This window comes from Pseudomonas danubii, from assembly GCF_042980055.1.
GTDB classification, from domain to species: Bacteria; Pseudomonadota; Gammaproteobacteria; order Pseudomonadales; family Pseudomonadaceae; genus Aquipseudomonas; species Aquipseudomonas danubii.
Genome location: NZ_CP116502.1, coordinates 4,107,425 through 4,221,064, shown reverse-complemented (window position 1 = coordinate 4,221,064; position 113,640 = coordinate 4,107,425). Strand labels below are relative to the sequence as shown.

At 63.9% G+C, this 113,640-nt stretch carries 103 protein-coding genes and 5 pseudogenes (2 of these 108 only partly in view); 55 read left to right on the top strand and 53 right to left on the bottom strand.

Going from position 1 to position 113,640, the window contains the following annotated elements; genetic code table 11:
* The 5 genes from PFZ56_RS19575 to PFZ56_RS19555 all read left to right on the top strand — a co-directional run.
* A protein-coding gene (locus PFZ56_RS19575; protein WP_016964272.1) for a microcin C ABC transporter permease YejB crosses the window boundary here: on the top strand, nt 1-784 show its 3' portion. The gene continues 290 nt to the left of window position 1, outside the view; the window shows 784 of its 1,074 coding nt (coding positions 291-1,074); its start codon lies beyond the left edge, outside the window; it ends in the stop codon at nt 782-784.
* 1 nt (nt 785) lies between these two features.
* Complete coding sequence (locus tag PFZ56_RS19570) at nt 786-1,805, top strand: ABC transporter permease (RefSeq protein ID WP_110651554.1); 1,020 nt, start codon at nt 786-788, stop codon at nt 1,803-1,805.
* A 1-nt stretch (nt 1,806) separates the two neighbouring features.
* The gene (locus PFZ56_RS19565) at nt 1,807-3,417 is read left to right on the top strand and encodes an ABC transporter ATP-binding protein (protein ID WP_170002461.1); all 1,611 of its coding nucleotides are present in this window, start codon (nt 1,807-1,809) and stop codon (nt 3,415-3,417) included.
* Between the two features lie 22 nt (nt 3,418-3,439).
* Nucleotides 3,440-4,234 carry an enoyl-ACP reductase FabI gene (gene fabI / locus PFZ56_RS19560; protein WP_170002463.1) on the top strand — a complete coding sequence of 265 codons (795 nt, stop codon included), beginning with the start codon at nt 3,440-3,442 and terminating at the stop codon, nt 4,232-4,234.
* Nucleotides 4,235-4,304: 70 nt separating this feature from the next.
* Nucleotides 4,305-5,180, top strand: a complete 876-nt coding sequence (locus tag PFZ56_RS19555) for a hypothetical protein (protein ID WP_170002465.1) — start codon at nt 4,305-4,307, stop codon at nt 5,178-5,180.
* Nucleotides 5,181-5,243: 63 nt separating this feature from the next.
* Here the strand turns inward: PFZ56_RS19555 and PFZ56_RS19550 are convergent, their stop codons facing one another.
* The 3 genes from PFZ56_RS19550 to PFZ56_RS19540 form a co-directional block, all read right to left on the bottom strand.
* A complete protein-coding gene (locus PFZ56_RS19550; RefSeq protein WP_110595561.1) occupies nt 5,244-6,212 on the bottom strand; it encodes a diguanylate cyclase in 969 nt (322 codons plus the stop codon).
* A gap of 96 nt (nt 6,213-6,308) precedes the next feature.
* On the bottom strand, nt 6,309-7,481 hold the full coding sequence (locus PFZ56_RS19545) for an NnrS family protein (protein ID WP_110595560.1): 1,173 nt from the start codon (nt 7,479-7,481) through the stop codon (nt 6,309-6,311).
* A 355-nt stretch (nt 7,482-7,836) separates the two neighbouring features.
* On the bottom strand, nt 7,837-9,924 hold the full coding sequence (locus tag PFZ56_RS19540) for an EAL domain-containing protein (RefSeq protein ID WP_110595559.1): 2,088 nt from the start codon (nt 9,922-9,924) through the stop codon (nt 7,837-7,839).
* 321 nt (nt 9,925-10,245) lie between these two features.
* Between PFZ56_RS19540 and PFZ56_RS19535 the strand changes: the two genes are divergently transcribed.
* From PFZ56_RS19535 to PFZ56_RS19515, 5 genes are all read left to right on the top strand, one after another.
* Nucleotides 10,246-10,779, top strand: coding sequence for a sigma-70 family RNA polymerase sigma factor (locus PFZ56_RS19535; protein ID WP_102879636.1), 534 nt, complete (start codon nt 10,246-10,248; stop codon nt 10,777-10,779).
* Nucleotides 10,780-10,785: 6 nt separating this feature from the next.
* A complete protein-coding gene (locus PFZ56_RS19530) occupies nt 10,786-11,763 on the top strand; it encodes a FecR domain-containing protein (protein WP_170002469.1) in 978 nt (325 codons plus the stop codon).
* Between the two features lie 99 nt (nt 11,764-11,862).
* Entirely contained in the window at nt 11,863-14,343 is a 2,481-nt protein-coding gene (locus PFZ56_RS19525) for a TonB-dependent receptor (RefSeq protein ID WP_170002471.1), read from the top strand.
* Nucleotides 14,344-14,431: 88 nt separating this feature from the next.
* Nucleotides 14,432-14,596: a hypothetical protein gene (locus tag PFZ56_RS19520; RefSeq protein WP_372342517.1), complete on the top strand. Its 165-nt coding sequence runs from the start codon at nt 14,432-14,434 to the stop codon at nt 14,594-14,596.
* A 37-nt stretch (nt 14,597-14,633) separates the two neighbouring features.
* Nucleotides 14,634-15,467, top strand: a complete 834-nt coding sequence (locus tag PFZ56_RS19515; protein ID WP_170002473.1) for an AraC family transcriptional regulator — start codon at nt 14,634-14,636, stop codon at nt 15,465-15,467.
* Here PFZ56_RS19515 and PFZ56_RS19510 read toward each other — a convergent pair.
* The 4 genes and pseudogenes from PFZ56_RS19510 to PFZ56_RS19495 all read right to left on the bottom strand — a co-directional run bounded on the left by PFZ56_RS19510 (nt 15,464) and on the right by PFZ56_RS19495 (nt 18,308).
* Nucleotides 15,464-16,048, bottom strand: a complete 585-nt coding sequence (locus PFZ56_RS19510) for a LysE family translocator (RefSeq protein ID WP_102879640.1) — start codon at nt 16,046-16,048, stop codon at nt 15,464-15,466. The two genes, PFZ56_RS19515 and PFZ56_RS19510, sit on opposite strands and share 4 nt — an antisense overlap.
* 92 nt (nt 16,049-16,140) lie before the next feature.
* On the bottom strand, nt 16,141-16,464 hold the full coding sequence (locus tag PFZ56_RS19505) for a DUF6388 family protein (RefSeq protein WP_146232629.1): 324 nt from the start codon (nt 16,462-16,464) through the stop codon (nt 16,141-16,143).
* Nucleotides 16,465-16,590: 126 nt separating this feature from the next.
* Nucleotides 16,591-16,674 (bottom strand): annotated as a pseudogene (locus tag PFZ56_RS19500) (hypothetical protein); the annotation flags it as partial.
* A 68-nt stretch (nt 16,675-16,742) separates the two neighbouring features.
* Nucleotides 16,743-18,308: a PAS domain-containing methyl-accepting chemotaxis protein gene (locus tag PFZ56_RS19495; RefSeq protein WP_110595553.1), complete on the bottom strand. Its 1,566-nt coding sequence runs from the start codon at nt 18,306-18,308 to the stop codon at nt 16,743-16,745.
* Between the two features lie 468 nt (nt 18,309-18,776).
* Here PFZ56_RS19495 and PFZ56_RS19490 point away from each other — a divergent pair, with 468 nt between their 5' ends.
* From PFZ56_RS19490 to dapA, 6 genes are all read left to right on the top strand, one after another.
* Nucleotides 18,777-19,250, top strand: coding sequence for a GNAT family N-acetyltransferase (locus tag PFZ56_RS19490; RefSeq protein WP_102864568.1), 474 nt, complete (start codon nt 18,777-18,779; stop codon nt 19,248-19,250).
* Nucleotides 19,251-19,434: 184 nt separating this feature from the next.
* Nucleotides 19,435-19,980, top strand: coding sequence for a GNAT family N-acetyltransferase (locus PFZ56_RS19485; RefSeq protein WP_110595552.1), 546 nt, complete (start codon nt 19,435-19,437; stop codon nt 19,978-19,980).
* A 113-nt stretch (nt 19,981-20,093) separates the two neighbouring features.
* The gene (locus tag PFZ56_RS19480) at nt 20,094-20,633 is read left to right on the top strand and encodes a DUF3455 domain-containing protein (protein ID WP_102864566.1); all 540 of its coding nucleotides are present in this window, start codon (nt 20,094-20,096) and stop codon (nt 20,631-20,633) included.
* Between the two features lie 107 nt (nt 20,634-20,740).
* Nucleotides 20,741-21,298 carry a sigma-70 family RNA polymerase sigma factor gene (locus PFZ56_RS19475; protein ID WP_394304414.1) on the top strand — a complete coding sequence of 186 codons (558 nt, stop codon included), beginning with the start codon at nt 20,741-20,743 and terminating at the stop codon, nt 21,296-21,298.
* Nucleotides 21,295-22,014 carry an anti-sigma factor domain-containing protein gene (locus tag PFZ56_RS19470; RefSeq protein ID WP_102879647.1) on the top strand — a complete coding sequence of 240 codons (720 nt, stop codon included), beginning with the start codon at nt 21,295-21,297 and terminating at the stop codon, nt 22,012-22,014. Before PFZ56_RS19475 ends, PFZ56_RS19470 begins: the two co-directional genes overlap by 4 nt.
* 352 nt (nt 22,015-22,366) lie before the next feature.
* On the top strand, nt 22,367-23,230 hold the full coding sequence (gene dapA / locus PFZ56_RS19465) for a 4-hydroxy-tetrahydrodipicolinate synthase (protein ID WP_110595549.1): 864 nt from the start codon (nt 22,367-22,369) through the stop codon (nt 23,228-23,230).
* 190 nt (nt 23,231-23,420) lie between these two features.
* Here the strand turns inward: dapA and PFZ56_RS19460 are convergent, their stop codons facing one another.
* Complete coding sequence (locus PFZ56_RS19460) at nt 23,421-24,077, bottom strand: ribonuclease T2 (protein WP_102879649.1); 657 nt, start codon at nt 24,075-24,077, stop codon at nt 23,421-23,423.
* Between the two features lie 247 nt (nt 24,078-24,324).
* The gene (locus tag PFZ56_RS19455; RefSeq protein WP_102879650.1) at nt 24,325-25,683 is read right to left on the bottom strand and encodes an HD domain-containing phosphohydrolase; all 1,359 of its coding nucleotides are present in this window, start codon (nt 25,681-25,683) and stop codon (nt 24,325-24,327) included.
* 198 nt (nt 25,684-25,881) lie between these two features.
* Between PFZ56_RS19455 and PFZ56_RS19450 the strand changes: the two genes are divergently transcribed.
* The 6 genes and pseudogenes from PFZ56_RS19450 to PFZ56_RS19425 all read left to right on the top strand — a co-directional run bounded on the left by PFZ56_RS19450 (nt 25,882) and on the right by PFZ56_RS19425 (nt 32,006).
* Nucleotides 25,882-27,804 carry a bifunctional diguanylate cyclase/phosphodiesterase gene (locus PFZ56_RS19450; RefSeq protein ID WP_102879651.1) on the top strand — a complete coding sequence of 641 codons (1,923 nt, stop codon included), beginning with the start codon at nt 25,882-25,884 and terminating at the stop codon, nt 27,802-27,804.
* Nucleotides 27,794-28,789, top strand: a complete 996-nt coding sequence (locus PFZ56_RS19445) for a cytochrome c peroxidase (protein ID WP_170002477.1) — start codon at nt 27,794-27,796, stop codon at nt 28,787-28,789. The genes PFZ56_RS19450 and PFZ56_RS19445 overlap by 11 nt, the downstream gene beginning before the upstream one ends.
* Nucleotides 28,786-30,591: a DAHL domain-containing protein gene (locus tag PFZ56_RS19440; protein WP_170002479.1), complete on the top strand. Its 1,806-nt coding sequence runs from the start codon at nt 28,786-28,788 to the stop codon at nt 30,589-30,591. The genes PFZ56_RS19445 and PFZ56_RS19440 overlap by 4 nt, the downstream gene beginning before the upstream one ends.
* Nucleotides 30,588-30,980, top strand: a pseudogene (locus PFZ56_RS19435) (response regulator transcription factor); the annotation flags it as partial. The gene PFZ56_RS19440 and the pseudogene PFZ56_RS19435, both read left to right, overlap by 4 nt.
* A gap of 204 nt (nt 30,981-31,184) precedes the next feature.
* Nucleotides 31,185-31,271: pseudogene (locus tag PFZ56_RS19430) on the top strand (hypothetical protein); the annotation flags it as partial.
* A gap of 270 nt (nt 31,272-31,541) precedes the next feature.
* Complete coding sequence (locus PFZ56_RS19425; protein ID WP_372819938.1) at nt 31,542-32,006, top strand: sensor histidine kinase; 465 nt, start codon at nt 31,542-31,544, stop codon at nt 32,004-32,006.
* Nucleotides 32,007-32,082: 76 nt separating this feature from the next.
* Here PFZ56_RS19425 and PFZ56_RS19420 read toward each other — a convergent pair whose 3' ends face one another.
* From PFZ56_RS19420 to PFZ56_RS19390, 7 genes are all read right to left on the bottom strand, one after another.
* The gene (locus tag PFZ56_RS19420; RefSeq protein WP_110651537.1) at nt 32,083-34,653 is read right to left on the bottom strand and encodes an EAL domain-containing protein; all 2,571 of its coding nucleotides are present in this window, start codon (nt 34,651-34,653) and stop codon (nt 32,083-32,085) included.
* Between the two features lie 237 nt (nt 34,654-34,890).
* On the bottom strand, nt 34,891-35,862 hold the full coding sequence (gene nudK / locus PFZ56_RS19415) for a GDP-mannose pyrophosphatase NudK (RefSeq protein ID WP_170002481.1): 972 nt from the start codon (nt 35,860-35,862) through the stop codon (nt 34,891-34,893).
* A complete protein-coding gene (locus PFZ56_RS19410) occupies nt 35,859-36,848 on the bottom strand; it encodes an SMI1/KNR4 family protein (RefSeq protein ID WP_170002483.1) in 990 nt (329 codons plus the stop codon). Before PFZ56_RS19410 ends, nudK begins: the two co-directional genes overlap by 4 nt.
* 68 nt (nt 36,849-36,916) lie before the next feature.
* Nucleotides 36,917-37,228: an AzlD domain-containing protein gene (locus PFZ56_RS19405; RefSeq protein ID WP_162884178.1), complete on the bottom strand. Its 312-nt coding sequence runs from the start codon at nt 37,226-37,228 to the stop codon at nt 36,917-36,919.
* A complete protein-coding gene (locus PFZ56_RS19400) occupies nt 37,228-37,926 on the bottom strand; it encodes an AzlC family ABC transporter permease (protein ID WP_102879658.1) in 699 nt (232 codons plus the stop codon). The genes PFZ56_RS19405 and PFZ56_RS19400 overlap by 1 nt, the downstream gene beginning before the upstream one ends.
* 276 nt (nt 37,927-38,202) lie before the next feature.
* Nucleotides 38,203-39,399: an enoyl-ACP reductase FabV gene (gene fabV, locus PFZ56_RS19395; protein ID WP_102879659.1), complete on the bottom strand. Its 1,197-nt coding sequence runs from the start codon at nt 39,397-39,399 to the stop codon at nt 38,203-38,205.
* Nucleotides 39,400-39,676: 277 nt separating this feature from the next.
* Entirely contained in the window at nt 39,677-40,708 is a 1,032-nt protein-coding gene (locus PFZ56_RS19390; protein WP_170002485.1) for a lysozyme inhibitor LprI family protein, read from the bottom strand.
* Between the two features lie 211 nt (nt 40,709-40,919).
* Here PFZ56_RS19390 and PFZ56_RS19385 point away from each other — a divergent pair, with 211 nt between their 5' ends.
* The 4 genes from PFZ56_RS19385 (at nt 40,920) to PFZ56_RS19370 (ending at nt 46,742) form a co-directional block, all read left to right on the top strand.
* Nucleotides 40,920-43,412 carry a phospholipase D family protein gene (locus PFZ56_RS19385; protein ID WP_110595540.1) on the top strand — a complete coding sequence of 831 codons (2,493 nt, stop codon included), beginning with the start codon at nt 40,920-40,922 and terminating at the stop codon, nt 43,410-43,412.
* Nucleotides 43,409-44,992 (top strand): hypothetical protein, encoded by a 1,584-nt coding sequence (locus tag PFZ56_RS19380; RefSeq protein ID WP_170004998.1) that lies wholly within the window; start codon nt 43,409-43,411, stop codon nt 44,990-44,992. The genes PFZ56_RS19385 and PFZ56_RS19380 overlap by 4 nt, the downstream gene beginning before the upstream one ends.
* Before the next feature lie 74 nt (nt 44,993-45,066).
* On the top strand, nt 45,067-45,807 hold the full coding sequence (locus PFZ56_RS19375; RefSeq protein ID WP_110651531.1) for an ABC transporter substrate-binding protein: 741 nt from the start codon (nt 45,067-45,069) through the stop codon (nt 45,805-45,807).
* A gap of 122 nt (nt 45,808-45,929) precedes the next feature.
* On the top strand, nt 45,930-46,742 hold the full coding sequence (locus PFZ56_RS19370) for a DeoR/GlpR family DNA-binding transcription regulator (protein WP_170004996.1): 813 nt from the start codon (nt 45,930-45,932) through the stop codon (nt 46,740-46,742).
* Between the two features lie 353 nt (nt 46,743-47,095).
* Here the strand turns inward: PFZ56_RS19370 and PFZ56_RS19365 are convergent, their stop codons facing one another.
* From PFZ56_RS19365 to ltnD, 6 genes are all read right to left on the bottom strand, one after another.
* Nucleotides 47,096-48,163: an alpha/beta fold hydrolase gene (locus tag PFZ56_RS19365; RefSeq protein WP_102879662.1), complete on the bottom strand. Its 1,068-nt coding sequence runs from the start codon at nt 48,161-48,163 to the stop codon at nt 47,096-47,098.
* Between the two features lie 234 nt (nt 48,164-48,397).
* Nucleotides 48,398-49,195: a 2-oxo-tetronate isomerase gene (otnI, locus tag PFZ56_RS19360; RefSeq protein ID WP_170004994.1), complete on the bottom strand. Its 798-nt coding sequence runs from the start codon at nt 49,193-49,195 to the stop codon at nt 48,398-48,400.
* 21 nt (nt 49,196-49,216) lie between these two features.
* Nucleotides 49,217-50,680, bottom strand: a complete 1,464-nt coding sequence (locus tag PFZ56_RS19355; protein ID WP_213666261.1) for an SLC13 family permease — start codon at nt 50,678-50,680, stop codon at nt 49,217-49,219.
* A 177-nt stretch (nt 50,681-50,857) separates the two neighbouring features.
* A complete protein-coding gene (locus tag PFZ56_RS19350) occupies nt 50,858-51,496 on the bottom strand; it encodes an aldolase (protein WP_170004885.1) in 639 nt (212 codons plus the stop codon).
* On the bottom strand, nt 51,493-52,785 hold the full coding sequence (gene otnK / locus PFZ56_RS19345) for a 3-oxo-tetronate kinase (protein WP_102879666.1): 1,293 nt from the start codon (nt 52,783-52,785) through the stop codon (nt 51,493-51,495). The genes PFZ56_RS19350 and otnK overlap by 4 nt, the downstream gene beginning before the upstream one ends.
* A gap of 10 nt (nt 52,786-52,795) precedes the next feature.
* Nucleotides 52,796-53,701 (bottom strand): L-threonate dehydrogenase, encoded by a 906-nt coding sequence (gene ltnD / locus PFZ56_RS19340; protein WP_170004887.1) that lies wholly within the window; start codon nt 53,699-53,701, stop codon nt 52,796-52,798.
* Between the two features lie 558 nt (nt 53,702-54,259).
* Between ltnD and PFZ56_RS19335 the strand changes: the two genes are divergently transcribed.
* From PFZ56_RS19335 to PFZ56_RS19305, 7 genes are all read left to right on the top strand, one after another.
* Nucleotides 54,260-54,610, top strand: coding sequence for a hypothetical protein (locus tag PFZ56_RS19335; protein WP_102864542.1), 351 nt, complete (start codon nt 54,260-54,262; stop codon nt 54,608-54,610).
* Between the two features lie 403 nt (nt 54,611-55,013).
* Nucleotides 55,014-55,304 carry a hypothetical protein gene (locus tag PFZ56_RS19330; protein WP_102864541.1) on the top strand — a complete coding sequence of 97 codons (291 nt, stop codon included), beginning with the start codon at nt 55,014-55,016 and terminating at the stop codon, nt 55,302-55,304.
* A gap of 285 nt (nt 55,305-55,589) precedes the next feature.
* Nucleotides 55,590-58,301, top strand: a complete 2,712-nt coding sequence (gene mgtA, locus PFZ56_RS19325; RefSeq protein WP_102879668.1) for a magnesium-translocating P-type ATPase — start codon at nt 55,590-55,592, stop codon at nt 58,299-58,301.
* Between the two features lie 138 nt (nt 58,302-58,439).
* Nucleotides 58,440-58,640, top strand: coding sequence for a hypothetical protein (locus tag PFZ56_RS19320; protein WP_102879669.1), 201 nt, complete (start codon nt 58,440-58,442; stop codon nt 58,638-58,640).
* Between the two features lie 27 nt (nt 58,641-58,667).
* Nucleotides 58,668-60,383: a Na/Pi cotransporter family protein gene (locus PFZ56_RS19315; RefSeq protein WP_170004889.1), complete on the top strand. Its 1,716-nt coding sequence runs from the start codon at nt 58,668-58,670 to the stop codon at nt 60,381-60,383.
* Nucleotides 60,371-60,721 (top strand): DUF2493 domain-containing protein, encoded by a 351-nt coding sequence (locus tag PFZ56_RS19310; RefSeq protein ID WP_170004891.1) that lies wholly within the window; start codon nt 60,371-60,373, stop codon nt 60,719-60,721. The genes PFZ56_RS19315 and PFZ56_RS19310 overlap by 13 nt, the downstream gene beginning before the upstream one ends.
* Before the next feature lie 74 nt (nt 60,722-60,795).
* Nucleotides 60,796-61,581, top strand: coding sequence for a hypothetical protein (locus PFZ56_RS19305; RefSeq protein WP_170004893.1), 786 nt, complete (start codon nt 60,796-60,798; stop codon nt 61,579-61,581).
* Nucleotides 61,582-62,054: 473 nt separating this feature from the next.
* On the opposite strand, the gene PFZ56_RS19300 is transcribed toward PFZ56_RS19305, so the two are convergent.
* From PFZ56_RS19300 to PFZ56_RS19240, 13 genes are all read right to left on the bottom strand, one after another.
* Complete coding sequence (locus PFZ56_RS19300; protein WP_394304413.1) at nt 62,055-62,759, bottom strand: NAD(P)H-dependent oxidoreductase; 705 nt, start codon at nt 62,757-62,759, stop codon at nt 62,055-62,057.
* A 9-nt stretch (nt 62,760-62,768) separates the two neighbouring features.
* On the bottom strand, nt 62,769-63,977 hold the full coding sequence (locus tag PFZ56_RS19295; RefSeq protein ID WP_170005049.1) for a pyridoxal phosphate-dependent aminotransferase: 1,209 nt from the start codon (nt 63,975-63,977) through the stop codon (nt 62,769-62,771).
* 27 nt (nt 63,978-64,004) lie between these two features.
* On the bottom strand, nt 64,005-65,612 hold the full coding sequence (locus PFZ56_RS19290; RefSeq protein ID WP_170005047.1) for a 5-guanidino-2-oxopentanoate decarboxylase: 1,608 nt from the start codon (nt 65,610-65,612) through the stop codon (nt 64,005-64,007).
* A gap of 10 nt (nt 65,613-65,622) precedes the next feature.
* Nucleotides 65,623-67,722 (bottom strand): acetate--CoA ligase family protein, encoded by a 2,100-nt coding sequence (locus tag PFZ56_RS19285; protein WP_170005045.1) that lies wholly within the window; start codon nt 67,720-67,722, stop codon nt 65,623-65,625.
* Nucleotides 67,723-67,743: 21 nt separating this feature from the next.
* Entirely contained in the window at nt 67,744-68,904 is a 1,161-nt protein-coding gene (locus PFZ56_RS19280; protein ID WP_125063254.1) for an acyl-CoA dehydrogenase family protein, read from the bottom strand.
* Between the two features lie 216 nt (nt 68,905-69,120).
* Nucleotides 69,121-69,912 (bottom strand): enoyl-CoA hydratase/isomerase family protein, encoded by a 792-nt coding sequence (locus PFZ56_RS19275; protein ID WP_170005044.1) that lies wholly within the window; start codon nt 69,910-69,912, stop codon nt 69,121-69,123.
* A 1,270-nt stretch (nt 69,913-71,182) separates the two neighbouring features.
* Nucleotides 71,183-72,586, bottom strand: a complete 1,404-nt coding sequence (locus PFZ56_RS19270) for an amino acid permease (protein ID WP_102879679.1) — start codon at nt 72,584-72,586, stop codon at nt 71,183-71,185.
* A 208-nt stretch (nt 72,587-72,794) separates the two neighbouring features.
* Entirely contained in the window at nt 72,795-75,050 is a 2,256-nt protein-coding gene (locus PFZ56_RS19265) for an ATP-binding protein (protein WP_170004286.1), read from the bottom strand.
* A complete protein-coding gene (locus PFZ56_RS19260; protein WP_170004284.1) occupies nt 75,047-75,838 on the bottom strand; it encodes an ABC transporter substrate-binding protein in 792 nt (263 codons plus the stop codon). Before PFZ56_RS19260 ends, PFZ56_RS19265 begins: the two co-directional genes overlap by 4 nt.
* A 1-nt stretch (nt 75,839) precedes the next feature.
* Nucleotides 75,840-76,556, bottom strand: coding sequence for a response regulator (locus tag PFZ56_RS19255; protein WP_047304616.1), 717 nt, complete (start codon nt 76,554-76,556; stop codon nt 75,840-75,842).
* An 82-nt stretch (nt 76,557-76,638) separates the two neighbouring features.
* The gene (gene betI / locus PFZ56_RS19250; RefSeq protein ID WP_170004280.1) at nt 76,639-77,277 is read right to left on the bottom strand and encodes a transcriptional regulator BetI; all 639 of its coding nucleotides are present in this window, start codon (nt 77,275-77,277) and stop codon (nt 76,639-76,641) included.
* Nucleotides 77,278-77,759: 482 nt separating this feature from the next.
* Entirely contained in the window at nt 77,760-78,554 is a 795-nt protein-coding gene (locus PFZ56_RS19245) for a class II aldolase/adducin family protein (protein ID WP_170004278.1), read from the bottom strand.
* Nucleotides 78,555-78,653: 99 nt separating this feature from the next.
* Nucleotides 78,654-79,727 carry an ABC transporter substrate-binding protein gene (locus PFZ56_RS19240; RefSeq protein ID WP_170004276.1) on the bottom strand — a complete coding sequence of 358 codons (1,074 nt, stop codon included), beginning with the start codon at nt 79,725-79,727 and terminating at the stop codon, nt 78,654-78,656.
* Between the two features lie 215 nt (nt 79,728-79,942).
* Here PFZ56_RS19240 and PFZ56_RS19235 point away from each other — a divergent pair, with 215 nt between their 5' ends.
* The 3 genes and pseudogenes from PFZ56_RS19235 to PFZ56_RS19225 all read left to right on the top strand — a co-directional run.
* Nucleotides 79,943-81,895, top strand: coding sequence for an FAD-dependent oxidoreductase (locus tag PFZ56_RS19235; RefSeq protein ID WP_170004274.1), 1,953 nt, complete (start codon nt 79,943-79,945; stop codon nt 81,893-81,895).
* A gap of 73 nt (nt 81,896-81,968) precedes the next feature.
* Nucleotides 81,969-82,601: a cupin domain-containing protein gene (locus PFZ56_RS19230; protein WP_047304621.1), complete on the top strand. Its 633-nt coding sequence runs from the start codon at nt 81,969-81,971 to the stop codon at nt 82,599-82,601.
* A 499-nt stretch (nt 82,602-83,100) separates the two neighbouring features.
* Nucleotides 83,101-83,352, top strand: a pseudogene (locus PFZ56_RS19225) (cupin domain-containing protein); the annotation flags it as partial.
* A 51-nt stretch (nt 83,353-83,403) separates the two neighbouring features.
* On the opposite strand, the gene PFZ56_RS19220 reads toward PFZ56_RS19225, so the two are convergent.
* Nucleotides 83,404-83,685 carry a hypothetical protein gene (locus PFZ56_RS19220; RefSeq protein WP_170004221.1) on the bottom strand — a complete coding sequence of 94 codons (282 nt, stop codon included), beginning with the start codon at nt 83,683-83,685 and terminating at the stop codon, nt 83,404-83,406.
* 212 nt (nt 83,686-83,897) lie between these two features.
* Between PFZ56_RS19220 and PFZ56_RS19215 the strand changes: the two genes are divergently transcribed.
* Entirely contained in the window at nt 83,898-85,163 is a 1,266-nt protein-coding gene (locus tag PFZ56_RS19215; protein ID WP_170004272.1) for an abortive infection family protein, read from the top strand.
* Between the two features lie 97 nt (nt 85,164-85,260).
* On the opposite strand, the gene PFZ56_RS19210 is transcribed toward PFZ56_RS19215, so the two are convergent.
* From PFZ56_RS19210 to PFZ56_RS19200, 3 genes are all read right to left on the bottom strand, one after another.
* The gene (locus PFZ56_RS19210) at nt 85,261-87,525 is read right to left on the bottom strand and encodes a restriction endonuclease (protein WP_170004270.1); all 2,265 of its coding nucleotides are present in this window, start codon (nt 87,523-87,525) and stop codon (nt 85,261-85,263) included.
* A 242-nt stretch (nt 87,526-87,767) separates the two neighbouring features.
* The gene (locus PFZ56_RS19205) at nt 87,768-88,037 is read right to left on the bottom strand and encodes a hypothetical protein (RefSeq protein ID WP_170004268.1); all 270 of its coding nucleotides are present in this window, start codon (nt 88,035-88,037) and stop codon (nt 87,768-87,770) included.
* A gap of 218 nt (nt 88,038-88,255) precedes the next feature.
* A complete protein-coding gene (locus PFZ56_RS19200) occupies nt 88,256-88,543 on the bottom strand; it encodes a DUF3077 domain-containing protein (protein ID WP_170004266.1) in 288 nt (95 codons plus the stop codon).
* Nucleotides 88,544-88,833: 290 nt separating this feature from the next.
* Between PFZ56_RS19200 and PFZ56_RS19195 the strand changes: the two genes are divergently transcribed.
* The gene (locus PFZ56_RS19195) at nt 88,834-89,502 is read left to right on the top strand and encodes a phytanoyl-CoA dioxygenase family protein (RefSeq protein ID WP_170004292.1); all 669 of its coding nucleotides are present in this window, start codon (nt 88,834-88,836) and stop codon (nt 89,500-89,502) included.
* Between the two features lie 42 nt (nt 89,503-89,544).
* Here PFZ56_RS19195 and PFZ56_RS19190 read toward each other — a convergent pair whose 3' ends face one another.
* A complete protein-coding gene (locus tag PFZ56_RS19190; protein ID WP_262379848.1) occupies nt 89,545-89,736 on the bottom strand; it encodes a DUF6360 family protein in 192 nt (63 codons plus the stop codon).
* A 2-nt stretch (nt 89,737-89,738) separates the two neighbouring features.
* Nucleotides 89,739-90,002, bottom strand: a complete 264-nt coding sequence (locus PFZ56_RS19185; RefSeq protein ID WP_170004262.1) for a hypothetical protein — start codon at nt 90,000-90,002, stop codon at nt 89,739-89,741.
* 227 nt (nt 90,003-90,229) lie between these two features.
* On the opposite strand from PFZ56_RS19185, the gene PFZ56_RS19180 reads away from it, so the two are divergent.
* Complete coding sequence (locus PFZ56_RS19180) at nt 90,230-90,658, top strand: hypothetical protein (protein WP_170004260.1); 429 nt, start codon at nt 90,230-90,232, stop codon at nt 90,656-90,658.
* 127 nt (nt 90,659-90,785) lie between these two features.
* Here PFZ56_RS19180 and katG read toward each other — a convergent pair whose 3' ends face one another.
* The 3 genes from katG to PFZ56_RS19165 form a co-directional block, all read right to left on the bottom strand.
* Nucleotides 90,786-92,966, bottom strand: coding sequence for a catalase/peroxidase HPI (gene katG, locus PFZ56_RS19175; protein ID WP_170004258.1), 2,181 nt, complete (start codon nt 92,964-92,966; stop codon nt 90,786-90,788).
* A gap of 254 nt (nt 92,967-93,220) precedes the next feature.
* Nucleotides 93,221-93,793 carry an HD domain-containing protein gene (locus tag PFZ56_RS19170; protein ID WP_170004256.1) on the bottom strand — a complete coding sequence of 191 codons (573 nt, stop codon included), beginning with the start codon at nt 93,791-93,793 and terminating at the stop codon, nt 93,221-93,223.
* Between the two features lie 126 nt (nt 93,794-93,919).
* Nucleotides 93,920-94,477 (bottom strand): helix-turn-helix transcriptional regulator, encoded by a 558-nt coding sequence (locus PFZ56_RS19165; RefSeq protein ID WP_170004290.1) that lies wholly within the window; start codon nt 94,475-94,477, stop codon nt 93,920-93,922.
* A gap of 189 nt (nt 94,478-94,666) precedes the next feature.
* Between PFZ56_RS19165 and PFZ56_RS19160 the strand changes: the two genes are divergently transcribed.
* Nucleotides 94,667-95,008: a low molecular weight protein tyrosine phosphatase family protein gene (locus PFZ56_RS19160; RefSeq protein WP_170004254.1), complete on the top strand. Its 342-nt coding sequence runs from the start codon at nt 94,667-94,669 to the stop codon at nt 95,006-95,008.
* Nucleotides 95,009-95,147: 139 nt separating this feature from the next.
* Here the strand turns inward: PFZ56_RS19160 and PFZ56_RS19155 are convergent, their stop codons facing one another.
* Nucleotides 95,148-96,344, bottom strand: coding sequence for a PrpF domain-containing protein (locus PFZ56_RS19155; protein ID WP_170004252.1), 1,197 nt, complete (start codon nt 96,342-96,344; stop codon nt 95,148-95,150).
* A 233-nt stretch (nt 96,345-96,577) separates the two neighbouring features.
* Here PFZ56_RS19155 and PFZ56_RS19150 point away from each other — a divergent pair, with 233 nt between their 5' ends.
* From PFZ56_RS19150 to PFZ56_RS19130, 5 genes are all read left to right on the top strand, one after another.
* Nucleotides 96,578-97,192 (top strand): alpha/beta fold hydrolase, encoded by a 615-nt coding sequence (locus tag PFZ56_RS19150; protein WP_170004250.1) that lies wholly within the window; start codon nt 96,578-96,580, stop codon nt 97,190-97,192.
* Nucleotides 97,193-97,443: 251 nt separating this feature from the next.
* A complete protein-coding gene (locus PFZ56_RS19145) occupies nt 97,444-98,031 on the top strand; it encodes an AidA/PixA family protein (RefSeq protein ID WP_170004248.1) in 588 nt (195 codons plus the stop codon).
* A 240-nt stretch (nt 98,032-98,271) separates the two neighbouring features.
* Nucleotides 98,272-98,892 carry a LysE family translocator gene (locus PFZ56_RS19140; protein WP_110653541.1) on the top strand — a complete coding sequence of 207 codons (621 nt, stop codon included), beginning with the start codon at nt 98,272-98,274 and terminating at the stop codon, nt 98,890-98,892.
* Between the two features lie 108 nt (nt 98,893-99,000).
* Nucleotides 99,001-99,282 carry a type II toxin-antitoxin system ParD family antitoxin gene (locus tag PFZ56_RS19135; protein WP_102879703.1) on the top strand — a complete coding sequence of 94 codons (282 nt, stop codon included), beginning with the start codon at nt 99,001-99,003 and terminating at the stop codon, nt 99,280-99,282.
* Nucleotides 99,279-99,593 (top strand): type II toxin-antitoxin system RelE/ParE family toxin, encoded by a 315-nt coding sequence (locus PFZ56_RS19130; RefSeq protein WP_102879704.1) that lies wholly within the window; start codon nt 99,279-99,281, stop codon nt 99,591-99,593. Before PFZ56_RS19135 ends, PFZ56_RS19130 begins: the two co-directional genes overlap by 4 nt.
* Here the strand turns inward: PFZ56_RS19130 and PFZ56_RS19125 are convergent.
* Nucleotides 99,590-99,802 carry a hypothetical protein gene (locus PFZ56_RS19125; RefSeq protein WP_123393888.1) on the bottom strand — a complete coding sequence of 71 codons (213 nt, stop codon included), beginning with the start codon at nt 99,800-99,802 and terminating at the stop codon, nt 99,590-99,592. The two genes, PFZ56_RS19130 and PFZ56_RS19125, sit on opposite strands and share 4 nt — an antisense overlap.
* A 115-nt stretch (nt 99,803-99,917) precedes the next feature.
* On the opposite strand from PFZ56_RS19125, the gene PFZ56_RS19120 reads away from it, so the two are divergent.
* Entirely contained in the window at nt 99,918-100,319 is a 402-nt protein-coding gene (locus PFZ56_RS19120; protein ID WP_102879706.1) for a hypothetical protein, read from the top strand.
* 85 nt (nt 100,320-100,404) lie between these two features.
* On the top strand, nt 100,405-100,959 hold the full coding sequence (locus PFZ56_RS19115; RefSeq protein WP_170004246.1) for a UPF0149 family protein: 555 nt from the start codon (nt 100,405-100,407) through the stop codon (nt 100,957-100,959).
* Between the two features lie 85 nt (nt 100,960-101,044).
* Here the strand turns inward: PFZ56_RS19115 and PFZ56_RS19110 are convergent, their stop codons facing one another.
* From PFZ56_RS19110 to PFZ56_RS19095, 4 genes are all read right to left on the bottom strand, one after another.
* Nucleotides 101,045-101,632: a hypothetical protein gene (locus PFZ56_RS19110; RefSeq protein ID WP_170004244.1), complete on the bottom strand. Its 588-nt coding sequence runs from the start codon at nt 101,630-101,632 to the stop codon at nt 101,045-101,047.
* A gap of 16 nt (nt 101,633-101,648) precedes the next feature.
* Nucleotides 101,649-102,260, bottom strand: coding sequence for a hypothetical protein (locus PFZ56_RS19105; RefSeq protein ID WP_170004242.1), 612 nt, complete (start codon nt 102,258-102,260; stop codon nt 101,649-101,651).
* A gap of 107 nt (nt 102,261-102,367) precedes the next feature.
* Nucleotides 102,368-102,718 (bottom strand): hypothetical protein, encoded by a 351-nt coding sequence (locus tag PFZ56_RS19100; RefSeq protein ID WP_102879710.1) that lies wholly within the window; start codon nt 102,716-102,718, stop codon nt 102,368-102,370.
* A gap of 39 nt (nt 102,719-102,757) precedes the next feature.
* The gene (locus tag PFZ56_RS19095) at nt 102,758-103,051 is read right to left on the bottom strand and encodes a hypothetical protein (protein ID WP_110597000.1); all 294 of its coding nucleotides are present in this window, start codon (nt 103,049-103,051) and stop codon (nt 102,758-102,760) included.
* A gap of 89 nt (nt 103,052-103,140) precedes the next feature.
* Here PFZ56_RS19095 and PFZ56_RS19090 point away from each other — a divergent pair, with 89 nt between their 5' ends.
* Nucleotides 103,141-103,569: an N-acetyltransferase gene (locus PFZ56_RS19090; protein ID WP_170004240.1), complete on the top strand. Its 429-nt coding sequence runs from the start codon at nt 103,141-103,143 to the stop codon at nt 103,567-103,569.
* Nucleotides 103,570-103,652: 83 nt separating this feature from the next.
* On the opposite strand, the gene PFZ56_RS19085 is transcribed toward PFZ56_RS19090, so the two are convergent.
* A complete protein-coding gene (locus PFZ56_RS19085; RefSeq protein WP_170004288.1) occupies nt 103,653-104,438 on the bottom strand; it encodes a PhzF family phenazine biosynthesis protein in 786 nt (261 codons plus the stop codon).
* Between the two features lie 5 nt (nt 104,439-104,443).
* Complete coding sequence (locus tag PFZ56_RS19080) at nt 104,444-105,139, bottom strand: transcriptional regulator (RefSeq protein ID WP_170004238.1); 696 nt, start codon at nt 105,137-105,139, stop codon at nt 104,444-104,446.
* Between the two features lie 183 nt (nt 105,140-105,322).
* Here PFZ56_RS19080 and PFZ56_RS19075 point away from each other — a divergent pair, with 183 nt between their 5' ends.
* The 5 genes from PFZ56_RS19075 to PFZ56_RS19055 all read left to right on the top strand — a co-directional run bounded on the left by PFZ56_RS19075 (nt 105,323) and on the right by PFZ56_RS19055 (nt 111,366).
* On the top strand, nt 105,323-106,015 hold the full coding sequence (locus PFZ56_RS19075) for a response regulator transcription factor (protein ID WP_110596999.1): 693 nt from the start codon (nt 105,323-105,325) through the stop codon (nt 106,013-106,015).
* Nucleotides 106,015-107,352: a sensor histidine kinase gene (locus PFZ56_RS19070; RefSeq protein WP_170004236.1), complete on the top strand. Its 1,338-nt coding sequence runs from the start codon at nt 106,015-106,017 to the stop codon at nt 107,350-107,352. The genes PFZ56_RS19075 and PFZ56_RS19070 overlap by 1 nt, the downstream gene beginning before the upstream one ends.
* A gap of 103 nt (nt 107,353-107,455) precedes the next feature.
* The gene (locus PFZ56_RS19065) at nt 107,456-109,696 is read left to right on the top strand and encodes a TonB-dependent siderophore receptor (RefSeq protein WP_170004234.1); all 2,241 of its coding nucleotides are present in this window, start codon (nt 107,456-107,458) and stop codon (nt 109,694-109,696) included.
* Between the two features lie 32 nt (nt 109,697-109,728).
* Nucleotides 109,729-110,631, top strand: coding sequence for an alpha/beta hydrolase (locus PFZ56_RS19060; RefSeq protein WP_170004231.1), 903 nt, complete (start codon nt 109,729-109,731; stop codon nt 110,629-110,631).
* A 117-nt stretch (nt 110,632-110,748) separates the two neighbouring features.
* A complete protein-coding gene (locus PFZ56_RS19055; protein ID WP_170004229.1) occupies nt 110,749-111,366 on the top strand; it encodes a DNA-3-methyladenine glycosylase in 618 nt (205 codons plus the stop codon).
* A 238-nt stretch (nt 111,367-111,604) separates the two neighbouring features.
* On the opposite strand, the pseudogene PFZ56_RS19050 reads toward PFZ56_RS19055, so the two are convergent.
* Nucleotides 111,605-111,727: pseudogene (locus PFZ56_RS19050) on the bottom strand (TRAP transporter large permease subunit); the annotation flags it as partial.
* Nucleotides 111,728-111,838: 111 nt separating this feature from the next.
* On the opposite strand from PFZ56_RS19050, the gene PFZ56_RS19045 reads away from it, so the two are divergent.
* Both PFZ56_RS19045 and PFZ56_RS19040 read left to right on the top strand, forming a co-directional pair.
* A complete protein-coding gene (locus tag PFZ56_RS19045) occupies nt 111,839-112,870 on the top strand; it encodes an AraC family transcriptional regulator (RefSeq protein WP_170004227.1) in 1,032 nt (343 codons plus the stop codon).
* Between the two features lie 106 nt (nt 112,871-112,976).
* Nucleotides 112,977-113,640: the 5' portion of a polyamine ABC transporter substrate-binding protein gene (locus PFZ56_RS19040; protein ID WP_102879720.1), read on the top strand. The gene runs 458 nt beyond the window's last position; only the first 664 of its 1,122 coding nucleotides appear in the window; it begins with the start codon at nt 112,977-112,979; its stop codon lies beyond the right edge, outside the window.

Sequence of the window (113,640 nt, the reverse complement as noted above, 5' to 3'; positions counted from 1 at the left end):
GATCAAGAACTACGCCACCCTGGACTTCGGCAACAGCTTCTTCCGTGACGCCAAGGTGGTGGACCTGATCAAGGAAAAGATGCCGGTGTCCATCTCCCTCGGGTTGTGGAGCACCCTGATCATGTACCTGGTGTCGATCCCCCTGGGGATCGCCAAGGCCACCCGCCACGGTAGCCACTTCGATGTCTGGACCAGCTCGGCGATCATCGTCGGCTACGCGATCCCGGCCTTCCTGTTCGCCATCCTGCTGATCGTGGTGTTCGCCGGCGGCAGCTATTTCAACTGGTTCCCGTTACGCGGCCTGACCTCCAACGACTTCGACCAGCTGAGCTGGGGCCGCAAGATCCTCGATTACTTCTGGCACCTGGCGCTGCCGGTCACCGCCCTGGTGATTGGCCACTTCGCCACCATGACCCTGCTGACCAAGAACAGCTTCCTCGACGAGATCAACAAACAGTACGTGGTCACCGCCAAAGCCAAGGGCCTGACCCAGCGCCGGGTGCTCTACGGCCACGTGTTCCGCAACGCCATGCTGCTGGTGATCGCCGGCTTCCCCTCGGCCTTCATCGGCATCTTCTTCACCGGCTCCCTGTTGGTGGAGGTGATTTTCTCCCTCGACGGCCTGGGCCTGATGAGCTTCGAGGCGGCGATCAACCGCGACTACCCGGTGGTGTTCGGCACCCTGTTCATCTTCACCCTGCTGGGGCTGGTGGTGAAGCTGATCGGCGACCTGACCTACACCCTGGTGGACCCACGCATCGACTTCGACAGCCGGGAGCATTGAGATGAACCTGTCCCCCCTCAATCGCCGGCGCTTCGAGCGCTTCAAGGCCAACAAACGCGGCTGGTGGTCGCTGTGGCTGTTTTTGGTGCTGTTCATCCTCAGCCTGGGCGCCGAGCTGATCGCCAACGACAAACCGCTGGTGGTGCACTACGAAGGCGGCTGGTACTTCCCGGCCCTCAAGCGCTACCCGGAAACCACCTTCGGCGGCGAATTCCCCCTGGAAGCCAACTACAAGAGCCCGTACATCCGCGAGCTGCTGGCACAGAAGGACGCCTGGGTGCTGTGGGCGCCGATCCCCTACAGCTACCAGAGCATCAACTACGACCTGCGGGTGCCGGCCCCGGCGCCACCGTCGACGGACAACCTGCTGGGCACCGACGACCAGGGCCGCGATGTGCTGGCCCGAGTGATCTACGGGTTTCGCATCTCGGTGCTGTTCGCCCTGACCCTGACCATCCTCAGCTCGATCATCGGGGTCATCGCCGGCGCCCTGCAGGGCTTCTACGGCGGCTGGGTGGACCTGGCCGGGCAACGCTTCCTGGAAATCTGGTCCGGGCTGCCGGTGCTCTACCTGCTGATCATCCTGGCCAGCTTCGTGCAGCCCAACTTCTGGTGGCTGCTGGGGATCATGCTGCTGTTTTCCTGGATGAGCCTGGTGGACGTGGTGCGCGCCGAGTTCCTGCGCGGGCGCAACCTGGAATACGTGCGCGCGGCCCGGGCCCTGGGCATGCAGAACGGCGCCATCATGTTCCGCCACATCCTGCCCAACGCCATGGTCTCCACCATGACCTTCATGCCCTTTATCCTCACGGGCGCCATCGGCACCCTCACCGCCCTGGACTTCCTCGGCTTCGGCCTGCCGCCGGGGGCGCCGTCCCTGGGCGAGCTGGTGGCCCAGGGCAAGTCCAACCTGCAGGCGCCCTGGCTGGGCATCAGTGCCTTTGCCGTGCTGGCGCTCATGCTCAGCCTGCTGGTGTTTATCGGCGAATCCGCCCGCGATGCCTTCGACCCGAGGAAATGACATGACCCAGGACACTCTGATCGAAGTCCGCGACCTGGCGGTGGAATTCGTCGCCGGCGCCCAGTGCCAGCGCGTGGTGGAAGGCATCAGCTTCGACATCAAGCGCGGCGAAACCCTGGCCCTGGTGGGGGAAAGCGGCTCCGGCAAATCGGTGACCGCCCACTCGATCCTGCGCCTTTTGCCCTACCCCCTGGCCCAGCACCCATCCGGCAGCATCCAGTACGCCGGGCACGACCTGCTGACCCTGAACGAGAAGACCCTGCGCCACATTCGCGGCAACCGCATCGCCATGATCTTTCAGGAGCCCATGACCTCGCTGAACCCGCTGCACAGCATCGAGAAGCAGATCAACGAAGTGCTGGGCATCCACAAGGGCCTGACCGGCAAGATCGCCAGCAAGCGCACCCTGGAACTGCTGGAACTGGTGGGCATTCCCGAGCCGCACAAGCGCCTCAAGGCCCTGCCCCACGAACTGTCCGGCGGCCAGCGACAACGGGTGATGATCGCCATGGCCCTGGCCAACGAACCGGAGCTGCTGATCGCCGACGAACCGACCACGGCCCTGGACGTCACCGTGCAGTTGAAGATCCTCGAGCTGCTCAAGGAACTGCAGGCGCGCCTGGGCATGGCCTTGCTGCTGATCAGCCACGACCTGAACCTGGTACGGCGCATTGCCCACCGGGTCTGCGTCATGCAAAAGGGCTGCATCGTCGAGCAGGCGTCCTGTGAGGAGCTGTTCCGCGCGCCGCAGCATCCCTACACCCGGGAATTGCTGGCCGCGGAGCCCAGCGGCACCCCGGCGAACAACCCGATCGGCCCGCTGTTGCTGGAAGTGGACAATCTCAAGGTCTGGTTCCCGATCAAGAAAGGCCTGCTGCGCAGCACCGTGGATCACGTCAAGGCGGTGGACGGCATCCACTTCAGCCTGCCCCAGGGCCAGACCCTGGGCATCGTCGGCGAAAGCGGCTCGGGCAAGTCGACCCTGGGCCTGGCGATCCTGCGCCTGATCGCCAGCCAGGGCGGCATTCGTTTCGAGGGGCAGCAGCTGGACGCCCTGTCCCAGCAACAGGTACGGCCGCTGCGGCGGGAAATGCAGGTGGTGTTCCAGGACCCCTTTGGCAGCCTCAGCCCGCGCATGAGCGTGAGCCAGATCGTTGGCGAAGGCTTGCGCATTCACAAGATCGGCAGCGAACAGGAGCAGGAACAAGCGATCATCGAAGCGCTCAAGGAAGTCGGCCTGGACCCGGACACCCGGCACCGCTACCCCCATGAGTTTTCCGGTGGCCAGCGTCAGCGCATCGCCATCGCCCGGGCCCTGGTGCTCAAGCCGCGGCTGATCCTGCTGGACGAGCCGACCTCGGCCCTGGACCGCACCGTGCAGCGCCAGGTGGTGGAACTGCTGCGCATCCTGCAACGCAAGTACAACCTGACCTACTTGTTCATCAGCCACGACCTGGCGGTGGTCAAGGCCCTGAGCCACCAGTTGATGGTGATCAAGCACGGCCAGGTGGTGGAACAGGGTGACGCGCGCAGTATCTTTGCCGTCCCACAACATCCGTACACACGGCAATTGCTGGAAGCCGCCTTCCTGGCTCCAGCAAGCGCCGAATAACCTGCAACAGGAGTAGCTACTTATGGGTTTTCTCGCTGGGAAGCGTGTCCTGATCGTCGGTGTCGCCAGCAAACTGTCGATCGCCTCCGGCATTGCCGCCGCCATGCACCGTGAAGGCGCCGAGCTGGCCTTCACGTATCAGAACGAAAAACTCAAGGGCCGGGTCGAGGAGTTCGCCGCCGGCTGGGGCTCCAGCGCCGAGCTGTGCTTTCCCTGCGATGTGGCCAGCGACGAACAGATCGCCCAGGTCTTCACCGAACTGGGCAAGAAATGGGACGGCCTGGACTGCATCGTCCATTCCGTGGGCTTCGCCCCGGGCGATCAACTCGAAGGCGACTTCACCGACGTCACCACCCGCGAAGGCTTTCGCATTGCCCACGACATCAGCGCCTACAGCTTCGTGGCCCTGGCCAAGGCCGGTCGCGAGCTGATGAAGGGCCGCAACGGCAGTCTGCTGACCCTGTCCTACCTGGGTGCCGAGCGCACCATGCCCAACTACAACGTGATGGGTATGGCCAAGGCCTCGCTGGAAGCCGGCGTGCGCTACCTGGCCGGTTCCCTGGGCCCGGAAGGCACTCGGGTCAACGCCGTCTCCGCCGGCCCGATCCGCACCCTGGCCGCCTCGGGGATCAAGAACTTCCGCAAGATGCTGGCGGCCAACGAAGCCCAGACACCCCTGCGGCGCAACGTCACCATCGAGGAAGTCGGCAACGCTGGCGCTTTCCTCTGCTCGGACCTGGCCTCGGGCATCAGCGGCGAGATCATGTACGTGGACGGCGGTTTCAACACCACCGCCATGGGCAACCTCGACGAGTGATTGCTGGCTGCGGCGAGGGGGCTTGCGCACTCGCCACCCTGCCCCCTCCCGCTCATTGGAAAGGCCGAACATGAAGCTGTGCTATCTGTTGCTCGTACTTTTTCTAGCCGGCTGCGACCACACTCAAGATAAAGCCCCGAATAAAACCCAGAGCAGCGTCGCACGCCTGCACATCCCCTTGGGCACACCGGTTGCCGAGTTCCTGGAAAAGAGCCCGGTGAGCTTTACCGCCGACTGCCTGGATGCGGTCAACCTATGTTGGTACGAGGCGGATCGTCAGGGAGCACTCCTTGACCTGAGCCTGGCCCAGCCCGAGGGCACGCTTGAACTGGATCAGGTGGCCGGGCTGCTGATTGCCGTTGATGGCAATACCTCAAACACCATCCAGGCATTGAACATCGACCTTCGCGGGCTGCCGGACAACAGCACTCACAAGGCCAACAAGGCGCTTGTCTATAACCTTCTCAGGACGTTGAAGAACGCTGGATGGCAAAAATACTACTTCCCTTCCGACCCCCGAATAGCCGCTGGCGAGTTGCACAAGCTGGACTGGAAGGAAAGCCTCCTGGGTACCCAGCCACTCAGCCACCCGCTGTTCGATGCCAACCATGAGATGAGCCTTGAGCAGTGGCTGGACAACAACATGTTCTATGACTGGTATCTCTATCACGGCAACTACATTGCGCATGTCCGAGCCCTGCGCTACGACTCGAAAAGCGCCCCCCTGCAAAGCGCTGTCTACTTGATAAGCCTGAACCTGATGTCCCTGGACACGTTCTGGACCCGCGACTTTGCAGAGGCACAAAGAGCCCAATGGAGAACCCTGTTCCCTGCGCATTTGAAAGAACGGCTGCAACGTCGCTCAGAAGTTGAAAGCCGAGCCAGGGCGGCCGGGGTCGACATCGAGGAAAGCTATAGCCCACCGCTGATGGAGCGCGGCCAATAGCGCCCTGCCACTGACGCCCTTCCCTGCCCCGCGTCACCGAACAGGGCTTGGCGGCAGCAACCCTCAGCGAGCCCGCTTGCCAGCCTGCTTGTGCAGGTACATGGCCTTGTCGGCGTCCGCCAGCAACGCCTCGATGTCAGGATGGCGTCCGGCGTCGTATTCGATCTGGCCGACGCTGAAGCGGATGTCGTAGCCACGTTTCAGGGTGGCGTTGCGTTCATTGAGGAGCTCACCGAGGCGCGCCATGATCGCCGAAGTCTCGACGTGATCGGCAGCGCTCAGCAGCGCCACGAACTCATCGCCGCCCAGGCGGCCAATCACATCGCTCTCGCGAAAGGCGATGCGCAGCACATCGGCAAAGGTCTTCAATGCCCCGTCGCCTTCGGCATGGCCGAAGCTGTCGTTGATGTGCTTGAACTCGTTGAGGTCGAAAAACAGCAGGGTCGCCGGCTTCTTCAAGCGCTTGCAGACCCCGAGGGCGTGCCGGGCCAGGGCTTCGAAGCCGCGGCGATTGGACAGCAGGGTCATCTCATCCATGCTGGCCATCTGTACCGCTGCCAGCTCCTGCTCGGCCATGCGCGCCAGGTCCCGCAGCAAGGCGCGCTCCTCGTCGTCCAGGTCCCGGGGCTTGACGTCGATCAGGCACAGAGTGCCCAGCTTGCTGCCATTGGGCACGGTCAATGGGCAACCGGCATAGAAACGAATTCCCGGCTCGCCGACGACCAGCGGGTTGTCATGGAAACGCTCGTCCAGCTCGGCGTCGCAGACGGTGAGAATCTGGTCACCGAGAATGGCGTGGCCGCAGAAGGAAATATCCCGCGAAGTCTCGGTGGCGCTCAGCCCCACACAGGACTTGAACCATTGCCGGTCGCTATCCACCAGGCTGACCAGGGCGATCGGCACATTGAACAGGCGCTTGGCCAGCCGGGTCAGGCGGTCGAAGCGCTCTTGCGGCGAAGTATCGAGGACATTCAGCTCGCGCAGGGTCTGAATTCGCAGGGCCTCATTGTTGGGTTTGCTTGGGTACAACATCGCTGACTCCATTTGCGGCTAAGACCGCAAGCGTAGTCCAGTTTGACCACCGCCTTACTGGTAACGATGTGGCTCGATGTCGCTACTTGATGCGTGTCAACGCCGTGGCGTCAGCAGAATCCGCGCATATCCGCCAACGAACAGGGCAAACGCCAGCGCCCCCAGCACCGCCGAGCCCCCTAACCCCAAACTGCTGAACGGCACCAGCAGCACCCGACACACCGCCGCCAGGAACAGCAAGGCGAAAGCACCAGCCATGGCCCCGGTCACCTGCAGCGGCCGCCCGCTGTGGCCAAGACTGACCCGGGCGATCATTCCCAGCACCAGCCCGCCCAGGCCGCCCACCGCCAGGGCATGGGTCACCAGGCTCTGCGGCACGGCCCAGCCCAGGTGCCAGAGCGCCATGCCCAGGGTCGCCAGGGCCAGCCACAGGTAGGCCAGGTACAGCGACCAGAGCAGCGGCACGCGCCACAGCCGCGGCTGGTGCCAGCGCCACAGGCGCCAGCCATGCAGGCCCGCCAGCACGGCAAACACCAGCGCCAGCCAGCCGTGCGGGGCCTCGCCGCCGCCCAGGGCCATGGACAGTGCAACCAGCAGGCTGCCCACCAGCAGCACCCGGGTCGGCCAGGGCGATGCCGGCGCCGCCGGCGGCAGTTGCAAGCCGCGCTGGATGAAGAAGCCGATCACCCGCCCGCCGATCACCGTCATCAAGGTCGCCACCAGCCACAAGGCGCCCAGTTCGCCACGCCGCTGCCAGCTGTCCTGGTGCTCCAGCAGGCCCCACAGGGTCAGGCCCTGAAACAGCGCCAGCAGCCCCAGCACCACGACCATGGGGTAATTCTCGCGCTTGCCGGCGCACCACAGCTCGCGCCCGATGACGGCCACCAGCAGCGGTATGAAGGCCAACTGCACGCCGAGGAACAGCGGGACCGGCAGCGGCAGCCACCAGGCCAGGCGCCCCGCCAGCCAAACCAGCCACAGCAACAGCAGCGGGGTGCGGCTCAGGCCCGGGCGGCCGGTCCAGTTGGCCACCGCCGTGAGCAGGAATCCGGCAATGATCGCCACCGCGAAGCCAAAGAGCATTTCGTGACGGTGCCATGCCAGCATCCCGGCCACCGGTTGCAGGCCACTCAGGGCGCCGTGCAGCCACAGCCCCCAGCCCAGCAGGGCCAGGCAGGCAAAGGCGGCACCCGCCAGGAAAAACGGCCGGAAGCCCAGGCTCCACAATGGCTGTGCGGCCCATTGCCGCCAACGTTCAGGCAAAGACACAGGCCGCCCTCCCCGAAATCAGGACAGACAGTGGCCAATTGCAGTAGCGGATCATCGTGGGGCTCCTCGGCCAATCAGTGGCGATATGCCCCATCCCCATCACGATTCATGCCAGCGCCAGATCTGCCGCAAACCGCGGCCCTGCGCCTTGAACAGTCTTTTTGACAACGAGCAAAAAAGGTCATTAAGACGACAATAAAGTCAATATGACCGCAAACCCCAAGCTGCGTTTTGCCAGCTGCAGTTGTTGCTGGGCGTCGAGAAACAGTGCCTGCGGATCGCTCCCCAGTGGCAGGGTCAAGCGTTGCCACGCCCGGATCGCCCGGCCTTCAGGTCGCCCCCTTGACGCCGCCGCTCAGTCTTCGCTGGCCGCCAGGGCACTGCGCGCTCGCTGGCTGACAAAACCGGGAATCTGCTCCCCGGGCAAGGACTTGCTGAAGTACCAGCCCTGGATGATCAACTCCGAACTGGACTGCAAGAAATCCAGCTGCTCACCGGTCTCCACCCCTTCGACCACCACCTGGAGCTTGAGGGTTTCGCAAAAACGCAGCAGACCGTTGAGCACCTGGGCACCCTTGGGCTCGCGCTGGGCCAGGACGAAGCTGCGGTCGATCTTGATCCCGTCCACCGGAAACTGATGCAGGTAGCTCAAGGCCGAGAAGCCGGTGCCGAAGTCGTCGATATAGACCCGCGCGCCCAGGGCATGCAATTTACCGATCCATTGCTGGGTCAGCAGCGCATCCCCCACCAGGGCGTCCTCGGTGATCTCCACCGACACCTGGCCATGGGCCCGGGCCAGAATCTCCAGCAGGCGCCGGCCATGCTCCGCCGAGGCCAGGGTGGCGCTGGAGATATTGATGGTGATGGGCAACTCGAACCCGATCTTGCTCCAGGCCAGGTGCTGGCGCACCGCCTGGGACGCCACCCAGAAATCCACCTCGGGCATCAGCCCGGCCTGCCCCAGCCATTGCAGCAGCTCCCAGGGCGACTTCACCTGCCCCTGGGCATCCCGGGCACGGATCAGCGCCTCGCACCCCGTACACAGACCACTGCCCTTGGCCACCTGGGGCTGATACTCCAGGTGGAAGTCGTAGCCGCTCAACTGCTGGATCCGCGCCAGTTGCAAGGACTGCTGGGCCGCCTGTTTGTAGGCCGCCACCATCGGGTCCAGCTCCAACAGCCGGCCCCGCTCCTCAAGGCCATGGAAAGTGGCGTCGAAGGCCTTCAGGTACACCTGCTCGCTGCCTTCGCCCTGGCGCTGGATGCTGCGCACATAAGGCGTGTAGATCAACGTACCGACGCCCAGCAGCACCAGTTGCAGGAGCACCGCGCCCCAATCGCCCTGGGTACTCAGGTAGGCATTGAGCAGCACCGGTGAGGTAAAGGGCACACTGACCAGCGCCGGGCTCACCCAGCCCTGCTGCACCACCAGCAGTGCCAGGCAGGCATTGACCATGGGCACCAGCATGAACGGCACCAGCAAGCGCGGGTTGAGAATGATCGGCAGGCCGAACAGCAGCAGTTCGTTGACGTTGAACAGCGACAGCGCCAGGCTCGCCAGCGCCAGCAGGCGCATGGAACGGCTCTTGGAAAAACCGAGGATCGCCAGCACCAGGGCCAGGGAGCCGCCGGAGCCGCCAATAAAGGCGAAACAGCCCAGCAAGCCACTGTTGAGGGCATAGCGCAGGGGCTGTCCGGCAGCGTGATCGGCGGCATTGAGGGCCACCGCCTGATCCATCACCTCCATCAACGGCTGCATGGCGTAGGTGCCGTGAATGCCGAAGAACCACAGCAGGGAGTTGGTCGTGGTCAAAAGGATCGCGTTGAAGTAGGGATAGTCCAGGCTGTCGATGTCGATCGGGCCTTGCACGTAGGCAAAGTCGTGGACCTGCAACAGCGACTGCAGCACCGCCACCAGCGCCAGGGACGTCAGCACCCCAGGCAGCACCATATTGATGGTGCCCTTGAGGTTGTGCCCCACCAGCCCCTCGTCCACCAGCCGTGTCCAGCGTCGGCGATGCAGCCAGGCCATGACCGGGACATTGACCAGAGGCGAGGCAATGGCAATGAACAGCACGAACGTCGCCGACGCCAGCGGATAGTCCCGCAGCAGGTAGATGGCGATCACCACATGGGACAGACAGAGAAAGGCCACCGGCAGTTGGGGCAAGCGGTACTGGATCGCCAGCATGTAGCCGATGGACGCCGCCACCAGTAAGGGGATGATCGAACTGATGCGCTTGTGCAGCCCGGCCAGCAAGTCCACCAGGGTACTGGGAGCCCCCAGGGCCTGGGCGCATTGGGCCAGTATCAGGAATACCGCCGAAACCAGCAGACAGGGCAACAGCCAGAGCAGCCCCTCACGTATCGAACGCAAGGACTCGGCGCCCGCCAGGAGCGCCAGGCGGTGGGTGAAAAACAGCTTGAACCTCGGTTGCCGCATCAACCTCTCCCCTCTGCCACTGCATGCCCGCCCCCGCAGACGGCCCCGTCACAGCCTGGCAAGCGGGTTGCACAGCCCAGCCGTGAAAATCGGATGCAAGCGACGATACCACTGAAGAAACCCCTGCCAGCAAGCATTGAATACAGGGGGCCTGAGTGTTTTATCGCCTCCCGGGCGCCAGACTTGATGTCTTTTTCCAAGGTTCGGGCCTGATCGGCAGCCGCACAACGGCGAATCGATATCATTTGCAGGGCATTCGGGCTTTTGCTTTAATCGCGATCAATTCCCATTTACAGCCCAGCCTGTCACCGGACCACGCCCTTGCCCTCGACGCCACCCGCCAGCCCCGCTGTGGTCCACCACCTCTACGACGCCCATCACCGCTGGCTCTACGAGTTGCTGCGGCGGCGCCTGAACCATGCCTGGGATGCCGCCGACCTGGCCCACGAGATCTTCGTCCGTGTGCTCAAGCGTCCACCCCAGCTCGATGGCGAGGTCCAGCAACGTTCCTATCTGGCCACCATTGCCCGAGGCCTGTGCATCGATCACTGGCGCCGCCGGCAACTGGAACAGGCGTGGCTCCAGGCCCTGGCGGCGCGGCCCCAGGCGGTGCAACCGTCCCCGGAGCAACGGGCGATCATCGTCGAGACCCTGCACGAAGTGGACGCCATGCTCGGCCGCCTGCCCCAGCGGGTACGCGAGGCCTTTATCCTGGCGCAACTGCACGGGCGCCCCTACAGAGAGATTGCCATCGAGCTGGGCGTCTGCGAGCGCATGGTGAAGAAATACCTGGCCCAGGCCCTGGTGCATTGCGCACTGCTGGAGGCCGAACTCGATGGCCTGCTGGTGGAGTAGAACGCCATGAGCGAACACACCAGCAACCGGTTGAGCCACGCCAGCCTGCAACAGGCCGCCCATTGGTACGTGCAACTCCAGGACGAAGCCGTCAGCGACGAGCAGCGTCGTCACTGGCAGGCCTGGTTCGAGCAGACCCCGGAACACCGCCAGGCCTGGGGTTATGTGCAGCGGGTCAGCCAGCGCCTGCTGCCGTTGCAGGACGCCGCAGCCCAGCAAGCCGCCGGCCAGGCCTTGCGCGGTGACCGGCGCCCGGCGCTGGCACGGCGCCAGGTGCTCGGCGGCCTGTTGTTGATCGGCCTGGGCTGGGGCACCTGGCGCGGTACAGCGCTGCCCCAGGCACTGGGCCGTTGGCGGGCGGACTTCGCCACCGGCACCGGGGAAGTGCGCGATGCCCGCCTCAGCGATGGCACTCACCTCTGGCTCAATGCCCTGAGTGCGCTGGATGTGCGCTACAGCGCCCTGGAGCGGCTGTTGCTGCTGCACCAGGGAGAAATCCTCATCGACACCGCCAAGGACCCGCAGCGCCCCTTCCTGGTGGACACCGAACATGGACGGCTGCAGGCCCTGGGCACTCGCTTCAGCGTGCGCCGGGACGGGCAACGTACCCTGCTCAATGTCTACGCCGGAGCCGTGCAAGTACGCAACGCCGAAGGGGGCCAGGTGCAGGTGGTCAACGCCGGCCAGCAACTGGCCTTCGACGCCCGCGCACTGGGCCCGCTGCTGGGCGCCAGTGCGGCCCGCGAGGCCTGGAGCCGCGGCCTGTTGCTGGCCGACAACCTGCCGCTGGAGCACTTGCTCGATGAGTTGGGACGCTATCGTCCGGGACACCTGGGCTGTGACCCGGCCATTGGCCGCCTGCCGGTGATGGGGGCCTTTCCCCTGCACGACTCCGACCAGGCCCTGGCGCTGCTGGAGGCTGCCCTGCCGGTGCGCGTCAAGCGTCTGGCCTCCTGGTGGGTGACCCTTGAACCCAGGGCCTGAACACGCGGTGAATTTTTTTCAGGTTGCGGTTCCCTTTTGTCTTTCTGGTTCGGTTAACCCGGTAACAGCTCTCACATTACCGATCCACAAGGGAACCTCATGCCAACCCCCAGCCGTCCCCGCCTGCGCCTGCCCCTGCGTCCCCTGACCCTGTGCAGCGCCCTTCTGTGCCTGCCCGCGCCCTGGGCCCAGGCCGCCGAAAACCCCACCAGCCAACAAGCGGACAGCCAGCGCCAGACCTACAACATCGGCCCCGGCCCGCTGGTCACCGTGCTCAATCGCTTCGCCGAACAGAGCACAGTCTTTGTCGCCGGCCACAATGACCTCGCCGCCGGCAAGCAGAGTCCCGGTCTGCGGGGCCGCTACAGCGTCGAGCAAGCCCTGCAACAGCTGCTGCAAGGCAGCGGCCTGCAAGCCCAGGCCGTCAGGGGCGGCTATGTGCTGCAAGCTCTCCCGGCCCACAGCGGCCCGCTGCAACTGGGCACCACCCAGGTCTCGGCGCAGGGCCTGGGCGCCGTCACCGAGGACAGCCACCTCTACACCACCGGCGCCAGCGCCTCGGCCACCGGCCTCAACCTGTCGCTGCGGGAAACCCCGCAATCGGTGACCGTGATCACCCGCCAGCAGATGGACGACCAGGGCACCAGCAGCATTGCCGACACCCTGCGCCGAGCCCCCGGGGTCAGCGTGCAGAACTACGACAGCGAGCGCTGGGAGTTCTCCAGCCGCGGCATGCCCATCACCAACTTCCAGTACGACGGCGTCAACACCACCTACGACGGGGTCTACGACTACGGCACCACCAGCACCGACATGGCGACCTTCGACCGGGTGGAGATCATCAAGGGCGCCACCGGCCTGATGACCGGCTCCGGCGACCCGTCGGCCACCGTCAACCTGATCCGCAAACGCCCGACCCGTGAGTTCAAGGCCTCGGTCACCGGCACCGTCGGCTCCTGGGACAACTACCGCAGTGAAGGCGATATCTCAGGCCCGCTGACCGAAAGCGGCAACCTGCGCGGGCGTTTTGTCGGGGTCTATCAGGACCGCAGCTCGTACCTGGATCACTACCAGAACACCAAGGACATCGCCTACGGCATTCTCGAAGCCGACCTGACCCCGGACACCTTGCTGACGGTGGGCCTGGACCAGCAGAACACCCGCTCCCGGGGCGCCACCTGGACCGGCTTCCCGATGTACTTCAGCGACGGTTCGCGCACCCGCTTCTCGCGCTCGTTCAACCCGGCCACCGACTGGAGCCGCCGCGACTTCAACAACCAGACCCTGTTCACTTCCCTGGAACAGCAACTGGCCCATGACTGGACCCTGAAGGTCAGCTACGACCGCCTGCGCCGCCAGCACGACACCCTGTTGGGCTCCGCCAGCGGCGGCAATCCGAACCCGACCACCGGCGACGGCATGTTCATGTACATGGGCAAGTTCAAGGGCGAGCAGATTCAGGACAACCTGGACATCAACCTGCATGGGCCCTTCAGCCTGTTCGGCCGCGAGCACGAGCTGATCGCCGGTTTCATGCTGATGAACGCCAAACAGGACATCCCGGTCCACGGCTCGGTGTACCCGCCAGTGGGCGGCAGCATTTACCAGTGGCGCGGCGAGTTCGCCAAGCCGGACATCCCGAAGATCGGCGACAACGACATCCTCCAGCGCCAGACCGGCGCCTACCTGGCCACCCGGCTCAAGCCCACCGACGAGCTGGCGGTGATCCTCGGCACCCGGGTCAGCGACTTCAAGGGCATCGATAACACCCACTACATCGATCCAACCAGGGCCGACGTACGCCTGCGCTATCAGCAAACCGGTGTGGTCACCCCCTATGCCGGGCTGATCTATGACCTGAATGACACCTACTCGGTCTACACCAGCTACACCAACATCTACCAGCCGCAGATGAGCAAGGACGTCAGCGGCAAACTGCTCGACCCGGTGGAAGGCGACAGCTACGAGGCGGGGATCAAGGCCGAGTACCTGGACGGCCGGGTCAATGCCAGCTTCGCAGTGTTCCGCATCGAGCAGGACAACGTCGCGCAACTGGTCAGCGGCTGGAGCACCGAGGGCATCTACAAGCCGATCGAGGGTTCCACCACCAAAGGCTTCGAGGTCGAGGTGGCCGGCGAGCTGCGCGAAGGCTGGAACCTGTCCGCCGGCTACAGCTACAACCACACCCGCGACGCCAACAACGACTATGTCTACGGCTCGGTCCTGCAAACCACCGCGCCACAACAGGTGGCCCGGCTGTTCACCACGTATCGCCTGTCCGGGGCCTGGGAGCGCCTGACGCTAGGGGGCGGGGTCAACTGGCAGAGCGATTTCTTCGGCAAGGTGTTCCAGCCCGATCCCAACGATCCGGTCAATGGCGGACACGATTCACGCATCACCCAAGACAGCTACTACCTGGTGGATGCCATGGCCCGCTACCAGTTCAACTCGCACCTGAGCTCGACCCTGAATGTGAAGAACCTGTTCGACAAGCAGTACTACACGGGCCTGGGCAACTTCGGCACCGGTTTCTACGGTGAACCCCGCAGCCTGCAACTGACCACCCGCTGGGACTTCTGAGGCCGCGCCCGGCAGCCGATCTGTGGTGCCCGCCCCTGTGCCGGGTTGACTACGTTCCAGCGTGATCAACCCGCAGAGGACCGGCACCATGCAGCGCATTCAAACCATCACCCCCTGCCTGTGGTTCGACTACAAGGCGCAGATGATGTGCGCCCCCGACCCAAGCCGCTCGCAACGGGTGATGCAGGCCCTGCTGGGGATGAAAAAAATCGATATCGACCAACTGCAACGGGCCTTTGACGGCAAGAGCTAATACACTCGCGTCAGCTCCCGCTGATGGAACCTTCAGGATGAAACCTGCCCTGCCCCCCGACCAGGCGCCGCAGTTCTGGCGCGATCCGGCCTTGCCGTTCATCGAGGCCCGCGCCATCGCCGATGGCCGCAAGGTCTGCTACAGCCGCCACGCCCATGAACAGTTCTCCATCGGCAGTATCACCGCCGGCCAGAGCACCTACCTCAGCGGGCAATCCCGCTGGCGGGTCAGCGCCGGCACCGTGGTGCTGATGAACCCCGGGGTGGTGCATGCCTGCAACCCCATCGACGACCAGCCCTGGTCCTATCGCATGCTGTACGTCGATACACCCTGGCTCACCGCCCTGCAGCACGAACTGGGCTTCAGCCCGGAGCTGGACTTTCGTCCCTTCAGCACGACCCACAGCCAGGACCCCCAGCTCTTCGCCGAATTTGAGCAGTTGTACCGGACCCTGGTGGACCCCGACGCCGAGCCCCTGCACAAGCACAGCTGCGCGGTGATCTTCTTCAGCGACTTGCAGCAACGCCTGAACCCCGCCGAGCAGCCGCCACGGGTCAGTAATGAAAAGCTGCTGCAAGCGGCGCAGTACATCCGTCAGCACTGCACCGAAACGCTGGGACTGGACGATATCTGCCGGGTCGCCGAGCTTTCCCCGTCCTACCTGATCCGCGCCTTCAAGCAGCAATTCGGCATGCCGCCCCACGCCTTCCTGGTCAACCAGCGGGTGCAGTTTGCCCAGGCTCGCCTGCGCAGCGGCGCGCCCATCGCCGAGGTGGCACTGGAGGCCGGCTTTGCCGATCAGGCGCATTTCCAGCGGGCCTTCAAACAGCATCTGGCGGCCACTCCCGGTCAATACCGCGGCCAACGCTAGACCCACAGATAGGCCGCACTGACAGCCAGCAACGCGGCCATGCAGCGGTTGAACAGACGCATCTGCGCCGGGTTGCTCAGGTAGTGCCGCAAGCAACTGCCGGCATAGGCCCAGCAGGCAATCGACAGGTAGCAGATCAGCAAATACAACCCGGCGAACAACCACACCAGGCCCACGTCCCCGTCGGCGGCAAAAGCGCCCATCCCGGCCACGCAGGCCAGCCAGGCCTTGGGATTGAGCCACTGCATCAGCGCGCCGTACCAGGCCGACGGCGCCCGGGCCGCAGCGTCGGCATCCAGGCGACCATCGTCCCGGGCCAGCTTCCAGGCCATGTACAACAGGAAGGCCACGCCGAACAGGCGAATGCCCTGGGTCAGCAGCGGCCACTGGCGCAGCAGTTCGTGCAACCCCAGGCCAATCAGCACCAGCAACAGGACAAACCCCAGGGTGGCCCCGGCCACGTGGCGCAAACTGGCCCTGAAGCCGAACCGTGCGCCACTGCCCAGGGCCACGATGTTCACCGGCCCCGGGGTGATAGAAGCGGCCAGGGCAAAGGCCGCCATGGAAAACACTACGCTCATTGCTTGCCTCTCTTGTCTTGGTCGGAACAACTGCGGGACAAGTTAGGCCAAGGCACCCAGCCGGTATTGAAGAAAATTGCCCTCAGGCTCTGCTAGTGCTGCAAATGATTCAGCGCGCAGTACTGCTCCCACTCCATGTCCACCATCTCGGCGATTTCCCGATGCGCGTGGAGGGTCATCTGGCTCAGTTCCTGGGGCGTTCGAGCAACGAACGACAGGGCCAACTCCCAGGTGCCGATGCCACGCAGCTGGGCTTCTTCGTCAAACAGGAGACCGGCCTGCTGGAGCTGCCAATCGCTCAAGTCCCCGGGCTGCCAGCAGTGGCCCGAGGGCCGCCCGAGCCCCAGCCGGGCAACGAGCTCCGGACGTTCAGAGAGGTACAGCATCAAGGCTTGCTGATAACTGAGCTCAGACATTTGCGTGGCTCTCACTTCAATCAAGTAATCAATGTCGGGCATTGACGCTCTGCCCCTGACCTTCGTCTCAAAACTGTTCGGACAGAGCCTAACTTTTAACAGGTTGATGCCATACAACTGCAACTAATTAAAACGAAATAATAATAGTTCCAGACGATTCTGCCCTGACAACTGAGTACGGCTGTTTACCGTTTCCATCACTCTGGACATACGAACCCCCTGCCCTGATCAACTTGATCAATTGGCGATTAACAAAAGTTTCTGATTGCCGTTGGCGATCAATTGTTGAAACGGGTCACCAAGGCATTAAGTTCATGAGCGGTAGTTTCCAGATCACCGCCTACTGAAGAGGAGTGCACGGCGATGTCGGCGTTCTGGTCCGAGACCCGGGCAATATTGGTGATCTGCTCGGATATTTCCTCGGCCACATGGGCTTGCTGCTCAGACGCGGCGGCCATTTGCTGACTCATCTGGTGAATGCGCTCCACCGCCGAGTTGATGCCATTCAGGGCTTCCTGGGTACTGATCACCTGGGCCACCCCGGAACGCGCCTCGATGCTGCCCTGGCGGGCCACCTCCACTGCCTGGCTGGCTACTTCCTGCAAGGTGATGATGATGCGCTGGATGCTCTGGGTGGACTCCCGGGTCTTGGAGGCCAGGGCCCGCACCTCGTCGGCCACCACCGCAAAACCACGGCCCTGCTCGCCGGCACGGGCTGCCTCGATCGCCGCATTGAGGGCCAGCAGATTGGTCTGTTCCGCAATGGAACGGATCATGTTCGCCGCCTGCTGGATGGACTGGGTTTCCTCGGCCAGGCCTTCCACAGAATGGCTGACCGCATCCACGGTGTCCGCCAGCTTCTCGATCACCACCCGGGTTTTCTGGGCTTCCTGGGAACCTACCTGGGTCAGGTTGTTGACCTGATCGGCGGCCGAGGCGGTGTCGTGGATATGCACCGAGACTTCGGAAATCGACGAGGCCATCTGGTTCATGGCTGTGGCGGCCATGTCCGCTTCATCGCGCTGTTTGCCCAGGGCCGTTTCCGCCTGCTTGGACAGGCTCTGGCTGGTAGAGGCCAGGGACGCCGCCTGATTGGCGTAGTCGCCAAGCCGGCTGAGGGCGGTGCGGATTTTCGCCGATTCGCTGATCAGGATCATCTGCAACTGTGCGACCGGGCCGTGTTCGTCGGTGTAGGTGCGCGCGATCAGCTCGCTGTCGAAGCTGCCCAGGGACACCGAACTGATGCGTTGCAACATCTGCCGCGCGCGATAGAAGGCATAACCCTGGACCGCGAAATAACCGGGAACCGCCGCCCCCAGCGCAGCCCAGGGGCCACCCAGCCAGTAGGCCCCGGCCGTGGCCGCCAGGGCCAGCAGCGGCGGCAAGGCAAAGCCGCAAACGCTGGCCACCCGGTAGCTCCAGGGCAAGGCCAGGTTGTCGCTGCGCATGCGTTGATACAGGGCGCTGGCGCGCTCTACCTGTTCACGTTCGGGCTTGACCCGCACCGACTCGTAGCCGGCGATCACGCCCTTGCTGAAAATGGGCGTGACATAGGCGTTGACCCAGTAGTGATCGCCGTTGTTGCTGCGATTCTTGACGATGCCCATCCAGCTCTTGCCGTCCTTGAGGTAGGACCACATGTGCGCGAACACCGCTTCGGGCATGTCCGGATGGCGCACGATATTGTGCGGGCTGCCGATCAGCTCTTCCCGACTGAAACCACTGACCGCGACAAACTCGTCATTGCAGTAAGTGATCTTGCCGTGAACATCAGTGGCGGAAATCAGCCGCTGTTCCGCAGGAAACACCAGCTCGCGCTGGGTCACAGGAAGATTGTTTCTCATTCTGAAATGCCTCGCAGGAAAGTATTCAATTGCCATTCACTATCAAACAACAACTTCCGCATCCTGCGATGACCTGAAGACTTCCTCTGCTTGCCCGCAGAACTTTCCAGAGCCAAGTCAATTATTGCAAATGGCCACTATCGATCCAGTCGACTTAAGTCTAGGTTCGAGCATTGATCAGAGTGCGAAAAATTCATCACGCCACCCCACTTGAACGCGCCGAATTAAAGACTTTTGTGATGTACATCAATATTCGCCCCAAACATAGGAAGCTAACTTTCTAATTATTGAGAAGCATTATTTCCAAAATACCCAGTGCCGCTGCAAACTCCATCTTCCGCCTATGAAAAACAAACTCGTCGAAACCTCCACGCGCGCATTGATCAGTGGCAGATTCCCTTTAACCACCGCCCATTTTTCACCACCACCCGTTGCGCCTCGGACCGATCGGGGCTGGAGTCGCCCTTGATGGACCATCTTGAACTGCGCCCGGCCGCTCGCGACGACTGGCCCTGCCTGGAAAACCTCATGCAGTTCTATCTCTATGAGCTCAGTCAGTGGCTGCCACTCAAATTCGCCGCCCAGGGGCTGTACGCCATCCAGGCCCTGGACGACTACTGGCGCCACCCGGCCACCCATCCCTGGCTGATCCTGGTGGCGGGGGAACTGACCGGCTTTGCCGTCGTCGACCAGCAACGCTGCGACAGCGATGCGCGATACAACCTCGGCTACCTGTTCATCGCTCGACGGCTGCGCCGCCTGGGCGTCGGCCGGCAGGTGACGCAACAACTGTTCGAGCACTACAAGGGGCCCTGGCAGGTGATGCACTTCAGCGCCAACCTGCCCGCCCGGGATTTCTGGCAGGCCATGCTGCCGGGGCAAACCCCGACACCGATCATCGCCCAGGGCTATCCCGCCAGCCTGTACCGTTGGCCAGGCTGACGCCGCAGCGGCGGCAAGCGGTTCGTTGCGCAGGCTGGGCCCTGCTCGCGGCTTCAACCAGCGCGCCCTGACGACAATGGAAAAGTCCGGGGTGATCACCTACCTTCTCCGGGGCCACCCGCACAGGCCTGACCACCACCTGCCACCTGGCGCTCCATCTCATCTGAAGCAAAGAGCCTCGTCCATGTTGTCGTCCATCACCCGCACCACACGCCTGCTGTTACGTCCACCGACCCTGGACGACCTACCGCAGGCCTGCGCCATCCACGGCGACCCGCAGACCCACCGCTTCAACCCCTGCGGCCCCGACAGCGCCGAAGCCACCAGCGACCGGCTGCACAGCTGGATTGCCCATTGGCAGCAGTACGGCTTTGGCTACTGGGCAATCGCCCGGCTGGACGCACCGCAACAGATCATCGGCTTTGGCGGACTCATGCGGGCGCACTTCGGGCAGGAGGCCGGGCTGAACCTGTACTTTCGCTTCACCCCCGAAGCCTGGGGCCAGGGTTTCGCCAACGAGATGGCCCAGGCGGCCCTGCAACTGGCCTTCGGCGAACTGCTGGCGCCCCGGGTCACCGGCCTGGTGCGGCCCGACAACCTGCCGTCGAGGCGGGCCCTGGAACGCCTGGGGATGACGCTGGACGGCGAGCTGGAGGACTTTCCCGGGCAGCCACCGAGCCTGCTCTACCGGCTCAACGCCCAGGATCACCGGATGACCCGCAGCGGGTGATATGCCGCTGCGCTGAATATTTTTTCTCGGCGCTGCATCCAGATACGTCGCTCAGGGGTAGTACCCATAGCAGTCCTGAAAACTGCCGAACCGATCCCCAATGGAGAGCCACCATGCACGCCAAACAACGTCTTCTCTGCCTCAGCGCAACCTTGACCATCGCCTGCCTGGGCGCCCTGCCTGTGGCCCAGGCGCAGAGCGCATTGCCCGACAGCATCAAGGTGCCGGAGGGCCACAAAGTTGCCCTGGAAACCGTGGGCACCGGTGAAATCACCTACGAGTGCCGGGACAAGGCCAATGCACCGGGCGAGACCGAATGGGTCTTCGTCGGCCCCAAGGCGGTGCTCAGCGATCGCAGCGGCAAGGTGCTGGGTGACTACTTCGGCCCACCAGCCACCTGGCAGGCCAAGGACGGTTCGAAGATCACCGGGACCCAGGTCGCCGTGGCGCCGTCCAGCGCCGGCAACCTGCCCTATCAGCTGGTCAAGGCTAATCCGGCCGAAGGCAAGGGGCTGATGAGCGGCGTCAGTTACATTCAGCGAGTGGCCCTCAAGGGTGGCGTGGCCCCCAGCAGCGCGTGCACCGCTGCTAACAAGGGCACCCGTGAAACAGTGAAGTACCAGGCGGACTACATCTTCTGGGCGGCCCGCTGATTCGCCACCCAAGATGCAAGGCCAGGCATTGGCAACTGGTCTACGCTGCTGACAGCCACTGCACCGCTTGGGTGGCGGTGGCTGTCATCTGTCGCAGGTAAATGCCCTTGTCTCTACCCGAACCCCTGTTTGACCACGCAGGCTGCATCGCCGCTTGTGCCCGAGGTGAGCGCCAGGCTCTGGAAGCCCTTTATCACGAGGAAGGGCCGCGTTTGCTCGGCGTCGCCAAACGCCTGGTACGCGACACGGCCCTGGCCGAAGACATCCTGCACGACGCCTTTATCCGAATCTGGCAAGGCGCAAGCAGTTTCGACCCCGAACGGGGCAGTGCCCGCGGCTGGATGTTCAGCATCACCCGGCATCTGGCGCTGAATTTCCTGCGCCGCCATGGCCGTGAGGTGCCTATTGAAGAACCTTATGCAGACCACCTGGACACCCTTGACGGGCTGGCCATGAACACAGAGGCGATCACCGTGCTGGCTGATGCCGGACGTCTTCAGCATTGCCTGGGGCAACTGCCCTCACAGCGCCGCGAGTGTCTCCTGCTGGCCTATCTGGACGGCTATTCACACATGGAGATTGCCGCCAGAGCGACCACCCCGCTGGGGACGGTCAAAGCCTGGATCAAGCGCAGTCTCAGTGCTTTACGGGAGTGCCTGGGATGAATATCGGTCAACGGGACGACAGCGATCCCACGCTCCAGGCCCTGGCCAGTGAATATGTCCTGGGCACCCTGGACGCCGAACAACGTCGCCTGCTCGAACAGCGCCTGCCCCATGACCCCGCCCTGCGTAGCGCCGTGCAAAGCTGGGAACAGCGCCTGCATCCCCTCACCGCTTTGGCCGCTCCCGTCACGCCGTCGCCCTGGCTTTGGCGGCGTATAGAACGCAGCCTGGAGCAACTGGCTGAACCTGACCCGGTCTCGGCCGCAAGTAGCGCCAGGCGCTTCAACCCTCTGGCGTTGTGGCGCGGATTGGCCGCTGCCGGCCTGGCCGCCAGTGTCCTGTTGGCCAGCCTGCTGATGCTGCGCCCCGATGCCCCTCCCAGTTACCTGGTGGTGCTGGTAGCCCCTCAGGACAAATCACCCGGCTGGGTGGTGCAAGCCAATGACACCCGGGAGTTGCAGTTGATTCCACTGGGCAGCATCGAGGTTCCGGCGGACAAGGCCCTGGAGTTCTGGACCAAGGCCGACGACTGGAAGGGCCCGGTGTCTCTTGGGCTGGTCAAGCCCGGCCAGCCGTTGCGTGTGCCGCTTGATCACCTGCCACCCCTGCAAACCAATCAATTGTTCGAACTGACCCTGGAAGATCGCCAAGGCTCGGCGGTTGGCAGGCCTACCGGCCCCGTGCAGTTCATCGGCCGCGCCGTCAAGACCCTGTGACCCGCGCAGAACCCGCCTTGACCCGGCGTGGCAGCAGCCAATCAACCGAGCCCTGTTCGAGGATTGACAAACCCCGCGCCGGCTTTTAAAACTGTGCGCCTGATTTCAGAGTCTGCCCCAGCCATGTCCCAAGCCCTTACCCTCGATTCTCGCGCCATTGGCCTGCTGGCCAAGGCCGGAGCCTGGGTGGCTTGCAACTCTAAATCGAAGAAACAGTCGCTCATGTGACCGGGGCGCTGTGTCCCGTCAGATGAGCTGACAGGACATCAAGCGCTACGGACACCCGCCCCCTGCTTAACGCCCTTCTACTCTTCTGACGACGACCCGACGGTCAACCATCAGGAGAACACGCATGTCATCGTTTCAAGGAATCTGGGTCCCCATCGTCACGCCCTTTCACAATGGCGCCATCGACTTTGCCGCCCTGCGGCGCCTGAGCGCCCATCTGCTGGAAAGCGGCGTGGCCGGGCTGGTGGTCTGCGGCACCACCGGCGAAGCCGCGGCCCTGGACAAGGACGAACAACTGGCGGTACTCGACGCCGTGCTCGAACAGGCCCCTGCCGGGCGAGTCATCATGGGCCTGGCAGGCAACAACCTGAAATCGCTGCTGAGCCTGCAAACGGAAATCCTCAAGCGCCCGGTGGCGGCCCTGCTGGTGCCTGCGCCCTATTACATCCGCCCCTCCCAGGCGGCCCTGGAAAGCTTCTTCCACAGCGTCGCCGATGCCTCCAGCGTGCCGCTGATCGTCTACGACATTCCCTATCGCACCGGGGTCAACCTGGACAAGGACACCCTGCTCAACATCGTGCGTCATCCGCGGATTGCAGCGGTCAAGGACTGTGGCGGCAACCTGGACAAGACCCTGGCGCTGCTGGCCAGTGGCGCGGTAGAGGTGTTGTGCGGTGAAGACCTGCAACTGTTCAGCGCCCTGTGCCTGGGGGCCAGCGGAGCCATCGCGGCTGCGGCGCACATTCGTCCGGAGTTGTTCGTGCAGTTGCAGCGCCAGGTGCGGGACCAGCAGCTGGATGCGGCGCGGACCACCTTCCGGCAACTGGTGCCGCTGATTCAGGCGCTGTTCGCCGAACCCAACCCGGCCCCCGTGAAAGCCTTGCTGGCCCATCAGGGGCTGATCGAGCCACACCTGCGGGCACCGATGCAGGATTGCAGCGCCGCCACCGCCGTACACCTGCAAAACCTGTTGGCCGACCTGCCCTGAAGGGCTTGTCCTACGGAGCATCGGAATTGACGTGCCTGTGGCCCGTAGGAGCTGGCGTGCCAGCGAAAGCGTCCTCAAGCCCGGTGCAAAGTTCGAGGACCTCTTCGCCGGCAAGCCGGCTCCTACAGAAGTGGGGGCACGACAGTCTCGATGCCCCGTCGGCGCCGATCAGCGCGGCGCGCGGACGCTTTCAGCGGATCGGCGGGATACGGATCTGGCCGGCGCGGCACTGGTTTTTCACGCCTTTGCCGCACGCGCCAAAGTCCAGGTCCTTGGTCAGGCAGACCCGGACTTCGGAAAGCTCGGGGCCGCTGCAGAGAATGGCGATGCCGTTTTCGGCGATCCCCGGGTTGCTCTGGCGAAACTGCTGGGCAATCTGCGTGGCTTCAAAGTAACGCACCGCGGTCGAAGGCTGCAGCGCTTGCGGTATCTGCACCGTCGCCAGGGCCTTGTCCGTCGCATCCAGGTAACCCATGCCCCCCAGGCCACTGCAGGTGCCGTGCTTGGTCCATTCGTGGTTCATCAGTTTGGCGGTGGGAAACAGGGTCAGTCCCTTGGCCCGCTCATCCTGCGTCAGCGGGGTCAAGGGTGGGCAGGACTGGGGCCAGCCGCCCTTGGCGTATTGCGGCCACAGACCGTGGAGGACAAACCCATAGCCCTTGCCCGAGCACTGTTCGTTCTCCGGATGCATCAGGCAAAAGGTCGGTGACCAGGACAAAGCCAGCAGGTAGTAGTCAAAAGCTCCCGCCACCGACTCGCGCTGCTGTTTGGGCTGACGTGCGTCGCTGATGCCCACCATCCCCAGGGTCAGCACCAGGGCTGCCATCAGGGCAAAAAACTTTCTCATCGTTACCTCTCCTAGGGATATCGGATTGTCCTGGCCACGCCATCGGGGTGCAGCTGCAGGCACACAGCTTCACTTTCTTGGCATGCCGGGGTTGCAGGAACATGACATTCGCCGCGCCGTGCCCCGGCAAAGCCGGTCACGCCGAGCGAGCGTCGGCCGAGGCGCCAGCGGGACACTGCGCCAGGGCCTGGGGCGGCGCGCGGTGCGAAAGATGACGGAACAACCGGGCACAGATCAAGAGCGGCGATCAGTGCCCGATGTCCAGAGACGGCCCTGGGGCTTCAGGCACGCTGACAAAAATGCTGTAGTGCCCCCCTTCCATGGCTTCAAAAGCAATCAGCTTCTGGACCAGCGGCTCGCTGATCACCTTGCCGGCATTGAGCAGCAGCATGCCGTTGTCGGCATTGAGGTTGCGCCGCAGGACCATCCCCGCCTGCAGATCACGGGTGCCCAGCACCCGGACCGTCGGATCATCGACGGTCACGTCATTGAGGTAGGCAGCACAGACCCGAACAAAGCCTTCCACCATGTTCGGGTCATACAGACGGCCGGCGTACTTGCGAATGAACAGCAAAGCCTCGTCGCTGTTCATCCGCCGCTCCAAAATCAACCCGCACTGCAACTCGATGAAGTCCACCACCAGCTTCAGCAGCCGGGCGCCCCAGGGAATCGCCTCGCCCCGCAGATGCTGGGGAAAGCCGCTGCCATCCCAGCGTTCCTGATGATGGAGGATCAGCCGCGCTGCATCCTGCATCGGCTCCAGCGTCATCAGCAGCGACTCGCTCTGGGAGGGATAGGCCCGATAGCGCTCCTGATCGGCGTGCCGCAACAGCTCCGCCGGAGCGGCCAGCATGGCATCGCTCCAGCTCAGCTTGCCGATGTTGTACAAGGCGGCGGCCATGGTCAGGTCACGGCTGGCGGTTTCGTCCAGGCCATAGCTTGCACAACAGGCGCGCACCAGTTCGATGATCTTGCGGTTGGTCTGCTTGTCCGCCGGCAGGCGCAGGTTGGCCAGCAGCGAGAACACCTCAGTGCCGGTCACATAGCTGTGCTTGAGCTCTTCATAGGCCAGGTCCAGCATGTCGGCGGTCTGTTGCAGCTCGGCGGTCCGGGACGCCACGCGCTTTTCCAGTTCGGCGTTGCTCACCTTGAGCTGGCGGTTCTGCTCCAGCACCAGTTGCTGCAGGCGCTTGAGCTCGCGCTCGGCGTGCTGGTATTCCAGGGTCTGGCGCAGGATCAGCAGCAGCTCTTCGTCGTTCCAGGGTTTGCTCAGGTACTGGTGGATCTGCCCTTCGTTGACGGCCTTGACGATGGTGCTCAGGTCGGCGTAGCCGGTGAGCAGAATCCTGCGGGTGGCCGGGTAGCCCTCGCGCACCCGGGCCAGCAGGGTGGCGCCGTCCATGTCGGGCATGCGCGCATCGCTCATCACCAGGTCAACCGGACGCTGGGCCAGGATTTCCAGGGCCCTGGCACCGCTGTCGGCCAGCAGCACTTCATAGGGCTGGCTGCGTAGCAGGCGCCGCAGGCTGTTGAGGATCGATTCTTCGTCATCCACCAGCAACAGGCTTGGACGCTGTCCTGGTTCGGTGGGCTGCAACTCTTCCATGGTGGGTCCCCCTGTCCTGCATCTCGTTCCCCGGACAGCTCCGCCCGGCCAGCGCCCAGCGGCGCTACAGCCCAGACAATCCTAGCTATTTTTTTGATTTTCACCCGGGGATGTAAATCGAAAAAACCTCGTACGGCGCATGTTCCAGTGACTATGCTCACAGCGTTGGACGCGCGCTCAGAACACTAGGGAAAGTCAATGGACACTGGCTGCGACGCACAGACAAGTTCGCAAGACCCCTCGGACTCACCATCTGCGAGCGTCAACCGACGGGTGCTGATTGTGGATGACAGCCTCTCCATTCATGAAGACTTCCACAAGATCCTCATGCCCTCGCAGAACCTGGCCCTGAGCCAGGTCGAAGACCAGTTGTTCGGCAGCGTCCCCCCCCGCCCGCTCCAGGTGTTCAGCCTGGATTCGGCGTTCCAGGGTCGCGAGGCCCTGGCCATGGTCGAGTCGGCCCTGGCCCGAGACACACCCTATGCCATGGCCTTCATCGACATGCGCATGCCGCCGGGCTGGGACGGCCTGGAAACCATCGAGCAATTGTGGAAGGTCGACCCGGATCTGCAGATCGCGCTGTGTACCGCCTATTCGGACTATTCCTGGGAAACCATGGCCGAGCGCCTGGCCTTTGGCGACCAGTTGCTGATCCTGAAAAAGCCCTTCGACAGCCTGGAAATCCGCCAGATGGCCAGTGCCCTGACCTGGAAGTGGCAGATGACCCAGGATGCGCGGCACAAGCTCGACGATCTGCAGCGCACCATCGAGGAACGGGTCGCGGAACTGCTCAAGGTCTCCCACCTGCTGCACTACGACACCCTCACCGGGTTGCCCTCCAGCGCCTTGCTCGGCGATCGCCTGGGCCAGGCCATGGCTCGGGCCCGGCGTTATGGGCAACAGCTGGCGGTGATGTTCCTCGGACTGGACCGTTTCAAGCGGATCAACAATGCCCTGGGCTACCCGGCCGGCGACGAGTTGCTCAAGAGGATCGCCCACAGCCTGCAGCACGGCATGCGCGAGTCGGACTCGGTGTTCCGCTACGGCTCCGACGAATTCGTGGTGCTGCTCCATGATCAGGAGCCGCCGCCCCAGGTCCGTAGCGTCGCCGAAAAGCTCCTGGCGACGGTGAGCCAGCCCCACGATGTGGCCGGGCACGATCTGCGGGTCACCGCCAGCCTGGGGATCAGCCTCTACCCCGAGGATGGCCAGGATGCCCTGAGCCTGATCAAGAAGGCCGAGATGGCCATGCGCAACAGCAAGGAGCAGGCACCGGGGGGCTACGGTTTCTTTACCGAGGACATGACCCACCGCGCCCGGGAACGCCAACACCTGGAATCGGGCATCCGCCAGGCCCTGGAGCGCCAGGAGTTGAGTTTGCACTACCAGCCCAAGATCCACCTGGCCTCGGGCCAGGTGGTGGGCGCCGAAGCGCTGATTCGCTGGTTCAGCCCACAACAGGGCTGGATCAGCCCCGCCCAGTTCATTCCAGTGGCCGAGGACAGTGGCCTGATCAACCGGATCAGTCAGTGGGTAGTGGGCGAAGCTACCCGCCAGTCCCGTGCCTGGCAGCAGGCGGGACTGGCGCCGATCCGCCTGTCGGTCAACCTCTCGGCCAGCGACTTCAGGCAACCGCAACTGCTCCAGCAGTTGCAGCGAGCACTGCTGGACAGTGCCCTGGACCCGACCCTGCTGGAACTGGAAATCACCGAAGGGGTACTGATGCAGAACGTCGAAGCCACCCTCGCCACCCTGCAAGCCATCAAGGCCCTGGGGGTGCGCCTGGCGGTAGACGATTTCGGCACCGGCTATTCCAGCCTCAGCTACCTGCGCAAGTTCCCGGTGGACGTGCTGAAGATCGACCAGTCCTTCATCCATGGCCTGAGTCACGAGCCCAAGGACGCCGCCCTGGTCAGCGCGATTATCCAACTGGGGCGCAGCCTGAACCTGAGCATCATCGCCGAAGGGGTGGAAACCCAGGAACAACTGGCGTTCCTCAAGCAACAGGGCTGCGAGGAAGGCCAGGGCTATTACTTCAGCAAGGCCCTGCCGGCCGACAGTTTTGCCCGCCTGCTGCGGGCCCAGGCGTCTCAGAAGCAGGTAGCCGACCATGACCGCTGAACAGCAGCCCAGACAACGCCAACGCCGCTCGCACAGCCTCATCGGCCTGCTGTTCTGGGCGATGGCCGCTGTCGCCCCGCCGGCCTTCCCGGCACCGCTGGACGAACCGCTCAAGCCCCTGCCCGCAGTACCCACCCTCGATCCCCAGCGCGTGGAGCTGGGCAGGCGGCTGTTCAACGAGCCGCGCCTGTCCCTGGACAACAGCCTCTCTTGCGCCAGCTGTCATCGGCTGGACCAGGGTGGGGCCGACGCACAGGTCAAGTCCCAAGGCATCAAGGGCCAGCTCTCCCAGGTCAACACCCCCAGTGTGTTCAACGCTGCGCTGAACTTTCGCCAGTTCTGGGACGGTCGCGTCGAGACCCTACAGGCGCAGATCGACAACGTGGTGCAAAGCCCCACCGAGATGGGCAACAACTGGCCCAACCTGCTGCGCACCCTGAATGACGACGCCAGCTACCGCCAGGCCTTCGGCGCGCTGTACCCGGACGCCATCACCGCGGCCAACGTGCAGGACGCCCTGGCCAGTTATGAACGGACACTGCTCAGTGCCGGCTCGCGCTTCGACCAGTACCTGCAAGGCAACACCGAGATCCTCAGCCAGGAGGAGAAGTACGGCTACCAGCGGTTCAAGGACTACGGCTGCATCGCCTGCCATCAAGGGGTCAATATCGGCGGCAACATGTTCCAGAAGTTCGGCGTGATGAATGACTACTTTGCCGACCGGGGCAACCCCACCGACGCCGACCTGGGGCGTTTCCTGATCACCGGCGACGAGCAGGACCGCAACGTGTTCAAGGTCCCCAGCCTGCGCAATGTGGCGGTCACTGCCCCCTACTTCCACGACGGCTCGGCAAAAACCCTGGAACAGGCCGTGGAGGTGATGTTCAAGTACCAGTTGGGCCGTACCCCCAACCCCCAGGACACCCGCCTGATCGTCAAGTTTCTCCAGACCCTCACCGGGCAATGGCAGGGCAAGCCGCTATGAAGTTGCGCCGCCGCTGGCCCTCCACGCTCCTGACCCTGGTGGCCCTGGGCCTGGTCCTGGCGCTGGCGTTGCTCTACTTCAAGACCATGATCGGCCAATCCCCGAACTTCGCCCTGTCCCGGGACCTGATCGGCCAGATCAAGCAATTGAACGCCCAATGGGAAACCGAAGTGCTCAAGGCGCGCATCGCCATTACCCACGACTACGATCCGCTGGTGCAGCCGGTGCAGCAGATCAACCAGGTGTGGCAGCACTTCGATCAGCTCTCGCAACAGGGTCACAGCGACCCGGCGGCCTGGCAGGCCAGTCACCAGGCGTTCCTCAATGCCTTCCAGGAAAAAGCCGGCCTGGTGGAACGGTTCAAATCCCACAACGCGGTGCTGCGCAACTCCCTGGCATTCCTGCCCTACGCCGAGGACGACATCCAGCGCCGGCTGGCCGACCTCGATGATCAGCAGCGACTGGCGCTGCAGAATTTTGCCATCGACACCTACGACCTGCTGCTCAGCAGCCTGGAGTTCGCCCAGATCTCCAGCAGCGACAAAGCCGCGGACATCCTGGTAGGGCTGAACAAACTGACGGTCAACAAGGAACGCCTGCCCCCCGCCATGCACGAACCGGTGGACATCCTCAGCAAGCACGTCGCCGTGATCCTGCGCGAGCAGCCGGTGGTCAATGAACTGCTGGAGCGGCTCACCTCGGTCCCGGTGGCCGAACGCCTGGACGACATCACCCGCCTGCTCAACCACGACCAGCTCCAGGCCGACCTGCAGGACCAGAAGTCCCACCAGTATCTGCTGGCATTCTCGGTGCTGCTGGTGCTGTTGATCCTCTATCTGGCGATCCGCCTGATCAGCAGCTTTGCCGTCATCCGTCGGGTCAACACCGCCCTGCAGAGCGCCAATGAACACCTGGAGCAGCGGGTCGAGGAACGCACCCGGGAACTCAAGGAGGCCCAGAGCGAGTTGCTGGACGCCGCGCGCCAGGCCGGCATGGCGGAAATCGCCACCAATGTCCTGCACAACGTCGGCAACGTGCTCAACAGCGTGAACATTTCCAGCGAGATGCTCAGCCGCACCCTGCGCTCCAGCAAGGCTCAGGGCCTGGGCAAGGCGATGGAACTGATCAATCAGCATCAACATGATCTGGGGCATTTTTTCAGTGAGGACGAAAAAGGCAAGCTGCTCCCCGGCTACCTCAACCAACTGGTACAAGCCATTGCCAGCGAGCAACAGGGCATGAGCAGCGAACTGGCCCAGCTTGGGCGCAGCGTCGACCACATCAAGGAAATCGTCGCCACCCAGCAGTCCTACGCCGGGGCCTCGCGGCTGATCGAGCCGTTGCAGGTCGGCGAACTGATCGATGACGCCTTGCGCATGAACTCCGGCGCCCTGGCCCGGCATCAGGTTACGGTGGTCAAGGACTACACCCAGGTGCCACCGGTCCTGGGTGACAAGCACCGCCTGCTGCTGATCCTGATCAACCTGATCAGCAACGCCAAGTACGCCATGTCCGATCTCGACGAACACTCCCGGACCCTGACCCTGAGTGCCCATGTGATCGACAACCGGACCTTGCGCATTCAAGTCCGCGACCGCGGCGAAGGCATTGCCGCCGAGAACCTGACGCGAATCTTTGCCCACGGTTTCACCACCCGCAAGGAAGGACACGGCTTCGGCCTGCACAGTTGCGCCCTGGCCGCCATGGAAATGGACGGACAGCTCAGCGTGCACAGTGACGGGCCGGGGCTGGGAGCGACCTTTACCCTGGACATACCGCTGATCAGCGCTGAGGGCCAATGATGGACGATCTGAGCAACCGGCGAATTCTGCTGATCGACGACACCCCGTCGATCCACGACGACTTTCGCAAGATCCTCACCCCGCCTGCGGCGGACGCCAACAGCCTGGACGACCTGGAAGCGCAGTTGTTCGGCGCCCAGGCCAAGCCCCGGCAACAGCCCTTTGAACTGGACTCGGCCTACGGCGGCCAGGAAGGCTTGAACAAGGTCTGCCAGGCCCTGGAACAGCAGCGCCCCTATGCCCTGGCCTTCGTCGACATGCGCATGCCCCAGGGCTGGGACGGAGCCCAGACCATCGAGCGCCTCTGGCAAGAGGACCCGCGCCTGCAGGTGGTGGTGTGCACCGCCTATTCCGACTACTCCTGGGAGGACCTGCTGGAGCGCCTGCAGGGCCACAACCGCCTGCTGATCCTGAAGAAGCCCTTCGACAACATCGAAGTCCAGCAGATGGCCAGCACCCTCACCAGCAAATGGGAGATGACCGCCCGTGCCCTGCTGCAGATGCACCATCTCGAAGACCTGGTGGAGCAGCGCACCGAGGACCTGAGACAGGCCGGCGCGGCCCTGCAACAGGAAATCGACGAGCGCAAGCAACTGGAAAACCAGCTGGTGCAATCGGAGAAACTGGCCTCCCTCGGGCAACTGGCGGCCGGGGTCGCCCACGAGATCAACAACCCCATCGGCTTCGTCGCCTCCAATCTCGGCAGCCTGGCGGGCTACCTGGAACAGATCAGCCAGCTGCTCACGGCCTATCGCCAGAGTGAAGAGGCCATCGCCGCGCCGGAGTTGCGCAAGCGCCTGCAAAGCCTGCGCGAAAGCATCGACCTGGACTTTCTCCAGGAGGACATCCCGCTGCTGATCAAGGAGTCCAAGGACGGCATCGGCCGGGTCGAGCAGATCGTCAAGGACCTGAAGAATTTCTCCCGGGTCGACAGCGACCAGCATTGGCAAATGGCGGACCTGCAGCAGGGCATCGACTCGACCCTGAACATCGTCGCCAGCGAACTCAAGTACAAGGCCGACCTGATCAAGCACTACCAGCCGCTGCCAGAGATCGAGTGCCTGCCCTCCCAGCTCAATCAGGTGGTGATGAACCTGGTGATCAATGCCGCCCAGGCCATAGGCCCCGAGCGCGGCACCATCACCCTGAGCAACGGCGTGGCAGGCGACCGGGTCTGGCTGGAAGTCAGCGACAGTGGCTGCGGCATCGACGAGCAGCACCTGCAGAAGATCTTCGACCCCTTTTTCACCACCAAGCCGGTGGGCCAGGGCACCGGGCTGGGCCTGTCGCTGTCCTACGGGATCGTCAAGAAACACGGCGGGCAAATCAGCGTCCGCAGCCAGTTGGGGGTGGGCAGCACCTTTCGGGTGGAACTGCCGATCCGTCAGGGTCCCCATCGTCCGGACCCGGCCTGAACCGGGCACGCCCTCCCCGTGCCTGGCGCTGATTGCGAGCGCGGCACAACGGCCAGCGAGCGCTGCAAGGTCCGCCTTAAGTGGTAAAGCGGCTGGCCTGGGACAGCTCGGTGCACAGCCTCACCCAGGCGTCGCTGTCCAGAGGCGGACTCAGGTGCGGCCCCTGGGCCTGATCGCACTGAATGTCCTGCAGCGCCTGGTACTGCTCCGGGCTTTCCACACCTTCGGCAATCACCTTCAGACTCAAGGCATGCCCCAGATCGACGATGGCCTGGACAATCGAATGCCCGGCCTGATTGCCGCCCAGTCCCGCCACCAGGCTGCTATCGATCTTCAGGCCGTCCAGGGGAAAGGTCCGCAGGTACTGCAGCGCCGAGTAGCCACTGCCGAAATCGTCCATCAGCAGTTGCACCCCAAGGGCCTTGAGCCCCTGCATGATCTCCAGCACCTGGCGACCGTCGTCCAGCAGCGCCTTGTCGGTCATCTCCAGCACCAGCCGCGAGGGCGCCAGCCCGCTCTGACCCAGGACGGTCCTGATCCTGGCCACCAGTTGCCCGCGCTGGAACTCGGCGGCCGACAGGTTGACCGCCAGCAGCAGGCGTTCGGGCCAGGCCCGGGCCGCGCGGCAGGCGGCGTGCAGCACCCAGTTGCTCAAGGGCAGGATCAGCCCGGTGTCCTCGGCAATCGGTAAGAACACCTCGGGCCCCAGCAGCCCACGCTGGGGATGCCGCCAGTGCACCACCGCCTCGGCGCCCACCAGCTGTCCGTCCGCCAGCCGATAGCGTGGCTGGAACTGCAGCAGCAACTGATCCTGCTCGATGGCGTGGCGCAGGTCGCGCTCCAGGCCGCGGCGTTCGATGATCCGCACATTCATGTCGCTGGCATAGAACCGCCAGGTACTGCGCCCCGCCGCCTTGGCCTCATACAGGGCGATGTCGGCAAAACGCAGCAGCTCCTCCGCCAGGCTGGCATCCACCGGCGCCCGGGCAATGCCGATGCTGGCACTGATGAAGACTTCATGCTCGGCAATGTAGAACGGCTCTTCGATCCGCTCGATCAGGCGCCGGCACAGGCCTTCGATCTCGGGTTGGGCAACCTGCCCCGGGACCACCAGGACAAACTCGTCGCCCCCGACCCGGGCCACCAGATCCTCGCCCCGCAGGCATTGGGCCAGACGCTGGGACACCTCATGCAGCACCTGGTCGCCCGCCGCATGCCCCAGCAGATCGTTCACCGGCTTGAAGCGATCGAGGTCGACGCTGAGCATCAACAAGGGCTCCTGTAGGGTCGGCAGGGCCAACAGCTTGCCTTCGAGAAACTCCTGCATGCGCGTACGGTTGGCCAGTCCGGTGAGGGCATCGTGCTGGGACAGGTACTCGATCCGCCGCCTTGCGGCGACCTCCTCGGTGATGTCGCTGGCGGTGCCCCGATAACCACCGGCGGCCATGGCTCGCACCGAAAGGCGGCAGATCCGCGGCTGCCGGTGGCCATCCAGGTAAGCGCATTGCAGGATCGCCTGGGAACGCCGCTCCGGGGCCGCCAGCCAGTTGAGCAGCGACCCCTGCTCGGAGCTCAGCAGCTCGTTCATCGGCCGCCCCAGCGCAGACTCTCGGGAGAGCCCGGTGACCACCTCGAAACGCTCGGACAAGTAGGTGAAACACAAGTGCCGGTCCACTTCCCAGATCCAGTCGGACGCTGCTTCGGCGACGTCGCGAAAGCGTTCTTCACTGGCCAGCAAGGCGCTACGACTGACCCGCAGGGCCTGGACCTGATCGTCCATGACCCGGGCCGCCGCGCCGGCCCGGCGCAACAGAAAGCCGGCCATGATGCCCGCCAGCAGGCCCGCCAACAGCAGCAACGGCATCACCAGTACCAGCAACTGATGCCCGGGGCGTGTCGGTTGCCATTGCAGGACTCCGGCGCCGTCGGGCAGGGTCAGGGACGGCAGTGCGGCGGCCTGCACGGGGCCGGCCACCTGCAACTGTTCGATGCCCAGTCCCTGCCCCAGCGCCAACAATCGCGACGGTTCCAGGCGCGCAACGAAAATCAGCACCGACTGAGGCCCGCTGTCGGCACGCACTTGCGGGTCGTTGCCTGGGTTCAACAGGTCGGCGACCACCAGCGCCGGGGTCCCGGCGATGGCATGGTAACGGCTGATGGCCTTGCCGCCGGCTTGCGAACGTACCTCCTGCACCAGGGGCGCCAGCTGTTCCCCCAGCCAGTCCCGGGCATCCATCGACTCCAATCGCCCAGCCACCAGGGAATACACGGTGCGGCCTGCCGGACTGATCACGAACACGCCGTCAAAACCCAGGTCGTGGTACAGGGTCGGACCGAAGTTCTGCCGGGTGTAGGCCCAGTCGAGGTCGACCTGCAGGTGCAGGTGCTGGTAGGCGTCACCCCACAGGGCATAGTCCTTGAGCGTGGTGCGGGCATTGCTGTCCAGCGATTGCAGGGCCTTTTCGATATCCAGGCGATTGTGCTGTTCGGCGGAAAGGTTCTGGTCGAGGGCGATGTACACCAGCAGCAAACCGGTGAAGAGGAACAGCGCCAGCAGCAGCCCCGAGCACCCCAGCAAGGTGGCACGAGTCAGCGCCTGATTGGAGGTGCTGCGTCCTTGAGATGGGTCCTGACCGAGGTTTTCCATAATGCTCCAGGCGCCATGGCGACAAACCGACCGGTGAGGCCCTGCCCCACACAGTCCTTGACGAAGCTCGCGCTTGCCTATTGACGATAGACAGTATTTTCCCGCGGGGCCTGGAAATGCCGGGTGCACGAAGGCTGCGGCTGTGGTGAGGGGGTTCTTGAAAGGTGGGGTGCAGGTGCGGTGCTGGCGCTGACGGCCAGCGCAGGCGATCGATCCGACCACCCGCGCTGCACTGAATCAGTCGTCGGAATCAGCCCGGAGCGCGCCCGGCGTCACAGCCGGCAATTGCTCCACCCGGTGATAGACACTCAGGCCCAGGCGCTCGGCGACCCGCACCATGGCGTCGCAGCCCGCCGAGGCCGCGCCGATGCGCAGCACGGCATCACAGCGCTCCAGCAGGCGTTCGGCATAGGCGTGGAACTGCGCGTTGTAGATCTCATCGCCCACCGCCAGGGACCCCGCCAACCGGGTCATGGGCAACGCCACCCACTCCCCCAGCACCGGAAAATGCCCGGCCGCCAGCACCTGGGCGGCGCACTGCTCCATGGCCGCGACATTGCGTGCCAGCACTGCCGGATCGTCGCCGCTGCCAGAACGGTACGGGCCGGCCACCAGCACCATCAGGCTGCGCGGCTTGAGCACATGCAACTGCAGGTATTGCAGGAGCATGATGGTCTTGCCGTCGACGATTTCGCCGCTGTCGATCATGCCCAGGGCCTGGTCGATGTCCAGCTCCAGGACCTCGATGTCCTCGCCTTCGTGCTCCAGTCCGCCGCCTTCATCGATGCGGTCCTCGGCCTGGTAATGACCGATGAAGAAATGCACCCGCTCGGTCACCGAACCCGGGCTCATGAAGGCCTCGAAAACCTTCTGCACCTCGCCTACCCGACAACCGGTTTCCTCCTGCGCTTCCTGACGGATGCGCACCTCCGGGCTGGCGTTGTCCAGCAGGCCGGCAGCGGTCTCGATCAGGTAGCCGTGGTGGTCGTTGACGAAAGCCGGCATGCGGAACTGCCGGGTCAGCAGCACCGTGCGCCGCTTGAGGTTGTACAGCAGGATGGTCGCGCCATTGCCCCGGTCATAGACCTCACGGTCCTGGGCCTGCCAGCTGCCGTCGCGGCGACGCAGCTCGAAGCTGTACTTCTTCAGCACGTACCAATTATCAGAAAGGGTCTGTTCGGCGGTGATGCGAATCGATGCCTCGCTCATGGCTGCTCCTGAGGGTCTGGGCTGAGGGGGCGAAACCCCGAGAGTTGTTCCAGCAACTGCGCGCGATAGGCTGGCGTCAAGACCAACCCGTCCGCCGCCTGGCGCATTTGGCCGCCGGCCAGCCGTGCCCGAAACCAGTCGCGGATGAAGTCCGGGGCGTAGCCACCGGTGCCGAAGCCCTTGGCGAAGGCGATCATGTCGCAGTAGACCTGCAGGTACGACTCTTCGTCGTTGACCGGATAGCAGTTGCGGTACAGCCAGAACTGCAAGTCATACAGAAGTTGCGACAGCGGATCGGCATGCAGCGCGAAGTAGCGTTTTTCATGGACGATGCGCAAGGCGATCTGGCGGATCAGCGGCCCCAGGTCGGGCACTTCGTGGAACTGTTCGAGCAACTCCTCCAGCAGCGCTGAGAACGGCGCGCTGGCGACCTTGTCCAGATCGTCCAGGTAATCCTGCTCCGAGGTGTCATAGACCTCGGGGGACACCAGAGCGCGGATAAAACTTTCGAAATCCGGCGCCAGCACGGTCACTGCGTAGTCGCGTTCCTGATCCACGTGCACCACCCGCGGCTCGCCCTCGGGGCCGCATTCGCGGTAGTCCAGAGCCACCATGTCGTGCCCGGCAGACGGGCAATTGCAGATGTACACCCCGAGGTCCGGGTAACCCCATTTCTCGATTTTGAAACGACTGCCCAGGCTGCCGCCCAACGAATAGGCGGCGTCGCGGCCAATGCTCAGGAAGCTGTCGATCGCGCAGTGGTCCTCAGCCCAGGAGGTGCCTTGTTCGGTGGGGCAACAGCACAGGTGCGGGCGCCCGCCGTTGTAGCGATTCATGAACGCCACATAGGACAGCGGCAGGCGATAGCCCAGCTCGGCTTGCAGCTCGGCGATCATGGCGGCGCTGGCCGGTGCCTGGTTGATCTTGCAGTGGGTGGCCCTGTCCCAGAACGCGTCCAGGTCGATATCGTGGGGGAAGTCGCTCATCCGATGCATCCGTTGCGGTTTAAAGGTCGGCCTGCGCCGAAAGCGGCACAGGCTAGCGCAAATGGCCCTCAGAGCCACCAGCGCAGAAAGAAAAAGAACCCCATGCTCAGCAACATGCTGACCAGGGTGTTGCGGGTGTAGATCACCAGCGCAATGGCCACCAGCGAGCTCAGCAGGTAGGGATTGTCCCAGTGCAGGTTCAACTGGTGATCGGGCATGAACACGATCGGCCCGCAGATGGCGGTGAGCATGCCCGGCACCGCAAAGCCGAGGAACTGCCGGGCATTGCTGCTCAGGCGCAGCGGCAGGCGCGGTTCGAGAAACACGTAGCGATTGAGAAAGACCAACAGGCCCATGCCGAAGATGACTGCCCAGACCATCATGCTTGCCCCCGATACAGTTTGTTGCAGACAAAACCCGCGGCCATCCCCGCCAGGCCCGACAACACCAGCGCCGAGCCCCACTGCCAGTAACTGAACAGCACCGAGCAGAACAGCGACACTGCGACACAGACCACGGTGGGCACATTGCGCACCAGCGGCGTGATCAGGGCGATGAAGGTGGCGGCGATGGAAAAGTCCAGGCCCAGGTGCTCCAGGCCCGGAATGCTCTTGCCCAGCACGATGCCCAGCAAGGTGAACAGGTTCCAGGCCACATAAAAGGTCAGGCCCACGCCCAGGGCGTACCAGCGGTCGAACTGCTGCTTGTCGTGGGCGCTGGTCAAGGCGAACAGCTCATCGGTGAGCAGAAAGCCCAGGCCCACCCGCCAGCGCCCGGGCAAGGGCGAGATCACCGAGCGCAGGCTCATGCCATAGAGCAAGTGCTGGGAGGTGAGCAGCAAGGTGGTCAGCAGGATCGAGAAGATCCCTGCCCCGCCCTTGAGCATGCCGATGGCCACCAGTTGCGCGGCGCCGGCAAAGACGATGCTCGACAGCCCCTGGCCCTGCAGCGGCGTGAGATTGGCTTCGATGGCCATGGAACCGGCCAGCAGCCCCCAAGGCGCGGTGGCCAGGGACAGCGGCATGATGGCGATGGCGCCGCGGATAAAGGCGGCACGAGGTAAGAGAACGCTGGACATGACACCCTGCACACAGATAACGGACGCTGACTGTGCCATCTGCCGGTGCCCCCTGGCTTGAACAATCTTGCGCAATTGCCCCGCCCCCGTAGGAGCTGGCTCCTACACGACAGCAGAACCTACCTGTAGGAGCTGGCTTGCCAGCGAAGGCGTCTCCAAGACCAGCACAAGACGTGCGGGCCTCTTCGCCGGCAAGGCGGCTCCTCGATGAAATACGGGGGCAGAAACGACAACGCCCCTCACGAAGGAGGGGCGCTGGCTGACGCTAGACGCGGATTACAACTGGATCAGGTTGCTGATCTTCACGTCCGGATCGACGTCGGCTTCGTAGTCGACCCCTTCGATCTCGAAACCGAACAGGCGCAGGAACTCTTGCTTGTAACCGACAAAATCGGTCATCTCGTAGAGGTTCTCGCTGGTCACCTGGTCCCACAGTTGCTTGACCCGGTCCTGGACCTGCGGTTGCAGCTCCTTGTAGTCGGCACGCAGGCGGCCTTCCTGGTCGATCACCGGCTCGCTGTTGTACAGGCTGTCCTTGTACAGGCCGTAGACCTGTTCGATGCAACCTTCGTGGCTGCCCTGCTCTTTCATCACCTTGAACAGCAGCGACAGGTACAGCGGCATGATCGGGATCGCCGAGCTGGCCTGGGTGACCACGGCCTTGAGCACCGACACCCGAGCGTCGCCGCCCAGCTCGGCCAGTTGCTGGCGCATGCCGATGACTTTCTGGTCCAGGTCCTTCTTGGCTTCGCCAATGGAGCCGTTCCAGTAGATGTCGTGGGTCAGCTTCTCGCCCAGGTAGGTGAAGGCGGTGGTTTTCGCGCCTTCGGCCAGCACACCGGCTTCGTGCAACGCGTCGATCCACATCTGCCAGTCTTCGCCGCCCATCACTGCCACGGTGCCGTCGATCTCTTCCTGGGTCGCCGGCTGCAGGGTGGTTTCCTTGACGATTTCCTTGTCGGTGTCGACACCGCGCAGGGTCACGGACTTGCCCAGGGGCTTGAGGGTCGAGCTCAGCACTTCACCGGTCTTGGGGTGGGTGCGGCGCGGCGCCGCCAGGCTGTAGACCACCAGGTCGATCTTGCCCAGGTCGCGCTTGATGGTTTCGATGGTTTCGGCCTTGACCGCGTCGGAGAAGGCGTCGCCGTTGATGCTCTTGGCGTACAGGCCCTTTTCTTCGGCGAACTTGTGGAACGCCGCGGTGTTGTACCAGCCGGCAGTGCCCAGTTTGCCGTCAACGCTGCCGCGCTCGAAGAACACCCCCAGGGTGTTGGCGCCGCAACCGAAGGCCGCGGTGATCCGCGCGGCCAGGCCGTAACCGGTGGATGCGCCGAGGACCAGCACGTTCTTCGGCCCTGCGTCGATGGCGCCCTGCTGGGTGACGTAATCGATCTGCTGCTTGACGTTGGCTTCGCAACCCACTGGATGGGTCGTCACACAGATAAAGCCGCGAACGCGGGGTTTGATGACCATTTACAATCTCCCAATTTCAATGTGCCAGGCGCCGGTAACGGCGGCGGCAGTGTCACTTGCTAAGGTCGTAGACGCTCACAATGGCTTCGCGTCACCAACTGATGGAATTTGTCCGGCAGGCCAAGGCTTGGCGCCCCTGTGCCGGCACCCTCGGGGCGATATCCAGGCGGCCCGGGCCGAGACTCTAGCAGCTGCACCGGCCGGCTTCAGCATCCACCCGGCGAAATTTCTGCCGCCACGTTCATCAACAGATGATGAGATCCGGCCCGCCTGTGCTTCAGGGCATCATGTCCAGCGGCAGTTGCTGGCCCTGGCTGCGCGCCTCGTACCAGCGCTGTACCACGTCCGGCAGGCGCTGCTTCCACTCAGGCTCGGTGGTGTAGTAGCGCACCCGCACTTCATCGGTAGGGCCCACCACTGCCAGCAGCGCGACCCACAACTCGCCCTTGGCACCGCGCACGAAAATCGCCGCATTGGTATTGGCCAGCCCCTGCAGCCACATATCGGTGACCTCGGCGCCGTTGAGCTCGGCCGAGGCGTCCTGGGAGAACACCGAGCCGCTGTCGAGCAGGGTCTGGTAATCCTTTTGCAGCAGCTTGCGGGCGCGCAGATCTTCTTCCTCGGTACGCACCAGGGCGGTGGAGAGCAAATCGTACTGGTGCTCCAGGATTTGCCGGGAGGCCACATAGAGCCCGTCGTAATACACCCCCGAACCGGCGCCGCAGGCATAGGAATCGCCCTCCTGGGTCACCTGCAACAGGCCATTGCGCGGGGTCAAGCGCAGCTGGCAGCCCTCGACGCTGTAGCGCGCTTCACCGTCCTTGAGCTGCAGCTTGCCCGCCAGCGCACCGGAATTGGCGCCGCCCATGGCCGACAGGTCGAAGCTCAGACGATCTTCGCCGCTGCGCCGGATCACCAGCTCACCGCCGTAGAACGGGCTGACCGAGACCCGCTGCCAGGTGCCCTGCCAGTTGAACGCAATATTCACATAGCGCAGCACCATCAGCCGGCTCAGGTATTGGCTGCGCAGACAGCCCAGGTCGGCCTGGCACTGGTCGCGCTGCTTGAGCCATTCACGCTGCCCCAGGCGCAGCGCCTTGAGGTCCTTGGCCTCGGCCAGGGTCGCCGTCCAGGCCTTGCCCAGCTGGCTGTCCAGCCCGGCGGTATAGGGGTCGGCGCAGATGGCCTTCTCACTGGCACTGGCGGCCTTGGCGCAGTCGAAGCTGCTGGCCTGGGTCGCGGTGGCACAGGCCAGGACAGCGAGCAGCAAGCCACTGGCCCGCAGTGGACGTACAAGGGAGGCGGACATGGTTCGATTCCATTCAAAAAGGGCTTTGCAAGAATACCTGCGTCGACTTCTTACTCACGAAGCATTCATGAAAAAAATCCCTCTGCCCCCTCCTTCCCGGCCTCATGCCCCCCCATGCAAGCACTGTGACATCACCGACACTTGCAACAGCGCTGCGTTGCCCGATAATCAGCCACCGACTTGAGCCTCGCCCCATGGACTGGAGAACACGATGGCGTCCCCCCCGAACCCCCCAGGCCCGAACGGACCGTCGCCACTGCACTTCATCGAAAACGGCCCGTGGAAAGAGGCCCTGTTCACCACCTATGCCCTGAGCCTGACCTACTTCGAAAGCTACGTGCTGCCTCGACTGCGCGAAGCCGGCTGTGAAAAAGTCACCCTGCTGGTGGATATCCAGGGTTACCGCGCCTCGATGATGGAATTGCGGGCGCGGCATGTAGGCAAGGACTACGCCTTGATTCCGGTCCGGGTCAAAGACGGCATTTTCCACCCGAAGATCACCTACCTGCGCGGCGAAGATCAGGACCTGCTGATGGTCGGTAGCGGCAACCTGACCTTTGGCGGCCACGGCGGCAATGTCGAGGTACTGGAAGTCCTCAGCGCCGGGGAGCAGCCGGGGGCTTTCGCCGACTTCGCCGACTTCCTGGAAAATCTCTGCACCCGGCCGCACCTGCAGATCGCCGACGACAGCGCCCTCTTGCCCTTCATTCAACGGGCCCGGGCCCTCAGCCAGCAGTTTCATGATCAGGCGCCACCGCAGCCGGTGGAACTGCTGCATTCCCTGGACACCGCCATCACCGAGCAATTGATCGAGCGCGCCGCAGGCCGGCGCTGGCACAGCCTGCTGCTGCTTTCGCCCTTCCACAGCCGTGATGGACAGTCCCTGGGCCATCTGCTCAAGACCTTGAGCATCCCTCGGCTCACCGTGGGGGTTCCAGGCAACGGCGTCTGCTCCTTTCCCCTAGAGCAGACCAGGGACTGGCCAGTCGAGATCGACTGGGTGACGCCCAAGGTCGAACACAACCAGCGACGGCTGCACGCCAAGTGGCTGGAGTTGCGCGGCGCCGGCAGCTGGACCCTGACCGGCAGCGTGAATGCCACCCGGACCTCCATGGACAGCACCGACAACGTGGAAGTGGCGGTGCTGCGCAAGCTCGACAGCGCCACGGATGAGTGCTGGGAGCCCGTCGAAGCACCGCGCTATGAAGCGGACGCCTTCGAGCGCCAGGACCAGGAGGCGACCCTGTGCGTCTATGCACGCCTCAACGAAGAACAGCAACTGGAAGGCCGGCTGATCGGTCAGCAAGCGCTGGCCGGAGAATGGCTGGCGATCCTGGAGTGCGCCGAAGAAGTCCTCGAAACGGCGCCACTGCAACTGACCGCGCAAGGCGGCTTCGTCTGGCCGCTGCAGCGGACCCTGGACACCAGGCTGGACGAGGGGCTGCAACTTCGCTTGGAGCGCGCGACACAAAGTGCCCGAGGCTGGGTCTGCATTGACGCCTACCTGAGCATGCCCCTGCCGATTCGCAGCCTGTGCGGGGCTCTGGGCCGACTGCTGGGGGGCAACCAAGCCCAGGGCGACCTGCAGATCCTGCTCAACTGCCTGGTGCTGCACGCGCAACAACTGCCCGAAGAGCCCGATGCACCGCTGCGCACTGAGCCCGCCACGACGCCCGTCAACCCGCCAGGCGGCACCGAGCCGCCTGCGCTACAGCCGCCCCAGCGCCCTCGCCACTGGCTGCCGAGCGTGGCCAAAGCCGCTACCGGCCGCGACGGCAGTTGGGCGTTGCTCCAGGCCATCGCAGGCTTGCTGCACCACGCCAACCCCGGGCAAGGACCCGTGGGGCACGGTGATGCGGCACCTATCATCGAGCTGGACGATGGTCGAGAAGACGGCGACTTCGATCCGGCGTCGGACCCCAACCTCGAATCGCTGCCCTCTCCCAACCTGATCAACGAGTTCAACCAGACCCTACAGAGTCTGGTCAACCTCAAGGGCCTGAGCAGCCGCAAGAAAGCCCAGCTGCTGTATGTCTGGTGCCATGTCGCCCTGGACTTCTATCTGCGTCGCTTGCACCTGCCGGCCAATGCCCGGGATTTTGCCCAGCGCTGGCTCAACTGCGTCGACCATGCCCAACTGGCCGCCGAAGATCGCCCACTGGTGGACGAAGCGGTCTACGGCCTGGCCGCCACCCTGGCGCTGCCGGGCAGGCTGGCCTCTAGCACAACCCTGGGGACGCTGGACGCCACCACCCTGCATGAGTACCTGGAACGCTACGGCCAGGGGCCCGTGGACTTCGTCCAGGCCCGGCACCTGGCACAACGCTGGTTCAACCAGGAACCTGCGCAACGGCTGGTGGACCACGGGGTGGCCGAGGCCCTGGAAGCCCTGGACGCGGTGCAACACACCAGCACCTTGCGGGCGTTGCTCAGCAGCTACATCGAAGATCGCCAACAGGCCCGTCAGCAACGGCTGCCGGCAAATCGTTTCACCCCAGAAGAGATCACCGCGTTGCAGCACATCCACTCCCCCAATCGCCCGCGGCCGGGTTATTACCGCGTCAACCATCGCACCATCAGCAGTTGCCCCAATACCCGCTGGTGCTGCGCCCCGGTGGAGCGCGAAGCCCTTGCCCGCCTGACGCAACGCCGCATCAGCCACTGCCAGTATTGCCAGGCCCTGATGGTGTCACTCGAACCATGAGCCCATTGCCTCAACGCGCCTTTTTCGTCTCCCCGTCCGTGCGTGAGAGCGGCGGCGTGGATTACCTCGGACTGCGACAAGCCAACCTGGAACTGATGGACCAGTTCATGCCGGGGATCAACAACGGCACCCAGTGGATTCGCCCGTATTCGGTGATGTGCTGGGCGGTGTGGATCTTCAATCAGCACAGCCAGACCTACTCGGGCGAACTGTCCGCGGGTCAGCGCTTCCAACGGTTCAGGGAAAAGATCGAGGTGCTGTTCGGCTGGAGCCATCAGTTGGTCGGTGACGGTGCCTACATGGCCGGTAATGGCCAGTACAGCCCGCCCGGCAAAGGCCCTTTCCCCCTGGACTTCAAGGCCTGGCATCGCGGCCCCAGCTGGTTCGATGCGGTGCAGTACGGCCCCTCGTTCAAGCCTGACACCGGCCTGGGCCTGGCCTGGCCGCAACCCGACGGCACCTACGGCGTCACCGAAGCTGGTGAAGCACTGGCCCGGGCCCTGGATAAAGGTTTGCGTACGCTGGCGCTCTATCCGTGGCTGATCTGCGTCGAAGACCTGCAGGGCAGTGTCGAGCAGGCCGGCGCCGTGCATATGAAGTGGGGGCGCAATTGGCCAACTCGCCAGGAAGCGCAGATTTTTCGCGACGAGTTCTACCCACCTGCGGGAACGGCGAAAAACCCCAGGGCCAGCCACCGCGAATGTTCCATCAACCTGATCCGCGCCACGTTGCAGGTGCTGGGCAGCGAAACCAGCCTGCCGGTGCTGCGCCGGGCCATGGCGCTGCTGCCCCTGTCCGACTTCCCGGCCGAGCAGGTGGCCGGACTGGCCCCGACCCAGGCACTGTGGCGAGTCCTGCAATTGCGTCAGGCCCAGCGCCTGGCCTTTGAAAGCCTGTTCGGCTGGATGGAACTGCATATCGCCCAGGGCCTGCACAGCAGTGAGGCACTGCGCGACCGACTGCTGTCCCTGGACTGCATCCCACTGCGGGCCGAGAGTTCGGTGCAAGCGGTCCTGGAACACTACCGGGCCTTGTCCCCGCAGGCCGCGAACTTGCTGGAGGCGGGGCTGCAAGTGGCCGAGCTGGATCTGTTCGAGCGCATCGACCATCTGCAGGAATACATCGACAACCACGACGAGCAAGCCGCCGGCGAGGCCTTGCAGTTGCTGTTTCTGGTGGCGGCCATCACCCAGGACCTCAGCGCCTGCCCCCGGCACAGCGCCTATCTGGACCAGGGGGGCCAGGCGCGGCTGTCATTGCAGTACTGGGCTCGCTCACTGCAGCGCAAACAACAGATCAGCCTGGCGGAACTGGTCCTCAACCTGATCGAGAACAACCTGCTGAGCCAGCACTTCGGCATCGCCGCCATGCGCATGACCGAGGCCAAGCCAAGGCTGCGCATCAGCCTCGAGGACCAAGGCCTGGTTTCCCTGCTGTCCGGTACCGACAAGGCCTGGCAACCCAGACTGACCGAAGACCGGCTGTATTCAACCCTGGCCTTGATGACGGAAAGCCGGCTGCTGCAGTGTCGTCAGTGTGACGAGACCAACACCCGGCTCTATCAGCGTGCCGACCCATGACGCCGTATTTTTTCTGGCGACGCCTCGTGGAGGCTCGTACTAAGCTTTGCTCTTCTGTCTATTCAAGGAACACGATGAACTGGGTACTGGGGACCATGCTGTCGCTGTTGAGTCTCACCGCTCACGCTGGCGAGTTGCGCATGCTGACCGACAACCACCCGCCGCTGCACTTTCAACAGGGCGAGCACATGACGGGCTTCGCTGTGGAGGTGGTGCAAGCCCTGGCGCAACGCACCGGTGATCCGGTGCAGGTCCAGCAACGGCCGATGTTGCGCGCCTTGCGCGATGCCAGCGAGGCCGAAGACACCGCGGTGTTTACCATTTTGCGCACGGCCGAGCGCGAGTCGCGCTATCAGTGGGTGGGGCCGCTGATGCAGACCGAAACTGCGCTGTACGCCCGCACTGGCGACCACAGCGCGGTCACCGACCTGCACCAGACCCGCGGGCAGATTGCCGTACCGCGCAAGTGGCTGGTCTACCGCTACCTCAAGCAACAGGGGCTGGACAATCTGTGGGGGGTGGACAGCCCGCAGGTCATGATTCGCCTGCTGCAACTGGGACGGGTGCAATACCTGGTGGCCGACACCATGAGCGTCAGCACCTTCGCCGCCGAAGAAGGCATGCCCTTCGATCAGTTGAGCTACCAAATGCCGCTGATGCGCCAGGACGCCTACATTGCCTTTTCCCCCAAGGTCGACGCCGCCCGGGTCGCCCGCTGGCAGCGGGCCCTGGAGGCGATGAAACGCGATGGCAGCCTGCAACGGCTCAAACAGCGCTGGCATATCGACCGCACTGCCTGCTCAAGCAACTGCTGACGACGGCCTCAAGATAGAATTTGCTGACTCGTGAACGGCAGTAAATCTCGTCCGCGGCGGCGAGTTTCGCTACTATGACGAGCCCATTTCTGTCTTTGCCGACCCGCCAATCCGGAGCCCCAATGCCCAGTCCCAAGGACCTCGCCACTGACAGCAACGCCCCGATGATTCCGGAACAGCGCCGCGAGCAGATCCTGCGCCAATTGCGCAAGCATCAGGTACTCAGCGTGCACCAGTTGATGGAGATGTTCGACTGCTCACACATGACGGTGCGCCGGGATATCGCCCTGCTGGAACAGGAAGGCCGCGCCCATTCGGTGACCGGTGGCGTGCGCATCGCCAGTCAGTTGCACAGCGAGCCCAGCCATCAATCCAAGGCCGTGGTGGAACTGCCGCAGAAGCAGGCCATGGCCAAGCTCGCGGCGAGCCTGTTGCACGCGGACATGACGGTGTACCTGGATGCTGGCACCAGCACCCTGGAGATCGTGCCCTACATCAAGGCGCTGTCGGGCATGACCGTAATCACCAACGATTTCGGCGTGGTCCAGGCGTTGCTCGACGCGCCCCAAGTGACAGTGATCCACACCGGTGGGCAGCTGGACCATTCCAACCATTCCTGCGTTGGCGGGCTGGCAGTGGCGACTCTGCGCCAGGTGGTCACGGACGTGGCCTTTATCTCCACCAGTTCCTGGGACCTGCGCCGGGGCCTCACCACGCCGTCGGCGTTGAAGGTCGAGGTCAAGCAGGTGGCAATGCAATCGGCGACCCAGGTGGTGCTGGTGGCCAGCAGCTCCAAGTACGGCACCTTCGGCATGTACAAGATCGCCGACCTGGAGCAGTTCGACATCATCATCAGCGACGCGGCCCTGGCCCCCGCAGCGGCGGACGGCATTCGCAAGCACGGGGTGGAATTGCTGCTGCCGGCACCATCCTGAGCCAGCGATAGCCCCCAACACCTGCAATCCGTGGCCAGGGAACGTGCTCCCGCTCATCTGCGCAGCAGACGCAATGCCTGATGCCCCTCAATCCCCGAAAGGTCGCGCCGTCCGGGTTTGGGGCGGCGGCGCCACCTGGCATGAGCACGCTGCCTCGCCACAAAGAGTGAACAGCCCTCCCTAGGCGTTGTACGAAAAGCCTTGATACTCGGTGAAGCTGCGTGGAAAACGGTCTCGTGCGCGAGTCCGATCGGAAGGCTCATTTACACCCCGTAAAGTCGAACGCGACCCTGGCCGTTCCTCGACCGTTTTCGCCTTGCCTGACCTTTGTCTCAACACTGTTCGGACAGAGCCTAGTGGGCTCTCTCAGTGTCGGCCATGAACTGCCCCAGCTCACGAGCATAGAACCGGGCCATGCCGGTGGTGCCGTGCCCGCGAGTTTCGGCGCTGGCGGGAATCAACAGCAGGCGAGCATCTTTCACTTGCTTGAGCGCCGCTTGCAGGGTGCCGGTTTCCGGCGGGTTGCGCTCATCGTCCGCGGCGTTGATCACCAGCACCGGCGCCTGGATCTTGCTTAACCCCGGCGCGGCGTTGTAGTCCGCCGAAGACTGCCACTGGTAGATGAAGTCGTTGGCATCGGCGGTCTGTGGCGCCTTGAGGCGTTCATCCACCAACTGGTCGGCCTGGGCCCGGGTCGGCGCCAGGGCCTGATAGGCCAGGGTGCCGCCGCTGGTGCCAGTGGCGAACAGCGCATTGGCCAGACGCAGAGACGGCGGTTGGACCCGGTAATTGCCGTTGTCCCAGGCCGGGTCCTGCTTGATCGACTCCACCAGCAGCCGGCGCATCATCCAGTTGCGCGAGGACATTTCCCCGGGCTGGGAGGCCATGGGCACCAGGGCGTCCATCATCTGTGGCCATTGCTGGCCCCAGAGCCAGGTCTGCATGCCGCCCATGGAATTGCCGATGATCAGGCGCAGGTGCTTGACCCCCAGCCCCTCGGTGACCAACCGGTACTGGGCCTGGACCATGTCGTCGTAGTTGTACTGGGGAAACCGCGCGCGCAGGCCATCGGAAGGCTTGCTCGACTGGCCGACGCCAATGCCATCGGTGGCGATGATGTAATACTTGCTCGCGTCCAGAGGTTGCCCCGGGCCGAACAGCTCGCCACCAAAATCCTTGCTCAGCAGGTCGCTGGCCGGCCGGTAGGTGCCGTGCAGGTAGAGGATCGCCGGGTGCTTGGGGTTGCCCAGGGTGATGTAGTGCAGTTTCAGGTTGGCGAGCTGTTCGCCGTTGTGAAAGGTGAATTGCGGGGCAACCCAATCGCCCTCGGTGGCCGGCGGCAAGCTCGCGGCCGCGGCCAGGGACATACCGCCCAGGGACAAAATCAGGCCGAGCGCGGCCCGGCAGGCAAGACGCTGCATGGAAAAACTCCTGTGTTTATCGCTACGAATCATCGCAAGCCGTTCGTGGCCTTCGTACCCTCTGTAGCCGCTGCCGCAGGCTGCGCAAGGCACCGCAGGGGCCTCGGCGGTCGGGGAATCGCTGCGAGCCTACGGCTCGTTCGCAGCCTTCGGCAGCGGCTACATAAAGCGATGCCCGCAGGGCCTTGCGCGACGTTCCCCAGATACCTTTTCCTGCGCAACCTGCAGTAGCGGCTACACCGCCGAGCCTTGGCGCGCCTGCCAGTCGCGCAGCCATTGCAGGCCAGCGGAGGTGTCGCCGCGGGGGCGGTATTCGCAACCGACCCAGCCGTCATAGCCAAGCTCGTCCATCAGCTGGAACAGGTAGGGATAGTTCAGCTCGCCAAGGTCCGGCTCGTGACGATCCGGCACCCCGGCGATCTGGATATGGCCGATGCCCGCCAGGTCCCGACGCAGCTTCACCGCCAGGTCGCCTTCGACGATCTGGCAGTGGTAGCAGTCGAACTGCACCTTGAGGTTGGCCGCACCGACTTCCTTGCAGATGGCCTGGGCCTGGTCCTGGCGATTGAGGAAGAACCCCGGCATGTCACGGGTGTTGATCGGCTCCAGCAGCACGGTGATCCCGGCCTTGGCCGCCTGGGCCGTGGCATGGGCCAGGTTCTCCAGGTACACCGCGTGATGGCGGGCCCGGTCCTGTTCCGACGGCAGCAGGCCGGCCATCACGTGAATCCGTGAATTGCCCAGCACCGCGGCGTACTCCAGGGCCTTGTCGAAGCCCTGGCGGAACTCTTGCTCGCGTCCGGGCAGGGAGACGATGCCCCGCTCCCCCGCCGCCCAGTCACCGGGGGGCGCGTTGAACAGCGCCTGCTGCAGGCCATGATCGTCCAGGTGCTGCTTGAGCACCTGGGGGCTGTAGTCGTAGGGAAACAGGTACTCCACGGCCGTGAAGCCGTCTGCCGCTGCGGCGGCGAAACGTTCAAGAAAGGCATGTTCCGGGTAGAGCATGCTGAGGTTGGCAGCAAAACGAGGCATGGGAACTCCTGGGACAAAGGGTCAGACAAACGGCCAGATCAGCAGGGTAATACAGAACCCCAAGGTGCCGAGCAAAGTGGTAATCACGGTCCAGGTACGCAGGCCATCGGCGACGTTGAGCCCAGCCAGCTTGGTGAAGATCCAGTACCCGGCGTCATTGATGTGGGACATGGCCAGCCCGCCACCGCCCATGGCCAGGCACAGCAGGGCCATGTGGTTGGGGCTCAGGTCGAGGGTGGCGATCAGCGGCGCGATGATGCCCGCCGTGGTCACCAGGGCCACGGTGGTGGAGCCTTGCACGGCGCGCAGCAGCATGGTCAGCAAAAAGCCCAGGGCCAGGACCGGCAGGCCGGTGGTGCGCAGCATGTCGGAGACCACGGCACCGATCCCGGTGTCCACCAGGACCTTGCCGAACACCCCGCCGGCACCGGCGATCAGGATCACCATGGCCACCCCGGGCAAGGCCGAGCCGATCACGTCGGAGACCTGGCTGCGGCTCCAGCCGCGGCGCGAACCCAGCAGCCAGGCACAAAGCAAGGTGTCCAGCAGCAGCGCCACCAGCGGTGCCCCCAGTACGGTCAACACGCCGCGCAGGGTGGATTCCAGAGGCAGCAAGGACGTGGCCAGGGTGCCCAGCAGGATCAACACGATAGGCAGCAGGATCAGGCTGACGATCAGGCCGAAACCCGGTGGCGGCGCCGGCGGCAGTTTCGCCGCCAGAGTGCCGGTGGATTCCTCCAGGCCCATATGGGCCACGGCCGCCAGTGCTTGCGGGCTGGCCGATTGCTCGGCGCCACTGTTCCAGGCCGCCAGGTCTTCATTGGTGACATGCGGGCCATAGACTTCGGCGCGGATATCGTCGGTCATCGGGTAGTTGCGCCGGGTCATGCGCCCGGCCACGCGGTAGCCGACGTAGCACAGCAGCGCGGTCAGCGGCAGGCCGAACATCAGCACCCGACCCAGGTCCGCGCCCAGTTGGCTGGCCGCCGCCACCGCGCCCGGATGGGGCGGCAGGAAGGCGTGCACGGTGAGCAACGCGGCACACATCGGCAAGGCGAACACCAGCAGCGGCTTGCGCGCACTGCGGGCCACGCCGTAGGCCAGGGGCATGAGGATGATCACCCCGACCTCGAAAAACACCGGCACGCCGATGATGAAGCCGGCGATGGTCAGGGCCAGGGGCGTGCGGCGGTTGCCGAAGCGCTCGATCAGGGTCTTGGCCAGGGCCTCGGCACCGCCGGACAGTTCGATGATGCGGCCAATCATGGCGCCCAGGGCAATGATGATGGCGATGTGGCCAAGGGTCTTGCCCATGCCGCCTTCGATGGTGGCCACCAGCTCCGCTGGTTTCACCCCGGCCACCAGGGCCACTAGGATGCTCACCAGCATCAGCGCGACAAAGGGTTGGAACTTGTACTTGAGCACCAGAAACAGCAACAGGGCGATACCGGCCCCGGCGGTGATCATCAGAATCAGCGGGCTCATTGGGCAAGCCCTCCACCCAGTGGTTGGCAGGTGTTGCAGGTGACGCTGGGACCCGTAAAGCCAATGCAGTCATTCATCTCGGGAAGTCCTGTTGTTATTGTTTTTTACCGGCAAGCCGCTCCCCACGAGAGCCCGATGGCGCTCCCGGGGGCGCTTGCCGTGAAGCGTTGTCAGTGATTACCAGGCGGTGCCGAAAGCGTCCCGCAGTTCGTCCAGGGCGTGTTGATCCAGGGGCTCAGGTCGCGGCAAGCTCATGAGCCACAGGCGCGCGGTTTCCTCCAGTTCTTCCAGGGCATAGCTGGCCTTGGACACGCTGCTTTCCCAGACCACCGGGCCCAGGCGTTCGAGCATCACCCCGCGCACCCGGTTGGCCAGTTGCGCCACCTGCTCGGCGACCTTGGGCGAACCCGGACGCTGGTAGCCGATCAGTGGAATGTGCCCGACCTTCATCACCTGGTACGGGGTCAGCGGCGGCAGGATGTCGTCGTCGCGCCAGACCCCGGCCAGGGTCAGTGCCACCAGGTGAGTGGAATGGGTGTGCACCACCCCGCCCACGCCCGGATTGCGGTCATACACCTGGCGATGCAGGGCCAGGGTCTTGGACGGCTTGTCGCCGCTGACCCACTCCCCCGCCAGGTTGACCTTGGCGATGGCTGCCGGATCGAGGCGCCCGAGGCAGACATCGGTGGGGGTGATCAGCCAGCCATCGTCGAGCCGCGCGCTGATATTGCCGGCGCTGCCCACGGTGTAGCCGCGTTGATAGAGGCTGTGGCCGACGTCGCAGATTTCTTCGCGCAGGGCGTTTTCGCGGCTCATGGCTGACCTCCGGCCAGTTGGCGCAGGGCCTTGCTGAAAAAGTCGCGACCGCCGAAGTTGCCGGACTTCAGGGCCAGGGCCAGGGGCTCGCCGCCGCTGCTGACCGTGGCCGGCACCCCGGGATCGATCTGCGCACCAATCTGCAGCAGACGCACGCCCAGGGCCTTGACCACCGCTCCGGAGGTTTCGCCGCCGGCCACCACAAAGCGCCGCACGCCGTTATCCCGCAGGCCGCGGGCGATCTCGCCCAGGGCGTTCTCCACCAGGGCCCCGGCACGCTCGACGCCCAATTGCCGCTGCACCGCCTTGACCTGCTCGGGAGTGCTGGTGGCGTAGATCAGCACCGTGTCCTGCTGCGCCTGGACAAAGGCCAGGGCCTGGGCCACCACCGATTCGCCCGCCGCCAGGGCCAGGGGATCGATGCGTAGGGCTGGACGCTCGGCCTCAAGCCAGGCGTCCACCTGGGCATTGGTGGCCGCCGAGGCGCTGCCGGCCAGCACCACTTCGCCACCGGCCACCGACGGCAGATTCGCGGCGTCGAGATCACGCAACTTGCCGGCGCGGCGGAAATTCTCCGGCAGGCCCAGGGCCAGCCCGGAACCGCCGGTCAACAGCGGCAGGTCGGCGCAGGCGGCGCCGAGGGTATAGAGGTCGGCATCGGACAGCGCATCGGCAATCGCCATGGCGACGCCCTTTTGCCGCAGTTCGGCGATCTTCGCCCGCACCGCGTCCACGCCCTGGGCCACGCTGTCGTAGCGCAGCAGGCCCACCGGCAGTGCGGTCTGCGCCTGCAGCACCCGCACCAGGTTGGCGTCGGTCATCGGCGTCAGCGGGTGATGCTGCATGCCCGATTCATTGAGCAACTGGTCCTGGACAAACAGATGGCCGCGGAAAATCGTCCGGCCGTTCTCCGGAAACGCCGGGCAGGCCAGGGTGAAGTCGCCACCCAGCGCCTTGAGCAACGCCTCGCTGACCTGACCGATGTTGCCCGCCGCGGTGGAGTCGAAGGTCGAGCAGTACTTGAAGAAGATCTGTTCGCAGCCTTGCTCGCGCAGCCATTGCAGCGCCGCCAGGGATTCGGCCACGGCCTCGCCCACCGGGGTGGTGCGGGACTTCAGCGCGATCACCACGGCGTCGGCGTCCAGGCCGGCGGCCACTTCGGCGCTGGGAATGCCAATGCTCTGCACCGTGCGCATGCCGCCGCGCACCAGCATGTTGGCCAGGTCGGTGGCGCCGGTGAAGTCATCGGCGATGCAACCCAGCAACGGGCGTGGAGTGGAAGTCGTCATCACAGGCTCCTCAAACGGCATCAGGCTTGGCCACGGGCAGCTCGATGCCCGGGAAGATCTTGATCACCGCCGAGTCGTCCTCGCGACCGAAACCGGCGCTGGAAGCCTGCATGAACATCTGGTGCGCGGTGGCCGACAGCGGCAGCGGGAATTTGCTGGCGCGGGCGGTATCCAGCACCAGGCCCAGGTCCTTGACGAAGATGTCCACCGCGGACAAGGGCGTGTAGTCGGCCTTGAGGATATGCGGCACGCGGTTCTCGAACATCCAGGAATTGCCGGCGCTGTGGGTGATCACCTCGTACAGGGCATCGGCGTCCACCCCTTCGCGCAGGCCCAGGGCCATGGCTTCGGCGGAGGCGGCAATGTGCACCCCGGCCAGCAACTGATTGATGATCTTGACCTTGGAGCCCAGCCCGTGGGCATCCCCCAGGCGGTAGACCTTGCCAGCCATGCCCGCAAGGATCGCCTCGGCCTTGGCGTAAGCGCCGGCCGGGCCGGAAGTCATCATGGTCATCTCGCCGGCGGCAGCCTTGGCCGCGCCCCCGGAGATCGGTGCATCCAGATAGAGCAAGCCCTGGGCCTCAAGGCGTTGGCCCAGGTCCACGGCGTAGGTCGGGGCCACAGTGGCGCAACCGATCACCAGGCTGCCGGGGCGCAGGGCCGCGACCGCCCCGCCCTCGCCGAACAACACGCTTTCAGTCTGCTCGGCATTGACCACCACGGTGATGATTACCTCGCACTGCTCTGCCAACTGCGCGGCCGAGGCGCAAGCCACGCCGCCTTCAGCGGCGAACTGCTCGGTGACCGCGGCACGCACATCGCAGGCGTGCACCTTGAAACCGCTGCGCAACAGCGAACGGGCGATGCCCAGGCCCATGGCGCCAAGACCGATGACGCCGACATTGTTGTTATTCATGGGGGACTCCAGAAATAGACCAGGACTGTGCCGCGCCGGACAGGCGCCGGGCAAGAACCGGGCAGGACAGGGAAATCCGGATTGCAGGTCCGGCAAATGCAACACAGAGAGCGGCAACAGGCGCAGCGCCAGACGGCAAGCCCGGAAGGTGCATGGCACCGTGAACCGGTGCCGAGAGAGGCAGGAGCGAAGCGATCATCATGGCCATCCTGTTGCTGTTGTTATCAGGTTGAGCGTTGGCTGTGAACGATCATCCACCAATGAGCGGATTATGTGAAGATATTTTTCAATCTAACATTTTTTAACATCGCTTTTTCCTGCCCGTTGCCTCCGGCCCGCGCCCGCCACTGGTCGGAACATCGAGGTCCAGTCGCCATCCCCTGCTACAACCTTTCACAGCCCTGATCTGGATCAGCATTGAGCGCGAGATCCTGACCGAGGCTCAGGACAGGTGAAGGCGGACTGGCGGTAGCACCCTTCATCGCAACCCCGTTGACGCCCCCACTGACCAGGGGCTCAATGGTCCGTCTCGTTATGCTTGGATAAGGATGATTCAACATGGCAAATATTGAAGTTTTATCGGGCGATTTTCTGCAGGGCGCCGGCGAGTACCGCCACGGCACCTTCAGGCTCAAGACAGTGCTCAACAGCGCCGGTGTCGAGATCAAGGCATCGGCCTTCAAGAGCCTGGAAATCGCCACTGAAAGCCCCGTCGCCAACAAGGACGCCTTCGGTTATGGCGTGGCCGGCGCCATGCTGCTGGGGCCGGTAGGCGCCATTGCCGGTTACCTGATGGCGGGGACTGAAAACGAGGTGACCTTCATCGGCACCTTAAAGGATGGACGGCAACTGATGGCCGCCACCGACAGCAACACTTACAAGGATATCTCCCGGCACTTGCTGAACTGATAATCCGCGAAGTTATATTCAGTGCTCATGACGCCCCATCGGTCATGGGCACTTTTTATTTGTGTCCCTTATATGTTTCCCACTCTCGACGCCTGAACTCATCCCTCAAGCTGAACCTCACCTGAAACTTCATCATCGAACAACGATTCAAGGCAATTTAACCTTGACTCGATGGACCCTCCTGAGTAAATTGCGCGGGCCGGGAAATCCGGCCTTTTTTCAACTCACTAAAGAAGCCAATGGACACAGTATCTAGACGCTGTCTGGTCACTGCCGCTGCGCAGCGCCAGGCACCCCTGAAAAATGACGGGACTCGACTCCGCGGTCGGGTGAGCTGCGCTAGGGCTTGACGCTCCAACGTAACTTGCCTCCCCGGAACCAGTCCGGTCACGAGGCACAAGTTATGCACTTCACATCTTCTGTAATGCCCGGCGTACGCGCCTTTGCCGCCACCATGCGGGTCAAGCTGTGCCGTGAGCCCAAGGCTCTGGCACGCTCGCCGTTCTCCTCATCCTCACCTTGCGCCGCCACCGCCCTGCGGGCCAATTGGCGCGTCTGCCCGATGACCGGCCAGCTGCAACAACGCTGGAGCCTGGACGACAGCCAGGACCCGCAGAGTCGGGGCGCGGCCCTGCTCTTGCAGCAGGCCGGACTGATCTTCGGCCTGTACCTCGGGGCGCGCACTTACCCATAAATCAACGGTCACTTTCCGTTGTTTTCACACAAACTTCTTACTTGGAAGTTTGACGGCGCCTTATTGCCTTCTCGTTAATAAAACTTGCTGGAGAAAGTTATGGAAGAGGCCAGTAGTAGGTTCGCTGTCCATTCAACTTCATTGTTTGGGCAGCGAACGTTAAAACCTGAAAAACGCCAAGATCCGTATCGATCGCTAACCTGCGGCTCGACATACTTTCGCTCGTCTTTAATTAGTTGAGTGGTCGCTGTGTCGTGCCGTAGTCAGGCGGCAGGAGCACACGCAATGACTGTAAAAACCACAACTTCCCGCAACACCAGCGCCACCCGCGACAGCAACAAACTGTCGATGCGTGCCGCCCGCGAAGCCCAGAACGGCCTGGCCGTGACCCTGGCCAACGTCAACTCCAGCACCGCTGGCCTGACTGAACTGGACGCCGAAGGCCGCCTGCAACGGGACGGCCACAACGAAGTCGCCCACGACCGTCCGCCCCACGCCCTGGTGCAATTGCTGCAAGCCTTCAACAACCCCTTCATCTATGTGCTGATGACCCTGACCGGTATCAGTTTCTTCACCGACTTCTGGCTGCCGCTGCAAGCCGGCGAAGAAACTGATCTGACCGGCGTGATCATCGTCCTGGTGATGGTGCTGGCCAGCGGCCTGATGCGCTTCTGGCAGGAACACCGCTCGGCCAAGGCCGCCGAAGCCCTCAAGGCCATGGTCCGCACCACTGCCGCGGTGCTGCGCCGCGAGCAGATGGGCATGCAGGCCCGGGTTCGCGAAGTACCGATGCGCGAACTGGTGGTGGGCGACATCATCCAGCTGTCGGCCGGCGACATGATCCCGGCGGACATCCGCCTGATCGAATCCCGTGACCTGTTCATCAGCCAGGCGGTGCTCACCGGCGAAGCCCTGCCGGTGGAGAAATACGACACCCTGGGGGCCGTGCAGGAAAAATCCGCCCAGGCCCTGGCCGCCGACCAGCAAGACCTGCTGGACCTGCCCAACATCTGCTTCATGGGCACCAACGTGGTCAGCGGCACCGCCACCGCCGTGGTGGTGGCCACCGGCGGGCGCACCTACTTCGGCTCCCTGGCCCGCTCCATCGTCGGCTCGCGCACCCAGACCGCCTTCGACCGTGGGGTCAACAGCGTCAGCTGGCTGCTGATCCGCTTCATGCTGGTGATGGTGCCAGTGGTGCTGCTGATCAATGGCTTCACCAAGGGCGACTGGGCCGAAGCCTTCATGTTCGCCCTGGCGGTGGCCGTCGGCCTGACCCCGGAAATGCTGCCGATGATCGTCAGCGCCAACCTGGCCAAGGGCGCCGCGGCCATGGCCAAGCGCAAGGTGGTGGTCAAGCGCCTCAACGCGATCCAGAACTTCGGCGCCATGGACGTGCTGTGCACCGACAAGACCGGCACCCTGACCCAGGACCGGATCATCCTCGAACACCACGTCGACATCAGCGGCAGCCGCTGCGATGCGGTGCTGCAACTGGCCTGGCTCAACAGCCACCACCAGAGCGGCATGAAGAACCTGATGGATCGCGCCGTGGTCAGCTTCGCCGAGGGCAACCCGCACTTCACCCCGCCGGCCGCCTGGCGCAAGGTCGATGAGCTGCCCTTCGACTTCGTCCGTCGGCGCCTGTCGGTGATCCTCGCCGATGCCCGTGGCGATCACCTGCTGGTGTGCAAGGGCGCGGTGGAAGAAATGCTGGAAACCGCCACCCGGGTACGCCAGGACGGACTGGCCGTGAGCCTCGACGCCGAGCGCCGCGCCGCCCTGCTGCAACTGGCCGAGGACTACAACCGCGACGGCTTCCGCGTGCTGCTGGTGGGCACCCGGGACCTGCCCAAGGGCCAGACCCGCAGCCAGTACAGCGCCAGCGATGAGCGCGAGCTGGTGATCGAAGGCTTCCTGACCTTCCTCGATCCGCCCAAGGAAACCGCCGGCCCGGCTATCGCCGCCCTGCGTGACAACGGCGTGACAGTCAAGGTGCTGACCGGCGACAACCCCATCGTCACCGCGAAGATCTGCCGCGAAGTGGGCCTGGAAGCGGGCGAACCGCTGCTGGGTCGCGACATCGAGCACATGGATGACCAGGTGCTCGGGCGCCTTGTGGAAGAGCGCACGGTGTTCGCCAAGCTCACCCCCCTGCAGAAATCCCGGGTGCTCAAGGCCCTGCAAGCCAACGGCCACACCGTGGGCTTCCTCGGCGACGGCATCAACGACGCCCCGGCCCTGCGCGATGCCGACGTCGGCATCTCGGTGGACAGCGGCACCGACATCGCCAAGGAATCGGCGGACATCATCCTCCTGGAAAAGAGCCTGATGGTGCTGGAAGAAGGGGTGATCAAGGGTCGCGAGACCTTCGGCAACATCATGAAGTACCTGAACATGACCGCCAGCTCCAACTTCGGCAACGTGTTCTCGGTGCTGGTGGCCAGTGCCTTCATCCCCTTCCTGCCGATGCTGGCGATCCACTTGCTGCTGCAGAACCTGATGTACGACTTCTCCCAGCTGGCCCTGCCGTGGGACAAGATGGACAAGGAATACCTGGCCAAGCCGCGCAAGTGGGACGCCAACAACATCGGGCGCTTCATGCTGTGGATCGGGCCGACCTCGTCGATCTTCGACATCACCACCTTCGCCCTGATGTGGTACGTGTTCGCCGCCAACAGCGTGGAAATGGCCGCCCTGTTCCAGTCCGGCTGGTTCATCGAAGGCCTGCTCTCGCAGACCCTGGTGGTGCACATGCTGCGCACCCGCAAGATCCCGTTCATCCAGAGCACCGCGGCCCTGCCGGTGATGCTGGCCACGGGACTGGTGATGGCGCTGGGGATCTACGTGCCCTTCTCGCCCCTGGGCAGCATGGTCGGCCTGGTGCCGCTGCCGTGGGAATACTTCCCTTGGCTGGTGGGCACCCTGCTCGCCTACTGCGTGGTCGCCCAGACCATGAAGACCCTGTACATCCGCCGCTTCAAGCAGTGGTTCTAAGGGCCTGGTTCTAAGGGCGTGAACCCGGCGCGGCCGCCCTCGGACGGCCGCGCCCGATACACCTAACCAACGATGCCACCGTCGGCGCGGCCAGCGCCCTGCCGACGGCGACGCTGTTCGCCCGAAAGGAGCATCGCCATGTATCTCAAGCCTTTTTCCATGTTGCAACGCGGCCTCCAGGCCCTGCTGGTCTGCAGCCTGTGCACCTGCGCCCGCCTGCTCACCCGCGTGAGCATCCGGCTGTATGTCCGCGGCCTGCTGAGCGCCGTTGAAATTCGTTTTCTGCTGGGTTTCAGCGCCGCCCTCACCCGCGCCTCGCTGCGCGTGGCGATGGCCTGAACCTGTCACCGACCCGGGAGCACACTCATGTCGGGCACCACTCTTCTGATCAACCTGGCCGGCGCCATCGCCCTGCTGCTGTGGGGTTCGCAGATGATCTGCGGATCACTCCTGCGCGGCTTCGGCAGCCCGCTGCGGCACTGGCTCGGGCAACACCTGAACAACCGCTGGCTGGCGCTGCTGTGCGGCGTCGGCATTACTGGCGTGCTGCAAAGCAGCACCGCAGTGAGCCTGATGGCCAGCTCCTTTACCGCTGCCGGCACCCTGGGCCTGGCCCCCGCGCTGGCGGTGATGCTGGGGGCCAATATCGGCTCGACCCTGGTGGTCCAGCTGCTCAGCCTCGACCTCTCGCTGCTGGCCCCGGTGCTGCTGCTGGCGGGTTTCCTGACCTTCCGCCTGCGGGACGACTCGCGCTTTGAAAGCATCGGCTGCGCGCTGATCGGCCTGGGCCTGATGCTGCTGGCCCTGGGCATGCTCGGCGCCACCCTGGGCGCGGTGGAAAGCACCCCGGTGTTCCAGCTGGTGATGACCAGCCTCGACGGCGACCTGTTGCTGGCGCTGCTGGTGGCCATGCTGCTGACCTGGATGTGCCACTCCAGCGTCGCGGTGGTGCTGCTGATCGCCTCACTGGCCGGCACCGGCCTGCTGTCGCCAGCCACCAGCATGGCCCTGGTGCTAGGGGTCAACCTCGGCGGCACCCTGCCATCCCTGCTCGGCGCCAGCGGCAACGTGGCCCGGCGCCTGCCCCTGGGCAACCTGCTGGTGCGCCTGGTGGGCGTGGTCCTGGTGCTGCCCTGGATCACCGCCCTGGCCCACCTGGACGCAGTGCAAGCCCTGCCACCGGAGTTGCTGGTGGTCTACCTGCACAGCGCCTTCAGCCTGATCCTCGCTCTGCTGTTCATTGGCTTCACCGAGCCCCTGGGCAAGCTGCTGACCCGGCTGCTGCCGGCTCCCGCCCCGGTCACCGATCCGGGCATGCCGCTGTACCTGGACCAGGCCGGCCTGGAAGTGGCCAATATCGGCCTGGCCAACGCCGCCCGCGAAGCCCTGCGCATGGCCGACATGCTTTCGAGCATGCTCGACCGGGTGCTGCAGCTGTTTCGCACCTCAAGCATCACCCATGCCGAGCAGGTGCGGCACATCGACCAGTCCCTGGACCTGCTAAGCGCGGCGATCCGCGCCTACCTGGCGGACATCGGCAAGGAAGGCATCAGCGACCAGGACGCCGACCGCTCCCAGGAAATCCTGCTGCTGGTGATCAACCTGGAACACGCCGGCGACATTCTTTCCACTAGCCTGGCGCAATTGGCAGTAAGGCGTCTGCGCCGTGGCGAGGCCTTTTCCGCTTTCGAGTTGGGCACCCTGTACCCGCTGCACCAGGAGTTGCTGGACAGCCTGAGCCTGGCGATCACCGTGTTCCTGCGCGAAGACCTGCCCACCGCCCACCAGTTGCTGGCGCGCAAGGAAAACGTACGGCGCCTGGAAGCCGCCGCCGGCCGCGAGCACTTTCGCCAACTGCGCGAAGACCAGAGCGCCTGGGCCGAATCCGGAGACATCTTCCAGCGCCTGCTGCGCGACTACCGCCGAGTCCACCACCACATCGCCGCCCTGGCCTACCCGGCCCTGGAGCGCGCCGGTGAGCGCGACATCGAGCACGGCTACCTCAGCGAGCCCCTGGCCGACGCGCCCGGCGCCGAGCACCCCGTGACCGGAGCCAAGGAGGACAGCCCATGCGCGTCCTGATCTGCGCCGGCCGCTACTACGCCGACAGCCGCCTGTGCCGCCGGGTCCTGGAAGCCTTCCAGCGCCTGTACGAAGTGCGGGTGGTGATCCACGGCGGCAGCCAGTTCCTCGGCGCCCACATCGAGGACTGGGCCCGGGAAACCGGAGCCCACATCGTCCGCTACCCGCCCAACTGGCAACTGCACGGCAAACACGCCGAGCGCCTGCGCAACAGCTTCATGCTGGCCGACAGCCGCCCGGACATCGTCCTCGCCCTGCCCGGCGGGGAAGACACCGAAGAGCTGCTGGCCCAGGCCCGGGTCCGCGGCATCCAGACCCTGTCGGTCGACGACCAGTAAACACCCCACGCAGCACCCACCCGCGCCGGCTCCCCAACCAAGCGGTCCGGCGCCCCAACAGAACGAGATCCGCCATGTCCAAGCACCGTCCACATCGCTCCTCGCGTTCCGCCTCCTGGGGCCACACCCTGCCTGCCGCAAAAAGCCGCATGCTCAAACGCAACCTGCTGTTCCTCGCCCTCACTGCCGGAGCCACCGCCACCCTGGCCCTGTGCTCCAAGGCCCAGGCCACCGGCGGCGCCTATGTAGTGGATGACGGCGCCATCAACGCCCCTGGGGAATGCAATGTCGATGTCTGGTACCAGAGCACCCGACATCAAGGCTCCAGCCACAACAGCGTGATTGCCCCGGCCTGCACCTTCAGCCAGCTGCCCTGGGTGCAACTGGGCGCCGCCGTGCAGCGCCAGCAGGCCGACGCACACGGCGAAACCCAGCTCAGCCCGCAGATCAAGGTCCAACTGCTGAACCGCGAAGACCTGGGCCTGCAACTGGCCCTGGCCGGTTCCGCCCACTGGGCCCTGAACCGCCACCACAGCTTCGACGGCGGCGACCTCACCCTGCCCCTGACCTTCAGCGCCAGCGACCGCCTGCGCCTGAACCTCAATGCCGGCTGGACCCATGCCTACGACGATGGCGAGCAGAACCACCGCTGGACCTGGGGCAGCGGTGTGGAATACGACCTCATGCCGAGCCTGACCCTGATTGCCGAGCGCTACGGCCAGCGCGGCGGCGAACAGGGCTGGCAGGCCGGCCCGCGCCTGCACGTAGGGCAGCACCTGGACCTGGACCTGATCGTTGGCCAGCACCTGAGCGAAGACCGCGACCGCTGGCTGACCACCGGAGCAACCCTGCGCTTCTGAGCGCCCCATAGAATCGCCGCCCCCTGTAGCCGCTGCTGAGCCCGCGAAGCTGCGCAAAGGCCCGCAGGGCCTTGCCTGACGATTTCCAGACAAACTTCTGTCGCCGTCAAGATCCCTGCGTCTCCTGCGGAGCCGTTCGCAGCCTGCGGCAGCGGCTACACAACCCCGATCGGCACTGGCCCTGTAGCCGCTGCTGAGCCACGGCGAAGCTGCGCAAAGGTCCGCAGGACCTTGCTTGACGATCGCCCGCCAAACTCGCAGCGATCTCAAGAACGCCGCGGCCCTCGCGGGCCGTTCGCAGCCTGCGGCAGCGGCTACACAACCCCGATCGGCACTGGCCCTGTAGCCGCTGCTGAGCCACGGCGAAGCTGCGCAAAGGTCCGCAGGACCTTGCCTGACGATCGCCCGCCAAACTCGCAGCGATCTCAAGAACGCCGCGGCCCTCGCGGGCCGTTCGCAGCCTGCGGCAGCGGCTACAGGGGCAGTGGATGCAGAGCTTCGTCGAATTGGTCCAGACGTGGAAAAACCAACGGTTGCTCGTCCGCCAGGTGTTGCAGGCGCTGCTGGTAGCTGTGCAGGAATTCTTCTCGGGCTTCCTGGCTGATGTAGGGCACATGCCAGGCCACGAACGGTTCCAGTACGTCACAACCGACATAGGCCAAAGTGCCGCGCAGCAACGGGCGCAACATCTCTTCGAGCGGTCCATGGATCGCGCCGTCACCAAACATGTGCTCGCGCCCGCCCAGGGTCAGGGTCACCAGGGCTTTCTTGCCCGCCAGCCCGCCCTGGTCATAGAAGCGCTTGCCGCCATAACACACCCCGGACACCAGCACCCGGTCGATCCAGCCCTTGAGCATGGCCGGCACCGAGAACCAGAACACCGGGAAGTTGAGGATCAACAGGTCAGCCCACAGCAGCTTGTCCAGCTCGCCCTGGATGTCGGCGGCGATGCTGGCGTTCTTCACCCCCAGACGTTGCTCCAGGGCGTACACCAGATAATCCGGATTATCCCGGGCGCCAAAATCCGCGGCGCTGGCCACCGGATTCCAGTTCATCGCGTACAGGTCGCTGACATGCACCTGATGCCCCTGGGCCTCCAAGGTGCTGCGGGCCTGGTCGCGCAAGGCGGCGGTGAAGGATTGCGGCTCGGGGTGGGCGTGAACGATCAGTACCTTCATGAAGACTCCTCAAACAATGGGCAAAGTGGCGCAAGCTTCGCGGCGGCTCAGGCAGTGCTCAGCGCACAGGGCAATGCGCCGACAGGCCTCGCGCAGGTCATCCGGCTGCAGCACCAGCCCCAGGCGGATATGCCCAGCGGCGCTGGGGCCGAAGGCTTCGCCGGCCAGCACCGAGACACCCTGTTCGTCCAGCAGGCGCTGGCTGAAGGCCTGGGCGCTGAGCCCGGTGGCGCGAATGTCGACCATGACGAACATGCCGCCGTCGGGCTTCAGCGGCCGGGCACCAGGGCAATCGGCCAGACAGTCGCAGACCAGATCCCGCCGCTGGCGATAGGCCTCGGCCATGTCCCGCAACTGCGGCAAGGGCTGCTCCAGGGCCACGATGGCCGCGTCCTGAATGAATTCCGGCGAGCCGTAGAGCATGCACAGGGCGAGGTTTTCCAGGTGCGCGGCCAGGGCCGTCGGCGCCACCACCCAGCCCAGGCGCCAGCCGGTCATGGCGTGGGACTTGGACAGGCTGTTGAGGGTCGCGGTGCGCTCGGCCATGCCCGGCAGGCTGGCCGGGCTGACGTGTTCGCCCTCGTACAGCAGCTCGCTGTAGACCTCGTCGCAGATCAGCCACAGGTCATGTTCGATGCACAGCGCCGCCAGGGCTTCCCAGGTGGCCCGGGGGATACTGGCGCCCGTGGGGTTGTGCGGGCTGTTGAGCACCAGGGCCCGGGTCTTGCCGGTGATGCGCGCGGCAACCGCCTCGGGCTGCACCCGAAAGCCGTCCTCGGCCCGCACCGGCAGCGGCACCACCTGGGCATTGCAGGCACCGAACACCGCTTCATAGGTGACGTACATCGGCTCGGCCACGATCACCTCATCGCCCGGGTCCAGCAGGCACTGGGCCACGCTGTAGAGGGCGCACTGGGCACCGGCCAGCACCACCACTTGCTCGGCATTTACCACTTGCCCGCTGCGCTGCTGATGACGCCGGGCAATGGCCTCACGCAAGGCGCGCTTGCCGCGCACATCGGCGTAATGGGTGTGGCCGGCCTGCAGGCTGTCGATGGCCGCCTGGACGATGGGCTGGGGGGTGTCGAAATCCGGGTCGCCCACCGACAGCAACCAGACTTCCTCGCCACGTTCGCGTTTGGCCAGGGCCCGGTAATGAATGTCCCAGGCGGCGGCGCCGTCTCCGGCAATACGTTGGGTCAGTTGTGAAAAGCGCATGCTCAGGCTCCAGGCAAAAAGGGATGGTCAACGCGCGCAGGCGTGCTTGAGTTCGATCAGGGTCACGCCATTGCGGGCAAAGCTGCTGCGCAGTTCCTGCTGCAACTCATCGAGGCTGGCGGGCTGGCTGACGCTGCAACCAAAGGCCCGGGCCAGGGCGGCAAAATCCGGATTGCGCGGCAGCACGCCGATGGGTTCGATGTTCAGATCCAGCATGTCATCGCGGATCTGCCCCAGTGCGTCGTTGTTCCACAGCAGCACCACCAGCGGGCTGTCCAGCTCCTCCACCGCCGTGGCCAGTTCCTGCACCGTGTAGAGAAAACCGCCGTCGCCCACCAGCACCAGCCCCGGGCGCTCGGGGGCACCGAGCTTGGCGCCGATGCCCGCCGGCAAGCCGTAGCCGAGGGTGCCGTAGCCGGTGGGATGCAACCAACTGCGGGTGGCCCGGCTCGGGTACAGGTAGTTGCCGCTGTAGGCCAGTTGGGTCATGTCGCTGGCGATAAAGCCGTGCTCCGGCAGTTCGGCGGCAATCCGTTGCAGGATCGAGCGATGAATCTGCTGCAAGGGCCCCTGCCCGTTCTGCACCGCCTGACGCAGATCGGCCACCGCGTGAATCGCCGCCCCCGCTTCGGCCGGTGTGGGTGGCAAGGCCTGGAGCAAGGCGTCCAGGGTGGCGCGGGCATCGCCGTGCAAAGCCACCGCACACGGGTAGAAGTCATTGAACTTGCGCGGGTCGATATCCAGGCGCAGCAGCTCGCCGTTCAGCGGCAGGCGCTCGCGCCAGTAGTCGGTGTCGGCCATCTCGGTGCCCACCGCCAGCACCACGTCGGCCTGAGCGATCAACTGCCAGCCGGGCTCGACACACAAGGTCGCCCCGGCGTTCAGCGGCGCCTCCTCCGGCAGCAGGCCCTTGCCGGCGACGCTGCTGAAAAACACCGCGCCCAACCGGGTGCTCAGGGCCCGCAGTTGCTCGGCGGCGTGCAGCGCGCCGCCACCGGCAATGATCATCGGCCGCTTGGCGTTGCGCAGTGTGTCTGCCGCCTGCTGGATATCCGCAGCGGCGGCCGGGCCGCGAGCGGGGCGTCGCCGCACCTCGCCTGTCCAGTCCCGGGCGACCTTGGCCGCCAGCACATCCAGGGGCACGCTGATGTGCACCGGGCGCGGGCGCTCGCCGTCGAACACGGCAAAGGCCCGGGCGATCAGCTCGGGCAAGTCTTCCGGGCTCAGGGCCAAGGCCGAGAACGCGGTGATAGGCGCGGTCATCGCCCGCTGATCCTGGGTTTCATGCAGCGAACCCCAGCCCTTGCCCAGGCTGGCGCTGTGGTTGACGCTGGAAATCACCAGCAGCGGGATCGAGTCGGCGTAGGCCTGGCCGATGGGGGTGGCGACGTTGGTCACCCCCGGGCCGCTGATGACGAAACACACCCCGGGCTTGCCACTGACCCGGGCGTAACCGTCGGCCATGAAGCCCGCGCCCTGCTCGTGGCGGGTCAGCACATGACGAATGCCGCTGCCGGGCAGGCCGCGATACAGCTCCAGGGTATGCACCCCGGGAATGCCGAACACCGTGTCGACGCCGTAGCCGGCCAGCAGGCGTACCAGGGCCTGGCCACCGGTCAAGGTCTGATCGTGCATATCTCTCTCCTCAAGCCTGGCCAAGGCGAATCAACGCATCGACCGCGACGGTGCCTTGGGCACCGACCAACAATGGGTTCACATCCAGTTCCAGCAATTGCCCGGCGTGCTCGCAGGCGTAGTCCGCCACCGCGCCGATGGCCGCCACCAGGGCTTCAAGATCAGCCGTCGGACGCCCGCGAAAACCTTGCAGCAAGGCAGCACTGCGCAGGCTGAGCAGGGCCTGGCGGATCGCCCCTTCGGTGGTGGGCAGCAGCAGGCTGCGACTGTCCTTGAGCAATTCCACCAGCACCCCGCCGGCACCGATCACCAGGGCCAGAGCGAAGTCGTTCTCACGCTTGATGCCGACAATCAGCTCCGCCAGGGGCGGCGCGGCCATGGGTTCCAGCAACACCCGATCAAAGGCTACCCCAGGCGCATGCTCGGCGATCCGCGTGCGCATCAAGCGCAAGGCCGCACCCAGGGCTTCAGGGTCCTTGAGATTCAGGGACACCGCCCCGGCCTCGGTCTTGTGCGGCAACTGCGCGCTGACCGCCTTGAGCACCAGCGGATAACCGACCGCAGCCGCCGCGCTCAAGGCCTGCTCGGGGGTGCTCAACACACCGTCCGGGATGCTCAGGCCGAAGCCGCGCAAGGCCTGTTTGGACTGCCACTCATCCAGCAGCACATGTCTGCCGTCCAAGGCTGCCGGACACAATGGCACCAGGGCTGATTCACCCAGAGCCAGCAACGCCGAGCGTCGCTGTTGATAGGCGACGATCCGGCCCCAAGCGGCAAGGCCATCCTCCACCCCTTGCAAGGCGGGAATGCCATGCGCATGCAAACGCTCGCGGGCGCTGGCCGGCAGCAGTTCGGGAAAGGCCGAAGTGACAAAACCGCGCTTGCCGTGGCGTTGCAGCGCCGCGCAAAACAGCTCCAGCAGCAGGTCGCATTCCTTGCGCTCGCCAGTGAACTCAGCCGGGTAATCCAGCACCAGCATGGCGCTGTCGGCCTCGGTCCGCAGGGCGCTATCGAGCATGGTTTGCAGGGCCTGGGCGTCGCCCCAGATCGCCGTGGTGAAATCCAGCGGGTTGACCAGATTGGCGTAGCCCGGCAGCACCTCGGCCAGCTCCGCACATTGCCCGGCATCCAGCTTGGGCAACTGCAGGCCGTTGCGCTCGGCGTAGTCGGCGATCAGCCCGGCATCGCCCCCCGAACAGGCCAGGGCCATCAGGTGCGGGCCGGCCGGCAACTGCCCGCAAGAGGCTGCCTTCAAGGTCTCGACAAAGCTCACCGGACCGCTGACCCGGATCACCCCCAGGCGCTGGAACAACGCGTCGTACAAGGCATCGGAACCCGACAGCGAACTGGTGTGACTCAAGGCCAGTTCGGCGCCGATCTGCGACACCCCGGTCTTCAGGGCAATGATCGGAATGCCCTTCTCCAGGGCTTTATGCGCCGCCCGGGCAAAACCCGGCACGTTCTTCAGGCCCTCCAGATGCAGGCCGATGGCCGTGACCCGGGGTTCGTCCAGCAGCACGTCCATCAGCTCGGCAATACCCAGCTGCGCCTGATTGCCCACCGACGCCATGTAGGCCACCGGCAGCGAGCGATCGCTCATGGACAGGTTGTAGGCAAAGTTGCCGCTCTGGGTCAGCACCGCCACACCGCGTTCCACGGGTTGACCGCCATGGGCCACCGGCCACAGCGCGGCGCTGTGCAGGTAATCCAGCAGGCCGTAGCAGTTGGGGCCCAGCAGCGCCATGTCGCCTGCGGCCTGCAGCAGTTGCTGTTGCAGGGCCTGGCCCTGGGCACCGGTTTCGGCAAAGCCTGAGGCGTAGCAGATCGCCCCGCCCGCGCCCTTGGCCGCCAGCGCCCCGACGCAGGTCAGGGTCAGCTCGCGGTTGGTGGCGACGAACACCGCATCCGGGCCGCAGGGCAGTTGTTCGATGCTGGCCACGCAGGGCACGCCATCGAGCTCGGCATGCTGCGGGTTGACCAGCCACATGGGCCCGGCAAAACCGCCTTCGGCGCAGCGCTTGAGGGCCCGGGCCATGCTGCGCCCACCGACGAAAGCCAGATGCCGGGGCGCCAGCAGGCGTTTGAGATTGTCACGCAAGGTCTGGGACATGACGGCAGTTCTCCAGGGCGCTCAGCGCATCAGCGGCCGCAACAGTTCACGGGAAATGATGTGGCGCTGGATCTCCGAAGTGCCTTCCCAGATGCGCTCGATCCGCGCATTGCGCCAGATGCGTTCCACCGGGCCTTCGTCCATCAGGCCCATGCCGCCGTAGATCTGCACCGCCTCGTCGGCGACCCGGCCCAGCACTTCACTGGCGAACAGCTTGGCCATGCCGGCCTCGCCGTCGGTCATGCTGCCCTGGTCCATCTTCCAGGCGGTGTGCAGGGTCAATAGCTCGGCGGCGCGGATCTGCGTGGCCATGTCTGCCAGCTTGAACGACACCCCCTGGTAGCTGCCGATGGCCTGGCCGAACTGCTTGCGATCCGCCGCCCATTGCAGGGAGGCATCCAGGGCGCGCTGGGCCTGCCCCACGCAGTTGGCCGCCACCATCACCCGCCCGGCGGTGAGCCAGGCGTTGGCCACTTCCCAGCCCTTGCCCACCTCCCCCAGCACCTTGGAAGCCGGTACCCGGCAGTCGTCGAAGAACATCTCGAAGGTGTGGTAGCCACGGTTGCTCACGCACTTGGGGCCACGGCGGATGGTCAGGCCCGGGGTGTCGCGGTCCACCAGGAACGAAGTCACCGCGTTGCGCTGGCGGCCGTTGTGCTCATAGGTACCGGTGACCGCAAAGACAATGGCAAAATCCGCATGCCCGGCGTGGCTGATGAAATGCTTGCTGCCGTTGAGCACAAAATCGCCGCCGTCGCGCACGGCGCGGGTCTTGATCGCATTGGCGTCGGAACCGGCGCCGGGCTCGGTCAGGGCGAAGCAGTCGACCTTGCGCCCTTGCACGCAGGGCAGCAGGTAGTCGCCGATCTGCGAGCCGGTGCAGGCCATGAGGATTTTCGAAGGCCGGGCCACGAACACATGCAGGGCCCAGGAACACTTGGCCAGTTCACGCTCGATCAGCGCCTGGGACAGGTAGTCCAGACCGCCGCCGCCGACTTCCTCGGGCATGTTGAAGGCATAGAAACCAGCGGCGATGGCCTTGCTGCGGATCTCCCCGGCGAGGTCGGCACTGACCTCATCGGCGCGGTCCACCGCGTCCTCGTGGGGCAGCAACTCCTTGCTGACAAAACTGCGAACCGCGTCCACCAGCATTTCTTGTTCTTGGCTGAGTTGGAAATTCATGGCGCTACCTGTGAGTGAGTGACAGTGCAAAAAACCAGTGATCGGGCAGTACGGCCTGCCGAAAAAACCTTCCCGTAGGAGCCAGCTTGCTGGCGAAGAGGCACTTGAATAAGGCGCTGTTCTTGCGGGCGCCTTCGCCGGCAAGCCGGCTCCTACAAAATGGGCGCATGGCCCGGGGACCCTTTCGCCGGCAAACCGAGCGCCGCCCGGCCGCTCCTACAAACCTTGGAAACGTGGCGGGCGTTTTTCCGTGGCGGCGCGCAGGGCTTCGGCGCCGTCGGCGCTGCGCCCGCACAACAGGCCGGCGGCCAGCTCGGCCGCCAACTGCTGCGGCAAACTGCGCTCGGCACCCTGGCGGATCAGCTTCTTGGTCTGGGCAAAGGCAAAGGTCGGGCCCGCTGCCAAGCGCGCAGCCAGTTCACTGACGCTGGCAATCAGCTGATCGTCGGCGCACACCTCGCCCACCAGCCCGGCGGCCAGGGCCCGTTCGGCGCTCCACAACTCATCGAGAAACAGCAGGCGCTTGGCCTGTTCGCTGCCGATCAAGCGCGGCAGGTGCCAGCTGGCGCCGGCGTCCGGCGAGTAAGCCATGCTGGTGTAGCCGGCCTTGAACCGCGCCGACTGCGCCGCCACCCGCAGGTCGCAGCACAGACTCAGGTCCATGCCCGCGCCCACGGCGGTGCCGTTGATGGCGGCGATGGTGGGTTTGTCCAGGCTGTGCAGCCGGGTCATCAAGGCGTGGGCGGTTTCGGTCCAGCCGTAGCTTTCCAGAGCGCCGCGGGCTTCGGCTTCGGCCCACTCCGCCAGGTCGGCACCGGCGCAGAAACTGCGGCCGCTGCCAGTGAGTACCACGGCTCGGACGCTGGGGTCGCTGTTGCAGGTGTCCAGCAGGCTGTGCAGCGCTTTGAGGGTCGGGATGTCAAGGGCGTTGCGTTGCGCCGGGCGGTTGAGGGTGATCCAGGCTACGCCGGCTTCGATCCGGCTGAGCAGCGACGATGAAAGGGTCATGGGCGTCCTCGAATTATTGTGGTTGGCGTGAGGGGGTGGCTTGAGGGTGATACTAAACGAGTGTTCAACAAGGCGGCAATTGGGGGGCTTGGGGGGAGTTTTGGTCGACTTTTTGAAGTATCCCTTTGTTTTTATTAGGTAAAAATCTAGGCATTGGCGGTTGTTGCGTGGGGGTTGTTACAACTTCGAACAAGCCTCGACAAAAGTGCGGGTGGGGGAGTTTTTTTTGTGGCCAGGGCGCTTGCTCCCGCTCGGGCGCGTAGCGGTCGTAAAACATGAGGGTGCGGTCTGATTGGTGGGCATATCCGTTGCTGCGGGTGCGGCGGCTTATGGTTCCGCTTTTACAGCGGGGGTTGGGTACATATCCGTTCCTGCGGGTGCGGCCGCTGGCGGTTCCGCTCTTACAGCGGCTCACTTTTGAAGAGCGCAAAAGTAAGCAAAACGCTTCTGCCCCTCCACTCGGTGCCTCGCCTAGGCTCGGCATGCCCTCACTCCGGCATTGATCCGTGGGCCGCCGCCAACCGGCCATCCATGGCCGGGTGGCGGCTAACCCGGCATCCCTGCCGGGTTACCCACGGATCAATGCCTGCGTTCGGCCATCGTGGTTAACGGGGCGCTCAGATCAAAATCAAAAGCAAGATCAAAATCTGACGGCGGCCTGCCGGCCGGCCTGTTTCATTGCCGTTCGCGTTACATGTAGCCGCTGCCGAAGGCTGCGACCGGCTCCGCAGGAGACGCTAAACCTGCCTCCCCGATATTCCTGACATATCGCGTCGCCTGGTTTCGCAGCCTTCGGCAGCGGCTACAAAGAGCCAGCCTGCGCACCTTGGCTTTGGCTTTTGATCTTGATCTTGATCTTGATCTTCAGGCCCCTTCCCAGCCGGCCGAGCGTAGGCATTGCGTAGGGGGCAGCTCGGCATGGATGCCGAGCTAGCCGCCACCCGGCCATGGATGGCCGGTTGGCGGCGGGCCCCCGGAGCAATGCCGAAGCGAGGGCACCCCGAGCCCTAGCGAGGGGCCCATGGAGGGGCAAGCGTTTTTGGTTCCTTTTTAGGCGTTTGTAAAAAGGGACTCGCCGTAAGGGCGAAACCCTAAGTGGCCGTTACCGCAGCAACGGATATGCCCCCACTCCCCGCCATAAAAGCAAAACCACCAGCGGCCATAACCGCAGCAACGGATATGTACCCCGCCCCTCAAGCCGCAAAGACCAGCGAAGGCGCCCACCCAGACGCTGCCCGCCCCCCGGGCCCCTTCGCCGACAAGCCGGCTCCTAAACCGCCGCTACAGGTTGCAATTGACGCTTGCGCTGCATCAGGTAATAGGCGCCATAGCACAGAGCAATAAAACCCGAACCCCAATACAACGACGGCCGCTGTGTTTCATCCATAGCCAGAAACACAAACAACGAGCTGCACAGCACGATGCACAGCAATGGCACCAGGGGAAACCACGGCGCGCGGTACTTGAGCTGCTCCAGTTGCCCCCCTTCGCGCAGGAACTGGCGACGAAAGCGGTACTGCGCCAGGGCGATGACGATCCAGGTCACGGTGCCGGCCATGCCGCTCACGGCCATCAGCACCATGAACAGGGTGTCGGCAGCGATAAAGCTGGTCATCAACGAGATCAGGGCAAAGCACAGAGTGATGAACAAGGCACGCAGGGGCACGCCCTGTTTGCTCAGGGGCGACAGGGCCTTGGGCGCCATGCCGGATTTGGACATGGCCCAGAGGATGCGCGTGGAGGCATACAACCCGGAGTTGCCCACCGAAAGAATCGCCGTGAGGATCACGAAGTTCATCAGGTCGGCGGCGTAGGGAATACCCACCATGTCGAACACCTGGACGAAGGGGCTTTCCACCAGCCCGGCTTGCTGCCAGGGAATGATCGCCGCCAGCACCATCACCGCCAGGACGTAGAAGATCAGCACGCGGAACACCACGTTGCGCACGGCACGCGGAATGCTTTTTTCCGGCTGGTCGGTTTCGCCAGCGGCCACGCCCATGATCTCGCAGCCCTGGAAGGCGTAGACCACGGTCATCATCACCGCGAACACCGCCGGCAGGCCGTTGGGGAACAGGGAGTCGCCCTTGAGGTTGTCGAACATCGGCGCCGGGGCGCCGCTGGGCAGGTCGATGACGCCGAAGATCACCAGCGCGCCGACCACGATAAAGCTCAGGATCGCGAGCACCTTGATCCCGGCAAACCAGTATTCGGCCTCGCCAAAGGCGCGGGTGGCCAGCGCGTTGATGCCGAACAGCAAGGCCACGAACAGCGCCGACCAGTACCAGATCGGCACGTCGGGGAACCAGCGCTGCATCAGCATGCCGGCGGCGGTGAACTCCAGGCCCACGGTGGTGGCCCAGCTCATCCAGTAGACCCAGCCGATCATGAAGCCGGTGGCCGGGCCGATGTACTTGGTGGCGTGGGCCTGGAACGAGCCGGACACCGGCATCTGCACCGACAGCTCGCCGAGGCAGACCATCACCAGGTACATCAGGAACCCGGCCACCAAATAAGAGAGGATCGCCCCCCAGGGGCCGCCCTGGTTGATGGTGACCCCGGAGCCCATGAACAGCCCGGTGCCGATCACGCCGCCCAGGGACAGCATGAAAATGTGCCGGCTCTTCAAGGAGCGGGTCAGGTGGATGCCTTTACGTTCAGTGGTGGTTGTCATGGCGCACCTCAGCAGTCGGTAAGGCGCGGGGCGCGGAGCGAAGGGGTGTGGCGGAAGGCGGAAGCAGCTTGCAGGCAGTTCATTATTATTATCTCCAATAAGCTTCGAAGACCGCGGCGGGCGCGGCTCAAGCGATTATTGGAAAGCCATGTAAGTTCGGATTGAACGCCAGGATCGAAGATGTAAAAAGTCGTAAGGATTTTGTACGTCAGGCCGCCAACAGCTGGTGCAGCAAGGCCCGGGACTGTTGCCATGACGGATGCAGGCGCGCCGCCAGGGCCGTCAGCGCCGGGCGATCCGTCTGCTGCGCCGCCTCCTCCACTTCCCGCAGCACCCGGGCCAGGGCGCAGAAGCCCAGGGAATCGGCGCTGCCCGCCAGGCGATGGGCCAGGTGCTGGACTTCGGTGCAGTCTTCGGCGGCCAGGGCATCGGTCAGCAGGGGCAGTTGCTGATCCAGGGCATCGGCCAGGACTTGAAGCAGGCTGTGCAATTTCTGCTCGCCCAACAGGCTGCGATGGGTGTCCAGCAAGCCCTGGTCGAGCAAGCCCTCCTCAGTGTCGGCCTGCGGCATCTGCACCTGCCCAGCCAACACCTGCCGCAGGCTCTCCAACTGCAACGGCTTGCCAAGAATGCCCTGCATCCCGGCCTGCAGATAACCGCGCACCACGGACGGCTGGACGCTGGCGGTCAGGGCGACAATGCGCACCTGCCGGTTGGGCCCGGGACGCTGGCGGATCTCGCGGCACAGCTCGACTCCGCTGATGCCCGGCAAGTGCACATCCAGCAGCAACAGGTCGAAGGCTTGCTGCTGACACAGGGCCAGGGCGCTTTCACCGTCTTGCGCCAGCCACACCTGATGGCCGTCACGCTCAAGCAGTCCGCTGGCCACTTCGCGATTCAGGGCCACGTCTTCCACCACCAGGATTTTCAACCCCTGCGTCGACAACTCAAGCGCGGGCACCGACAAGGGCTCCTGGCCGATGCCCAACGCCAGCTCGAACCAGAAACAACTGCCCTGCCCCAGCTCGCTGTCCACACCGATGCGTCCGTCCAGTTGCTGCAGCAGGTGCCTGCAGATGGCCAATCCCAGGCCGGTGCCGCCATAGCGCCGGGTCACCTCGTCACTGGCCTGGACGAAACGCTCGAAGATCTTCTCGCGCATCGACGCGGCAATGCCGATGCCGTTGTCGCGCACGCAGCAGCGCAGGCGCTGGCCCTCGGCGGTGCTGTCGAGCACCTGCACCTCGACCCGCACCCAGCCGTCTTCGGTAAAACGAATGGCGTTGGCCAGCAGGTTGCTCAGCACCTGGCGCAGGTACTGCTCGGCGCCCTGCTGACGCGGCGCCAGTTGTTCGTCAATGTGCAATTCCAGGCGGGTGCGGTTGGCCTCGGCCCGGGGCTGCAACAAGGTGGTGACTTCTTCCAGCAACTGACGCAGGGAGAAGTCCCGCACTTCCGGGCGGCTTTCGCCCTCTTCCAACCGAGCAAAGGACAGCACTTCGTTGAGGATGCTCAGCAGGCCCTCCCCGGCCTGATGCAAGGCCTGCAAGCGTTGGCGGTCCTGCTGATCCAGGGGCGCCTGACGCAACAGTTCGGCCATGCCGAGGATGCCGTTCAACGGGGTGCGCAGTTCGTGGCTCATGGTCGCCAGAAAGCGCGACTTGGCGAGGTTGGCGGCTTCGGCCTCGTCCTTGGCGTGCATCAGGCTGGCGGTGCGGCGCTGGACCATTTTCTGCAATTCGTCGCGCTTGTCCTGCAAGGCCAGGCGGTCGGCTTCGCGGCGCTGCACGTCGTCGAGCACTGCCCGGCGCATGTCGTCCAGGGCCCGGGCTACGGTGTCGATCTCGTCGCCGCCGGGGCGCTGGCGCTTGTCCAGGTGCAGGGGCTCGTGCAGCTCGCCGGCCGCCACACGCCGGGCGAAATCGGCCATCACTTGCAGGTGCCGGGTCACCAGACGGTAGAACAGCCCGGACAAGGCCACCGCCAACCCGCAGAGAAACACGCTCATCCACAACAGGCTGGCCAGCCCGGTGGCGTACAGGCGCCGATACACCGCCCCCAGATCGGTGCTGACCTGCAACTCGCCCAACTGGCGCAAGGGCCCGGACGGCGGTTGATAGCTCAAGGGAAAACGCTCCACCCGCAACGGCCCGATCAGCTCGGCGCTGCCCTGCTGCAAGTCGAAATCGTTGCTGATCAAGTGCACCCGGGCCACGTCGGAAAAGTCCACCAGCCCCTGCAACTGCACGGTCAGCTGCTCCTGGTTGAGGTCCCACAGGTTGCGTTCCAGGCTGCCCAGGTAACCGGCGCGAATCAGCTCCATGCGGCTGTCGATGTCGCGCATTTCCCGGCGGTATTCGAAGTACAGCTGCACGCTGCTGGCGAGCACGGTGAAGCACAGGCTGAACAGCAGGATAAACAGCAGCAGGCGGCGCAACAGGCCGGCGGAACGCAGGGGGATCATGGCGCCGTCCCCCGTTGCGCCTTGAGCATGGCGCGGTAGTCGTCCTGGCTTTGCGCCAGCCAGCGCTGCACCGCGCCGCTGTCCACCTGCTGCTGCAAGCGGGCGTCGATCTCGGCCATGCGCGGCGCCAGGGGCGAATGGCGCGACACCGCCAGGCGCAGGTAGTCGACGCTCACCGCCTGGGGCAAGGCGATGATGTCTTGGGCCCCCGGCAGTTGCTCGATAAACAGCTGCCCGGTGCGGCGTTCATGGGGGATGAAATCGATGCGCTGGCGAATCAGCTTGCCGAAGTTCTGCTGACTGCTGGAGACCCATTCGATGTTGCCGTGCTGCACCACTTCGCGGTCGAAATCCTGGCCGTAGCTCTCGCCGAACAGCAGGCCGCCGCGATAGGCCCGCAAGTCCTGCAAGTGCGCAAAGCGTGGCAGATGGCGACGGTTGACGAACAGCGCCACTTCTTCGCGCAGCACCGGCACCTGGGAAAACAGCAGGTCCTGCTGGCGCTGGCTGGTGCTGTAGGCCAGCACCACATCCACCCGGCCCGCGGCGGCGTCCAGCAGGCAGCGCTTCCAGTTGCCCAGCACCACCACCTGCACCTGATAACCCAGGTCCCCCAGCACATGACGCACCAGGGTCGGCGCCAGCCCGCGCACTTGCTGGCCGTCGCTCCAGGAGATCGGCGGGTACACCGGGTAGTCGCAATAACGCAGCACGGGCCGGGGTTCAGCGAACGTCGGGCCGGCCAGCAGGATCAGGCACAGGCACAGACCCAGTGCGCGGCGCAGCAATTCAGGCGGCCACGCTGGCGGTGAACAGGTAACCGGCACCGTGGATGGTGATGATCAGCTCCGGCTCGGCCGGGTCGTCGTGCAGCTTGCGCCGCAGGCGGCCCACCAGCACGTCGATGGAACGGTCGCTGGGCACCCATTCACGGTTGCGGATCTGGTCCATCAACTGGTCGCGGCTCAGAGTGTGACCGCTGTTGCGCAGGAACACGCTGAGCAGTTGGTACTCGCCATGGGTCAGCAGGGTTTCAGCGCCCCCGGCATCGATCAGCCGACGGCGGTCGGTGTCCAGGGCCCAGTCGGCGAACTGCTTGACCGGGCTCGGGCTCGACGCCTGGGGTTGCGGCTGGCGCGCATGACGCACCCGACGCACCAGATTCTTGGCTCGGGACACCAGCTCGCGCGGATTGAGGGGTTTGATCACGTAGTCGTCGGCGCCACATTCCAGGCCGACGATGCGGTCGATGTCGTCGTTGCGCCCGGTGATCAGGATGATCCCCACTTCCGAGCGCACCCGCAGTTCCCGGGTCAGGGTCAGGCCGTCCTTGCCCGGCAGGCGGATGTCCAGCATCAGCAGGTCCACCGTGTGCTGGCCGAGAAAGCTCTCCGCCTGCTCCGCGGTGGCAGCGCAGTGCACGTCGTAGCCTTCCTGGGAGAGATAAGCCTGAAGCAGTTCGCGAATCAGCGGATCGTCGTCGACGATCAAAACCCGAGGAGTCATCGCCTGTTTCCTGATTATTTTTATTAGAAAAGAAACCGTGTGCGCAGCAGCCTAGCCATTACTGAACAACCGATCAACAGCCCTATGTCGGCCTGATAAACCCGCGCCCCTGGCTGGCCAGCAAGCCCTCGACCCAGGCTTCGCAGATCTGCACGCCCTGCTGCGGGTTGAAGGTCCCGGGGTTGAGCCCGGACTCCAGCCACAGGCCGTCGAGCAAGGCGCTGAGGCTGATGGCCGCCAGATCGGCGTCGAACTGCGCCCAGCCCTGCTCCCCGGCCAAGCGGGTCAGCAGGCTGGCCAGCTCGTTGCGGTATTCGCCGTAGGAATGTTCATGGGCCAGGTTGATCGCCTCGGCGGTCTTTACCGCGCCCCAGAACGCCAGCCAGGCGTCCAGCAGCTTGGGGTCCAGCAGTTCGGCGCAGAACGAGGCGCGAAAGAACGCCGACAACCGTTGCCGAGGAGTGGGCGCGGCCTGCTCCATGGCTTCGCGCAGCAGGCTCATGACCCGCCCGGTGACCGCCCGATACGCCTGGGCCACCAACTCGTCCTTGCCGGCGTAGTGATGGCTGATCAGCCCCACCGAGACCCCGGCCTCGGCGGAGATCTTGCGGATCGACGCCCCCTGAAAACCGTGGCGCTTGAGACAGGTCAGGGTCGCCTCGATCAGCTCGGCCTTGCGCAGGTCGGGTTCCAGACGGGAAAAGCGCGCTTCCTGGCTCATGGGGCGGGTTCCTTGGACGGTGGCGGGAAATTGAAACTGAACGACTGTACAACAGGCCTTTCGTGGCGATCCAGCGTTTGTGTGACCGCCCAAGCCGCACCGCTTCCTGTGGCCGCTGCCGCAGGCTGCGAACGGTCTGGGCGGCATTCCGTCGTAGGGACGCAACGATCTTGAAGACGACACAGGTTCGGCTGGAGATCGCCAAGCAAGGCCCTGCGGGCCTTTTCGCAGCTTCGCCAGGGCTCAGCAGCGGCTACACATGACAAAGCCGGGAGCACCGTGACAAAGACAACAAACGGCGCGGTCCCTGTAGCCGCTGCCGAAGGCTGCGCACGGTCTGGGCGGCACTCCGTCGTAGGGACGCAACGATCTTGAAGACGACACAGGTTCGGCTGGAGATCGCCAAGCAAGGCCCTGCGGGCCTTTTCGCAGCTTCGCCAGGGCTCAGCAGCGGCTACAGGTAGATACAAACCCACGGGGGGTCAGGCGCGGTAGTCGGGGGCGATGCGCTCCAGCAGGCGCAGCAACGCTGCCCAGGCCAGTTGCATGGCGTCCGGGTCGTTGAGTTCGCCTTCCTGCAAAGGCCGGCCCGGGTCGTTGAATTGGCGTTCGGTGTGGGCACAGACCGCGTCCGGCGGTAGCACGATCTCCCCCGCCGCCTGGGCCGCCAGTTGGATCTCGCAGGCTTTCTCCAGGTAGTACATGCGCAAAAACGCCTGGCTCACGGTTTCACCCACGGTGAGCAAGCCATGGTTGCGCAGCATCAGCACGCTCTTGTCGCCCAGGTCAGCCACCAGCCGTTGCTGCTCGCTCAGGTCCAGGGCCACACCTTCGTAATCGTGGTAGGCCACGCGGCCATAAAACTCCATGGAAATCTGGTTCACCGGCAGCAAGCCGCATTTGAGCGCCGCCACCGCACAACCGGCCTTGGTGTGGGTGTGCAGCACGCACTGGGCATCTTCCCGGGCGCCATGAATCGCGCTGTGGATCACGAAGCCCGCCGGGTTCACCGGGTACGGCGACGGCTCCACAGCCTCGCCTTTGAGGTCGATCTTCACCAGATTGGAGGCGGTGATTTCATCGAACATCAAGCCGTAGGGGTTGATCAGGAAGTGATGCTCGGGCCCGGGCAGGCGCACCGAGATATGGGTGAAGATCAGGTCGGTCATGCGAAAGTGCGCGATCAACCGGTAACAGGCCGCCAGCTCTTCGCGCAGGCGCTGTTCGGTGGCGCTGCGCTCGGTCAGGGCGTGGGGGCTGGGAGCGATATTGTTCATTGTTGGAGTCCTCCAGGCAGGTGGTCGGGCAAACAGGGTCGGTAAAAAGAGCCGGCAAACAATAGGACCGGACGCCCGCAGGCGTCCAGCCCGTTGCGCTTACTTGCTGGCCCAGGCGTTGAAGCGCTCTTCCAGCTCTTCGCCATGATCGACCCAGAACTCCACGTTCATCGCCAGGGCGTCCTTGAGGTTCTGTTCCGAGGTCGGCACCCACTGCGCCAACGCCGGGTCGAGCTTGGCCGCGGCCAGGGTGTTGGTCGGGCCATAGGGGATCTGCTTGACGTAGTCGACCTGGACCTCGGGGCGGTTGGCGAAGGCGATGAAACGCTTGGCCTGATCCACGTGTTTCGAGCCCTTGATGATCGCCCAGTAATCCATGCCGTACAGGCTGCCGGGCCAGACCACCGCCTGGGACGCGCCGGCCTGGGCCGCCACGGCGATACGCCCGCTGTAGCTGGAGGTCATCACCACATCACCGGCGGCCAGCCACTGGCCCGGCTGGGCTCCGGCTTCCCACCACTGGATGTAGGGCTTGAGCTCGGTCAGCTTGGCGAAGGCCCGTTCCACCCCTTGCGGCGTGGCCAGGACCTTGTACACGTCCTCGACCTTGACCCCGTCAGCCATCAGGGCGAATTCCAGGTTGTACACCGCGCGTTTGCGCAGGCCGCGCTTGCCGGGGAACTGCTTGACGTCCCAGAAATCCGCCCAGGATGTCGGGGCCTTGGCCAGCTTGTTGCGGTCATAAGCTATGGCCACGCTCCACACCAGCACCGCCGAGCCGCAGGGCTGGGCGGCGTCGGCAATCAGCTGGTCGGCGCGGCCCAGGGCCTTCCAGTCCAGGGATTCGTACATGCCTTCGTCGCAGCCGCGCATCAGGTCCGGGCCTTCGATCTGCACCAGGTCCCAGTCGACGTTGCCGGTGTCGACCATGACCTTGATCCGGGCCATTTCGCCGTTGTATTCGCTCTGGATCAGCTTGCTGCCATCGGCCTTGCTGAAGGGTTGGAACAACGCCACGTCCTGGGCTTTTTGTCCGGCTCCGCCGTACGCCACGACCACCATGTCGGGGGCTGCCTGGGCCTTGTTGTGAATCAGCGGCTGGCCCAGGGTCAGACCCAAGGCCAGGCTCAGGGCCAGGAAAGAACAACCGTGCTTGCGGGTGAGCGCTTTCATCTGTGAATCCTCGTCGCGGTGCCACACCGGCAGGCGCCGGCACAGCCCTTTTTTATTGTTGTGAGGTTCGCGCCAAAAGCGGGCGCAGGTCGAAGCTACTGCAAGCCTTAGTAAAAAAACAAGTTGATTTTTTACTGGCGGTAAATTTTGATAGGCCAACAATAACAACGCCAAGGCTGTGCTCCCCTGCCCTTGGCCCGCCTGGAGTCACCGCAATGACCAGCGCCTTCCCGCACCTGTTCGCACCCTTGCAGATCCGTGGCAAACGCCTGAAGAACCGCATCATGTCCAGCGGCCACGACACCTCGATGCCCACCGACAACCTGGTCAACGAACAGCTGATCGCCTACCACCGCGCCCGGGCCGAAGGCGGCGTGGGCCTGATCGTGCTGCAGGTGGCCGGGGTCCACGACAGTGCGCGCTACACCAGCCACGTGCTGATGGCCACCGACGACGCCTGCATCGACGGCTACCGGCGCCTGGCCGAAACCTGCCACGCCCACGGCACCGTGGTGCTGTCGCAGATCTTCCACCCGGGGCGGGAAATCATGGAGTCCGCCGACGGCCTGCTGGCAGTGGCCTACGCCCCTTCGGCAGTGCCCAACGAACGCTTCCGGGTCATGCCCCGGGCCCTGGACCAGGACATGATCGACGAGATCATCCAGGGCTACGCCGACGCCGCCCGGCGCCTGCATCAGGCCGGGCTGGACGGCGTGGAACTGGTGGCCAGCCACGGCTACCTGCCGGCGCAGTTCATCAACCCGCGGGTCAACCGCCGCACCGACGGCTACAACGGCGAGCTGGAACAGCGCCTGCGCTTTATTCGGGAAATCCTCGGCGCCATGCGCGCCAGCACCGATGCCGATTTCATCATCGGCCTGCGCATTTCCGCCGATGAACGCGACCCCGAAGGCCTCACCGAAGACGAATCCCTGGCCGCCGTGCAATTGCTGCAAGGGCAACTGGACTACGTGCACATCGTCGCCGGCACCTCCGCCTCCCTCGGCGGCGCCGTGCACATCGTGCCGCCGATGGCGGTGGAAGCGGCTTATCTCGCCCGGGAAGCCGGCACCTTCAAGGCCGGGCTGTCGATCCCGCTGTTCGTCACCGGGCGCATCAACCAGCCCCAGGAAGCCGAGGCGATCATCGCCAAGGGCCAGGCCGACGTGTGCGGCATGACCCGCGCGCTGATCTGCGACCCGCAAATGCCCAACAAGAGCGACAGCGGCCGAGCCGAGGACGTACGCGCCTGCATCGCCTGCAACCAGGCGTGCATCGGCCACTTCCACAAGGGCCTGCCGATCTCCTGCATCCAGCACCCGGAAACCGGCCGCGAACTGCTCTACGGCCAGCCCAAGCCCAGCGCCCGCGGCAAACGCATCCTGGTGGTGGGCGGCGGCCCGGCCGGCATGAAAGCCGCCGCCGTCGCCGCGCAACGCGGCCACCGCGTGACCCTCTACGAAGCCAGCGCGCAACTGGGCGGCCAGATCCAACTGGCACAACTGCTGCCCCGGCGCAGCGAATTCGGCGGCGCCAGCACCAACCTGCAACGGGAAATGCAACTGGCCGGTGTCGAAGTGGTGCGCAACACCCGAGTCGACCGCGCCCTGATCGAGCGCGAAAACCCCGACCACGTGATCATTGCCACCGGCGCCCAACCCTACTGGCCGAACTTCGAACGCGGCGGCGACCTGCAAGTGGTGGACGCCTGGCAAGTACTGCGGGACGAAGTGCAACTGGGCCGCAGCGTAGTGGTGGCCGACTGGCGCTGCGACTGGATCGGCCCCGGCATCGCCGAGCGCCTGGTGCGCGCCGGGCACCAAGTGCAACTGGCGGTCAACGGCACCCACTGCGGCGAAAGCCTGCCGCTGTACGTGCGCGACCAGATGGCCGGCGAACTGCACAAACTGGCGGTCCCGATCATCCCCTACGCCCGCCTCTACGGCTGCGACGACAGCACCGTGTACCTGCAACACACCGCCAGCGGCGAACCCATGCTGCTGGAAAATGTCGACAGCCTCGTCCTGTGCCAAGGCCACCAATCCGTGGACGACCTCGGCCAACAGCTCAAAGGCCTGGTGCCCTTCCAACGCATCGGCGACTGCCTGGCACCGCGCACCGTGGAAGAAGCCATCCATGAAGGCTTGAAAGTCGCCTGGGCGCTTTGAGGCTGCTTTATACTCCAGGGCTTTTGCAGGACGGGCGCCCGGACGCGCCCGTTCACCTGGTCCGGAGCCCGCCATGAACCCCAGCAGCAAGACGCCGCCCGCGAGCCGCCCTCCCGCAGCGGAGCCCGGCACCGACAACCAAGCCCCTGGCGGCCCACAGTTTCTTGGCACCCGCATCCGCGGCCTGCGCAAACGCCGCGGCCTGACCCTTAGCGAACTGGCGCAACAGAGCGAACTCACCGCCGGCTACATCAGCCAACTGGAACGCAACCTCGCCTACCCCTCCATCCCCGCCCTGTTCAACATCGCCCGCAGCCTGGGCGTGACCATCCAATGGTTCTTCGCCAGCGAAACCCAGACCGCGCCCGAGGATCAGGGCTATGTAGTGCGCAAGAAACAGCGGCTGCAGGTGAATTATGAGAACGGGATTATTGATCAGCTGTTGACCCCACAACCGACCCGGCAGTTGGAGTTTTTGCACTCACGGTTTCCGCCGGGGACCTACAGCAAGGAGAGTTACAGCCATGAGGGAGAAGAAGCCGGGTATGTGCTGTCGGGGAGTTTTGAGCTGTGGGTGGGGGAACGGTATTTTCAGCTGAGTGAGGGGGATAGCTTTAGCTTTTCCAGCCAGGAACCGCATAAGTATGGGAATCCTGGGGAGGAGGATGCGGTGGTGTTGTGGGTGATTACGCCGCCGACGTTTTGAGGGTTGGGGTAAAAGCTACTTTCGACCTCGCAGACTGGAGGTCTGTCTCTACTAGAGACTAGGATCGAGTAGTCAATATCTGATGAATAAGGTCGAAATTGATCTACCAAGGCACTGCTTGAATCGAGGTGCCACCGAACGACAGCCGTCTACCACAAGACGACGTTTGACGAGGATACATAGCGACTATGGAAGGCTCTGCGCTCTGGCTTTTTGATGCTCCACCGAATGTTGCCTGCCTCACTATGCGGTCAATTCTTGATGGTCATAAACCTATTCTTGCTGTTGTCCGAGACTTCGAAGACGGAGCATGGTCATTTCTAACAGGCGAAGACATCGAGATGGCTGACGCTCTTCTCGTATCCTTAAAGTCTATAGTCGAACTTGATCCCAGTATCATTGACCTGGCTGACCTTCAACCTGGCTGGACTGCAGTTCGCAGCCACCGCGATATGCCATGGCAGAGAGCAATCAAATAGTCTGCTGCGAATATCGTTAGCCGATCCGCCAGTTGGTGTTTCTGCACTCGCGTTTTCTGCTGGGGACGTACAGCAAGGAGAGTTATAGCCATGAGGGCGAGGAAGCCGGGTATGTGCTGTCGGGGAGCTTTGAGATGTGGGTGGGGGAACGGTATTTTCAGCTGAGTGAGGGGAATAGCTTTAGTTTCTCCAGCCAGGAACCTCATAAGTATGGGAACCCTGGGGAGGAGGATGCGGTGGTGTTGTGGGTGATAACGCCGCCGACGTTTTGACGGGAGCGACTGAGCGGAAGCGCAATGCACCGCTCTTTCGTTTACTGAAAACTAGCTGTCACGGACTGGGAAGTAGAACTGCTGCCGCAACCACTCGCTGAACTGGGCCTCGGTCAGCGGAGCGCGTTGCTCGCCCATTTCATTCCAGGCGCGGTTAATCATGTGTTCCCAGTTTCGGGTGACGTTCATTAGTGGCGCTGCTGCTCCCCAGAAGTGTCCGGCCTCCAATGTTGCCCTGACTCGACCGTTTAGCTCCGCGAGGGCGGCGGTGCCTTCCAGATAGCACCGCCCGGCTTCTAACAATTTTCTGAACTCGGTGATTTCAACGGTCATGTCTGGTCCCTTAAACAGAGCGTTTGGATAAGCAGCCTTTAGATTGATGCAGAGAATATCTGCTTTTCTGTTGTCACTTCACCCGAGGCTAGCGTAGTTGTATGCAGTACCAGGCCTCGGGTTTGGCTTTTTCACCGACACATCTAATTTTGGTAGTAGATGTCCCTTCCTACTAGCTACGATGACTCTCAGTTATCTGGAATGGGGGCCGTATGGAGCAAACCGAGATTGAGCCGCTTTTAGCGACGGTGTACGCGGTTCTGCGTGCAGAGGGTGCTAATGAGGCAGCTGAGATAGTACGCGGCCATCCTGCGAATGCGGAACTGACGGGCAACGACAACTGGAATGGCGGAACCAACTATTGGGATATCCGATTCATCATTCCTGCGTTGGAGTACGCCAAGCTCGGGGTCAAACGGGCCCAGCTTCAGGAAAGGATCACAGCTGCGATAAGGACGGTAACCGAGTACGAGCAAAAAGACGCGTACTCGGCGCTGATCGTACCTGCACGTGAATTCCATGCGGATTGGCGTTCCGGGAAGTCTTCCAACCTGCCGAGATCAGTGCGACAAAACATCACGGACGGACTGCGTCTAGAGGACGTGAAGTGGTATGGGGAGCTCAATGATGTTGAGTTTCTGAGTCGGCTGTATGAACTTGAAACCCTTCCTTCCACGGACAGTCGCTACAAAGACGCCGTCGGCGACATTTGGCAGCATCGCTATAACAACGATGACTGGGAGGATGACTGGATCTTCAGTGACTCCCGATTCAACCTCTTCGATGGGAGTGCTGAGGCATTTCTCCGGTTTCTCTGCGAAACGGTGCACCCCGTAGTTCGCCCCCAACGGGATGAGGCGATTAAGCTTGTTGAGCACTTCAACGATCAACTCCGGAACGCCGGCTGGGAGTTGTACCAAGAGCAGCAAATCGCCGGCCGCCCACGCTTTTCCTACCGGTTGATAAGCAGCGCTTCGACAGAAGCGAACGTAGCCAGGTCAGTCATGCGAGCGAGAGTAGTTGTCGAGGCGTTGAGCGCTGGATGGATGGCGAAGCAAATTGAGCGTCTGGAATATGCCGTCGATTCAGACCCCGAATTGGCGATCGGGACAGCCAAAGAACTGGTGGAAAGCTGCTGCAAGTCCATTCTCACGAAACGAGAAATTCCGTTCACGAAGACTGATGACCTAGGCAATCTGACGAAGAAGGTTACCAAAGCATTGCAGTTGGTTCCTGAAGGAGTCAGTGAAGCAGCTAAGGGCGCTGAAAACATCAAAAATATCCTCCGCAACCTCACTCAGTTGACCAGCAATCTCACACAGTTAAGAGGGCTGTATGGTACCGGACATGGCAAGGACGGCCAACATCGCGGGCTGCAGCCTAGGCATGCTCGGCTTGCGGTTGCCGCAGCAGTGGCGTTTATCGATTTCGTATCGGAAACGCATCGATACCGAGAAGCTTCGGAGCCGCAGAGGTGAAGCGCTTGGCTACGATTCAGTCCCTCGGTCCAGAGTAGTCGTTTGATCGACCCGATGGACATTAGCCCCGACCCGCAGAGAACGACTCATAGTTCGTTTAATCACGCGAGAAAAGATCGTCAATTGGATCGATAGCACTAAACGATCGCTCAGACCAGCTCATGCGTTGCTCTCTGTAAGATTCATAATCTGGCTCATGCTCTGTTTCAAAAAAATATTTATCGTAAAACCTATCCACATCAATATAGCCCATAACACTATCAGCCACACTGGATGAATCATTAGCCCCCAACTCATGAGCCTTTTCATCCATTAGCTCCATAAATTTTCTGCGCGCTGTTGATTGCGAACCACCATCAGAAAATATCTCCGCACCTGGAAACTCATCTTCAACTGACGCGATCAAATATTCTGTGATGGCTTGGTCATATGCATCGTAAAGCGATTGATGTTCTACAACTTCAAAGCATTTTACCAACTGACCTAAAATCAGTAATTCGTCATAACTTTGGCCATTGGTAAAAGCCCCTTCCAAGAATGATTCCACAGCAACTTTATCAACACAGCCATTGCGCAGCGCCCACAAGAGCACTCGTGCTGACGCTAAGAAGTGCACCCCACATTTCTCATCAGCGATAAAGTCAATGGCTTTCAAAAGACTTTGATCCGACAAGTTAAATTTTTTACCCAGCTCAGACCTTACGATACATAACTGCGCTAAAAATTCGGAATTAGACCCAAGAAAACTTATATTTGCAACGGATGAAAAGACATGTCCTATCACTTCAGCAGCCACACCCGCATTGATTATCTTATTATCCAACATATCCTTCAGTGTCTTCAATGAAGCCTGTGTCTTCAGGCTACCAAAGCACTGCCGCAAAACAGGAACATTACTGGCATATCTATTGAGTACAAAGTCACCTAAAGACGGGTTAAATAGCCGAACAAAAGGCTGACTTTCGCCTACTACAAATCTCGTGAGCATCGAACCAGATAGGTGACGGAGGTTTAGTAGAAAATCTTTTTTCCCTGTAAGACTGGCGGCTCCAGGGTTCGCTAGATATCGGGCAAATGACTCTGACAGCTCATGCTCGGTAATCAGGCGCCCGTTCATAGCGACCAGCAAAACCAAGGCACGGCCACAGTCATCCAGTTGTGCTTGAAATGGATGATCCCAGACCTGAGAGGGATCATCTAGCAACCCAGTTACATGACACCAGTAAGACTCTGGCGGGACATCCTCCAATCGCTGGGCATCGGTGATAAATCGAATCAGCCGAGGATTAAAATTCCCATGGTCAATAATAGTTCGATAACGTTTATGCGAGTACAACTGCTCAACATATTCAGCATCTATTTCAGAATGCCAGATATGATTATAAAGAATTCTGGCCTTATCGATCTTTACCAAAGATTCAAGTTTAATCTCAAACTCATTTCGACTTATATTTGAGTTATGAAAAACATCATTTAAAATTTTTCCTTGATTGAGAATAGTGGTTCGAGATGTCAATACAAAACGCTTTTGGGGATTTTTGACTATGCGTCTAATAAAACCCACAATCTTGGCGCCCTCATGGCCAGAAAGTGCTTCTAGGTAGTTGCGACCCAAAAAGTCATCAAAATAGAAAATTTGCTTCGAGTCAGGATCGAAGACATTCTCAGCCTCTTTAATATCATCAGAAATGACCGAAAGCCCAAAGCCGTCTGCGACGTACTTTAAAATTAGTTGCCCAGCCAATGTTGTCTTACCAATGCCAGCTGGACCCGTAATGATAACAACACTCGTGGACTCCAGTTTATCAATTGCCCGATTATGATCTCCTGTAGCTACATATAACTTAGAGACCTCAATGATTTCGCTAAGCTCAAACTGACTCCTATCATGCATTGGCTTATTAAGCATATACGTAAGAACATTCGAACTAGCAATCCAGAGCTTATAGTGCCGCCTTTCAACATCTGGATACTTCGACAATATATCACTCAAATCCTCTCGACCCAGTATATCTACTGGAGACAAAACGAATGGCGAAAGCTTCTGCATTAAAATTTTTTTGTCGTTACGAGACAGCGAATGAGACAAGGCTAAAATATATCGACTTGGTGATAACTTCTGAACTTTAAGACTTTCAGAATCCGCAATAGATTTAACGAGCTTTTCTAACGGCGTCGAAACCCAATGCTTACATTGGAGAATCCACTCATCCTCCTCGGACCTAAAAAAGCGACCATCCACTCCGGAGTCACGTCCGGGCTTGAATCTTTCGAACCTGACCCCCTCCCTCGCACTCAGCAGGTCAGCGCAAAAGACTTCGAACTCTTTGTCGTTTAGCCGCGAAAAATCGTAATCGCTCACAAAAGCCTCACTCATAAGTGGACCACATGCCAGTAAACCGCTCAGCACGAGAGTATAGTTTTTGCAAGCCGCACATGAGCCATCGCAGTGATAGCCGCAAAGATGCGTGCTTTCTTGGGCTGGTCAGCCATATGACATGGTGCTTTGCTCCAATACAACAACGCGATGTCGAAGAACGGATGATCTGACTCGCCGCTTCTGCCCAAAAGCAGTCACCCTGCCTTAGCATTATCTGGAATGACTTAAGTTTTGATATCAAATCTGCTCAATAGCGCGGCGCCGTTAGTGACACCTAAAATCTGATCGATCGCAGCAATTTTTTGGGATGCACCATCGAGCGCAAAGTCAGCATTGGTGTAAACAGACTCCGCCTCATTATGAAGTGCATAAGCAATATGCGCCGCCACACGAACACTCATCGGAGCGTCTACAGCGCTACCCAGATAATCAACAAGTAAAAGCTTGATCTCTAGCAATGCGAGGGCGAGTAGCCTATTTTGGTCAGCTTGCATATTGGGATCCTAGATATTGCAACGCGGTGTTCGAAAGACTTTTCCGAGGTTATATAAAACGTCGGATAGGCAAAAGCAAAAGTCCGCTCCGGGCCGAGAACAGTTCGCTCATGACAGGCAGCTTCTGGCAGAAAGCCACCTCATCAAATCATAAAGACGCCGCTTACCAACCAACAATAAGCGGCGTTTCTATCTACTTATTACGGTATAGCCCTAACTCAAAGCCTCTCCCTCGACCCCTCTTCCCCCACCCCCAACCCCACATCATCAATCACCGCCTTCCCCATCTCCGCCAAGAAGTGCGAAGCCCACGCATACCGCTCCCCCTGCTCTTCCATAGCAGCATCCAGCGCTAACTTCTTGGCGTAGTACAACAACGTCGAAGCCTGCTCCAACGCCTGCTGCAAAGGCACATCCGCATTGACGCGGAACAACGTTAGTTCAGGATCGGCACATTGGCCAAAGGTGACAAAACCTTGGGTTTTGATGGGTGTTGAGTTGCTCATCGTGCACCTCCCGCCAAGGTCTGGCAGCAGAGGTTTTTGAGCGGAGGAAGGCGAAAGGAACAGCAGCAAACTTCACACAGATTACCGGCAGACATGATTGAAACTCCCTGATCAACAATGTGCCTTTATCTGATCGGGTTCTCAGGCCCGGTCGCTGATTTTGCAGCGACCGCAGCAGACTAGGCGGTCTGCTCACGCTGGGGCAACCGCTAAACCGTAGCCGGTTATGTCGCTAGGATTAGCGAGCCGTTATGCTCTCCCCCACCCCGGATAAGGACATCTGCCCCCTCATGATCGACCGCGAACAACTCCATCAAAACGGTTACCTGTTGCTGCGTCAGGCGCTGCCCGCCGACTGGCTGGATGAGCTGCGGGCCACGTTCGAGGCGGGGGTGATTGAGCCGGAGCAATGGCCGGTGCCTCGGGGGCCGGACTGGCGTCATGCGTTGGTGGATCTGGATGCACGGGTGCAGGCGGTGTGTCGTTTGCCGGCGCTGTTGGCGGTGGCCGGGGAGTTGATCGGGGAAGGCTTTTTTCTGGCTCAGGTGGAGGGCCGCGAGCCGTTGGCGGGGGGCGGTCATCAGGTGTTGCACCGGGATCTGTCGGAGCAGCGCCTCGGTGACCGGGTCACGGCGCTGGTCTATCTCGATGACTATGGACCGGCCAATGGCGCGACGCGCATCGTGCCCGGCAGTCATCGCCCCGAGGAGCGGTTGGCGCCCTTCGATTTCAGTGATGAATCCCGGGTGGTGCAGTTGGCGGGTAAGGCGGGGGACGTGCTGCTGTTCGATGCCGATCTGGTGCATGGGGCCAGTCTGAACGCCAGTGGTGCGCGCCGTCGCAGCTTGCTGATCAGTTATTGCGCCCAGGGGCTGTATGAGTCCCATCTGCAGACGCTGGGCCTGCGTGCTATCCGCATGGACACCAGCGAGCGCTTCGAACCCGCGGATTTTGTCTGAGTGGGCTCGGGCGCGAGGTGTGCGTCAGCCGCAGCGTGGCGCTCATTCAGTCGACAAGGCGTTGGCTAGGCGTTGCAGTGCCTGGGCCAGTTCCAGGGCCTGTTCTGCCGTCAGTTCCACCGGATCGTTGTGCGGGCTGATGGCCTTGAGATGAATGGCACTGCCCTGCTCTATCCATAGGCGCACGGCGCCGTCGCTGCTCTCGAAATAATCCGTTGTGTTGTCAACCGACATGTTCATTGACCTTGTGCGTGGGCGGTGGCCAGTTCCAGCAGCCGAGTGAAGTGGGCGATGGCGAAATACAGGTCATCGCGGGTGTCGCCGTCCCAGTCTTCGACGGCTTCCCTGTCTGCCTTGAGTGAGGCGATGCGGGTTTGGATCTCGGCGATTTCCTCGGCGCCGCACTGGGTGGCGATGGCCTCCCAGCGCTCCTGGGGAATGTTTTGCTGGACCGAAAGCCCGGCTTGGGCTTGGGCGATCAGTGCGGTGAGTTGGCTCATGGGGCTGGGTCCTGATGAGGCGAGAAGTTGACCGGCGGCCTTGCCGGGCCAGTGCATCGCTCAAGCGCGTGCGGGGCGCCGAGGCGGCGGATGGTAACCCACTCGCAGGCGGCTCGGCGTGGGTTGTGCGCGAAGGTTTTTTATCCCGCCTGTTGCCCTGGGTGCTTGGCAGCGCCGCACGGGTCGGCTTCAATAACCGCCCCTTTTCATGTTCAGGAGCTAGAAGGATGCAGCTTTATTACCGTTTGGCGGCCGCGTGGGTCATGGCGTGGGTACTGGGAACCGGGCTGGCCCAGGCCGAGGAACGGCCACAGGTGGCGGACAAGATCCTGGCCTACACCGGGCCGCACGGGGTGAAGGTCTGGACCTTGCGCATTGGTGAGCGCAGCGCCAATCAGGCGCTGGTGCAGGTGGAAGACGCCGACCACGACTGGAACATGCGCATTCAGAAAATGAACGTGGAGCAAACCGATCGCGACACCCGTTACTTCACTCAGGTGGACGGGCAGAAGTTCGTGGTGCTGCTACTTCAGGAAGGCTATGGCGAGCTGCATCTGCCGGGTGAGGCCAAGCCGCTGAAGGTGGGCTATGACAGCAACCTGTCCAGCTATGGCGATGCCCAGGCGTTTCTCAATGAGTACCTCAAGGCCAAGTAGAGCGTCGGGCGGGCGCTGCAAGCGCGGTGCTCGTTGATCGGCGGCGCTCGTGACTGAAATGCCGCGAGCGCTCTGCAACAACGCCTCCCTAGGGAGGCGTTGTCGTTTTACCCGGTTTGCAAACCTCTCAGCGCAAATCGAACCGATCCAGGTTCATGACTTTGTCCCAGGCGGCGACAAAGTCCTTCACGAACTGCTCACCCGCATCCGCCGCCGCATACACCTCGGCCAGGGCCCGCAGTTGCGAGTTGGAGCCCAGCAGCAGGTCAACCCGGGTACCGCTCCATTTGTATTGCCCAGTGGCGCGGTCGCTGCCCTCGTACAGGTCGCGGGCCTCGGACTGGGGTTTCCATTGGGTGCCCATGTCCAGCAGGTTGACGAAGAAGTCGTTGCTCAGGGTGCCCGGGCGCGCGGTGAACACGCCGTGGGGCGATTGCCCGACGTTGGCCCCCAGCACCCGCAGGCCGCCCAGGAGCACGGTGAGTTGCGGGGCGGTCAGGGTCAGCAGTTGTGCTCTGTCCACCAGCAGGGCTTCGGCGGTGACGCCGGAAACCGGCTTGAGGTAGTTACGAAAGCCGTCGGCCACCGGTTCCAGCACGGCGAAGGATTCGACGTCGGTCTGTTCCTGGCTGGCGTCCATGCGCCCCGGGGCGAAGGGCACGCTGATGCTGTAGCCGGCATTTTTCGCCGCCAGTTCCACCGCCGCGCAGCCGCCGAGGACGATCAGGTCCGCCAGGGACACGCGCTTGCCAGTGCTTTGCGCGCTGTTGAAGGCGCTCTGCACCGCTTCCAGGGCGCGCAGCACCTGGGCCAGTTGCTGCGGTTGGTTGACCTCCCAGTCTTTCTGCGGGGCCAGGCGAATCCGCGCGCCGTTGGCGCCGCCGCGCTTGTCCGAGCCGCGGAAGGTCGAGGCCGAGGCCCAGGCGGTGGACACCAGTTGCGCCACGGACAGGCCGGAATTGAGGATCTGGCCCTTGAGCTGCTGGATGTCCTGGGCGTCGATCAGCGGGTGGTTCACGGCGGGAATCGGGTCTTGCCAGATCAGCTCTTCGGCCGGCACTTCCGGGCCCAGGTAGCGGGCGCGCGGGCCCATGTCGCGGTGGGTGAGTTTGAACCAGGCCCGGGAGAAGGCTTCGGCCAGTTGCTCGGGGTGCTGGTGGAAGCGCCGGGAGATGGCCTCGTAGGCCGGGTCGAAGCGCAGCGACAAGTCGGTGGTGAGCATCGACGGCGTGCGGCGTTTATTCGGGTCGTGGGGGTCGGGCACGCTGTCGGCCCCGGCGCCGGCTTTGGGCCGCCATTGGTGGGCGCCGGCGGGGCTGGTGGTCAGTTCCCATTCGAAGCCGAACAGGTGGTCGAAGAAGTCGTTGCTCCAGCGGGTCGGGGTGGTGGTCCAGATCACTTCCAGGCCGCTGGTGATGGCGTCGCCACCGACGCCTGTGCCGAAGCTGCTTTTCCAGCCCAGGCCCTGTTCTTCCAAACCGGCGGCTTCCGGTTCCGGGCCGACGTGGGTCGCGGGGCCGGCGCCGTGGGTCTTGCCGAAGGTGTGGCCGCCGGCGATCAGGGCCACGGTTTCTTCATCGTCCATGGCCATGCGGGCGAAGGTTTCGCGGATGTCCCGGGCCGCCGCCAGCGGGTCGGGGTTGCCGTTGGGGCCTTCCGGGTTGACGTAGATCAGGCCCATCTGCACCGCCCCCAGGGGGTTCTCCAGCTCGCGGTCGCCGCTGTAGCGCTGGTCGCCGAGCCAGGTGGTTTCGCTGCCCCAGTAGACGTGGTCTTCCGGCTCCCAGACGTCCTGGCGGCCACCGGCAAAGCCGAAGGTTTTAAAACCCATGGATTCCAGGGCGACGTTGCCGGTGAGGATGATCAGGTCGGCCCAGGAGATCTTGCGTCCGTATTTCTGCTTGATCGGCCAGATCAGCCGCCGCGCCTTGTCCAGGCTGACGTTGTCCGGCCAGCTGTTGAGCGGGGCGAAGCGCTGCTGCCCGCCCCCGGCGCCGCCACGGCCATCGGCGATGCGGTAGGTGCCGGCGCTGTGCCAGGCCATGCGGATGAACAGCGGGCCGTAGTGGCCGAAATCCGCCGGCCACCAGGGTTGGGAGTCGGTCATCAAGGCCAGCAGGTCGCGCTTCACCGCGGCCAGATCCAGGGTCTTGAATTCGGCGGCGTAGTCGAAGTCCTCGGCCATCGGGTCGGACAGCGGCGAGTGCTGGTGGAGGATCTTCAGGTTCAGTTGGCCGGGCCACCAGTCACGGTTGCTGGTGCCTTCGCCGGCGGTGTGTTTGAACGGACACTTGGATTCGTTGGACATGGGTCACTCCTTCGGTCATCGGAAACCTGCCGCTCGACGTTGGCCCCGGGTTGGACAACCGTGTGAACAGCGTAGTGAAGGACAAGCGAAGGTAAAAATAGCTTCGCTTGATGACCCTGGCAGAAAAAAACCATGACAGGTGCCAGGCTCCCAGCGGGCGCCCTGCCCCCTGGAGCCTGTTCATCCTCTGGCGAGCGATGCTCAGGCTTGTTTAACGCCCCATGAACTCAGCGCAGCAGATTGTCAACAGCGGCTTAGCCCTGGGCGTTCAGGCGACGCTGGGTGTCGATGTCGATCTGCTGGCGCAGGGCCTGGAACAACGGGCTGGCATCGGTGTAGCGGCGGCCGTAGCCGAGGTTGAAGCGGTAGTCGAAGTCCGCCGGGTTCTGGCCCTGGGTGTGTTGCAGCAGGGTTTCCAGCTTGTCCAGGGCCTTGACCGTCTGCGCCTCGGCGCTGGCGGCGCCTTCGTATTCATCCCACAGGTCCAGCAGGCGTTGGTGGGCCGGGGCGTCCAGGGCTCGGGCGAGCAGTTGCAGGTCTTCGCGCTCCTGCTGGCTCTTGTGCGGGTGGCCGGCCTGGGCCACCGCCGGGATGTCGCCGTGAATGGCCTCCCCCAGGTCGTGGACGATGCACAGCTTCAGCACCCGCAGCAGGTCCAGTTCGCCCAGTTGGTCTTCGAACAGCAAAGCCATCAGGCACAGGCGCCAGCTGTGTTCGGCGGTGCTTTCCTGGCGGCCGCTGGAGGTGTGGGCGCTGCGCAGCACGTCCTTGAGTTTTTCCGCTTCACGGAGGAACTCAAGGCGGCCGCTGAGAAGTTCGGGGGTCATGGACAAGCCTGCTGCAAGTGAACGAGGCCCGCGCCGTGGGGCGGCGGGCGATGGCTTACCAGACTAGTCAGCGGCCGGAGCCCGGTCCACGGATAAAATATGCGTGGCGTGGCCTCGACAGGCGCTTCAGAGGGTTTCCACCAGCCGCACGGCGTTGCCGTCGGACAGGTTGAGGCGGGTCCAGCGGCACTGACTGGGGGCGATGGGCACGATGGCCGAATCGTTGTGGCCGCTGAAGAATTCCACGGACGGCGGTGCCAGCACTTCGCGCCAGCCCAGGTCATCCAGGGCGGCTTCCTTGCGGGTGATTTCCTCGGTGCAAAAGCCCCACAGCGATTGGCCCAGCAACTCGCTCAAGGGCACGCCGAACTGCCCGGCGCGGGTCGCTGAACAGGCCAGCAGGCGGTGGGTCAGGTCGCACACCAGGTGCACGGCGCGCGGGCTGTCGTTCACCAGCCGCGCCAGGGCCTGATCGGCGGCGGCGCTGAGGTTGGCCGCCAGCAACTGTTCCAGGCGCGCGCGCTCGGCCGGTTCCATGGCTTGCTGGCCGTTTTCCCAACGGGAAATGCTCGACTGCGCCACGCCGAACAGCTCGGCGGCATGCTGTTGCTTGACCCGGTGCAACAGGCGCCAGCGCCTGAGGGCCAGGCCCAGATGGGGTGAGGTGAACAGCGCTACGGACATGGCCTGGGCGATGCGAGTAAAGGGGCGGGCAGTTTCGCAGGCGCGGCGCATGGCGGGCAACTGGCGCCGACCAATGCAATTTGTCCGGCCCGCCACAAGTTGCTGGACAGTGCAGTAAAAGCCCCGAAAAATCAGCGCCTTTGCCCTGCCCTCCACGGGCCGGGTGCCTGTGCCAAGGAGTTCGGCCCAATGCTCAATGTCTTGTTTGTCTGCAGCCAGAACAAGCTGCGCAGCCCCACCGCCGAGCAGCTGTTCGCCGACTGGCCGGGGATCGAAACCGCCTCGGCGGGGCTCAACCACGATGCCGAAGTGCCCCTGGGTCCGGAGCTGGTGCAATGGGCCGGGCTGATTGTGGTGATGGAAACCCGGCACCGGGAAAAACTGCGCAAGCGCTTCAAGGCGCAACTGCGCGAGCAGCAGATTGTGTGCCTGAACATCCCCGATGATTACGACTTCATGGACCCGGCGCTGATCCAGTTGTTGCGGCAGAAAGTGCCGCCGTTTCTTCCTCATGGCGGCGAGGGTCGCTGATATGCCTTTGGCATTCAGGGCCCCGCCCAAGCTGCGGGTGGAGCTGCGCAAGCCCCCATGGGTTTGCGAGATCGCTGGCGAGCCTGCGGCTCGTTCGCAGCCTTCGGCAGCGGCTACATGAAGCGGATGCGGGGTGGGGTCATGCGCGGTGTGCGGCGCCAAGGGCGGCGGTCAGTTCGGGCGAGGCGTTGTAAAGCGGTGTGCTGCCCTGCAACAGGATCTGCGCGCTGCGCCGGTAGGCGGCGCCGTCGATCAGTAGCTCCCCGGCCACCTGTCGGGCATTGATCAGGGTCTCCAGCACCCCGGCGGGATTTTCAATCGCCAGCGGGTATTCGCCCGGCTCCTCGCCTAGCACCGGCGCCCGCGCCAACAGGGCGTGGGCCACGGTGCCCTCGGCCAGGCAGGCCGCCGCCAGGCAGCAGCCACCGGACACCGCCAGGGACGGGTGGGCGTTCTGTGGGGTGAAGTAGCGGGTGGCGATATCCCCGCCTTCTCGCGCCGGGCTGACGATGCAGATCTTCGGGATGGTTTCGCTGCGCCGCAGGTCGTCGGCGCTCATCAGGCGGCCGTCGCGCTGGCGCAGGCCCATGCGCAACCCGCCCAGCACCATCAGTTCCAGCAGACGCGCCTTGAACTGCAAGTCGGCGTCCAGTTCGGCCGGGCTTTCCTCGCCGGTCTGGCCCAGGTCCGCTGCGCGCAGGATGACCATGGGCACCGCCACATCGATGCAGGTGGCGGCGATGCCGTCCAGCAGGTCGACCCGTTGCCCGGTGGGAAACAGCGCGCCGGTCTTGGCCCCCACCGGCTTGTCGAGAAACAGGTCGACCCCGGGAAACACGCCGTTGACCCCGGGAATGCGCGTGTCGCTGAGCAGGCGTCCGTCACTAAAACCCAGGCGTGCATACATCGTGGTCTGGGTGTTGCTGTTGTAGATCTCGATCTGCCCACCGCCCTCCCCGGGCTCCAGCCAGCCGCGTTGCAGGGCGTACAACGGCAGGGCCGCGGACATGTTGCCGCAGTTGACGCTCCAGTCGATGGCGCTCTTGCCCGCCGCCAGTTGCGCCAGGGTGCTGATCATCCGTGTCTCGCCGGGGCGGCGCTCGACGATGAACACCTTGTTGCTGGTGGGCCCGCCGCGCCCCAGGCCGGTGATCTGGGTATTGCCCGGGCACTCGCCGTGCAGCGGCACGCCCATCAGGTGGCGCAGCAGTTCTTCCACCAAGGCTTCGTCCCGGGGCAGCGCTTCGCGGGCCAGGATCAGCCCGGTGGAGGTGCCACCACGGGCGTGGCACACGGGGAACTCAGGGATAGCAGCAGGCTTTTGCAGATCGGGCATGGCGGGCGCCTCCACGGTGGGCGAAAAGAGCAGCCCCTGGTCGCGCGGGCAACGGGCGGCAGCGCAGCATGATAAACCGTCGCGGCCGATCCCGGGGCGGCGGCATGGCGAGCCGCGGTCGCCTGATACAGCGCTTGCTCGCGCAACCCGAGCACCGTACTTTCTAGCGCCGCGCGCGACCCTGCTGTCAGCGCGAGGGTTCAACCCACCGCCCATGGACCCGGAGCGATGCCATGCCCCAAGCCCCCCAACAACTGTTGTTCCTGCCCGGCGCCTCGGGCAATCGTCAATTCTGGCAACCTTTGGCCGCGCAGCTGCGCCATCCGGCGCGCCAGGTGCACCTGGGCTGGCCGGGTTTTGGCGACACCCCGGCGCGGGCTGATGTGCAGGGCATGGACGATCTGGTGGACCTGGTGCTGCAACGCATCGACCAGCCCTCCGCGCTGGTGGCCCAGTCCATGGGCGGCATCATTGCGGTGCGTGCGGCCCTGGCGCGGCCGCAGCTGATCACCCATCTGGTGTTGAGCGTCACCTCCGGCGGCGTCGACATGTCCGACCTGGGCGCCAGTAACTGGCGCAAGGATTACACCGCGGCCTATCCGCAACTGCCCCGCTGGTTTGTCGACGATCGCAGCAACCTCGGCCCGCGCCTGGGGGAATTGCCCATGCCGGTACTGCTGCTGTGGGGCGACCGCGATCCCATCAGCCCGGTGGCGGTGGGTCAGCGTCTGGCCCGACTGTTGCCACAAGCCCTCTTGCGCATCATGCCCGGGGCCGACCACGACCTGGGCCTGAGCCATGCCACTCAGGCGGCGCAATGGCTCGACCAGCACCTGGGCGCAGCCTGATCGAAGGCGCCCAAGCGGACGCCTGCCCCTGGCCTTGCACCGCTCGTCTTGTGCTCGCTCTTTTTACAGCGGGCCATTTGACTAAGCGTCTTGAGGATCTAGATTCCACTCGCGACTTCACGGAAGTGCATCAAGCTCGAAGCCCGGCAAACCGGGGCCCGGGTACCGATGCTCAGTGGCCGCGCCCGGAAACTCGATTGCCTGTTTGCCTGGGCACTCCAGGCATCTAACGCGACAGCAGGGAGCTGGACATGAACGACAACATCATCGACATCATGGTCACCATTGATGTGGACACCATTCTCAATAGCCAGGGCAAACAATTCGACAGCGGCCAAACATTCAACCTGCAAAAAAGCGACCCGACGCAGCCCAGCCACCTCTACAACTTCACCACCGGCGGGGTAAGGCTCTCCAGTCAGGCGATCTACATGGTTGCCAGACGCAACAACGCCCCAGTCGGCGAAGGTACGGATGAACTGTCGGTCAACCTCAAGGAGGGCGACCTGATCCACTGGCGCAGCACCAGCCTGTCCGAGGGGCTGTACCACACGGTGCTGCTGTATCAGTACACCCAGACGTCGCCGGTAGTGACGCAACAGAACCCCAATTACGTGCAAGACATCACCCCGGTGGTCTTGAACCACACGCCCATGCCGATCATCAATCAAAGCAATCCATCCGGGCAGCCCATCGCCCAGAGCGTCAAGAATTTCTATTGGGAAGGCCGCGCCGTGCGCCAAGGCAGCATCACCTATACCTGGGCCTTCATGATTGTCGACAGTGACAACCAGGTGGTGGGTTATTGCGACTGGGACCCCTACATCAATATCAACTGAGTGCCTTGCCCCTCTCCCTGTCGGCACCGGGAGAGGGGCTTGCCGTCGCCCTGCCCGATCACTGTCACTGCCTCTCCTCCCCGCTCAACCTTGGCCAAGCCTTGATGCACCGCGAACCAGGCACTTGCCTCCCGCCCGACGCGGCCCGTATTTTATCGACCCCCGCCGCAACAACGTCCCGGCCAGCCCCGAGGTCGCCGATGGCGTGGGCCCGTTCCCTTGCCTTGTCCCGGAGACTGTATGGATCTCGCCACCCTGAGCCTGTTCATCCCCGCCTGTTTCGCCCTGAACATGGCCCCTGGCCCGAACAACCTGTTGTCCGTGAGCAACGCCACCCGTTATGGCTATCGGCAATCGTGCCTGGCGGGCAGCGGCCGGCTGCTGGCCTTCGCCGCCATGATCGCCCTGGCCGCCGCCGGCCTGGCGGTGGTCCTGCAGACGTCGGAACTGTTGTTCCATGCCATCAAGATCCTCGGTGCGGGGTATCTGCTGTACCTGGCCTGGCAACTGTGGCGTGCCAACCCCGGCAATGAAGTGGCCGATGACCCGGCCCGCGTCGGCCTGTGGGCCCTGGCCCGCCAGGAATTCCTGGTGGCGGCGGGCAACCCCAAGGCGATCCTGATCTTCACCGCCTTCCTGCCGCAATTCGTCGATCCGGCGCAGCCGATGGGCCCGCAGTTCCTGACCCTGGGCGCACTGTTCCTGGGGCTGGAGTGGATCGCCATCTGCGCCTACGCCTACATGGGCCTGCACCTGCGCCGCTGGTTCGCCGAACCCCGGGGCAAGCGCCTGTTCAATCGCGCCTGCGCGGTGCTGTTGTCGGGGGCGGCGTCGGTGCTGTTGATGGCGCGGCGCGGCTAGAGGAGTACAACCTTCAGTCGGACGGGTACAGCCCATGCATGAGGGGTTCTATGCATTTTGCTCGGCGCGAGGGTAGGATTAAATCCTACTCAGCTGGAGAAACTCCCCATGCGTAGCACTCAGCAATTCAGCATCACCCTGCCAAACCAGATGGCCGACGCAGTGAAAGCCAAAGTCGCTACTGGTGAATATGCCAGCGAAAGTGAAGTCATACGCGATGGCCTGCGGGCATTGATGGCTCGTGATCGAGCCATGGAAAGCTGGCTCACCGGCCAAGTGGCAACCGCCTACGATGCCTTGAAAGCGGACGCTTCACGCACACTCAGTGTCGATCAGGTCCGTGCTCGGTTGTCAGCAGAGCACCAGAACGCCCGCAACAAACTGGAATGACGCACACCGTCGAATTTGCTCCAGAAGCTCTGGAGCAGCTAACCGCGCTCTATCGCTATATAGCCACGGCAGCCTCGCCAAACATTGCCCAGCGCTATACCGACGCCATCGTGAGCCATTGCCAAACGCTGCAGACCTTTCCTCAACGGGGAAACCAGCGGGATGACATACGCCCCGGCCTGCGTATCACACACTATCGCAAGCGGGTCGTGATCGCCTTTGCCGTCGAGACCCGGAAGGTTGTCATCTTGGGCCTTTTTTACGGTGGCCAGGATTTCGAAACCACTCTTCTGGTTGATTGGGAGAACTAAAGAGATGACGCCAACCGCAAGGGCTTTGCGGGGCAGGCCGACCAGGACAATCCAGCATCCGGTGACTCAACCCCGGCCACGGCGGCCTGATGCTGCCGAAAGGCCCGCTGCTCGCCCGCCAGCAGACGCGGCAATAACTGCAATTCGTCGCTGAGGGCGGCCAGCGGCAGGTGCCGCAAAGACTCCATGTCGAGGATCTCCATGCTCATCAGTTCGCCCCTTTAACGCCGAGACAACAATCCTGCGAATGAGCCTAGGAAACGGATGCGCCCTCGCGCACATTTTTCTCTGCGTGCCGCGTCCGGCTCGCTATGATGTTTTCCCATGAACACCAGCATCGCCCTTCGCCAACCCTGTCCGCCCGGCGCCTGCATCTGCGAGCGCGAGCAGTTGCTGGACACCCCCGGAGCCGACCTGCGCATCCTCAATCTGACGCGCCAGGAGGAAAAGCGCCTGCTCGAACGCCTGGAAAATCTCAAGGACCTGGCGGACCTGGAGCACATGCAGCGACGGATCTACCAGCAACTGGGGGTCCGTGTGGAGATCACCCCCAGCGACAACGAAGTGCGCAGCATGCGCGGTATCACGATCGCCCTGGCCGAGCACCCCGGCCTGTGCCGCAAGACCCGACAGTCGATTCCCGCCGCCATCCGCCGAGCCATGGAGAACCGCCCGGAAATCGCCTACCGCCTGCTCGATGCCCAGGACTTGCTGCGCGATACCTGACGGCAAGTTTCAGCCACAAGCAGCAGGCTTGCGGCTTGTGGCTCAAAGCTGGAAACTTGCCGCTGCTTTTTCCAGGACTCCCCTCATGCAAAACACCCCACTGAACGCCGCCGACTTCGAGCTGATCGAAGACACCCTGCTCCAGTACGGCGACGACCACTCGGTGCTCAACCCTTGCGAGCTGGACGGCTACTTCACCGCGCTGGTGTCGGGCCCGACTCAAGTCGATATCGCCGAATGGTTCCCGGGCATCTGGGGCGGCGAAAACCCGGCCTGGGAAACCCCGGAGCAATGCCGGCAGTTCATCGACCTGTGCGTGCGCCACATCAACACCCTGGCCGCGCAATTGACCCAGGCCCCGCAAGCGTTCAAGGCGCGCTTCGAACAGACCGAGCACCAGGGCCAGAACCTGCTGCTGGCCGAAGAATGGTGTTTCGGCTACCTGCGCGGGGTGGCCGTGGGCAACTGGCCGGAGATGCCGGCGCCGCAGGTCCAGGCGCTGCAGTTGATCATCGACTGCGCCGAACAGGACAACTTCGAACTGCCCGCCGACCTGGACCTGGAGCAGCATCGCCAGCAGATCGCGGCCATCGAACCTGCCGCGCGGCAGTTGCATGCCTACTGGTTGGCGCAGCGCTGAAGTAAACCGCATCCGAAAAAAAACGCCGCGGGCTCCGATCAGAGCCCGCGGCGTTTTTGTTTGCGTCCTGCCAGCGGCGCGAGGCTTACAGCAATTTGCGCTGCACCGCTTCATCCAGGGTGCTGCGGGCCAGTTGCTGGACCACGTCGCGGGTGTCCGCCTGGAAAGGAATGGCGACGATCAGCAGCAACTGCATCCAGGTGCGCACCGACTCGCTCTTGCGAATCCGCCCCAGCTCCTTGCCGTCCTTGTCCTTGAACACCGTCTCCAGGGTGAAGGTGTTCTTCGCCGTGGACGGAATCACAAAGAAGGTGGCGCCGGTGATGATGGCCGAGGCCATGCTGAACTGTTCGTTGTTGTACAGGGTGGCTTCGGCATACAGGTCCGATTCGACCTTGTCGGTGCTGACCCGGGCAAAGCGCCCGGACTGGCGGTAGGCGTCGGCCACCACGGTTTCCCAGGCGGCTGCCGGAGCGCCGGCGGCGGCATTGGCCGGGCCGCCGTTGACCTGGTACATGGCGGTGGTGCGCACAAAGGCGCTGGGCTTTTGCTCGGTGGTCTGTGCCGCCGGCGGCCAGGTGCCGACGGCTGTCAGTTCGTGTTGCGAGTAGGACACGCAGCCGCTCAGCAGCACTGCGCCGAGCACCAGGAGGTGCTTGATGGAAACCAACATGTGTCTCTCCTTGATCTTAGCGTTGTGCCAACCGGGCGCTGGCGTTGTCGAGCAATTTGGCAACCAGTTCATTCAGTTGCCTGGCGCCCTGGGTCGGGGCCCAGTACTCACGGCCGTACAGGCCGACGTTGCGTTCGAACTTGAGCTGCTCCTTGGCACTGGCCAGTTCCTGGCCGTTGCGGTCGACGATCGACAGCTCGCCGGCCAGGTCGAAGCTATCGACGTAGATCGGCCCGTTGACCCAGATCCATACGGTCAGGGTCAGCAAGGCTCCAGGCAGGTAGCCCGGGTGAGGCGCGCGGTGGCCCTTGAGGGAGGTCATGTTGAACTTCAGCACTACGTCCTCCTCGCCCAGGCGGGTGGGGAATTCGCTGAGCTGACGGAAGTAGCCGGCACTCTTGACGTAGGGGGTCAGCTGGGCTGTGAGGGAACGACTGATGGCGGTGCGTGTGGCTTCGTCGATACCGGGAGCGGTGACCTGCACATCGGCAATTTGCGCAGTGCGCGGGCTGCTGATGGGCGCGGGATGCAGCGGCGCGCCCAGCGGGCCGGTGACGCTATAGGAGACACAGCCGGTCAGCGCCAGGGTGGCGATAAGGGCGGCGGCCCTGAGGAGGGTTTTGAACACGAAATATCCTTATTGATCAACGAACAGCACCAACGTCTCGACCCCAGGGCCCAGAACTTTAGGAAAACCTCGCATTCAGTTGGGGGCTACAGGCCCGCTCCCGGGCCTTATTGATAATCCTCTTCATAGGCCTGGAGCAGATTGAACAAGTGCTCCTGGGGCATCGCGCAGTCCTGCAACGGTTCGGGCGCAACCCCGTTCCACTCCTCATCGGGGTCGCTTTCGACAATCAGCAGCGGCACCTGGGCGTTGTTGAAGAAGGCGAGGATGTCGCGCAGTTCCTGCTCGCGCTCTACATGGTCGTTGTGAAACAGCTTGGCGCTGTAGAAGAAACCCTCGGCGCCACGGCGCAGATAGCCCTGGGCAACGCTCAGGGACAGGCCCAGGCGTTGATGGAGAAACTTGACCAGCGCCAGGCTGGTGGTGGGGGTCGCCGTGGCGAGGCTGATGCGGGACATGGCAGGTTCCTTGAAAAACGACAGGTAATGACAGCGCGGTTACTCGGGGCGCCACAGTTCGAGCCCTTGCACATGACGCTCGATGTCGTCCATGTCGTCCTCCCCCAGGGTGTGGTCGAAGGGCTCGCTGAGAATCCTGCGCACCTGTGCCAGGCGCTGGGTGACCTGCTGGTTATCGATGAAATCGGTGGTGGCACGCTGGTAGTCGGCCACGGGTTTATCCCTGTAGTAGGCGCCCATCTTGTGCAGCGAGATCAAGACGAACTCCAGTTCCGCCAGGGCTTGCAGGGCCTGCTCCCCCGAGAGGGTGATGGTGCGGTTGCTTTCCAGCATCGAATACTTCCTTGACTCTCAACCATTGGACAGACCGCCGCCACCTGGGTAGCGTGCGGCGCACATTTCAAACAGGCAGGCCCCCAAACATGCTGATCAGGGACTTTCAAAGCAGCGATCTGCAAGCGTTGCTGGCGCTCTGGCTGGACGCCTCGATCCAGGCCCACCACTTTGTCGACCCCGATTTCTGGCGCGCCAAGGTCGAGGACATGCGCAACCTCTACATTCCCCATGCCCAGACCCGAGTGGCCGAACGCGACGGCCAGCTCCTGGGTTTCTACTGCCTGCATGAGGATCAGCTGGCAGCGATTTTCGTCAGTGTGCAGCACCAGGGCCAGGGCGTGGGCAAACAGCTGCTGGCCGATGCCCGCGAGCGGCGCTCACGCCTGGAACTGGCGGTGTATGCCGCCAACCTGCCGAGCATCGGCTTCTACCGCCAGCAGGGATTCCAGGTGATCGGCAACGGCATTGACCCCAATACCGGAGAAGCCGAGCTGATCATGGCCTGGCCGGTCTGAAGGGCGCGACTCTACTCCCACAGGCGGCGCCCGGACAAATCCGCCGGCGGGTATCAGGCCGGCTCGTTAAAGCCACCGCTGCTTCAGAGGAAGAGGCTGCCCTTGAGGTACAAGGCGCCGTAGCCGCTGATGATCACCCGCCCGTTATCCAGCACCTGACACTCCAGCTGGCCCTTGCGCGCCCCGCCCTGTTGCGCCCGCAACTGACGCTTGCCCAGGCGCGCGGCCCAGTAAGGCGCCAGGGAGGTATGGGCGGAGCCGGTGACCGGGTCTTCATTGACTCCGACCCGCGGGCCGAACCAGCGCGAGACGAAATCGAATTCCCGGGACGGCGCCGTCACGGCAATGCCGCGCACATCAAAGGCCGCCAGTGCGGCGAAATCCGGCTTGAGCGATTCCACCAGACGTTCGTCGTCCACCACCAGCAGGTAATCGTCGGTGCGGTACAGGGCCTCGGCCGCTGGCAACCCCAGGGCTTGCAGCAGGGCCGGAGGAATCGCCACGGCCTCGGGCTGCTTGGCGGGAAAATCCATGGACAGCAGGCCGCCCTCGCGGCTCACCCGCAACTCGCCGCTGCGGGTGGCAAAACGCAGCACGTCGCGGCGCTCGCCCAACTGCTCGAACAGCACCCAGGCCGCCGCCAGGGTGGCGTGCCCGCACAGGTCGACTTCCACCGTGGGGGTGAACCAGCGCAGCTCGAAGACTTCGCCCCGGGGCACGAAATAAGCGGTTTCCGACAGGTTGTTCTCCAGGGCGATGCGCTGCAGGAGCTCATCCGGCAACCAGGCCTCCAGGGGGCACACCGCTGCCGGGTTGCCACCAAAGACGTGGGAGGTAAAGGCATCCACTTGAAAGATATCGAGTTGCATCGCGGTCATTCCTCGGCGCCTTCGGCGCGGATCTGTTCCAGGTAGTTGTAGATGGTGTAGCGGGTCACCCCCAGGGCCGCGGCGGCCTTCTCGATCCCGCCCTTGACGATGAACACCCCGCGCTCCTGCATCTGGCGCACGGCGTCGAGCTTGTGCTGCTTGCTCATGCGCGTCGCGTTTGCCGGGCAGGCACCCTGGATGATCTGGGCCAGCAACTGCTCCATGTCGCGGGTTTCATCGTGGCGCGGCGCAGGCGCGCTGCCCAGGCCCAGCAACTGGCCCAGGCAGGCGTGGGCGGCGGCGATGCCGCTCAGGTCGCTGTTGCTGCACAGGCTGGCGAAGGGCTGCCCGCTGCGGTCGCGAAAGATCACCGTGGAGCTGCGCAGCTCACGGCCGTCGGGGGCCAGGGTCGGGTAGTTTTCCAGCACCAGCGGGGTGCTCGCCGAGCGGTCTTGCAGGGCACTCAACACCGCGGCAAATCCCAGGTCCTGGCGCGGCCCGCCCAGCACCGGGTCGCCCACCCGGCGCCCGGTGACATGGCCGTTGGCGATGGCGACGATCGACGATTCCGGGCGGTCCAGGTCATGCAGGACGATTTCCACATGCTGGCCAACCACGCTGGCGAGCATCTGCAAGGTGCTGCGCAGCACCTGCAGGACCAGTTGGCGCTCGGCAAGAAGGGCATCGCAAGGCGGGTTCATGGGCGGTTACCAAGGAAAGTGGCCGGGAAAAATATCAACAGCTTGTTGAATATTCAACTTTTAGTCGATCAACGACTCAATCCTGTCAACCCATCGTGGCAATTGCACAGCCAGGGGCATTGCTGCAATATTCGCAAATGTAAAACATTCTCATTAGAGACCTCCATTCAAGTGCTCTCCCCCATGCCCCCCAACCTGCTCCTCGTGGAAGACGACGCCCGACTGCGCGACGATCTGGACCGGCATTTGCGCCAGCGCGGCTTTGCCGTGACCACCTGCACCGACGGCCGCCAGGGCCTGGCAGCGGTGCGCGCCGGCCGCTTCGATCTGGTGCTGCTGGACATCATGCTGCCGGGCCTGGACGGCCTGGCCCTGCTGGAAACCCTGCGCCAGGAGCAAGACACGCCTGTGATGCTGATGTCGGCCCTGGGGGCCGAGCAGGACCGCATCACCGGCTTCACCCGGGGCGCCGACGACTACCTGCCCAAGCCCTTCAGCCTGGCCGAACTGGACGCCCGCGCCGACGCCCTGCTGCGGCGCATGGCCCGGGTGCAACAGCAGCAGGCCACACGCCAGGACCCGGACCTGAGCTTCGACGACCAGGCCCAGGATGTGCTGCACCAGGGCCGCGCCGCGGGCCTGACCGGCTCGGAATACCGGTTGCTGGTGACCCTGCGCGAGCACCCCGGAGAAACCCTGAGCAAGCCCTTTCTCTATCAGCAAGTACTGCACCGCATCTATACGCGCCTGGATCGCGGACTGGATGTGCACGTGTGCAACCTGCGGCGCAAACTCGCCGACCTTGGGGTGCAGCACCTGCAGATCCAGGCGGTGCGCGGTGCCGGCTACATCCTGGTGGAGGCGCAACGTCACTGATGCGCCGTCATCCCCTGCTGTGGAAACTGGCCGGGCTGCAGATCGGCTTCTGCCTGCTGCTGACCTGGATCATCTGGACCTGGGGCCTGTCGGCCGAGCGCAGCACCTATTTTCTCGACCCCGCCGACCGCCAGTACCTGGCCCGCTATGCGCAGCAGGCCGAGGCCGCCTGGCAGCAGGGCGGCGCAGCGGCGGTGGATGCCTTTGAAAAACGCCTGGCGGCCGAGGAAGACACCTGGGTCGCGGTGCTCGGCGAACGCCTGCAACGCCTGGGCAGCACGCCGCTGAGCGCCGAGGACGCCAGCCACCTGACCTTCATGCGCAAGCTCGACTGGCCCATGAGCCGGCGCCTGCAGGACGAGTTGCCCTACGTCAGCATCGAATTCCCCGAGCACCCGGAACAAGGCCGGCTGGTGCTGCAACTGCCCGAGCGCCTGCTGCCCAGCGGCCTGACGCCCTGGACCCACCTCTTCAGCCATGGCGTGGTGCCGACCCTGCTCGCCGCCCTGCTCGGCCTGTTGCTCTATCGCCATCTGGTGCTGCCACTGAACCGCCTGCGCGACCGCGCCGATGCCTTGCGCGCCGACGACCTGGACAGCCAGGGGCTGGGCACGCCCCTGGTGAACCGCCACGACGAACTGGGGGAGCTGGCCCTGGCCTTCGAGCACATGGCCGAGCGCCTGCGCCAGAGCCTGGCCCAGCAGCGCCTGTTGTTGCGCACCTTGTCCCATGAGCTGCGTACGCCCCTGGCGCGGTTGCGCATCGCCCACGACAGCCCTTTGCCGCCGGAGCAGTTGCGCCAGCGCCTGGACCGGGAGATCGCCGACATGCAGCGCCTGCTGGAAGACACCCTGGACCTTGCCTGGCTCGACACCGAACGTCCGCAACTGCCCACCGAAGCGGTGCAGGTGCTGTCGATCTGGGAGGCGCTGCGCGAGGACGCCTGCTTCGAAAGCGCCTGGGACGCCGAGCGCCTGCCCTGCCTGCTGGACGCCGAGTGCCGGGTCCAGGTGCACCTGGACAGCATCGCCCAGGCCCTGGAAAACCTGCTACGCAATGCCATCCGCCACTCACCCGCCGACGGCCGGGTGAGCCTGCGCGGCTGGCGCGAAGGTGCCTATTGGCACCTGTGCCTGGAAGACCAGGGACCGGGCGTCGCCGAGCAGGACCTGCAACGGATCTTCCAGCCCTACCAGCGCCTGGACTCGGCCCAGGGAGACGGTTTCGGCCTGGGTCTGGCCATCGCCCGGCGCGCCGTGGAACTGCATCAGGGGCGGATCTGGGCCAGCAACAGTCACCCCGGGTTGTGCATGCACCTGCTGCTGCCTGCCGCCTAGACCCACGACCTGGAAGTGTTTAGAAAGTTAATGCGCTTTACTCGCAAATAGCAGTCATTATCATTCGTGATCTTCTGTTTCTGCCTCTGTCCGGAGATCACCGATGTCCATGCGCTCGCTGCGTCCTTTCGCCCCCTTCCTGCTGTCCGGCTGCTGCCTGCTCAGCCACGCGGTGCAGGCCGCCAATGCAGGCTCGACCCCACCGGTCCTGGAGCTGGAACCCCAGAGCGTCATCGCCACCGCCAAGGAAGAAACCAAGCAGGCACCGGGGGTCTCGGTGATCACCGCCGAGGACATCCAGAAGCGCCCGCCGGCCAACGACCTGTCGCAGATCATCCGCACCATGCCCGGGGTCAACCTCACCGGTAACTCCACCAGCGGCCAGCGCGGCAACAACCGGCAGATCGACATCCGCGGCATGGGCCCGGAAAACACCCTGATCCTGGTGGACGGCAAGCCGGTGGGCAGCCGCAACTCGGTGCGCTACGGCTGGCGCGGCGAGCGCGACAGCCGCGGCGACACTAACTGGGTGCCGGCCGATCAGGTCGAACGCATCGAAGTGATCCGCGGCCCGGCGGCGGCCCGCTACGGCAACGGTGCCGCTGGCGGGGTGATCAACATCATCACCAAGCAGGCCGGCATCCAGACCCACGGCAATGCCACGATCTACAGCTCGTTCCCGACCCACAAGGACGAAGGCGCCACCCAGCGCGCCAGCTTCGGCCTCAACGGCCCGCTCACCGACATCTTGAGCTACCGGGTCTACGGCAACGTGGCCAAGACCGACTCCGACGACGCCAACATCAACGCCGGCCATGAATCCCTGCGCACCGGCAACCAGGTCGGCACCCTTCCCGCTGGCCGCGAAGGCGTACGCAACAAGGACCTCAACGGCCTGTTGAGCTGGCGCATGACCCCGGACCAGAGCCTGGACTTCGAAGCCGGCTTCAGCCGCCAGGGCAATATCTACACCGGCGATACCCAGAACACCAACAGCAACAAGAATGTGCAGAACCTGCTGGGCCACGAGACCAACCGCAGCTACCGCGAAACCTACGCCCTGACCCATCGCGGCGATTGGGACTTCGGCAGCTCCATGGCCTACCTGCAATACGAGAAGACCCGCAACACGCGGATCAACGAAGGCCTGGCCGGCGGCACCGAGGGCATCTTCAGCAACAGCGAGTTCTACACTGCGGTGCTGCGCGACCTGACCGCCCATGGCGAAGTCAACCTGCCGCTGCACTCAGGTTTCGAGCAGACCCTGACCCTGGGCAGCGAATGGTCCCAGCAGAAGCTCGACGACCCCAGCGCCAACACCCAGAGCACCAGCGAAGGCGGCGCCGTGGGCGGCCTGAGCTCAAGCAACCGCAGCACCCAGTCCAGCGCGCAGATCTTCTCGCTGTTCGCCGAAGACAACATCGAACTGCGCCCGGGCACCATGCTCACCCCAGGCCTGCGCTTCGACCACCACAACATCGTGGGCGACAACTGGAGCCCGTCCCTCAACCTGTCCCATGCCCTGAGCGACACCCTGACCCTCAAGGCCGGCATCGCCCGGGCCTACAAGGCGCCGAACCTGTACCAGCTCAACGCCGACTACCTGCTCTACAGCCGCGGCCAGGGCTGCTATGGCCAGAGCACCAGCTGCTACCTGCAGGGCAACGACAAGCTCAAAGCAGAAACCAGCGTCAACAAGGAACTGGGCCTGGAGTACAAGGCCGACGGCTGGGTCGCCGGCCTGACCTACTTCCGCAACGACTACAAGAACAAGGTGGAATCCGGCCTGGCGCCAGTGAGCCGAGCCAGCGGCGGCAGCGGCGCTTACCGCAACGCGGCGATCTACCAGTGGGAGAACGTGCCCAAGGCCCTGGTGGAAGGCCTGGAAGGCACCCTGACCATACCCCTGGCCAGCCAGCTGACCTGGAACAACAACTTCACCTACATGCTGCAATCGAAGAACAAGCAAACCGGCGACTACCTCTCGGTGACCCCGCGCTACACCCTCAACTCGATGCTCGACTGGCAGGCCACCCAGGACCTGTCGTTGCAGGCAAGCGTGGCCTGGTACGGCCAGCAGACGCCGAAGAAATACGACTACCACGGCGACCGAGTCACCGGCAGCGCCACCCAGCAACTGGCGCCCTACGCCATTGCCGGGGTCAGCGGCACCTACGCCCTGACCCGTCACCTGAGCATCACCGCCGGGGTCGACAACCTGTTCGACAAACGCCTGTTCCGTGAAGGCAATGCCCAGGGCGTGAACAACATCGCCGGGGCCGGCGCCGCCACCTACAACGAGCCCGGGCGCACCCTGTACACCAGCCTGAGCGCATCGTTCTGATGCCATCGCCCAGCCCCCGCCGAGAACGCCTGATGAGACGTTTTGTTCTGCCCCTGGCCCTGGCCTGGGGCCTTGCGGGAACGGCCCTGGCCGCCCCCGCCCCGGACCAGCCCATGGACCGCAGCCTGCTACAGCGCCAGGACCTGCCCTACCGCTTCAGCAGCCTGCAACTGGATTCCGCCGACGGCCAGCGCCACTACCAGCTGTGGATCGGCCAGCCGCTGCAGGCACCGCCGCCACAGGGGTACCCGGTGCTGTGGATGCTCGATGGCAATGCCGCCATCGGCGCTCTGGACCCCGAGCAGCTCAAGCGTCTGGACCAAGGCCCGGCGCCGCTGCTGGTGGCGGTGGGTTACCAGACCCCGCTGCGCATCGAACGCAACGCCCGCACCTATGACTACACCCCGCAGCAACCGGGCCTTGAAGCACAGCAAGACCCACTGACCGGGCAGCCCAGCGGCGGCGCCGAGGCCTTCCTGCAGTTGTTGCGCGAACGCATGCGCCCGGCCGTGGCGGCGCAGGCGCCGATCGACCCGGCGCAGCAGACCCTGTGGGGCCATTCCTATGGCGGCTTGCTGGTGCTGCAAGCGCTGTTCGCCCGGCCCCAGGAGTTTCGCCACTACGCCGCCGCGAGTCCTTCGCTGTGGTGGGGCGACGGCCTGATCCTGACTCAGGCCCAGGGCCTGGCCGGGCGCCTTCACGGCCAGCGTGCACAACTGTTGCTGATGCGTGGCGGCGCCGAACCGGGCAACCCGCGTCAGCCAGCGGGGCCCGAGGCCGACCAGCGCGCCCGCCAGTTGCAGGCGCAACTGGCTCAGGTGCCGGGGCTGGCCCTGGACTACCACAGCTTCGAAAAACTCAGCCATGGCCAAACCCTGGCGGCTTCCCTGCACTACGTGCTGGAGCGGCTCTACCTCCCGGCGGCCAAGGACTGAAAACCCTGCGCCCGGGTGCAAGGCCCGGGCAGCGAGTTCCAGCGCAAGAGACGGGGTGCAAGCCTTGGGGCGGCGGGCTAATCTGCCGCTCGCCCCGCCACGTGTTCCGGATCGCCAATGCCCACCTGCCCCGCCACTCGTTTTCTTGCCGCACTGGATGCCGACTGGGCCGCGCTGATCGCCGCCGTCGGCCCCTGCCTGCACCAGCCCCGCCCGGAGCGCGAGCCTTATCAGGCGCTGGTGCGCGCGGTGGCCTACCAGCAACTGCATGCCCGCGCCGGCGACGCGATACTCGGCCGCCTGCGCGCTTTGTTTCCCGGGCAGGCCTTCCCCACGCCCCGGCAACTGGCCGATGCCAGCCTGGAGCGCCTGCGCGGCTGCGGCTTCTCCGCACGCAAGGTGGCAACCCTGCACGGCATCGCCCAGGCCACCCTCGACGGCCGCGTCCCCGATGCCGCCAGCGCCCGCGGCCTGGATGACGAACAGCTGATAGAGCGCCTGACCCAACTGCCCGGGATCGGCCGCTGGACCGTGGAGATGCTGTTGATCTACAGCCTTGAGCGCGAGGACATCTTGCCGGTGGACGACTTTGGCGTACGCGAAGGCTACCGCCGCCTCAAGGGCCTGGAGCAACCGCCCAGCCCCCGCCAGCTGCGCCAGATCGGCCAGGGCTGGAGCCCCTGGCGCACCACCGCCGCCTGGTACCTGTGGCGCGTACCGCCCGGCCAACCGTAACCCTGTAGCCGCTGCCGCAGGCTGCGAAAAGCCCCGAAGGGGCTTCAGGGACCTCAAGAGCGGCGCCTGCTTCGCAGTCGTTCGCAGCCTGCGGCAGCGGCTACAGACAGCCAGTGCAACCAGTTGGGCAAGGCCAGAGAGATCAGCGGGACGTAGGTCATCAGGATCATCAGCATGATCGACAGTCGGCCCGACTCCAGCAGCACCTTGGCGCAGTCGCGCAGCGCCATGTCGCGGTACCCGCCACGGCAATCGAGCCCACCGTGGCCGGCGACGAACCGGACAACGCGGCGAACAGCATGCAGGCCAGTACCGCGGCAAACGCCAGGCCGCCGCGGATATGGCCGACGCAGGCGTTGGCGTGGGCCAGGCCGATGCCTTCGCCGGCGCGCCAGCGCCGGCAAGTGGGCAATTGAACCGCGCGCGCGTAACCCCTAAAGTCACGCCTCCCGCTATCAATCTGAGATCGCCGATGGCCGCTCTTCGCCTGACTACCCTGCACACCACTCAAGCGGTGCTGGACGCCTTTCGCGACAGCGATGTATCGCCCGAGGTGCTGCTCGAAGGCAGTGGCATCCAGCTGGCCGACCTGGACCTGCCCAACAGCCTGATCAACATCAGCCAGGAAATGCGGGTGTTCAGCAACGCCGTGAAATTTCGCCAGGACCTGGGGCTGGTGCTGGGACGCAACCTGCATATCAGCGCCTACGGCATGTTCGGCCTGACCCTGCTGACCAGCGCCACCCTGCGCGAAGGCTGGTCCCTGGCGCTGCGCTACCCCTTGCTGCTGGGCACCTTCTTCCGCCTCGACCTGGAGGTCCGCGACGGCCTGGCCTGGCTCACCGCCGACCAGTACAGCGAGACCGAGCTTGAGGTGTTCAACACCGACTTCTGCATGTCGTCCTACCGGGTCACCTGCCAGGACCTGCTGGGCTGCTCCCTGCCGTTGCGCCAGGTGCAACTGATGCACGGCCCGCAACCCTACCTGGACAGCTACGAGCAGGCCTTCAACTGCCCGGTGCAGTTCAACGCCGGGCGCAATGCCATCGGCTTCGACCTGGAATGGCTGGACCGGCGCCTGCCCCTGGCGGACCTGGTCACCCAGAACGACATGCTGCAACGCTGCATCCGCCTCAACGAGGAACTCAGCGCCCGGCCGACCTGGATCGATCAGGTGCGGCGCATCCTCAATGAACAGCTGCACGCAGTGCCGGACTTCGACAGCCTGGCGCGCCAGGTGCACTGTTCCCCCAGCACCCTGCGCCGGCGCCTGCGGGCCCAGGACACCAGCTATCAGCAACTGCTGGACGAGCTGCGCTATGCCCGCGCACAACAGTTGCTGGGCCAGCACAGCCTGCCCATCTACCGCATCGCCGAAGCCCTGGGCTTCAAGGAAACCGCAAGTTTCCGCCATGCCTTCCAACGCTGGAGCGGCGTTGCTCCCGGGCGCTTCCGGCAGTTGGCCGGCCAGCTCGGACCGCTCTCGGACTGCGCTGAAGATTGACGCTAAATATCCCCTATTGACCGTTGCCAACATTCTCTCAGGGATCTATCCGGCCAAGAATGATCCACCCGGAAGGTCCCGCTCATTTCAGACATGGAGTTGTCGCATGAAATCGCTGCATACCGCCCTCACCCGCCTGGCCCTGAGCTGCTCCCTGAGCGCCCTGGCCCTGAGCGCCAGCTTCAGCGCCCACGCCGCCCCCGAGCGCACGGTGAACATCTTCAACTGGTCGGAGTACATCGCTCCCAACACCATCAAGGACTTCCAGGCCCAGAGCGGGATCAAGGTCAAGTACGACATCTTCGAAAGCAATGAAGTGCTGGAAGCCAAACTGCTGACCGGCAACAGCGGCTATGACGTGGTGGTGCCTTCCAGCGGTTTCGTCAGCAAGCAGATCAGCGCCGGCGCCTTCCAGCCCCTGGACCGTGGCCAACTGCCGAACTGGAAGAACCTCGACCCGGCAGTGATGAAGCTGCTGGAGCAGAGCGACCCGGGCAACCGCTACGTGATCCCCTACATGTGGGGCACCAACCTGATCGGCTACAACCGCGACAAGGTCCAGGAACTGCTGGGCACCGATGCGCCGGTCAACAGCTGGGACCTGGTGTTCAAGGAAGAGAACCTGAAGAAGCTCAGCCAGTGCGGCGTCACCTTCCTCGACTCGCCCGCCGAGATGCTGCCCCTGGCCCTGCACTACCTGGGCCTGGACCCCAACAGCCAGAACCCCGAGGACTACCGCAAGGCCGAGGCCCTGCTGCTCAAGCTGCGTC

Coding starts and splice junctions, on each gene's coding strand:
- PFZ56_RS19450 (WP_102879651.1), top strand. CDS start 25,882: ATGGACACTGGCTGCGACGCACAGACAAGTTCGCAAGACCCCTCGGAC.
- PFZ56_RS19190 (WP_262379848.1), bottom strand. CDS start 89,736: ATGTCGGTTGACAACACAACGGATTATTTCGAGAGCAGCGACGGCGCC.
- PFZ56_RS19270 (WP_102879679.1), bottom strand. CDS start 72,586: ATGACAACCACCACTGAACGTAAAGGCATCCACCTGACCCGCTCCTTG.
- PFZ56_RS19550 (WP_110595561.1), bottom strand. CDS start 6,212: ATGTTGTACCCAAGCAAACCCAACAATGAGGCCCTGCGAATTCAGACC.
- PFZ56_RS19515 (WP_170002473.1), top strand. CDS start 14,634: ATGAAACCTGCCCTGCCCCCCGACCAGGCGCCGCAGTTCTGGCGCGAT.
- PFZ56_RS19185 (WP_170004262.1), bottom strand. CDS start 90,002: ATGAGCCAACTCACCGCACTGATCGCCCAAGCCCAAGCCGGGCTTTCG.
- PFZ56_RS19285 (WP_170005045.1), bottom strand. CDS start 67,722: ATGTCCCAGACCTTGCGTGACAATCTCAAACGCCTGCTGGCGCCCCGG.
- PFZ56_RS19230 (WP_047304621.1), top strand. CDS start 81,969: ATGAACCCCAGCAGCAAGACGCCGCCCGCGAGCCGCCCTCCCGCAGCG.
- PFZ56_RS19455 (WP_102879650.1), bottom strand. CDS start 25,683: ATGGAAGAGTTGCAGCCCACCGAACCAGGACAGCGTCCAAGCCTGTTG.
- PFZ56_RS19180 (WP_170004260.1), top strand. CDS start 90,230: ATGCAGCTTTATTACCGTTTGGCGGCCGCGTGGGTCATGGCGTGGGTA.
- PFZ56_RS19410 (WP_170002483.1), bottom strand. CDS start 36,848: ATGAGCGACTTCCCCCACGATATCGACCTGGACGCGTTCTGGGACAGG.
- PFZ56_RS19060 (WP_170004231.1), top strand. CDS start 109,729: ATGAGACGTTTTGTTCTGCCCCTGGCCCTGGCCTGGGGCCTTGCGGGA.
- PFZ56_RS19555 (WP_170002465.1), top strand. CDS start 4,305: ATGAAGCTGTGCTATCTGTTGCTCGTACTTTTTCTAGCCGGCTGCGAC.
- dapA (WP_110595549.1), top strand. CDS start 22,367: ATGTCATCGTTTCAAGGAATCTGGGTCCCCATCGTCACGCCCTTTCAC.
- PFZ56_RS19275 (WP_170005044.1), bottom strand. CDS start 69,912: ATGACCCTTTCATCGTCGCTGCTCAGCCGGATCGAAGCCGGCGTAGCC.
- PFZ56_RS19505 (WP_146232629.1), bottom strand. CDS start 16,464: ATGTCTGAGCTCAGTTATCAGCAAGCCTTGATGCTGTACCTCTCTGAA.
- PFZ56_RS19045 (WP_170004227.1), top strand. CDS start 111,839: ATGGCCGCTCTTCGCCTGACTACCCTGCACACCACTCAAGCGGTGCTG.
- PFZ56_RS19490 (WP_102864568.1), top strand. CDS start 18,777: ATGGACCATCTTGAACTGCGCCCGGCCGCTCGCGACGACTGGCCCTGC.
- PFZ56_RS19065 (WP_170004234.1), top strand. CDS start 107,456: ATGTCCATGCGCTCGCTGCGTCCTTTCGCCCCCTTCCTGCTGTCCGGC.
- PFZ56_RS19130 (WP_102879704.1), top strand. CDS start 99,279: ATGACGCACACCGTCGAATTTGCTCCAGAAGCTCTGGAGCAGCTAACC.
- PFZ56_RS19155 (WP_170004252.1), bottom strand. CDS start 96,344: ATGCCCGATCTGCAAAAGCCTGCTGCTATCCCTGAGTTCCCCGTGTGC.
- PFZ56_RS19100 (WP_102879710.1), bottom strand. CDS start 102,718: ATGTCCCGCATCAGCCTCGCCACGGCGACCCCCACCACCAGCCTGGCG.
- PFZ56_RS19570 (WP_110651554.1), top strand. CDS start 786: ATGAACCTGTCCCCCCTCAATCGCCGGCGCTTCGAGCGCTTCAAGGCC.
- PFZ56_RS19220 (WP_170004221.1), bottom strand. CDS start 83,685: ATGACCGTTGAAATCACCGAGTTCAGAAAATTGTTAGAAGCCGGGCGG.
- PFZ56_RS19370 (WP_170004996.1), top strand. CDS start 45,930: ATGCCCAGTCCCAAGGACCTCGCCACTGACAGCAACGCCCCGATGATT.
- PFZ56_RS19565 (WP_170002461.1), top strand. CDS start 1,807: ATGACCCAGGACACTCTGATCGAAGTCCGCGACCTGGCGGTGGAATTC.
- PFZ56_RS19520 (WP_372342517.1), top strand. CDS start 14,432: ATGCAGCGCATTCAAACCATCACCCCCTGCCTGTGGTTCGACTACAAG.
- PFZ56_RS19315 (WP_170004889.1), top strand. CDS start 58,668: ATGTCGGGCACCACTCTTCTGATCAACCTGGCCGGCGCCATCGCCCTG.
- PFZ56_RS19445 (WP_170002477.1), top strand. CDS start 27,794: ATGACCGCTGAACAGCAGCCCAGACAACGCCAACGCCGCTCGCACAGC.
- PFZ56_RS19110 (WP_170004244.1), bottom strand. CDS start 101,632: ATGTTGGTTTCCATCAAGCACCTCCTGGTGCTCGGCGCAGTGCTGCTG.
- PFZ56_RS19470 (WP_102879647.1), top strand. CDS start 21,295: ATGAATATCGGTCAACGGGACGACAGCGATCCCACGCTCCAGGCCCTG.
- PFZ56_RS19485 (WP_110595552.1), top strand. CDS start 19,435: ATGTTGTCGTCCATCACCCGCACCACACGCCTGCTGTTACGTCCACCG.
- PFZ56_RS19355 (WP_213666261.1), bottom strand. CDS start 50,680: ATGAGCCCGCTGATTCTGATGATCACCGCCGGGGCCGGTATCGCCCTG.
- PFZ56_RS19160 (WP_170004254.1), top strand. CDS start 94,667: ATGCTCAATGTCTTGTTTGTCTGCAGCCAGAACAAGCTGCGCAGCCCC.
- betI (WP_170004280.1), bottom strand. CDS start 77,277: ATGAGCCAGGAAGCGCGCTTTTCCCGTCTGGAACCCGACCTGCGCAAG.
- PFZ56_RS19365 (WP_102879662.1), bottom strand. CDS start 48,163: ATGCAGCGTCTTGCCTGCCGGGCCGCGCTCGGCCTGATTTTGTCCCTG.
- PFZ56_RS19375 (WP_110651531.1), top strand. CDS start 45,067: ATGAACTGGGTACTGGGGACCATGCTGTCGCTGTTGAGTCTCACCGCT.
- PFZ56_RS19135 (WP_102879703.1), top strand. CDS start 99,001: ATGCGTAGCACTCAGCAATTCAGCATCACCCTGCCAAACCAGATGGCC.
- PFZ56_RS19320 (WP_102879669.1), top strand. CDS start 58,440: ATGTATCTCAAGCCTTTTTCCATGTTGCAACGCGGCCTCCAGGCCCTG.
- fabI (WP_170002463.1), top strand. CDS start 3,440: ATGGGTTTTCTCGCTGGGAAGCGTGTCCTGATCGTCGGTGTCGCCAGC.
- PFZ56_RS19205 (WP_170004268.1), bottom strand. CDS start 88,037: ATGCAAGCTGACCAAAATAGGCTACTCGCCCTCGCATTGCTAGAGATC.
- PFZ56_RS19115 (WP_170004246.1), top strand. CDS start 100,405: ATGCAAAACACCCCACTGAACGCCGCCGACTTCGAGCTGATCGAAGAC.
- PFZ56_RS19510 (WP_102879640.1), bottom strand. CDS start 16,048: ATGAGCGTAGTGTTTTCCATGGCGGCCTTTGCCCTGGCCGCTTCTATC.
- PFZ56_RS19055 (WP_170004229.1), top strand. CDS start 110,749: ATGCCCACCTGCCCCGCCACTCGTTTTCTTGCCGCACTGGATGCCGAC.
- PFZ56_RS19495 (WP_110595553.1), bottom strand. CDS start 18,308: ATGAGAAACAATCTTCCTGTGACCCAGCGCGAGCTGGTGTTTCCTGCG.
- PFZ56_RS19380 (WP_170004998.1), top strand. CDS start 43,409: ATGAGCCCATTGCCTCAACGCGCCTTTTTCGTCTCCCCGTCCGTGCGT.
- mgtA (WP_102879668.1), top strand. CDS start 55,590: ATGACTGTAAAAACCACAACTTCCCGCAACACCAGCGCCACCCGCGAC.
- PFZ56_RS19540 (WP_110595559.1), bottom strand. CDS start 9,924: ATGCGGCAACCGAGGTTCAAGCTGTTTTTCACCCACCGCCTGGCGCTC.
- PFZ56_RS19480 (WP_102864566.1), top strand. CDS start 20,094: ATGCACGCCAAACAACGTCTTCTCTGCCTCAGCGCAACCTTGACCATC.
- PFZ56_RS19330 (WP_102864541.1), top strand. CDS start 55,014: ATGCACTTCACATCTTCTGTAATGCCCGGCGTACGCGCCTTTGCCGCC.
- PFZ56_RS19240 (WP_170004276.1), bottom strand. CDS start 79,727: ATGAAAGCGCTCACCCGCAAGCACGGTTGTTCTTTCCTGGCCCTGAGC.
- PFZ56_RS19200 (WP_170004266.1), bottom strand. CDS start 88,543: ATGAGCAACTCAACACCCATCAAAACCCAAGGTTTTGTCACCTTTGGC.
- nudK (WP_170002481.1), bottom strand. CDS start 35,862: ATGAGCGAGGCATCGATTCGCATCACCGCCGAACAGACCCTTTCTGAT.
- PFZ56_RS19070 (WP_170004236.1), top strand. CDS start 106,015: ATGCGCCGTCATCCCCTGCTGTGGAAACTGGCCGGGCTGCAGATCGGC.
- fabV (WP_102879659.1), bottom strand. CDS start 39,399: ATGGTCATCAAACCCCGCGTTCGCGGCTTTATCTGTGTGACGACCCAT.
- PFZ56_RS19300 (WP_394304413.1), bottom strand. CDS start 62,759: ATGAAGGTACTGATCGTTCACGCCCACCCCGAGCCGCAATCCTTCACC.
- PFZ56_RS19405 (WP_162884178.1), bottom strand. CDS start 37,228: ATGGTCTGGGCAGTCATCTTCGGCATGGGCCTGTTGGTCTTTCTCAAT.
- PFZ56_RS19290 (WP_170005047.1), bottom strand. CDS start 65,612: ATGCACGATCAGACCTTGACCGGTGGCCAGGCCCTGGTACGCCTGCTG.
- PFZ56_RS19425 (WP_372819938.1), top strand. CDS start 31,542: ATGGCGGACCTGCAGCAGGGCATCGACTCGACCCTGAACATCGTCGCC.
- PFZ56_RS19165 (WP_170004290.1), bottom strand. CDS start 94,477: ATGTCCGTAGCGCTGTTCACCTCACCCCATCTGGGCCTGGCCCTCAGG.
- PFZ56_RS19120 (WP_102879706.1), top strand. CDS start 99,918: ATGAACACCAGCATCGCCCTTCGCCAACCCTGTCCGCCCGGCGCCTGC.
- PFZ56_RS19310 (WP_170004891.1), top strand. CDS start 60,371: ATGCGCGTCCTGATCTGCGCCGGCCGCTACTACGCCGACAGCCGCCTG.
- PFZ56_RS19085 (WP_170004288.1), bottom strand. CDS start 104,438: ATGCAACTCGATATCTTTCAAGTGGATGCCTTTACCTCCCACGTCTTT.
- katG (WP_170004258.1), bottom strand. CDS start 92,966: ATGTCCAACGAATCCAAGTGTCCGTTCAAACACACCGCCGGCGAAGGC.
- PFZ56_RS19385 (WP_110595540.1), top strand. CDS start 40,920: ATGGCGTCCCCCCCGAACCCCCCAGGCCCGAACGGACCGTCGCCACTG.
- PFZ56_RS19350 (WP_170004885.1), bottom strand. CDS start 51,496: ATGAGCCGCGAAAACGCCCTGCGCGAAGAAATCTGCGACGTCGGCCAC.
- PFZ56_RS19335 (WP_102864542.1), top strand. CDS start 54,260: ATGGCAAATATTGAAGTTTTATCGGGCGATTTTCTGCAGGGCGCCGGC.
- otnI (WP_170004994.1), bottom strand. CDS start 49,195: ATGCCTCGTTTTGCTGCCAACCTCAGCATGCTCTACCCGGAACATGCC.
- PFZ56_RS19280 (WP_125063254.1), bottom strand. CDS start 68,904: ATGAATTTCCAACTCAGCCAAGAACAAGAAATGCTGGTGGACGCGGTT.
- PFZ56_RS19390 (WP_170002485.1), bottom strand. CDS start 40,708: ATGTCCGCCTCCCTTGTACGTCCACTGCGGGCCAGTGGCTTGCTGCTC.
- PFZ56_RS19295 (WP_170005049.1), bottom strand. CDS start 63,977: ATGCGCTTTTCACAACTGACCCAACGTATTGCCGGAGACGGCGCCGCC.
- PFZ56_RS19150 (WP_170004250.1), top strand. CDS start 96,578: ATGCCCCAAGCCCCCCAACAACTGTTGTTCCTGCCCGGCGCCTCGGGC.
- PFZ56_RS19530 (WP_170002469.1), top strand. CDS start 10,786: ATGAGCGAACACACCAGCAACCGGTTGAGCCACGCCAGCCTGCAACAG.
- PFZ56_RS19265 (WP_170004286.1), bottom strand. CDS start 75,050: ATGATCCCCCTGCGTTCCGCCGGCCTGTTGCGCCGCCTGCTGCTGTTT.
- PFZ56_RS19305 (WP_170004893.1), top strand. CDS start 60,796: ATGTCCAAGCACCGTCCACATCGCTCCTCGCGTTCCGCCTCCTGGGGC.
- PFZ56_RS19125 (WP_123393888.1), bottom strand. CDS start 99,802: ATGAGCATGGAGATCCTCGACATGGAGTCTTTGCGGCACCTGCCGCTG.
- PFZ56_RS19255 (WP_047304616.1), bottom strand. CDS start 76,556: ATGACTCCTCGGGTTTTGATCGTCGACGACGATCCGCTGATTCGCGAA.
- PFZ56_RS19145 (WP_170004248.1), top strand. CDS start 97,444: ATGAACGACAACATCATCGACATCATGGTCACCATTGATGTGGACACC.
- otnK (WP_102879666.1), bottom strand. CDS start 52,785: ATGACGACTTCCACTCCACGCCCGTTGCTGGGTTGCATCGCCGATGAC.
- PFZ56_RS19235 (WP_170004274.1), top strand. CDS start 79,943: ATGACCAGCGCCTTCCCGCACCTGTTCGCACCCTTGCAGATCCGTGGC.
- PFZ56_RS19095 (WP_110597000.1), bottom strand. CDS start 103,051: ATGCTGGAAAGCAACCGCACCATCACCCTCTCGGGGGAGCAGGCCCTG.
- PFZ56_RS19525 (WP_170002471.1), top strand. CDS start 11,863: ATGCCAACCCCCAGCCGTCCCCGCCTGCGCCTGCCCCTGCGTCCCCTG.
- PFZ56_RS19140 (WP_110653541.1), top strand. CDS start 98,272: ATGGATCTCGCCACCCTGAGCCTGTTCATCCCCGCCTGTTTCGCCCTG.
- PFZ56_RS19195 (WP_170004292.1), top strand. CDS start 88,834: ATGATCGACCGCGAACAACTCCATCAAAACGGTTACCTGTTGCTGCGT.
- PFZ56_RS19075 (WP_110596999.1), top strand. CDS start 105,323: ATGCCCCCCAACCTGCTCCTCGTGGAAGACGACGCCCGACTGCGCGAC.
- PFZ56_RS19245 (WP_170004278.1), bottom strand. CDS start 78,554: ATGAACAATATCGCTCCCAGCCCCCACGCCCTGACCGAGCGCAGCGCC.
- PFZ56_RS19080 (WP_170004238.1), bottom strand. CDS start 105,139: ATGAACCCGCCTTGCGATGCCCTTCTTGCCGAGCGCCAACTGGTCCTG.
- PFZ56_RS19420 (WP_110651537.1), bottom strand. CDS start 34,653: ATGGAAAACCTCGGTCAGGACCCATCTCAAGGACGCAGCACCTCCAAT.
- ltnD (WP_170004887.1), bottom strand. CDS start 53,701: ATGAATAACAACAATGTCGGCGTCATCGGTCTTGGCGCCATGGGCCTG.
- PFZ56_RS19440 (WP_170002479.1), top strand. CDS start 28,786: ATGAAGTTGCGCCGCCGCTGGCCCTCCACGCTCCTGACCCTGGTGGCC.
- PFZ56_RS19400 (WP_102879658.1), bottom strand. CDS start 37,926: ATGTCCAGCGTTCTCTTACCTCGTGCCGCCTTTATCCGCGGCGCCATC.
- PFZ56_RS19460 (WP_102879649.1), bottom strand. CDS start 24,077: ATGAGAAAGTTTTTTGCCCTGATGGCAGCCCTGGTGCTGACCCTGGGG.
- PFZ56_RS19215 (WP_170004272.1), top strand. CDS start 83,898: ATGGAGCAAACCGAGATTGAGCCGCTTTTAGCGACGGTGTACGCGGTT.
- PFZ56_RS19090 (WP_170004240.1), top strand. CDS start 103,141: ATGCTGATCAGGGACTTTCAAAGCAGCGATCTGCAAGCGTTGCTGGCG.
- PFZ56_RS19170 (WP_170004256.1), bottom strand. CDS start 93,793: ATGACCCCCGAACTTCTCAGCGGCCGCCTTGAGTTCCTCCGTGAAGCG.